The 113,971-nt window shown below is 60.9% G+C and carries 107 protein-coding genes, 1 tRNA gene and 8 pseudogenes (1 of these 116 running past the window's edge); 66 read left to right on the top strand and 50 right to left on the bottom strand.

The features are described 5' to 3' along the window. Positions 1–777 precede the first annotated feature (777 nt). Both XI03_RS36435 and XI03_RS36430 read right to left on the bottom strand, forming a co-directional pair. Positions 778–1,290, bottom strand: coding sequence for an SPASM domain-containing protein (locus XI03_RS36435; RefSeq protein ID WP_271594813.1), 513 nt, complete (start codon positions 1,288–1,290; stop codon positions 778–780). Positions 1,291–1,425: 135 nt separating this feature from the next. After that, positions 1,426–1,734: a hypothetical protein gene (locus tag XI03_RS36430; RefSeq protein ID WP_271594812.1), complete on the bottom strand. Its 309-nt coding sequence runs from the start codon at positions 1,732–1,734 to the stop codon at positions 1,426–1,428. Between the two features lie 413 nt (positions 1,735–2,147). On the opposite strand from XI03_RS36430, the gene XI03_RS36425 reads away from it, so the two are divergent. Continuing rightward, positions 2,148–2,957 carry an effector protein NopP gene (locus tag XI03_RS36425; RefSeq protein WP_271594811.1) on the top strand — a complete coding sequence of 270 codons (810 nt, stop codon included), beginning with the start codon at positions 2,148–2,150 and terminating at the stop codon, positions 2,955–2,957. A gap of 649 nt (positions 2,958–3,606) precedes the next feature. Here the strand turns inward: XI03_RS36425 and XI03_RS36415 are convergent. Together XI03_RS36415 and XI03_RS40625 are read right to left on the bottom strand one after the other, a co-directional pair. After that, positions 3,607–4,116, bottom strand: a pseudogene (locus tag XI03_RS36415) (IS630 family transposase); the annotation flags it as partial. Positions 4,117–4,342: 226 nt separating this feature from the next. Then, positions 4,343–4,594: an ImmA/IrrE family metallo-endopeptidase gene (locus XI03_RS40625; protein ID WP_442869784.1), complete on the bottom strand. Its 252-nt coding sequence runs from the start codon at positions 4,592–4,594 to the stop codon at positions 4,343–4,345. Between XI03_RS40625 and tnpA the strand changes: the two genes are divergently transcribed. Beyond that, complete coding sequence (tnpA, locus tag XI03_RS36410) at positions 4,580–4,933, top strand: IS66-like element accessory protein TnpA (RefSeq protein WP_271594810.1); 354 nt, start codon at positions 4,580–4,582, stop codon at positions 4,931–4,933. The genes XI03_RS40625 and tnpA overlap by 15 nt on opposite strands. An 85-nt stretch (positions 4,934–5,018) precedes the next feature. Here tnpA and XI03_RS36405 read toward each other — a convergent pair whose 3' ends face one another. The 4 genes from XI03_RS36405 to XI03_RS36390 form a co-directional block, all read right to left on the bottom strand. Next, positions 5,019–5,183 (bottom strand): hypothetical protein, encoded by a 165-nt coding sequence (locus XI03_RS36405; protein WP_271594809.1) that lies wholly within the window; start codon positions 5,181–5,183, stop codon positions 5,019–5,021. A gap of 535 nt (positions 5,184–5,718) precedes the next feature. Continuing rightward, positions 5,719–5,787 (bottom strand) — tRNA-Ser (locus XI03_RS36400). Positions 5,788–6,457: 670 nt separating this feature from the next. Continuing rightward, entirely contained in the window at positions 6,458–11,674 is a 5,217-nt protein-coding gene (locus XI03_RS36395) for an ATP-binding protein (RefSeq protein ID WP_271594808.1), read from the bottom strand. 159 nt (positions 11,675–11,833) lie between these two features. After that, positions 11,834–12,100, bottom strand: a complete 267-nt coding sequence (locus XI03_RS36390; RefSeq protein ID WP_249156328.1) for a helix-turn-helix transcriptional regulator — start codon at positions 12,098–12,100, stop codon at positions 11,834–11,836. Between the two features lie 141 nt (positions 12,101–12,241). Here XI03_RS36390 and XI03_RS36385 point away from each other — a divergent pair, with 141 nt between their 5' ends. The 6 genes from XI03_RS36385 to XI03_RS36365 all read left to right on the top strand — a co-directional run bounded on the left by XI03_RS36385 (position 12,242) and on the right by XI03_RS36365 (position 16,973). Then, entirely contained in the window at positions 12,242–12,787 is a 546-nt protein-coding gene (locus tag XI03_RS36385; RefSeq protein WP_271594807.1) for a hypothetical protein, read from the top strand. 407 nt (positions 12,788–13,194) lie between these two features. After that, the gene (locus XI03_RS36380) at positions 13,195–13,701 is read left to right on the top strand and encodes a hypothetical protein (protein WP_271594806.1); all 507 of its coding nucleotides are present in this window, start codon (positions 13,195–13,197) and stop codon (positions 13,699–13,701) included. A gap of 158 nt (positions 13,702–13,859) precedes the next feature. Then, the gene (locus XI03_RS36375) at positions 13,860–14,345 is read left to right on the top strand and encodes a hypothetical protein (protein ID WP_271594805.1); all 486 of its coding nucleotides are present in this window, start codon (positions 13,860–13,862) and stop codon (positions 14,343–14,345) included. Further along, positions 14,342–15,133, top strand: a complete 792-nt coding sequence (locus tag XI03_RS36370; RefSeq protein WP_271594804.1) for a metallophosphoesterase — start codon at positions 14,342–14,344, stop codon at positions 15,131–15,133. The genes XI03_RS36375 and XI03_RS36370 overlap by 4 nt, the downstream gene beginning before the upstream one ends. Before the next feature lie 42 nt (positions 15,134–15,175). Next, positions 15,176–15,535 carry a DUF6634 family protein gene (locus XI03_RS40620; protein WP_442869782.1) on the top strand — a complete coding sequence of 120 codons (360 nt, stop codon included), beginning with the start codon at positions 15,176–15,178 and terminating at the stop codon, positions 15,533–15,535. Between the two features lie 160 nt (positions 15,536–15,695). After that, a complete protein-coding gene (locus XI03_RS36365; RefSeq protein ID WP_271594831.1) occupies positions 15,696–16,973 on the top strand; it encodes a DUF2130 domain-containing protein in 1,278 nt (425 codons plus the stop codon). A gap of 136 nt (positions 16,974–17,109) precedes the next feature. Here XI03_RS36365 and XI03_RS36360 read toward each other — a convergent pair whose 3' ends face one another. The 4 genes from XI03_RS36360 to XI03_RS36345 are packed head-to-tail and all read right to left on the bottom strand — an operon-like array spanning position 17,110 to position 21,478. Then, positions 17,110–18,243 (bottom strand): SbmA/BacA-like family transporter, encoded by a 1,134-nt coding sequence (locus XI03_RS36360; RefSeq protein ID WP_271594803.1) that lies wholly within the window; start codon positions 18,241–18,243, stop codon positions 17,110–17,112. Beyond that, positions 18,212–19,177, bottom strand: coding sequence for a 1-phosphofructokinase family hexose kinase (locus tag XI03_RS36355; RefSeq protein ID WP_271594802.1), 966 nt, complete (start codon positions 19,175–19,177; stop codon positions 18,212–18,214). Before XI03_RS36355 ends, XI03_RS36360 begins: the two co-directional genes overlap by 32 nt. Continuing rightward, entirely contained in the window at positions 19,170–20,144 is a 975-nt protein-coding gene (glk, locus tag XI03_RS36350; protein WP_271594801.1) for a glucokinase, read from the bottom strand. Before glk ends, XI03_RS36355 begins: the two co-directional genes overlap by 8 nt. Continuing rightward, complete coding sequence (locus tag XI03_RS36345) at positions 20,141–21,478, bottom strand: GH1 family beta-glucosidase (RefSeq protein WP_271594800.1); 1,338 nt, start codon at positions 21,476–21,478, stop codon at positions 20,141–20,143. The genes glk and XI03_RS36345 overlap by 4 nt, the downstream gene beginning before the upstream one ends. A 139-nt stretch (positions 21,479–21,617) precedes the next feature. Here XI03_RS36345 and XI03_RS36340 point away from each other — a divergent pair, with 139 nt between their 5' ends. Next, complete coding sequence (locus XI03_RS36340) at positions 21,618–22,958, top strand: agarase (RefSeq protein WP_271594799.1); 1,341 nt, start codon at positions 21,618–21,620, stop codon at positions 22,956–22,958. A 3-nt stretch (positions 22,959–22,961) separates the two neighbouring features. Here the strand turns inward: XI03_RS36340 and ppsA are convergent, their stop codons facing one another. After that, positions 22,962–25,391, bottom strand: a complete 2,430-nt coding sequence (gene ppsA, locus XI03_RS36335; RefSeq protein WP_271594798.1) for a phosphoenolpyruvate synthase — start codon at positions 25,389–25,391, stop codon at positions 22,962–22,964. A gap of 407 nt (positions 25,392–25,798) precedes the next feature. On the opposite strand from ppsA, the gene XI03_RS36330 reads away from it, so the two are divergent. The 4 genes and pseudogenes from XI03_RS36330 (at position 25,799) to XI03_RS36315 (ending at position 27,625) form a co-directional block, all read left to right on the top strand. Continuing rightward, on the top strand, positions 25,799–26,383 hold the full coding sequence (locus XI03_RS36330; protein WP_271594797.1) for a trypsin-like peptidase domain-containing protein: 585 nt from the start codon (positions 25,799–25,801) through the stop codon (positions 26,381–26,383). A gap of 44 nt (positions 26,384–26,427) precedes the next feature. Beyond that, a pseudogene (locus XI03_RS36325) lies at positions 26,428–26,682 on the top strand (PDZ domain-containing protein); the annotation flags it as partial. Beyond that, on the top strand, positions 26,680–27,033 hold the full coding sequence (locus XI03_RS36320) for a PDZ domain-containing protein (protein ID WP_333936802.1): 354 nt from the start codon (positions 26,680–26,682) through the stop codon (positions 27,031–27,033). The pseudogene XI03_RS36325 and the gene XI03_RS36320, both read left to right, overlap by 3 nt. 346 nt (positions 27,034–27,379) lie before the next feature. Continuing rightward, positions 27,380–27,625: a hypothetical protein gene (locus tag XI03_RS36315; protein WP_271594796.1), complete on the top strand. Its 246-nt coding sequence runs from the start codon at positions 27,380–27,382 to the stop codon at positions 27,623–27,625. Positions 27,626–27,690: 65 nt separating this feature from the next. On the opposite strand, the gene XI03_RS36310 is transcribed toward XI03_RS36315, so the two are convergent. From XI03_RS36310 to XI03_RS36305, 3 genes and pseudogenes are all read right to left on the bottom strand, one after another. Then, complete coding sequence (locus tag XI03_RS36310; RefSeq protein WP_271594795.1) at positions 27,691–27,903, bottom strand: hypothetical protein; 213 nt, start codon at positions 27,901–27,903, stop codon at positions 27,691–27,693. Positions 27,904–27,940: 37 nt separating this feature from the next. Beyond that, positions 27,941–28,063, bottom strand: a pseudogene (locus XI03_RS40365) (CBS domain-containing protein); the annotation flags it as partial. A gap of 12 nt (positions 28,064–28,075) precedes the next feature. After that, complete coding sequence (locus tag XI03_RS36305; protein WP_333936787.1) at positions 28,076–28,627, bottom strand: CBS domain-containing protein; 552 nt, start codon at positions 28,625–28,627, stop codon at positions 28,076–28,078. A 128-nt stretch (positions 28,628–28,755) separates the two neighbouring features. Between XI03_RS36305 and XI03_RS36300 the strand changes: the two genes are divergently transcribed. The 3 genes from XI03_RS36300 (at position 28,756) to XI03_RS36290 (ending at position 30,642) form a co-directional block, all read left to right on the top strand. Beyond that, positions 28,756–29,199 carry a host attachment protein gene (locus XI03_RS36300; RefSeq protein WP_271594794.1) on the top strand — a complete coding sequence of 148 codons (444 nt, stop codon included), beginning with the start codon at positions 28,756–28,758 and terminating at the stop codon, positions 29,197–29,199. A gap of 122 nt (positions 29,200–29,321) precedes the next feature. Then, positions 29,322–30,143, top strand: coding sequence for a universal stress protein (locus XI03_RS36295; protein WP_271594793.1), 822 nt, complete (start codon positions 29,322–29,324; stop codon positions 30,141–30,143). 37 nt (positions 30,144–30,180) lie between these two features. After that, positions 30,181–30,642: a CBS domain-containing protein gene (locus tag XI03_RS36290; RefSeq protein WP_271594792.1), complete on the top strand. Its 462-nt coding sequence runs from the start codon at positions 30,181–30,183 to the stop codon at positions 30,640–30,642. Between the two features lie 202 nt (positions 30,643–30,844). Here XI03_RS36290 and XI03_RS36285 read toward each other — a convergent pair whose 3' ends face one another. The 3 genes from XI03_RS36285 to XI03_RS36275 all read right to left on the bottom strand — a co-directional run bounded on the left by XI03_RS36285 (position 30,845) and on the right by XI03_RS36275 (position 32,650). Then, entirely contained in the window at positions 30,845–31,180 is a 336-nt protein-coding gene (locus XI03_RS36285) for a hypothetical protein (protein WP_271594791.1), read from the bottom strand. 136 nt (positions 31,181–31,316) lie between these two features. After that, the gene (locus XI03_RS36280; protein WP_271594790.1) at positions 31,317–32,039 is read right to left on the bottom strand and encodes a CBS domain-containing protein; all 723 of its coding nucleotides are present in this window, start codon (positions 32,037–32,039) and stop codon (positions 31,317–31,319) included. A gap of 89 nt (positions 32,040–32,128) precedes the next feature. Further along, the gene (locus tag XI03_RS36275; protein ID WP_271594789.1) at positions 32,129–32,650 is read right to left on the bottom strand and encodes an Hsp20/alpha crystallin family protein; all 522 of its coding nucleotides are present in this window, start codon (positions 32,648–32,650) and stop codon (positions 32,129–32,131) included. 630 nt (positions 32,651–33,280) lie between these two features. On the opposite strand from XI03_RS36275, the gene XI03_RS36270 reads away from it, so the two are divergent. From XI03_RS36270 to XI03_RS36260, 3 genes and pseudogenes are all read left to right on the top strand, one after another. Next, positions 33,281–33,994, top strand: coding sequence for a GIY-YIG nuclease family protein (locus XI03_RS36270; protein WP_271594788.1), 714 nt, complete (start codon positions 33,281–33,283; stop codon positions 33,992–33,994). A gap of 88 nt (positions 33,995–34,082) precedes the next feature. Then, positions 34,083–34,931, top strand: a pseudogene (locus XI03_RS36265) (IS110 family transposase); the annotation flags it as partial. A gap of 264 nt (positions 34,932–35,195) precedes the next feature. Further along, positions 35,196–35,918 carry an SOS response-associated peptidase gene (locus tag XI03_RS36260; protein ID WP_271594829.1) on the top strand — a complete coding sequence of 241 codons (723 nt, stop codon included), beginning with the start codon at positions 35,196–35,198 and terminating at the stop codon, positions 35,916–35,918. A 287-nt stretch (positions 35,919–36,205) separates the two neighbouring features. Here the strand turns inward: XI03_RS36260 and XI03_RS36255 are convergent, their stop codons facing one another. Next, positions 36,206–36,433: a hypothetical protein gene (locus tag XI03_RS36255; RefSeq protein ID WP_271594787.1), complete on the bottom strand. Its 228-nt coding sequence runs from the start codon at positions 36,431–36,433 to the stop codon at positions 36,206–36,208. Between the two features lie 162 nt (positions 36,434–36,595). Between XI03_RS36255 and XI03_RS36250 the strand changes: the two genes are divergently transcribed. The 4 genes from XI03_RS36250 to XI03_RS36235 all read left to right on the top strand — a co-directional run bounded on the left by XI03_RS36250 (position 36,596) and on the right by XI03_RS36235 (position 40,166). Next, on the top strand, positions 36,596–36,865 hold the full coding sequence (locus XI03_RS36250; RefSeq protein WP_271594786.1) for a hypothetical protein: 270 nt from the start codon (positions 36,596–36,598) through the stop codon (positions 36,863–36,865). A 315-nt stretch (positions 36,866–37,180) separates the two neighbouring features. Beyond that, the gene (locus tag XI03_RS36245; protein ID WP_271594785.1) at positions 37,181–37,387 is read left to right on the top strand and encodes a 2'-5' RNA ligase family protein; all 207 of its coding nucleotides are present in this window, start codon (positions 37,181–37,183) and stop codon (positions 37,385–37,387) included. 149 nt (positions 37,388–37,536) lie between these two features. After that, positions 37,537–38,712: a sensor histidine kinase gene (locus tag XI03_RS36240; RefSeq protein ID WP_271594828.1), complete on the top strand. Its 1,176-nt coding sequence runs from the start codon at positions 37,537–37,539 to the stop codon at positions 38,710–38,712. A gap of 503 nt (positions 38,713–39,215) precedes the next feature. Beyond that, complete coding sequence (locus tag XI03_RS36235) at positions 39,216–40,166, top strand: alpha/beta fold hydrolase (RefSeq protein ID WP_271594784.1); 951 nt, start codon at positions 39,216–39,218, stop codon at positions 40,164–40,166. Between the two features lie 42 nt (positions 40,167–40,208). Here the strand turns inward: XI03_RS36235 and XI03_RS36230 are convergent, their stop codons facing one another. The 3 genes from XI03_RS36230 to ku are packed head-to-tail and all read right to left on the bottom strand — an operon-like array spanning position 40,209 to position 42,133. Next, on the bottom strand, positions 40,209–40,871 hold the full coding sequence (locus XI03_RS36230) for an HAD family hydrolase (RefSeq protein WP_271594783.1): 663 nt from the start codon (positions 40,869–40,871) through the stop codon (positions 40,209–40,211). Further along, positions 40,872–41,147 (bottom strand): hypothetical protein, encoded by a 276-nt coding sequence (locus tag XI03_RS36225; RefSeq protein WP_442869781.1) that lies wholly within the window; start codon positions 41,145–41,147, stop codon positions 40,872–40,874. A 56-nt stretch (positions 41,148–41,203) separates the two neighbouring features. Continuing rightward, entirely contained in the window at positions 41,204–42,133 is a 930-nt protein-coding gene (gene ku, locus XI03_RS36220; RefSeq protein ID WP_271594781.1) for a non-homologous end joining protein Ku, read from the bottom strand. A gap of 189 nt (positions 42,134–42,322) precedes the next feature. Between ku and XI03_RS36215 the strand changes: the two genes are divergently transcribed. Beyond that, entirely contained in the window at positions 42,323–43,252 is a 930-nt protein-coding gene (locus XI03_RS36215; RefSeq protein WP_271594827.1) for a 3'-5' exonuclease, read from the top strand. Positions 43,253–43,258: 6 nt separating this feature from the next. On the opposite strand, the gene XI03_RS36210 is transcribed toward XI03_RS36215, so the two are convergent. Next, entirely contained in the window at positions 43,259–43,444 is a 186-nt protein-coding gene (locus XI03_RS36210; RefSeq protein ID WP_271594780.1) for a DUF3606 domain-containing protein, read from the bottom strand. Between the two features lie 118 nt (positions 43,445–43,562). Here XI03_RS36210 and ligD point away from each other — a divergent pair, with 118 nt between their 5' ends. Beyond that, on the top strand, positions 43,563–44,483 hold the full coding sequence (gene ligD / locus XI03_RS36205; protein ID WP_271594779.1) for a non-homologous end-joining DNA ligase: 921 nt from the start codon (positions 43,563–43,565) through the stop codon (positions 44,481–44,483). A 315-nt stretch (positions 44,484–44,798) separates the two neighbouring features. Here the strand turns inward: ligD and XI03_RS36200 are convergent, their stop codons facing one another. Next, positions 44,799–45,848, bottom strand: a complete 1,050-nt coding sequence (locus XI03_RS36200; protein WP_271594826.1) for a SphA family protein — start codon at positions 45,846–45,848, stop codon at positions 44,799–44,801. A gap of 395 nt (positions 45,849–46,243) precedes the next feature. On the opposite strand from XI03_RS36200, the gene XI03_RS36195 reads away from it, so the two are divergent. The 6 genes from XI03_RS36195 to XI03_RS36170 all read left to right on the top strand — a co-directional run bounded on the left by XI03_RS36195 (position 46,244) and on the right by XI03_RS36170 (position 56,364). Then, positions 46,244–48,925 carry an arylsulfatase gene (locus XI03_RS36195; RefSeq protein ID WP_271594778.1) on the top strand — a complete coding sequence of 894 codons (2,682 nt, stop codon included), beginning with the start codon at positions 46,244–46,246 and terminating at the stop codon, positions 48,923–48,925. Between the two features lie 87 nt (positions 48,926–49,012). Next, entirely contained in the window at positions 49,013–51,562 is a 2,550-nt protein-coding gene (locus tag XI03_RS36190) for an arylsulfatase (protein ID WP_271594777.1), read from the top strand. 41 nt (positions 51,563–51,603) lie between these two features. Beyond that, positions 51,604–53,112 (top strand): DUF1254 domain-containing protein, encoded by a 1,509-nt coding sequence (locus XI03_RS36185; protein ID WP_271594776.1) that lies wholly within the window; start codon positions 51,604–51,606, stop codon positions 53,110–53,112. After that, positions 53,109–53,558 carry a hypothetical protein gene (locus XI03_RS36180; protein WP_271594775.1) on the top strand — a complete coding sequence of 150 codons (450 nt, stop codon included), beginning with the start codon at positions 53,109–53,111 and terminating at the stop codon, positions 53,556–53,558. Before XI03_RS36185 ends, XI03_RS36180 begins: the two co-directional genes overlap by 4 nt. Before the next feature lie 60 nt (positions 53,559–53,618). Further along, positions 53,619–53,888 (top strand): hypothetical protein, encoded by a 270-nt coding sequence (locus tag XI03_RS36175; RefSeq protein ID WP_271594774.1) that lies wholly within the window; start codon positions 53,619–53,621, stop codon positions 53,886–53,888. A 370-nt stretch (positions 53,889–54,258) separates the two neighbouring features. After that, positions 54,259–56,364, top strand: coding sequence for a tetratricopeptide repeat protein (locus XI03_RS36170; protein ID WP_442869785.1), 2,106 nt, complete (start codon positions 54,259–54,261; stop codon positions 56,362–56,364). Positions 56,365–56,957: 593 nt separating this feature from the next. Here XI03_RS36170 and XI03_RS36165 read toward each other — a convergent pair. The 5 genes and pseudogenes from XI03_RS36165 to groL form a co-directional block, all read right to left on the bottom strand. Further along, positions 56,958–57,323, bottom strand: coding sequence for a response regulator (locus tag XI03_RS36165; protein WP_271594772.1), 366 nt, complete (start codon positions 57,321–57,323; stop codon positions 56,958–56,960). Between the two features lie 17 nt (positions 57,324–57,340). Then, positions 57,341–58,021, bottom strand: coding sequence for a sensor histidine kinase (locus XI03_RS36160; protein ID WP_271594825.1), 681 nt, complete (start codon positions 58,019–58,021; stop codon positions 57,341–57,343). Between the two features lie 9 nt (positions 58,022–58,030). Continuing rightward, positions 58,031–58,741 (bottom strand): annotated as a pseudogene (gene istA, locus XI03_RS36155) (IS21 family transposase); the annotation flags it as partial. Positions 58,742–59,241: 500 nt separating this feature from the next. Then, positions 59,242–59,463: a ChaB family protein gene (locus tag XI03_RS36150; protein ID WP_271594771.1), complete on the bottom strand. Its 222-nt coding sequence runs from the start codon at positions 59,461–59,463 to the stop codon at positions 59,242–59,244. A gap of 89 nt (positions 59,464–59,552) precedes the next feature. Further along, the gene (groL, locus tag XI03_RS36145) at positions 59,553–61,175 is read right to left on the bottom strand and encodes a chaperonin GroEL (protein WP_271594770.1); all 1,623 of its coding nucleotides are present in this window, start codon (positions 61,173–61,175) and stop codon (positions 59,553–59,555) included. A 209-nt stretch (positions 61,176–61,384) separates the two neighbouring features. Here groL and ftsH point away from each other — a divergent pair, with 209 nt between their 5' ends. Further along, positions 61,385–63,226, top strand: a complete 1,842-nt coding sequence (gene ftsH, locus XI03_RS36140) for an ATP-dependent zinc metalloprotease FtsH (RefSeq protein WP_442869780.1) — start codon at positions 61,385–61,387, stop codon at positions 63,224–63,226. A 54-nt stretch (positions 63,227–63,280) separates the two neighbouring features. On the opposite strand, the gene XI03_RS36135 is transcribed toward ftsH, so the two are convergent. Beyond that, on the bottom strand, positions 63,281–63,619 hold the full coding sequence (locus XI03_RS36135; RefSeq protein ID WP_271594768.1) for a hypothetical protein: 339 nt from the start codon (positions 63,617–63,619) through the stop codon (positions 63,281–63,283). 481 nt (positions 63,620–64,100) lie between these two features. Between XI03_RS36135 and XI03_RS36130 the strand changes: the two genes are divergently transcribed. The 3 genes from XI03_RS36130 (at position 64,101) to XI03_RS36115 (ending at position 66,097) form a co-directional block, all read left to right on the top strand. Beyond that, positions 64,101–64,340 carry a DUF6894 family protein gene (locus XI03_RS36130; protein ID WP_333936775.1) on the top strand — a complete coding sequence of 80 codons (240 nt, stop codon included), beginning with the start codon at positions 64,101–64,103 and terminating at the stop codon, positions 64,338–64,340. Between the two features lie 660 nt (positions 64,341–65,000). Next, positions 65,001–65,339 carry a hypothetical protein gene (locus tag XI03_RS36120; RefSeq protein WP_271594766.1) on the top strand — a complete coding sequence of 113 codons (339 nt, stop codon included), beginning with the start codon at positions 65,001–65,003 and terminating at the stop codon, positions 65,337–65,339. Between the two features lie 191 nt (positions 65,340–65,530). Beyond that, a complete protein-coding gene (locus XI03_RS36115) occupies positions 65,531–66,097 on the top strand; it encodes a cytochrome b (protein WP_271594765.1) in 567 nt (188 codons plus the stop codon). Positions 66,098–66,196: 99 nt separating this feature from the next. Here XI03_RS36115 and XI03_RS36110 read toward each other — a convergent pair whose 3' ends face one another. Continuing rightward, positions 66,197–67,192 (bottom strand): P-type ATPase, encoded by a 996-nt coding sequence (locus XI03_RS36110; RefSeq protein ID WP_333936772.1) that lies wholly within the window; start codon positions 67,190–67,192, stop codon positions 66,197–66,199. A 108-nt stretch (positions 67,193–67,300) separates the two neighbouring features. On the opposite strand from XI03_RS36110, the pseudogene XI03_RS40615 reads away from it, so the two are divergent. After that, positions 67,301–67,788, top strand: a pseudogene (locus tag XI03_RS40615) (alcohol dehydrogenase); the annotation flags it as partial. 49 nt (positions 67,789–67,837) lie between these two features. Here XI03_RS40615 and XI03_RS36105 read toward each other — a convergent pair. Beyond that, a complete protein-coding gene (locus XI03_RS36105) occupies positions 67,838–68,254 on the bottom strand; it encodes a c-type cytochrome (protein WP_271594764.1) in 417 nt (138 codons plus the stop codon). 605 nt (positions 68,255–68,859) lie between these two features. Then, entirely contained in the window at positions 68,860–69,804 is a 945-nt protein-coding gene (locus XI03_RS36095) for an AraC family transcriptional regulator (protein ID WP_271594763.1), read from the bottom strand. Between the two features lie 121 nt (positions 69,805–69,925). Between XI03_RS36095 and XI03_RS36090 the strand changes: the two genes are divergently transcribed. From XI03_RS36090 to XI03_RS36065, 7 genes and pseudogenes are all read left to right on the top strand, one after another. After that, a complete protein-coding gene (locus tag XI03_RS36090) occupies positions 69,926–70,234 on the top strand; it encodes a hypothetical protein (RefSeq protein WP_271594762.1) in 309 nt (102 codons plus the stop codon). A gap of 185 nt (positions 70,235–70,419) precedes the next feature. Then, positions 70,420–71,619, top strand: coding sequence for a HAMP domain-containing protein (locus XI03_RS36085; RefSeq protein ID WP_271594761.1), 1,200 nt, complete (start codon positions 70,420–70,422; stop codon positions 71,617–71,619). Continuing rightward, entirely contained in the window at positions 71,568–72,107 is a 540-nt protein-coding gene (locus tag XI03_RS36080) for a methyl-accepting chemotaxis protein (protein ID WP_271594760.1), read from the top strand. The genes XI03_RS36085 and XI03_RS36080 overlap by 52 nt, the downstream gene beginning before the upstream one ends. Positions 72,108–72,322: 215 nt before the next feature. Then, a complete protein-coding gene (locus XI03_RS36075; RefSeq protein ID WP_271594759.1) occupies positions 72,323–73,087 on the top strand; it encodes an IS5 family transposase in 765 nt (254 codons plus the stop codon). Continuing rightward, positions 73,084–73,167 (top strand): annotated as a pseudogene (locus XI03_RS40360) (universal stress protein); the annotation flags it as partial. The gene XI03_RS36075 and the pseudogene XI03_RS40360, both read left to right, overlap by 4 nt. Positions 73,168–73,521: 354 nt before the next feature. After that, positions 73,522–74,358 carry a universal stress protein gene (locus XI03_RS36070; RefSeq protein ID WP_271594758.1) on the top strand — a complete coding sequence of 279 codons (837 nt, stop codon included), beginning with the start codon at positions 73,522–73,524 and terminating at the stop codon, positions 74,356–74,358. Positions 74,359–74,640: 282 nt separating this feature from the next. Beyond that, the gene (locus XI03_RS36065; protein WP_271594757.1) at positions 74,641–75,336 is read left to right on the top strand and encodes a Spy/CpxP family protein refolding chaperone; all 696 of its coding nucleotides are present in this window, start codon (positions 74,641–74,643) and stop codon (positions 75,334–75,336) included. Positions 75,337–75,388: 52 nt separating this feature from the next. Here XI03_RS36065 and XI03_RS36060 read toward each other — a convergent pair. Next, positions 75,389–75,740: pseudogene (locus tag XI03_RS36060) on the bottom strand (DUF305 domain-containing protein); the annotation flags it as partial. Between the two features lie 67 nt (positions 75,741–75,807). On the opposite strand from XI03_RS36060, the gene XI03_RS36055 reads away from it, so the two are divergent. The 5 genes from XI03_RS36055 to XI03_RS36035 are packed head-to-tail and all read left to right on the top strand — an operon-like array spanning position 75,808 to position 81,094. Beyond that, positions 75,808–76,062 carry a DUF2933 domain-containing protein gene (locus tag XI03_RS36055; RefSeq protein WP_271594756.1) on the top strand — a complete coding sequence of 85 codons (255 nt, stop codon included), beginning with the start codon at positions 75,808–75,810 and terminating at the stop codon, positions 76,060–76,062. Beyond that, a complete protein-coding gene (locus XI03_RS36050) occupies positions 76,062–76,730 on the top strand; it encodes a methyltransferase family protein (protein WP_271594755.1) in 669 nt (222 codons plus the stop codon). Before XI03_RS36055 ends, XI03_RS36050 begins: the two co-directional genes overlap by 1 nt. 47 nt (positions 76,731–76,777) lie before the next feature. Beyond that, entirely contained in the window at positions 76,778–77,485 is a 708-nt protein-coding gene (locus XI03_RS36045) for an ABC transporter ATP-binding protein (protein ID WP_271594754.1), read from the top strand. A gap of 4 nt (positions 77,486–77,489) precedes the next feature. Next, on the top strand, positions 77,490–79,853 hold the full coding sequence (locus XI03_RS36040) for an ABC transporter permease (RefSeq protein ID WP_271594753.1): 2,364 nt from the start codon (positions 77,490–77,492) through the stop codon (positions 79,851–79,853). Between the two features lie 2 nt (positions 79,854–79,855). Beyond that, positions 79,856–81,094 (top strand): efflux RND transporter periplasmic adaptor subunit, encoded by a 1,239-nt coding sequence (locus XI03_RS36035; RefSeq protein ID WP_271594752.1) that lies wholly within the window; start codon positions 79,856–79,858, stop codon positions 81,092–81,094. 242 nt (positions 81,095–81,336) lie between these two features. Here XI03_RS36035 and XI03_RS36030 read toward each other — a convergent pair whose 3' ends face one another. From XI03_RS36030 to XI03_RS36020, 3 genes are all read right to left on the bottom strand, one after another. Further along, positions 81,337–81,618, bottom strand: a complete 282-nt coding sequence (locus tag XI03_RS36030) for a hypothetical protein (RefSeq protein ID WP_249150690.1) — start codon at positions 81,616–81,618, stop codon at positions 81,337–81,339. Positions 81,619–82,167: 549 nt separating this feature from the next. Next, positions 82,168–82,479 (bottom strand): c-type cytochrome, encoded by a 312-nt coding sequence (locus XI03_RS36025; RefSeq protein ID WP_271594751.1) that lies wholly within the window; start codon positions 82,477–82,479, stop codon positions 82,168–82,170. Positions 82,480–82,576: 97 nt separating this feature from the next. Next, positions 82,577–83,140, bottom strand: a complete 564-nt coding sequence (locus XI03_RS36020) for a hemerythrin domain-containing protein (RefSeq protein WP_212504543.1) — start codon at positions 83,138–83,140, stop codon at positions 82,577–82,579. Positions 83,141–83,769: 629 nt separating this feature from the next. Between XI03_RS36020 and XI03_RS36015 the strand changes: the two genes are divergently transcribed. After that, positions 83,770–84,474: a hypothetical protein gene (locus XI03_RS36015; RefSeq protein ID WP_271594750.1), complete on the top strand. Its 705-nt coding sequence runs from the start codon at positions 83,770–83,772 to the stop codon at positions 84,472–84,474. Between the two features lie 39 nt (positions 84,475–84,513). Here the strand turns inward: XI03_RS36015 and XI03_RS36010 are convergent, their stop codons facing one another. After that, a complete protein-coding gene (locus XI03_RS36010) occupies positions 84,514–84,870 on the bottom strand; it encodes a cytochrome c (protein WP_271594749.1) in 357 nt (118 codons plus the stop codon). A 151-nt stretch (positions 84,871–85,021) separates the two neighbouring features. Next, positions 85,022–85,474 carry a pyridoxamine 5'-phosphate oxidase family protein gene (locus tag XI03_RS36005; protein ID WP_212504540.1) on the bottom strand — a complete coding sequence of 151 codons (453 nt, stop codon included), beginning with the start codon at positions 85,472–85,474 and terminating at the stop codon, positions 85,022–85,024. A 272-nt stretch (positions 85,475–85,746) separates the two neighbouring features. Between XI03_RS36005 and XI03_RS36000 the strand changes: the two genes are divergently transcribed. Genes XI03_RS36000 through XI03_RS35985 form a run of 4 tightly spaced genes read left to right on the top strand, consistent with a single transcriptional unit; the run spans position 85,747 to position 91,306 of the window. Then, positions 85,747–85,908 (top strand): hypothetical protein, encoded by a 162-nt coding sequence (locus tag XI03_RS36000; RefSeq protein ID WP_271594748.1) that lies wholly within the window; start codon positions 85,747–85,749, stop codon positions 85,906–85,908. Between the two features lie 23 nt (positions 85,909–85,931). After that, entirely contained in the window at positions 85,932–86,276 is a 345-nt protein-coding gene (locus tag XI03_RS35995; protein ID WP_212504538.1) for a c-type cytochrome, read from the top strand. A gap of 15 nt (positions 86,277–86,291) precedes the next feature. Continuing rightward, entirely contained in the window at positions 86,292–88,577 is a 2,286-nt protein-coding gene (locus XI03_RS35990) for a heavy metal translocating P-type ATPase (protein ID WP_271594747.1), read from the top strand. Between the two features lie 20 nt (positions 88,578–88,597). Next, the gene (locus tag XI03_RS35985; RefSeq protein ID WP_271594746.1) at positions 88,598–91,306 is read left to right on the top strand and encodes a cation-translocating P-type ATPase; all 2,709 of its coding nucleotides are present in this window, start codon (positions 88,598–88,600) and stop codon (positions 91,304–91,306) included. A gap of 331 nt (positions 91,307–91,637) precedes the next feature. Here the strand turns inward: XI03_RS35985 and XI03_RS35980 are convergent, their stop codons facing one another. From XI03_RS35980 to XI03_RS35970, 3 genes are read right to left on the bottom strand one after another with little or no spacing between them, the layout of a single operon-like run. After that, positions 91,638–92,333 carry a VIT1/CCC1 transporter family protein gene (locus XI03_RS35980; RefSeq protein WP_212504535.1) on the bottom strand — a complete coding sequence of 232 codons (696 nt, stop codon included), beginning with the start codon at positions 92,331–92,333 and terminating at the stop codon, positions 91,638–91,640. Positions 92,334–92,374: 41 nt separating this feature from the next. After that, positions 92,375–92,941 (bottom strand): cytochrome b/b6 domain-containing protein, encoded by a 567-nt coding sequence (locus XI03_RS35975; protein WP_271594745.1) that lies wholly within the window; start codon positions 92,939–92,941, stop codon positions 92,375–92,377. A gap of 10 nt (positions 92,942–92,951) precedes the next feature. Beyond that, a complete protein-coding gene (locus tag XI03_RS35970) occupies positions 92,952–93,224 on the bottom strand; it encodes a PepSY domain-containing protein (protein ID WP_212504533.1) in 273 nt (90 codons plus the stop codon). Positions 93,225–93,372: 148 nt separating this feature from the next. Between XI03_RS35970 and XI03_RS35965 the strand changes: the two genes are divergently transcribed. The 6 genes from XI03_RS35965 (at position 93,373) to XI03_RS35940 (ending at position 101,298) form a co-directional block, all read left to right on the top strand. Beyond that, positions 93,373–93,681, top strand: coding sequence for a PepSY domain-containing protein (locus XI03_RS35965; protein ID WP_212504532.1), 309 nt, complete (start codon positions 93,373–93,375; stop codon positions 93,679–93,681). Further along, positions 93,681–94,346 carry a response regulator transcription factor gene (locus XI03_RS35960; RefSeq protein WP_038944198.1) on the top strand — a complete coding sequence of 222 codons (666 nt, stop codon included), beginning with the start codon at positions 93,681–93,683 and terminating at the stop codon, positions 94,344–94,346. The genes XI03_RS35965 and XI03_RS35960 overlap by 1 nt, the downstream gene beginning before the upstream one ends. Further along, the gene (locus tag XI03_RS35955; protein WP_212504531.1) at positions 94,343–95,728 is read left to right on the top strand and encodes a sensor histidine kinase; all 1,386 of its coding nucleotides are present in this window, start codon (positions 94,343–94,345) and stop codon (positions 95,726–95,728) included. The genes XI03_RS35960 and XI03_RS35955 overlap by 4 nt, the downstream gene beginning before the upstream one ends. Positions 95,729–96,776: 1,048 nt before the next feature. Beyond that, positions 96,777–97,901: an efflux RND transporter periplasmic adaptor subunit gene (locus XI03_RS35950; RefSeq protein ID WP_271594744.1), complete on the top strand. Its 1,125-nt coding sequence runs from the start codon at positions 96,777–96,779 to the stop codon at positions 97,899–97,901. Between the two features lie 2 nt (positions 97,902–97,903). Next, entirely contained in the window at positions 97,904–100,978 is a 3,075-nt protein-coding gene (locus XI03_RS35945; protein ID WP_271594743.1) for an efflux RND transporter permease subunit, read from the top strand. Then, positions 100,975–101,298 carry a DUF3240 family protein gene (locus tag XI03_RS35940; protein WP_271594742.1) on the top strand — a complete coding sequence of 108 codons (324 nt, stop codon included), beginning with the start codon at positions 100,975–100,977 and terminating at the stop codon, positions 101,296–101,298. Before XI03_RS35945 ends, XI03_RS35940 begins: the two co-directional genes overlap by 4 nt. Before the next feature lie 397 nt (positions 101,299–101,695). Here the strand turns inward: XI03_RS35940 and XI03_RS35935 are convergent, their stop codons facing one another. After that, the gene (locus XI03_RS35935; protein ID WP_271594741.1) at positions 101,696–102,145 is read right to left on the bottom strand and encodes a c-type cytochrome; all 450 of its coding nucleotides are present in this window, start codon (positions 102,143–102,145) and stop codon (positions 101,696–101,698) included. Between the two features lie 667 nt (positions 102,146–102,812). On the opposite strand from XI03_RS35935, the gene XI03_RS35930 reads away from it, so the two are divergent. From XI03_RS35930 to XI03_RS35920, 3 genes are all read left to right on the top strand, one after another. Next, a complete protein-coding gene (locus XI03_RS35930; protein WP_271594740.1) occupies positions 102,813–103,259 on the top strand; it encodes a host attachment family protein in 447 nt (148 codons plus the stop codon). Between the two features lie 80 nt (positions 103,260–103,339). Beyond that, positions 103,340–103,801, top strand: coding sequence for a CBS domain-containing protein (locus XI03_RS35925; RefSeq protein WP_271594739.1), 462 nt, complete (start codon positions 103,340–103,342; stop codon positions 103,799–103,801). Positions 103,802–103,843: 42 nt separating this feature from the next. Continuing rightward, positions 103,844–104,956, top strand: a complete 1,113-nt coding sequence (locus XI03_RS35920; RefSeq protein ID WP_271594738.1) for an OpgC domain-containing protein — start codon at positions 103,844–103,846, stop codon at positions 104,954–104,956. A 29-nt stretch (positions 104,957–104,985) separates the two neighbouring features. Here the strand turns inward: XI03_RS35920 and XI03_RS35915 are convergent, their stop codons facing one another. The 3 genes from XI03_RS35915 to XI03_RS35905 are packed head-to-tail and all read right to left on the bottom strand — an operon-like array spanning position 104,986 to position 109,027. After that, entirely contained in the window at positions 104,986–106,581 is a 1,596-nt protein-coding gene (locus tag XI03_RS35915; RefSeq protein ID WP_271594737.1) for an MBL fold metallo-hydrolase RNA specificity domain-containing protein, read from the bottom strand. Further along, positions 106,578–107,498 (bottom strand): ribose-phosphate diphosphokinase, encoded by a 921-nt coding sequence (locus XI03_RS35910; protein WP_212504522.1) that lies wholly within the window; start codon positions 107,496–107,498, stop codon positions 106,578–106,580. Before XI03_RS35910 ends, XI03_RS35915 begins: the two co-directional genes overlap by 4 nt. After that, a complete protein-coding gene (locus XI03_RS35905) occupies positions 107,495–109,027 on the bottom strand; it encodes a thymidine phosphorylase family protein (RefSeq protein ID WP_212504521.1) in 1,533 nt (510 codons plus the stop codon). The genes XI03_RS35910 and XI03_RS35905 overlap by 4 nt, the downstream gene beginning before the upstream one ends. A gap of 277 nt (positions 109,028–109,304) precedes the next feature. On the opposite strand from XI03_RS35905, the gene XI03_RS35900 reads away from it, so the two are divergent. After that, entirely contained in the window at positions 109,305–109,958 is a 654-nt protein-coding gene (locus XI03_RS35900; RefSeq protein ID WP_212504520.1) for a DUF6064 family protein, read from the top strand. Between the two features lie 149 nt (positions 109,959–110,107). Here XI03_RS35900 and XI03_RS35895 read toward each other — a convergent pair whose 3' ends face one another. Then, positions 110,108–110,995, bottom strand: a complete 888-nt coding sequence (locus XI03_RS35895; protein WP_271594736.1) for an MBL fold metallo-hydrolase — start codon at positions 110,993–110,995, stop codon at positions 110,108–110,110. A 93-nt stretch (positions 110,996–111,088) separates the two neighbouring features. On the opposite strand from XI03_RS35895, the gene XI03_RS35890 reads away from it, so the two are divergent. From XI03_RS35890 to XI03_RS35880, 3 genes are read left to right on the top strand one after another with little or no spacing between them, the layout of a single operon-like run. Beyond that, entirely contained in the window at positions 111,089–111,418 is a 330-nt protein-coding gene (locus tag XI03_RS35890) for an ArsR/SmtB family transcription factor (protein WP_271594735.1), read from the top strand. Positions 111,419–111,442: 24 nt separating this feature from the next. Beyond that, positions 111,443–112,000 (top strand): rhodanese family protein, encoded by a 558-nt coding sequence (locus XI03_RS35885; RefSeq protein ID WP_271594734.1) that lies wholly within the window; start codon positions 111,443–111,445, stop codon positions 111,998–112,000. 18 nt (positions 112,001–112,018) lie between these two features. After that, positions 112,019–112,798, top strand: a complete 780-nt coding sequence (locus XI03_RS35880) for a sulfite exporter TauE/SafE family protein (protein ID WP_271594733.1) — start codon at positions 112,019–112,021, stop codon at positions 112,796–112,798. Between the two features lie 163 nt (positions 112,799–112,961). Here the strand turns inward: XI03_RS35880 and XI03_RS35875 are convergent, their stop codons facing one another. Further along, positions 112,962–113,483, bottom strand: coding sequence for a hypothetical protein (locus tag XI03_RS35875; protein ID WP_271594732.1), 522 nt, complete (start codon positions 113,481–113,483; stop codon positions 112,962–112,964). A gap of 78 nt (positions 113,484–113,561) precedes the next feature. Next, a protein-coding gene (locus XI03_RS35870) for a nitroreductase family protein (protein WP_271594731.1) crosses the window boundary here: on the bottom strand, positions 113,562–113,971 show its 3' portion. It continues 25 nt past the right edge of the window; 410 of the gene's 435 nt are visible here — the last part of the coding sequence; its start codon lies beyond the right edge, outside the window; its stop codon occupies positions 113,562–113,564.

The raw sequence follows: 113,971 nt of genomic DNA, 5'->3' as shown, positions 1-113,971 counted from the left end.
ACAGCAAAAATATGCGTTCGCCGCGAAACAATCGGCGCCAGTTAAGATGGCGGCACCTTTTCCGATCGGGGGCCATGCGCCATTGCCAATTGCCCTTCAAGAGCGGGGCAGGCCCAATAGGTTCATGCGCTGGATTGGATGAAAAATCGTAGGTTCGGTCGGTGTGGGGAAAGGTGGTCGCGCTCCCCACACACAACCCCGCTACCACCTTTCCTCACCTTCAAGGCGACCGAGTTGCTCCTCACATTGTTTGAGGATGGTCGGATGCAGCGCGACTTCCACATAATCAAAACTTCTTTTGCCTGTGCCAAGCGGATTACTGCGCTAATGGCCACACGCCGTTCTCGTGCTTGCATCTGCTTAGGCGTTGGTTTGCGCATTCAATGCATACTCCACGTGCTGACCGGCGATGACTTGTTCCCATCGGAGATAGTCGACCACTGCTGGCAACTTAGGCTGTCGGGCCTAATTCAACTGCGGTGCATCGTCATTCGTTGACGAACTGTCGTGGGGCTCCCAATCCGGCTCTAAAGATGCCGATTCCAAGAGCAGCCAATATGATGCCGAAGAAAACTAAAGGCAGGATCTGACCCCGTAGTTCTGCCGGACATACCACCGTCAAAACCGCGTGTCCGTTGGTCCATCGCAGCGCACGGCCTCGTAAGTTTCAGCACTGTGCATACCGTCCATCCGAACGCCGTGAACTGATTGGGGGGCAACAACCACCCATTCTCGCCCCCAGTCGAGATCCTGCTGCGATCTTGCAATCGCCTGAGACTATTTTGAATGAACTGCGTCAGAAGCGATGCGCGAGCTGAAGAATGGCGAGCACATGCGGCACGCGAGCTGGCACGTATTGCCGGGCATCAACTGGTAAGAGAGCGGGGCATCGGAGGGGAGCGCCACAGCAGCGAGCGCGTGACCGTCGACGGCCTTATCGCTCAATCCCACCCGCGGCATCCAGCGGGCGTTGGAAGCGGTTCTGAAGCTTGTGCCGCTAATTGCTTCAGCGTGGTAGCACGCCGCACAGTCCTCCACCGGAACGCCATTCAACATGCGGTGACGAACCGACCGCATATAAACGGAATGCCAGATCTCCTTAACCGAATGTTCGGGTACCGTGAATGGTGCACCTTCTCGCTCAATGTTCTTCGATGACATAGCGCACAGTTTGCAGCCTCCGTCCGGTAGGATGGAAAGATGCATGAACGGCAGGATGCACATCGTTTTCTGGGGGTCTTCCGCCATTTTACTTTTCCAGTTGGTCATGCCATCGAGAAGCCAGACCACTGTGCTATCCGAGCAACGATGGCCGACCGATTTGCTTGCGAGACGCGAGTCGCTTCGTCCGTACCGCCCTATGAACATTACTCAGAGGCTCGAGCCATTTCGTACGCGCACCGGCCCGGCTTCTCGACTGAGCGACTATCGATGTTGGCGGTAATCACCCATTGTCAATTGTCCAAGCTGCGTCTCGCTCAGCAGCTCGGGTTCTGATCGGCGAAAAACGATCCAAATACCGGAAGTGTCGCATGGCGGCTGTGGAACATCGAAAACGAAGTAACCGTAGGAAGCCGTGAGCACATCGGCCCGCATCGGGCAGCCCGCGAGGAAGTCTCCGTCTTCTCGCAGTTGAATCTCGACCCCAGGGTGTCCGGGCAAATCGTGCCATCCGTTAGTTCCCATGTTCTGAACGACGACTGTCGCGACCTGGCCGTCGAAATAGGCGGACACCAGCCGGGCCGTATACGCGGCGACCCGAATTCGGAGGGCGGAGGTGTCGGACCCAGCACCTGCCCGCGCAAGCGCAAACCCCACATCTGCGCATGGGCGTCAATAAGCTGGGTAGGAATGTCGATGCCGTAGGGGCAAGAGCACGTCACGGCAGGGCACGTGTCACAGATCGCCTGATCGACCGCCGGATGGAGATCGAACTACTCCCCGCGCGGCGGAATTTCGCCGAGTTATGAAGACGCTCCGGAGAGCGCGGCGCCGAACTGCGCTCTCGCCGGCTCGCCCTATCCTTTCAGCGAATTTAGTATTCCGCTTATTTGTCGCCGTCAGCTTACGGACAGCCAAGCTACTTATCTGCGGAGTCAGGTCTAATGACCTGAACACAATGCAACAGCCATAGGAGTGTGGTCGTCATGGACGGTCGAATTAACAATTGGTCGGATGTTCCATCCGATGATGAGTATCATTACGCAAGCTCCTCGGAGCACAGGAATTCCGACGATTTTGCGGACGCGCTCGGTAGAATGGGATTGCAGGATTCGGGTGCCGGCTCATCCTCGCAGCCGAGTTATTACCTCACTTCAAGACCTCCCGTTATTGAGATCGACCAAGCCGAATTCCGGGAACGGGTGAGGAGCTTTCATGGTGAAGAAATCAATCATATCGCCAACAATCCGCAGGAATACTCAGAATTTGTGTCCGAAAGAGCTAGGCGCACCGCGGATGTCGCTAGCAGTTTCGGGATCCGAAGGGATTCTGATGCCGCCCGATATTACAGCTACCAACTAGGAAATAGGAGCGTCGGCCTCCAAAGGACGGAAGCCGGATTTCCTATGGCGACTGAGTTCACCAGCCAACGGTGGCGAGAACAGTTCCCCGGACGAACTAACGTCACGTCAATCGTGGATTTTCAGGTTGCTCATCCGCTCGTCGGCAACGCCGGCGATATTCTGCTCGAGCACCAACTACGGCAAGACGGCGAACGGCCGCTGGTGAACTGGCGTCCTGCTAATGACGAAGCGAGAGCCCGTGCAGAACAAATGGGCTTCGTTGATGTAGATCACAATGATATGGTACTTGATCCCACCCAGTCCAGACAGTGGAGATATAGGGATGGTGAATGGCAGCGCGCAACCAATTCTTCGGCGTATCTCTCCAAAGTCAAAATGCCGAGCGATGATGAACCTTCATCAGAGTCCGACTCGGATGGAGACTTTATGTGACGTGAGATCTCCACCAATCCGTTGAGGTGGAGCAGGAGCGCAGACCAAGCGACACCTGCGGCTTACGATCGAGCCTTGACGGAACGAAGCCGAAGCCAATTCGGCTCAATCGGTGAGGTGCACTGTACTGATCGCACCGCGGCGGTTTACGAGAGTTGGTGCCTATAATAGCACAAAAGAAAACCCCAGGTTCCAGCCGGGGTTTTCGACTGCCGCCCGGGCGGGAGGAGCGGATTGCCTATGGCAGGCGCGAGCGTCATTGTGTCCTCGCCATCAGAATGGCTCGGGATCTTTCCGGGTTCGCTGGGTGAGGAGGGCTTCGTTGGCCGTTTTCTTCGTAGGCGGTAATCTCGAGAAGTGTCGGGCCAACTCATCGAGCAACGAGACCATCCACCCGGGCTCGCCGGCAGCGGACGCATGGCAAAGATCAAAAAAGGAGCAGATGCCAGCACACCCACCTCATTCTGCTTTAGTGTCCTGAACCAGAAATTCGCGACATTAAGATCCGGCGCGGCATCTATCGCAGCGTCCAGCTCTGCGCGCAGACATTATGGACTTCATCAGTCATCACAATGCCTATCCCAAGCCATTCAAATGGACCAAGTCCCCCGACGACATCCGCGCTTCCATCGAACGTTATCGAGGAGCGGAAGATGTGCTCGACCTGATTGAGCCAGGACGAACTGGTGGGCGTGAGATGGACATGCCAGCGCGGCTGTTTGGCGAGCCAGTAGCGGATCAGTGGGGCCTTGTGCGTGGCGTAGTTGTCCATGACGAGATGGACATGGAGAACGCGGGGGACGGCGGCCTCGATCTCGTCTAGAAACTTGCGGAACTCTGCGGCACGGTGACGGGAATAGCATTTGCCGATGACCGTGCCCGTCGCAATGTCGAGCGCCGCGAAGAGTGAGGTCGTGCCCTGGCGCGTGTAGTCGTGGCTGCGTCGTGCGGGTTGACCGGGACGCATGGGCAACATGGGCTGGCTGCTGTCGAGCGCCTGGATTTGGGACTTCTCGTCCACACACAGGACGATGGCATGCTGGGGCGGGGACCCGACGGGAGAAGCGGTCGAGGACGAGCAATGACTATCTTGGCGTTCTCGCGCTTCGCTAACCCGTTGCGCTCTGGGACGGCAATAAAGCGAGCATTCGGGAGGAATGCCGTTTGATGACGGCGGCCAATCGGGGGGGCGTACTGGATCGTTCGAACCTAACTGGTCTTGAGGGCAGCAGTCTCACTCTTTGCGAGTGAAAGAGTTCGGTTTATGCGAAGATCCGCGTCTCTCTCCAAGGTTGGCGAGGATGCGGAATAATCGAAATTGCTCGATCCGCCAAAAAAGTTCCGCTTAGCCCGTAACATCCAATCGGCGCATTAAATGAGTACTTTCAGTCTGACGACAGCCTGATCTGCTTGCCCACGTGTTCTCGCCAGAGGCCGAGCCGCTTGATTCTGTAGTCGACCAACTCAGACGAGCTCCCGAATATCTCAGCGATCTGCTCCGAAGAGCGCTTCTTACTGCCGGCAGTAACGATGGCTTCTTTCGGTAGGAGCGTTGCCGAGGCAAGATAGTATGCGTCGTGTTCTTCTGCCTTGTCGTAGGTGCGTCCGTAAGAGTCAGCGATATGCGCAGTGCCCAACTCGAACGGCTTGAGGTGGTGGACACGGGCCGGCGACGGCGCTGGTCCGAGGATGAGAGGCTCAAGATCGTCCTGCAGAGCTTACAGGCGCCGCGCCAAGTCGCGGCAACAGCGCGGCGGTATGGCGTTTCGCGCTCGTTGCTGCTGCGATGGCGACGGTCGTTTCGGCCTGAGCCGAAGGATGCCGCCCAGCCTGGCTTTGTACCTGCAGTGGTGGTCGCGGAATCAGGCCGACGCTTGGTCCAGTCACGCCGGCCACCAGCGGCGGGGCGATTGAGATCGAGTTTGCGGCCGGGGCTCGGATGCGGATCACGGGCACGGTCGACACGGCGACGCTGAAGGCCGCCGTGGCGGCGGTGGCAGATGGACGCCCACGGTGATCCCCATCGCGTCGAGCGTGCGGGTGGCTGTTTGCGAGGATTCGCTACGTGCCGGCCGCGCCCTTGGGCTTGCGGGTCGGCTGAGCCGTAAATGGCTTCGCGGCTGCTGCGGACTCCTGCTGCTTTTTCTGCTGGGCAATAGCGGCAAGCTCCGCCTGTTTAGCCTCAGCCTGATCCTCACGGGCGAGCAGGTAGCCCTTTTCGGCCATGCAGCCACGTTGAACCGTGTCAGCCGCGTTGGACCGTTCGATAGACGCGGCGACGCCGGCTAGACCACCGCCAGAGACTGTGACACCCGACAGATTGGCTTTGTTGCGCTCACCTAGGCAGCGGTGCCATCCAGCTCGAATTGCGTCCGAAGTGCTGGATTGTCCACTGCCTTTTGGCCATCCGCTCGAAGCCAAAGCATCTTAGGCTGAGTGGCACACCCGCCCAGCACGGCGCACAGCGCCCCCGCAGCAGTAAAAATACGCATGAAGTAGCCCCGGAATATATGCCGAACCCAACAGCAACCGTAGCGCGAGATCAATAGAAAGTTCGTCGTCGCGCTCGGCCAAATTGGAATCGCTGGCCATTCCGAAGAACAGACCGCGAAAGCGCGGGCTGCCGTGTTGCGTGGAGTAGTTCGAAGTGCCGTGTAACCCTTGAATTTGCCGCGGCCGATTTGGAGCGCCGCGCAACACGGTTTGCGCTCGCAGAGCGAAGCCACAACGTAGCAAGACATTGATTTGATGGATAAATTATTGGCGAATCCCGGCAGGGCTCGAACCTGCAACCCGCGGAGTAGAAATCCGCTAGTCGGCCAAGACGCCCCGTCTCCGCCAACTATCCTGTTGACCACTGAAATCCCGTAAACAATCTCCGCCAAAGGAAGGTCAAACAAGCGCAAACTCCATGATTTTGTTGGTCCTTGCGATCGCTACGTACATCCGGGACGAAGGGATCGCAGGTTCCGACCTTCATGCAAGCCGGGGGATTTCCTGTTGAATCAATCGCAATAGTCGGGTGTTGCGTGTCCGCGATTTGAACCTGCAATCTAGGTCGAAAGGAAGCCGATGAGGGGCACCAGTGCCTTACGGTACGATCTCGGTACCGAACACGGGCCGTCTTCGATTTTCCACGACAGAGGCCGCTTTCGCCTGACCTGCAGCTGGAGTTTTTCCAACTTTCTCCATTGTGAGGGTAAATGTGCGCTCGCCCCACGGGCTCACGAACTGCTTATGCGAAGGACTGGATGAGATATCGCAGGTTTGGCCGGTGTGGGTAAAGGCGGTAGCGCTCCCCCGCTACCATATTGATATTATTGTAATTTTATACGATTTATGGGTCTGAATATTTGCCTTTTTCAAAGGCGTTAGAAGTGCCCGTACAAAATCCGTACAACTGAATGGATTGGTTCAGGCTTGCGATTGGGGCGGCGAAGCGCATCTCGCGTTTTTGGCTCGGTACACCTATTGCTGCGTCAGGTGTCGCCATGCGTAGCCTACTGACGAACGGCTTTGTGGCTGCCATTGGTGATCGTTTCCTCGACGATGCGTGCTTGAGCGACGCCCGACTGGACCAAGACATCGAGTGACTTGAACAACTCATCGGCCCGGTCAATCAGGACGGCATGCGACGTGGCATCATTAGCGAGCGTACGATCGAGCCAGGCGCACACGCGGCTTCCAATGTTTTTTTCTGCCCAGAAATTTCGGTCGACGCCGTACGCCGAGCACCAGGCCGTCATCGCCTGGACCACCAATGGAATGAGCGCCTTGTCATGCGACGACTCGACCAAGTTCAAGAATAGGCTCGCCAAATAGCCTGACGTCGGAGCTCCAACAACGAGGTCTGTCAGTGTTGCCATGGTCGCCTGCAAGCCCGGCCAGTTGACAGGAATTGTCGGACGTCCGGTGTTAGCCCAGCGCGACGGCTGGTAGAATATCGCGTTCAGAGCGTCGCCGGCATGAGTTTCGCTGGTAAATCCTTTCTCGCGGCCCAGACGCCGATAGTTCCAGGCGCGCTTAATCCGATTTGCAAGCAATTCACGGACATTCGCGGGATTTTCAGGTTCTCGGGTATCCGTTGCGATCGTCGCGCTATCATAGCCGCGAAGGAATGATGCCATCACGTCATGAAAGGCTTCGTCGTTGAAGCTCACGATGCGATTTAAGAACAGGTCTACGGCTTGCGCGTGCGGCAGCGCGACGCTCAGTACCCCGATAAAATTGAAAAACGCGATGTTCCAAGTGTCGGGTCGATGGTCGCGCTCGCGCATGTTTTCGCCATGCGGGCCGTTCGCAGCGTCGGTCCAAGTCATCAAGTGGACGGCCAAATCCTTAACCCAGACAGGCACGTCGGTGATTGTGAAACGGATAAGATGATGCGCAAGCTTGGCGATCGCGTGTTCATCGACGTAATGACTTGGTAGCTCCTCGTCGTCATCGTCGTCTTCAATATATTCATCGTTGCCTAGGCGAATGCCCCGACGCGGCGCAGTCCGCCACGATGCCAGCTCGGGCCATGACGGTTCCGTGCCTTCTCCGTCAAGCCAGCGCCGTTCGATAGCGATCGCGGCATCGATTGCGTCGCGGTGCAGGCGGCCATTCTCCTTCTGTCGCTCAAGACCTAGAACGCGGCGCTGATGGACCGCGCTGACCATGACGATGCGGATGATCGACCGCGGAATTCGATCGTTAACTTCACCAAGACCCAACAGATTTTGAGCCAGCGCTTCCAGCACCGCAGGGTGTTCGTACCCAGCCAGCTCCAAGATCATATCGCGCGTCGTCGTGTCGCGATCTCTCAGGAAGAGAGAGATGATGCCGAGCGCGGCACAGGCAGTAGCGTTATATTCGATCTGATCGTTGCCACGATATTCGCGGTCGTTTTGTGCCGATGCTGTCAGCAAGATTGGCCGTGCCCAGGTCAGGGCGTCCTCGCGATTCGCGGCTTCGTAGTCGCGTGCCACCAGCGCAGCGGTCATCACTACCGCTCGCCGATTCCATTCCGCGTCGTAGTTGTTGTCGTCCTCGTCTGACTTCGGTTCGACGTCCAGGGGCTGCGCCTTTGCCCACGCGAGGGCTTCCTGGACGAGAGCCAGCGTGGATTTGTCAGGCTCAATGAGAGCCGACTGAATCCGAAGGCGGATATTCATCCGTTGAAGGCCAGCGTTTGCTCGCGAAGCTTGGTCTTCTCGCTTCTGCTGCTCCTCGGGAACTTCCTTGAACTGGTAGACTTCGACTTGCGCGCCGTCCGGCAACGTCCGTGTCACGGCCTCCCAATTGTCTGCCTCCGTCATGCGAAGGGCGCGGGTGACCGTCAGGTGAAGCTCTTCGATCCGATTTGCTCGCTCGTCGTCCTGACCACTGAGATCATCACGCGATTGTTCCATGGCCGCTCGGAGAAGCCTGAGGGTGCTATCATCTTCGCGGAAGACGTAACGTCCAATCATGTCGGCCAGGCGCGTCCGTCGAGACGGCTGCGCATCGAGATCCACGCGAACGGCAGCCTGCATCTGCTGACCTCGCACACGAGGAAAGCTATTGACGCCAGAGATGTCGTGCCGGAAGCGATCCTCATCCAATTGAAGCAATCGAGGGTTTGCTGCCAAGGGCCAGGCTACATCAGCAGCCGCTTGCCAATGCGAGAGAACGAGGTCAACCGCGATACTGAGAAACGCAACGCTCGAGCAATTAGGACCAAGGATATCTTCGAGAACCTCCATAAACGGGCGTCCAGCCTCGATATCGAGGTGGCCCCAGGCCTCAAGTGCTCTTAGTGCCGTTGCCGGGATCAGCGAGGGACCGGAGGCCCGTGCCCAGCGATAGACGGTCAGATCGCCCTCGAATATCTGAGCGTCGCCCGGAAATGGGATATTGATTTGTGGAAACGGCCTTCGTTCTCTTTGGTATTGTTCGCGGCGCCATTGCGTCGCGTGCTCGACGAGCCCGCGAACAAGTCGCAATCCGTCCTCGCGCGAGGCTTTCAAAACCCCCAGGAACGGACCGCCGTCGGCTGTCATATCCAGGAAGACATGCGCGTGAATCTCAAACGGACCGTAGTCGCGGCGCCCCCTATAGCGGTCTCGATCATCCTTCTCGATCAACGTACCCAGCACAAAATCCGCGTACGGCCCAGGGGCGGCTTCAGGCATTGTTCCGGGTGACTTAAGCAGGGTTTCCTGATCATGATGGTTGATCGGTCCCGCGTTGATGCCGGACAGATATCGTGCCGCGGCTGCCGGGTTCAGATTCGCAAACGTGAACACGATCATTCGGATTTCGTTGCGCACGTCATCCGCGTGATCAATGTTAAGGGATGGCGGGACTTCGCTGATGTCCCGATAGACGCGATGCCTTAATCGAGATTCGATAAGTGCGAGCCAGCCAAAAAGAATATCGACGATCTGGGCATTGATGGGGTGATTGTGACCTTGCGTCACGATCAACCATGCCTGAAACACCTTGACGGCATCCGGAATGATCTCGGGCGGCAACGACTTCGCCGATATCGCGAGCCAAAGTACGAGCGAAACCCAGGCCGGGCCTTTCGGTGCGATCAGATCGCCAGCACCGCCCGGAATAGATATTTCCGGCCTCACGCGAGCGATCAACGCCGCGAGTGGCTCAGACTCGACCGCGATCATTAGCCGGATGACTTCCCGCAGACGATGTCCGCCCGCTTCCAGCAGAACAGGTGTCAGTGTCAAGAAGTAGGTCAGGGCATCTTCCGAGCGCGGAAGCGCCAGCAAGATCGGCCGCTTCCAGTTTCCATGGGTTCCTTCGCGCTCGGTGATAGCAAGCAATGCCAGCCAGCGTTGCCCGGTCGGATCGTCGGCCAGCGCGAGCCTTGCCGCGATCTCAAGGCCGCGTCCCAAAATGGTCGGCAGTGGCCGTTCCATCGGTAGCGCCGCCAACAAGCTGGCATCTTCGTGGATCTGAAACCCGGTCGTCCAATCACGAAGAACATCGTGGCGGAACGTTATGCTCGCGCCTCGGATTTCCTCGCGCAGACTTTCAAGACGCAACAATTCTACGACGGTCGCGGAATCGAGTTCATCGACCTTGAACGTCGCCTGCGAGGGATTGGCGATCGCTTGCGCACCGATTGCACGCAACAGCCTCAAGCGCGCAAATCTCCGGTCATCCTCGGATCGTCCGCCACCATAGCGCCACCACAAGCGCGCGAGATCTAGTTCGGTCGCGATGCCGGCGTCCTGTCCGTCACTAAGCGCGACCAAGCGCGACAGATAGAAGAGGTTTTCAGCGATACCCCTTGCCGGATGGCCGTCGGCCAAAATCAAAGCAAGTGCTTTGTTCTGCGCGGACAGCTCGGTTTTTTCTTCGTACGACAAGGCTCCGACCACCAGCGCGCCGATGCCCGCCGTTCGTAGGCGCGCGGGAAGTTTCGCTTTCCAGTCATCACTTTCAACGCCGCAGGTTGCGACGACGCGCCAGCCCTGACTTCGGGCCGCTTGCGACAGCAAATCGGTGACGGTCGCCCATTCCCCGGGATCGTCGATCTGGTCGATGTTGTCGACGAAAAGTACCGCTCCGCCACCCGCCCCAAGCTCATTGAAGAGTTCCGCCTGCGAGCCGGTCCAGCCGATCGTGTGAGCCATTACGGCCCAACCGCCTGGAATAATCCTGCCACGACGCAGGGCCAGGATGCTGCCCTCCGCTTGCAAACGCAAAGCCAGGTGCTTCAGGACCGCTGATTTGCCGACACCCGGCCGGCCTTGAATGAGGACCGTAGGGTGCTGTTGGAGGGCCTCGAATGCCCCATCAATCAGTAAGTTTCGTGCGAGGCGTACGCCGCCGACGGCTTCATCGATTTCATCGAGGGCTTGCTCGGCGGCTTCCGCGAGCCGCTCGCAGACGGGGCGCACGTAAGCATGCGGCGTAAGTCGCACACCATGCTGTTGCTCTAAGAGCGTGACGATTGCGGCCCGATCCGCCGTTCCAGCCGCGCGAGCGCTTGCACTGACATAATCAATGAGAACCGGCCAAAGGTCGTTAGCGCGGTGGGCCTGGTCGGCGCCAAGCATCCAGCGCAAATTCTCGCGAACTCGATGGTCATAGTCTGAGCCCGCCGATTCAAAATCAAAAACCAGAATCTGGAAGCGACGAAGCAGCCGCCAGAGCATCTCATCTTCTGTCGGTGCGCCGGCCAGTGCGAGGTTGGCGCGAAAGACGTCGACGAAACTGCGCATGTCGTTCGAGGCGAAGGACTGCCGGTTAATATGCGCGGCAAAGGTCGCGCCGTCGGGTAGCTGGCGAGCCCAGTGCAAAACTTCCTGGCAGACTTGCTCGACACGCGTTGTCGTTCGCGCAATCGCCGCGGCGAGTTCGTAGCGGCTTGTCGCGTAATCGGGCTTCTGTGCTACTTCCCAGATTTGTCCGACGACGTGGCGAAATTCAGTATCTGAGGCTGTGAAGGTGAGGGTGCGTTTGACTTGGATCTCGATCGTGGCTGGAGATCCGTCCCGATTAACCGCTTTGACGACCACATCATCGAGTGGATGCTCCGCGACCCTTTGTTGAAAGGCGACGCTTCGGACTGTGGCGCCCGGCAGGCCACGTGGCTCCCCACCCGACAGCAGTGGCAGGACGTAGAATGCACCAACCTTGGCCTCGAACTGAGGCCCAGCCCCGCCGGTCGCCGCCGGGGCCGCGATTTGAGCTGGTTGATGCGTCTTCTTGGACGAAGGGGGCATTGCTGGATTTTAGGGCCAAAGCGGAAACGCAACAACGGATGGCGACCTAGATTCCCGGATATCTCCCGGGGTGATCCCGCGTTGCAAATGCCGCTCTGATACATCCAAAACGACGCGCCTCAAGGAAAGGCCGAGCGTGGTCCGCAGTTCTGGCCCCCCTCAGTGCCCGCGCTTCATGACCACGCCTTCACCGGTCGTCGCGTCGGCATAGACAAAGCGAACGCCGTACTCTTCCTGCAGCCTGTCGCGGATCGCCTCCACGACTTCGATTCGGCGTGGGTTTGTTGGCTCAGTGTCGTCGGCTTCCAGCCTGATGATCGTCCGCCTAGCGACCCCCACCAGCTCTCCGAGCTTGGCTTGGTCCATATTGAGCAGCCCACGTGCGGCGCGGATCATTCGAGCAGATGGAATTTTGTTCGCGGCCATAAGGCCAGCTCCGATAGGCGAATCACGTTTCGTTAACCATATTCACTGTCACGGAAAGCGACAGTTGACAAGCTTCGTTGAATGTCACAGATTGTGACGGTCGCAAAAAGCGACATTAATGGAGTTTCAGTGATGCGTTCCTTGACGGCTGTTTCCAGCTCGACGCGCGAAGTTGACTGCGATGCTCGGGCTTTGTCCGGTCCCGCCTCGGCGCCGGTCCGCCTTTCCCCCGGTCCGCGCGCCACGCAGGTCGACCGCCTTTGGCGCAGCAGGGACGCCGACGCCTTCACCGACGCTGATCGCGAGGCGATCCGCAGCTTCGTGTCGGAGGCCGTCGTCGACGATCCGAGGTGGATCGGCGCCAGCACGGGCAACATCGCCGACGCCACCGCGATGGCCGTCGCCGTGTGGCCGGTGCAGCGCCTCGACGCCGATCTCGACGCGGTGATGACCGCGCTGCTCAACTGCGCGCTGTCGAACGGCAACAACACCAAGGCGGCTTCGATTATCCTGTTTCAGACGCTCACGCAGGTCGGCGCCCGCGGCAAGCGGTCCTACAAGTCGGTGGCCGCCTCCTGGCAGAACAAGCTGCGTCGCGATGACTACGAGGAGGCGATCCGCCGGCCGCAGCCGGTGCGCCACCTCCTGAACGGCTCCGAACACAGCCAGGCGGCGAAAGCCGCCTGAGCTTGGCGCAGGGGGGAGGAGGGCCGGACTACGCAGCCTACATCGCCAGCCACCGCTGGCGGACCAACGAAGCCCGTGTTCGCGAACTTGCGGTTGCGAAGGGCAAGTGTCGTCTGTGCGCTGAACAAGGACCGCTGGAAGTGCATCATCGTGACTACGAGAACCTTGGCGATGAGCGTGATGGCGATCTGGTCGCGCTCTGTGCGAGGTGTCACCGCGAGGTGACCTCCTTCCTGCGGCGCCATCGTTACCGCCGACGCACTCCCCGGCGCGCCGACGTTCCACGGCTGCGCGACGTTCGCCGTCCCCTTGTCGATCCAACCCGGTAGGGCATCAGAACCATGAAGGCAGAACCGATCCGTCTCCGGTTGGTCGGCACCAAGCGTCTCATCATGCATTGCGGGCGCTTGGCCGATCCGCTCGATCCGATCTCCAAGGATTTGGCGCGGCTCACCGGCAAGCGGGCCAAGACGGAAGCCGATCATGAAGAGATCGGTCGCGTCGAGTGGAACGGCGGTCTGTGGCTCGACGGCGGCAAGCCGGCCGTGCCGGCGGAAGCTCTCATGGCCACGTTCGTGGCGGCCGCGAGATTGCGTCGGCGCACGATGCAGGCCGAGGCAGGACTGGTCGTCTATCACAACGCCGCGCTCGTCTACGACGGTCCGGATGACATGGACCAACTCTGGGAAGATGAGCGCTTCAGATTTCGCGCCGGTGTAGTCGTCAACGGTAACCGGACGATGCGGACGCGCCCGGTCTTTAACGATTGGGCTCTGGAATTCACCGCACACTATCTGCCCACATTGCTGGATCGCGACCAGATCTATGAGATCTACGCGCACGCCGGCTTCACGCGCGGCCTCGGCGACTGGCGGCCGCAGAACGGCACCTTCGAGGTGGAGATGATCGACTAGCAGAGACCCCACGGGTGGGGCGTGGTCCGGCGAGCTATGGCACGGCCCGGCGTGGTGCGGCGAGGCGGAGAGCCCCTTCGGGGGCTCTCCCGATCCCGGGATGAACAACCCAAAGCAGAGTGCAAAAGACGATGAGTACCAGACGGGAGCGGATCGCCGTGACGCCGAACAGAGAGTGGCCCTTTAACGCACGTGACATCGTCCCGCTGGCTTGGTGGCGGACGCTGCCGTTCGACATGCTCCGGGATGCCGAGAGGTTGCTCTTGCGGGCGACCTTGGGACGCATCGAGGTGCTGCACGGTGCAAACGCGTTCCGTCCGGCGCTGCAGGGAGACGCCGCGGCCGCGATCGCCGTGGCGTTCGCCCTGACGCCGGTCGAAGACTTTACGCTCGAGGTCGACATCGCGATGACGGCGCTGCTCCGTTGTGCTGCCGAAGGCGATAGCGCCGCCGCACTCGTGTTGGCGAACATCGTCTGCCGCACGGAGTTCGAGCACGGCTACGCAACCGAGCTCTCCGCTTCCTGGTATGCGCAACATCTCGATCGGTCGCCGCACCGGCGCAAGTTCAGCGCCGAAGAAACCAAGCTGCTGGCGTCGTTGCGCGAACGCTACGCCGAGGTCGATCGTGGAGAGCATGCATGAAGGCACAAGTCTTCTCGGACCTTCATATCGACGTGTATCCGATCAAGGCAATCACCGTCGCCGCTGACGTCGATGTCGTCATCGTGGCAGGGGACACTTGTGAAGGTGTTCTCCGGGCGTTTGAACACCTCCGCCGACTTGTACCCATCCACATCCCGATCGTGATGGTACTTGGAAATCACGAGTACTATCGCAGGTTCATTCCCGACGAACTGGCGGTAGCGCGCTCGAATGCGTCCGCATTCAACATCCATTTGTTGGAAAACAATGCAGTGGTGCTGGGTAGCAGGTCAGGCGTCGGCCGCCCCGTACGCTTCATTGGCGCAACGCTCTGGACCGATTATCGCGCCTTTGGCGAGGCCAACCTCGGCGTGGTGATGAATGCCTGTGCCGATGCAATGAATGATCATCGCCGGATCGGTTGGCAAAAGCAGCCATGGAAGCGTTTCAGGCCACGCGAGGCTGCACTGATGCATCACCAGTCCAAGGTGTACATCGAGAGCACGCTGGCAACCGGATTCGCTGGGCCAACGGTGGTCGTCACGCACCACGCCGTTCACTGGTCCTCCGTCGCGCCCCAATTCCGCAATGATCACGTTACCGGGGCGTTCGTGTCCGACTTGTCGGGCCTTATCGAGGCCTATCAGCCCGAATTGTGGGTGCACGGTCACGTTCACAACTCCTCTGACTACCGTATTGGGGCCGCGCGGATCGTCTGCAATCCCCATGCCTACGGGAACGAGAACCCGATGTTCGACGGGGCGCTGACCGTGAACATCCACGGCTAGATCAGTCTTTCGACAAAGCCTGAAACCATTCGAGTCCCAATCATGCTGACGCGCTCATTCCGCTTTCTTGACCCTGCCAACATCTCGCCCGACTTGTCCTTGCGCCTCCGTAGGCTCGCCGACGACTGCGATCGCCTCGAGCTTCATCGCTCCGTCTTGCCGAGTACGCTGAAGAACGCTCCGCTCTTGGAGAACTGGCTGCCGTCCTTGACGCCCGAGGGCTTGCACCTTGTGGGAGTAGCCTCCGGCCATCCCATTCACGGAGACCGAATCGTGATGACCACGCCGCTCTGGTGGGCCGATCCGGAGGGGACGTGGGTGAGAAGCCTGTCGCGGTTCTATCGGCTTGGCTCTCCGGCTACTCGTGATGGCCTTCGCGGTGTGCGGCTCGTGAGCCATTGAGGCTACGAATTGGGAGACAAAAATGCCAAAGCCGACCGTTCCAACCGGATTCCGTGCATTCCCACGCCGGCCGACGCCGACTGCGACGGGCCGTGTTGCCGGTCCGATGGGTGGCGAGTTCTGCGTCGCCCATGAAGCCGAGCCTGCAAGAAAGGACGCTATGACCGAACCCCAGATCGTCTGCACGAATTGTGGGACTGAGATCAAGCTGACCGAGTCGCTCGCAGGGCCGCTCGTCGCTGCTGCCCGGCAACGCTTCGATCAGCAGCTCGCCGTCAAGCAAGCCGAGTTCGACCGCCGCGAGACGCAGATCAAGGAAGCTCAGATCGAAATTGCCAGGGCAAAGGAGGAGGTCGAAGAGCAAGTTGCCGCACGACTTCTCCGGGAACAGGTTAAAATCGCGGAGAAGGAGGCCGGCCGAGCGCGTCAGGTAGTGGCGATCGAACTCGGCGAACGCGACCGGGAGATTGCCGACTTGCGGCAAATGCTCGCGACCAACGCTGACAAGCTCATGGTGGCACAGACGGCCCATGCCGACACGCTGCGTAAGCAGCGTGAACTCGATGACGCTAAGCGTGAACTCGAGCTAACCGTCGAGAAGAGAGTTCAGCAGGAGCTCGCCGCCGTGCACGAGCGAGCCAAGATCGACGCCGAAGACGACCTGAGGGCCAAGGTGTCCGAGAAGGAGGCGCAGATTGCCTCCATGCAGCGCCGGATCGAAGATCTTCGGCGGAAGGCGGAACAGGGCTCCCAGCAGCTCCAGGGCGAGGCGCAGGAGATCGAGCTTGAAGCATTGCTCCGCGCGCGCTTTTCGGGTGATCTGATCGAGGAGGTGCCGAAAGGTGTCTTTGGAGGCGACATCGTGCACCGCATAGTGGGGACCGCCGGACAGGCTTGCGGCACCATCCTTTGGGAGTCGAAGAAGACAAGGAGCTGGAATGCGGACTGGCTCGTGAAACTGCGTGACGACCAGCGCGCCGCCCAGGCGGATGTGGCCATTATTGTATCGAGCGCGCCGCCAAAAGGGCTCGACACCTTCGATCTCATCGATAGCGTCTGGGTCGTCAGGCCGCGCTTCGTGATCCCCGTCGCGATCGCCCTTAGGCAGTCGCTCGTTGAGATCGCCGGCGCTCGGCTCATCCAGGAGGGGCAGCAGACCAAGACAGAGCTCGTGTACGCTTACCTGACCGGTCCGCGCTTTCGTCACCGCGTCGAGGCTATCGTGGAGCGGTTTACGGAAATGCAGACTGATCTGGAACGCGAGCGGAGGTCGATGACGAGAATGTGGGCCAAGCGCGAAGAGCAGCTCAGGGCCGTGTTGGACGCCACGGTTGGTCTCTATGGAGATCTCCAGGGGATCGCGGGGCGAGCGATGCAGGAGATCGAAGGACTGGATGTCTTGGCGATAGCTTCCGCATCAGAGCCTCCCAAAACGTAACGGCCCCGACCGGAGGCGAGTGCGCGGAAGTGCTGCAGCGCCTCGGTTAGGCGCGCACATCGTGGCGTCGACGGGATTGATCTCAGAGACGCGCAATTTCACAAGCGGGCTCATTTGGGAAGGTCCAGCCTGTGGGCTATAGTTCCGTTCTTTCGCCCTTGGCCCGAAATTGATCGAGATCGTCCAATGCAAGAAGGAGAGACGCAACGCGATTGGCCGAAGCGGCCCATTCCGCAAGTCGGGGATAGTTGTCCGTAAACCAGCTGCAGGCACCCTGGACAACAACGAAGGCGGCGGTTGCCTGAACGACTTCTCCAAGCAGCATCGTGCCAGCAACGTATTTGGGCGTGCAGAGCAACAATCCGATCACCGGGGTTAACAGCGAATTCGTGTGCGTGACTGCAGTCAGGCGCATGAGCTGCCAGCAATATTTCAACCAGGCCACTATCACGGCCCGGAGTGCCGTCTGGATGGTACGGAGACCATCCGGGCCCTTCGGCCGTAGCGACTTGTTTTCCCCGCTTTCGCGCAGATGGGTTCCGCGCGCCCTCAACTCCGCCTCGGTTCGCTTATTATCCTCCATAACATGCGTTAGCCGGTGACCAACTAGCATTGTCGTGGCCGCCATAATAAGCGAGTAGGTAACAACTCCAATCACAAGATAGCCCGGAATAGTCAAAGTGAGCCCAGCGACCTCTATAGGGAAGCTTCCCCCAACTATCCATAGGATGCCGATAAAGGTGGCCGCCGTCATGAGAGAGGAGATAAGCCCGAGCGTCAAATCGACGGGCAGGTCCGTCGCCAACCTGCCATCCTCTGCAATGCGATATTCAGGCGCCTGATAGTCTCCCGTAACTTCATTGAGGTGCACAAAGCGATCCCGCTCCAGCCAATAGCGGTAAAGTTCGTCGCTCAGCCAGGCTCTCCATTCCCGCTGCAATGTCATCCGTCCCCAGACAGAGAAGACAGCGAGCGAAAGGCTGGCCGCCGCCAGCGGCACGAAGCGTACAGCCTGCGTCAAGAGTTCGCTTCCGTCCTTTCGCTCGACGGCATTGAAAAAATCGCGGTTCCAGTAGTTGAGGAAGTACTGGGTCAGCAATTGCAGGACGACCGTTGCAACGAGCATGATGGTGAGCGTCCATGCCCAGCTCGCCGACCGTCCCCGCCAAAAGCCGCTCGCGCATCTCCAGAACCGCAGCAGCAACTGCCGCTGGTCGGGGGACAGATATCCCGCGTCGCTAGGCACGAGGGCCGCCGATGGATGTGACATTCACGCTCGTGGCGAGGCGATGAACGTCCTCGGCTAGGCAAAGTCCCGTGCCGGGGCTGAGCAGCGCGGCCGAGCCGCCGGCAACGGCGTATCGAAATGCGCTTTCCAGGTTGTCGTCATGGACCAGGTTCGACACCATCGCTCCCAGGAAACTGTCGCCGGCGCCGGACACGCTGACGGGCTCGATCGGGAGCCCATTCGCGCGCAGGGTCATATCGCGCGTCAACAGCAGCGCGCCCTCGGCCCCCATCGAGAGCGCGATGATCTCGACGCGGTAGCGATCGAACAGGCGGCGCCCCGCTTGGATGAGAGAAGGCTCGTCAGTGCTGCTGATCCCGGCCAGATCTTGAAACTCCCGGAGGTTGGGCTTGACCAGATAAACGCCCGCCTCCAATGCCGCCTTCAGCGCGATGCCCGTCGTATCCACAATGACCCTGGCGGCGCCCTTCGATGCCCGCACGACCCTGCCGTAGAAGTCATTCGGCGCGCCTGGCGGGAGGCTGCCGCTTGCGATCACGAATGCCGCCTGCCAGCTGGTGCGGGCGATCGCGTCGAGGCACTGCTGCCATTCGAACTCGCTGAGGAAGGCACCCGGAAAGACCAGGCGAAACTGTTCGCGGGTCGTCTCGTCGAAAACGGTGATGTCCTCGCGGGTGTCGTTCGACGTCGGGATCACGATGCTACGCACCGCTTCGCGCTCGACCAGTGCCGCCAGGGTTTGCCCGCTGGCGCCTCCGGCAGGGTAAATGGCAGTTGCTTCCGTGCCGAGCCGCTTCAGAACGCGGGCGACGTTGATGCCGCCACCACCGGGATCGCGCTGAGCCTCCGCGCAGCGCATCTTAACGAACGGCTGCATTCTCTTGACCGAAGTCGAGATATCGACCGCGGGGTTGATCGTGAGCGTAACGATCTGGACGGGCGCTGTCTCAGCCAAGGCCTTCAGCCTCCGTCAAAGCGCGCAGGCCAACGAACGCAACGTATTCATCGAGGACGAGATAGGCAGGTATCGGCGCGAGGTATGCCTTAAGGCGTCCCTTGCCTTCAAAGCGTGCGCGAAACTGAGATGCGGCAAGATATTCCGGCATGTGTCGCAAGATGCCTCCGGCGATGAAGATGCCGCCCTTTGCGCCGATTGCGAGCGCGAGATTGCCTGCAACGGACCCCAGCATGGCGCAGAACATGTCGACCGCGGCCCGGCTGATCGGACAAGTCCCCTCGACCCCGGCCCGCGTGATGTCGACCGCGCGACGTTCCGGAACCGTTACGCCGTCGATGGACGCAAGAGCGTCGTAGAGATTTTCCAGCCCGGCGCCCGACAGAACGCGTTCGGAAGAGACGTGTCCAAAGCGTCGCCGTAAGTGCTCAATGACGGCATCTTCGCGCAGCGAGCTGCCCGCCATCGTCGAATGGCCACCCTCGCTGGGAAGCACGATCGGGGCGCCGGCATGGGGTATGCTGATCACCATGCCGAGGCCAGTGCCGGGGCCAAGCGCAGCGAGCGGCGCTCCCGCAACGCGTTCTCGCCCGCCGAGCTGCAGCAGACTGCCTGGCGGAAGACGGGGCAGCGCCCACCCCACCGCTTCGAAATCATTGATCAGCCGTACCGAGGAGAACCCGTGATCGCTGCACAGCTCTGCTGCATCAATAATCCAGGAATTGTTGGTGAGGGCGCAGCGGCCATTCTGAACCGGGCCAGACGCGGCGAAAATGGCATTACGAATGGTACCGGGCGGTGCTGTATCGCCGAGATAAGCCGCGAGAGCCTGCTGAAAGGTGCCGAAATCGCCGACGGCTATATGGGAGATCGGACCGATCTTGCCGTCGGCCAGCAGGGCGAAGCGAGCGTTGGTCCCACCGATGTCGGCGAGCAGAGTGGTTGCTTTCGAAGAGGCTGCTGTCATGACGAGTGCCTCTCCTTGATCAGCCCGGCGTACCAGCCGAATGAAGCCTTTGGTATCCGCCGCAGCGAGGCATAGTCCACATATGTCAGGCCGAACCTTGTACTGTAGCCGGAATCCCATTCGAAATTGTCGAGCAGCGACCAGATGAAATAGCCGCGCACATCGACGCCGCTCGAGGCGGCGGCATTCATCGCCTCGATATAGGCCTTCAGGAATTCAATTCGGCCGCTGTCATTCACCACGCCCGTCTGATCTGGTTGGTCGAAGCTGCCATATCCGTTCTCGACGACGTAGATTGGCAGCCCGTAACGCCCATGGACGGATTCAAGAGTTGACCGGAAAGCCTCGGGCTCGATAGGCCATCCGATCGGGGTTAAGGGAACGTTGGCCGGCTTGTCGCCGAAATCGTACCCCAGCATCGAGTCCGCACGCGTCTTCACATAGACCGGGCTATAGTGATTGAGCCCGAACCAATCGAGCGGGCGGCAAATGCGCGCCATGTCGCCCGATTGCATGTGTGGCTCGATCGCCGTCCGCATCGACGGCGGATAGGCGCCACGGCATTGCGGCTCTGGAAAGACATCGTTCCAATAGACGTTCAGCCGTGCTGCCGCCGTTGCGTCGCCCTCGCTTGGGCTGGAGGGACGGCAGGGCTGCCGGTTGTGAATGCATCCGATCGAGGCGCCGGCGACGCGCGCGCGCAGCACATCCACCGCGGCTCCATGCGCGAGATTGACGTTGTGGATCATGCGATGGAGTTCGTCCTCGCTGCCGCGGTCCCGCTTGCCGAGCGACCGATCGAACAGAGTGAAAATTGAGGGTTCGTTCAATGTCGCGAAACGCTTGACGCGGTCGCAGAAGCGGCTGGCAACTACGGCGGTGTAATCGGCGAACCATGCTGCGCACTCTCGATTAAGCCAGCCGCCGCGCTCCTCCAAAGCCTGGGGCAGATCCCAATGATAGAGGCATAGCCATGGCTCGATCCCGGCGGCAAGAAGCGCGTCGATGAGCCGGTCGTAGAATGCAAGGCCGGCCTCGTTGGCGGATCCGCACCCTTGCGGCAAGATGCGCGGCCAGGCCACCGAAAACCGGTAAGCCTGCACGCCGAGAGCGTTCATCAGGCCGACGTCCTCGCGATAGCGATGATAATGGTCACACGCGACATCGCCGGTGTCGTGATCCTTGATGGCGCCCCTTCGGCAGTAGGTATCCCAGATGCTGTCTCCGCGGCCGTCCTCCCGCGCAGCCCCTTCGATCTGGAAGCTCGAGGTGGAAACGCCCCAGATGAAATTTGGGCGCAGGCTCGTGGTGTTCGGCAGTTGCGTTGTCGACATGAACGACCTGCTTGGTCCAGCCCGCAATGATTGTGACATTGATAGTCATGCTGGTCCGGGCGGTATTGAGATATCTCAATGAGCCCCGGCGCGGCCGTGCAAAGGATTGACATCCTAAAGACCGTTGCTGGGGTCTGCCGTGCAAAGGACGAAATGGGGCGGGGTCGTTGACGGCGACCTCAGCGGGAGCGGCTACTTTCGCATCGCCGAGCGCAATGGCGTATTCTGGCTCGTCGACCCGGACGGCGGCCGCTTTCTGTCGAAGGGGGTCAATACGATCCGCTTCGATCAGGAACGCATTGGGGGGACCGACCGCTTCCCCTATGCCGAGGCCTGCCGCGCCAAATATGGCAGCCTGCAGATCTGGCGTACTGCCGTTTCTGACCGGCTGGCGAGTTGGGCCTTCAACACGGTCGGCTGCTGGTCAGACGAACTCGTCGCCAGCTCGGGATCGCGATTATTGGCGACCACGCCGATCGCGGAGCTGGGCGCATCCTTCCGCTTGCACCGCCGCGATCAGGTCTTCCCTGATGTCTTCGATCCCGAATTCTCGGCGCATATTCGCGCAAGCGCCGATCAACGTTGCCGGCATCGGCGCAATGATCCCGGCTTGCTCGGCACCTTTATCGACAACGAGCTCTACTGGTCACCCGATTGGCGCGGTTCCGACGAGCTTCTGACGCTGTTCCTGAACCTGCCGTCTCGTCGTCCCGGCAGGGTCGCCGCCATCACAGGATTGCAGGCGCGTTACGGGGATTTTGCCCAATTCAATGCGGTATGGCGCACCCAGGCGCGATCCTGGCAAGAGCTCGGCAGGATTGAACATGTCGTGGCACCCTTCGTCCGGCTTCGCCCTGGCGTCTTGAACGACGCGCTCGAGACCAAGGCCAAATTGGCGGATCCCGCCCGCGAAGCCTTCTCGGCAGATTGCGATGCCTTCGTGGCTATCGTGGCCGACAAATACTTCGAACTGTGTGTTGCGGCAATCAAGGCGGCCGATCCCAATCATCTCGTGCTCGGATCCCGGTTCGGCTATCAGCCGCCGGCAGGCGTCATTGCGGCTGCCGGCCGCCATCTCGATGTGATCTCCTTCAATTGCTACGACTTCGACCCAGGTCCCGTCATTGACGCTTATGCTGCAGGCGGGAAGCCATGCCTGATCACCGAGTTCTCGTTTCGAGGCGACGACGCAGGCTTGCCGAATACGAAGGGAGGGGGACCCCGGGTGGCAACCCAGACGGAGCGCGCCCGAGCTTTCGAGGGCTACGTTGCGACCGCGCTCAGCAAGCCGAATGTGGTCGGCTATCACTGGTTTGAGCACGCCGATGAGCCGGCGCAGGGGCGGTTTGATGGGGAAGATTCGAATTTCGGCATCGTAACCATCGATGATCGGGTCTACGACGAGCTGACGAAGATCATGACGAGGGTCAACGCAGCGGCAGAGCAGATCCACGCCGCGGCTATCCCGGTTGTGATCTGATCACTACAGGGCGGTCAGGCGTCGCGTGTCGGATTTCGGCAGATCGGCCTCGGCCTCAGATACTATAGTCATTGTTCGAAACACGCTCGCGGGATTGACGCTGATGGAATCGATGCCCAGTCCGGTCAAGTAGCGCGCGATCTCCGGATAGTTCGCGGGCGCTTCGCCGCAAATGCCGATATGGCGACCGTTGCGCTTGGCGCCGACCACCGCTTGCCGGAACATTTCCAGCATCCCCGGATCGCGCTCGTCGAAGTCGAACGCCACGATGTCGGAGTCCCGGTCGACCCCGAGCGTGAGCTGGGTGAGATCATTGGAGCCGATCGAGAAGCCGTCGAACAGCTCAGCGAACGCGTCGATCTGAATGACGTTGTTCGGGATCTCGCACATCACGTAAATTTCGAGGCCGTCTTCGCCACGCTTCAGTCCATTGGCAGCCATCGTCGCGATCACGCGTCGACCTTCCGCGACGGTCCGGCAGAACGGCACCATGACACGCAGATTGGAGAGACCCATCTGCTTGCGCACCCGTCTAAGCGCGGCACATTCGAGGGCAAACCCCTCAGCGTAGGCGGGATGGCTGTAGCGAGAGGCGCCCCGGAAGCCCAGCATTGGGTTCTCTTCCCGAGGCTCAAAACCTTCGCCTCCAATCAGGCTGGCATATTCGTTTGTCTTGAAATCGGAAAGGCGCACGATCACGGGCTTCGGATAGAATGCCGCAGCGATGGTGCCGACGCCTTCCGAAAGTCGTTGCACGAAGAAGTCGGCCGGACTGGCGAAGCCCTTCACGAGGCGCGCGATCTCGGCCCTCGCTTTGGCCGACTTGATCTTGTCCGGCTTCAGCAGCGCCATCGGGTGAACGCCGATATGCTCGCTGATGATGAATTCCATCCGGGCGAGTCCGACTCCAGCCTGCGGCTGCATTGCGGTCCGAAAGGCCATTTCTGGGGTGCCGACATTCACCATGATGGCAGTCCGCGGCTGTCGCAGCTCGCTGACCGGCGTCCTGGTCACCTCAAAGCCGACCTTTCCCTGGTAGATCTTGCCGATGTCGCCTTCGGCGCAGCAGATCGTCACTTCGATGCCGGTCTTGATCTTCTCCGTCGCGAGCGTGGCGCCCACCACCGCAGGAATGCCCAGCTCGCGTGCGATGATGGCGGCATGGCAGGTGCGGCCGCCCTTATCGGTGATGATGCCGGCCGCGATCTTCATCACCGGCTCCCAGTCCGGGCTGGTGGCCGGCGCCACCAGGATCTCACCGGGCTTAAAGGCGGCAAGATCGCGTGCGGTCACGATGCGCCGGGTACGTCCTGAGGCAATCTTCTCGCCCACCGCGCGGCCGGCGACGACGAGCGGACCGCTTCCCTTCAGATTGTATGTCTCGTAGACGTCCGCGGAGCGCCGCGAGGCGACCGTCTCGGGCCGGGCCTGGATGATGTAAAGCTTCCCGTCAGCGCCGTCCTTGGCCCATTCGATGTCCATTGGCATCGCTGCGCCGGCATGCTTGGAGTAATGAGCTTCGATGCGAACAGCGATGTCAGCAAGGCTCAGCACCTCCTCATCGGAGATGCAGAAGTTACGGCGTTCAGGTTCGGGGACATTGCGGGTGAGCGTCGCGTGCTCGCCACCGCGCCTGCCGTAAATCATCCGGATCTGCTTGGCGCCGAGCCGACGCCGTAGCACATGGCGATATCCTTTACTCAGCGTCGGTTTGTGGACGTAAAATTCATCCGGATCGACTTGCCCCTGCACGATGGTCTCGCCGAGACCGTAGCAGCCTGTGACAAAGACCACGTCGTGAAAGCCGGATTCGGTGTCGAGCGTGAAGACGACGCCGCTGGCGGCCAGATCGGAGCGTACCATTTTCATAACAGCGACGGAGAGCGCTACCTTGAAATGATCAAAGCCGTTGTCGACGCGATAGGAGATAGCCCGATCGGTGAAGATCGACGCGAAGCAACGTCGGCAGGCTTCGAACAGATCCGTGGGCCCGCGCACGTTGAGAAAGCTCTCGTGCTGGCCAGCAAAGCTCGCTGTGGGCAGATCCTCGGCCGTCGCGGAGCTTCGCACGGCGACAGCTACCCCGTTTCCGGCCTCCCGTTCGAGCTGCCGATACGCGTCCACGACCTGCTTGCGGAGGAGGGGCGTGTCCATGGCCTCGTATATGATCTCGCGAGCCTTCGCCGCCCTGCTGGCGAGCTGCCTTATCTTGGTCTTGTCGATCCCGTCGAGGAGCCGGTGCAACTCGTCCGCAACACCATGACGTGACAGCGCGTCGCGGTAGGCCTCGGCCGTGATGGCGAAGCCGTTGGGGACGGCGATCCCTTGCGACGCGAGTGCCGTGTACAGCTCGCCGAGCGAAGCGGTCTTGCCGCCGACCAGACCGACGTCTTCCAGTCCAATTTCAAGGAAAGGTCTAATGTACCCGGACATGTCGACAGCAGACCACGCCGCGGCTTTCTGCCTTTGAGGCAAGTCAAAGTTCGTGCTGTTGTCGCCCCTTTGCCGAGTTGGCTTGCTTCAACTCGGTTGAGGCAAATCAAGATGCTGATGCGGAAGCCCGTCAACCTTCCACGTCATTCTGACGTGAAAGCGAGGTGGAGTGTGATTCCCGACAATAGTGGAGGGCGGGTGGTGGCGGTGACCCGCGCCGGGAAGCCGATCACATTCGGCTTGTGCGCCGCAATGCTGGGGGCATCGCTTGCATTGAATGGAATGGGGCGCGCCCTCGCTGCCGAGGTCGATGCCGCCGGCGTCAACGCTCCCGGCGGATTTGCAGAGGTCATTGAGCGGGTCAGACCGGCTGTCGTAGGCATCCGTGTGAAACCGATACGGGAAGTGTGGACGCCGAGCGGACGCAGCCGTTTCCACCCGGGTCGTTGTTGGATCGGTTCTTCCGGCAGTTCGGGGTGCAGATCCCCCCGGATCCGGCTCCAGGGTCCGATGTCACGGTTGGCTCTGGATTCCTGATCTCCGGCGATGGCTATATTGTCACGAACGAGCACGTCGTGGCGAAGGGCATCGACATCGAGGTGACGATGGATGACGGAAGGATTCATTCCGCGAAGCTCATCGGCACCGACCCGCAGACTGACCTTGCGCTAATTAGGATTTCCGCACCCGGTTATCTCCCTTACGTCCGGTTTGCTGCGGCGGAGCCACGAATAGGCGAGTGGGTGCTCGCGATCGGTGATCCATTCGGGCTTGGCGGCTCGGTCACCGCCGGGATCGTTTCGGCTCGCGGGCGCGATATTGGCGGGGAATCCTATAACGATTTCATCCAGATCGATGCTCCAGTCAACAAGGGCAACTCCGGCGGGCCATCATTCAACGTGAGGGGTGAAGTTATCGGTGTCAACACGGTCATCTACTCGCCCTCGGGCGGCTCCGTGGGAGTGGCGTTCGATGTCCTGCGGAGACGGTAAGATTTGTCGTCCGCCAGCTTCGAGATAAGGGCTACGTCTCGCGCGGCTGGGTCGGCGTTTACCTTCAGGAGATCACACCTGGCATCGCCGACGCCATGAACCTGAAGAGTACCCGGGGTGCGCTCGTTGCGCAGCTCGATGAAGGCCCGGCAGCCAAGCAGGGCGTGGAGCCGGGTGACGTCATCACTTTCGTAAACGATCACGAGCTGAAGAACCCTCGTGATTTCGCCAGAACGGTCGCCGCGATCACACCGGGCACGGTCATCAATCTTCGTCTCCTGAGGAATGCGAAGGAGATGTCAATCGGTGTGATGGTCGGCGAACTCCCGCGCGCGCCGGAAGTCGGCAAGGAAAAGCAGCCGGAGCCGAGGGAAAGGACGGAGCTCGGGCTGACAACCGCGCCGGCACGCCTTGTCCCGGGTGCCGGGGAGACCGGGGTTGTGATCCTTGAGATCAGGCCGCGCAGCGGCGCTCCCGGTGGTGGCCTTCAGGTTGGCGACATCATCTTAGCCGTCGGAGGACAGCCCGTGGTCGCCAGCGCCGACATCGACAGAATGGTCAACGAGGCCCGTGCACAGTCCCGGCGGACGATACTGGTCCGGATCAAACGGTCGGGGGCAACGAACTTCGTCGCTGTTCCGATCACCTAAACGCCTGAGAAATTCCGAAGTGAAGGACGGCTATCTCGATGCGACGGATACGCCATCTTGACCAGAATCAAGGCACTGCGGATTGCTTCGCCGATAATGTGACTATGGAAGCGAACCCAAAAGACCATGGAATCAGCAATCCGGGCGCGGTAGGACCGCTACCGCCACTGCACCAGAGGCGGGCTGCAAAGGCTCCTGCTCGAAGGTGGATACGCATCAGTCCCACGGTCTCGTGGTACGGAAAAATACTCATCATCGGGGCTCTGCTGGTCACGTTCGGGTGGGAGCTGTTTCACCTGATCATAACCCTTATGACCCTGGACTGATCCAGTCAGGAGGCGAGAGCATGCGTCGCAACTTCACTTTGCCTGAGCTTGAGCACAATCTGGATGAGCTCAAGGGTGGAACGCTCGTTCAGATCAGCCGTCAAGATTATGAGCGGCTGTTCGGGCTCAATGACGCAGCGTTAGGCCGCGTGCGCAATTTCGCCCGCTCTCACAGATGCACCGCGAGCTTCGTCGACACGGCGGTTCTATTCAGAAAGCACGTTGCCGCACCAGGACCGCAGATCGAGCCACTCGGGGAGCAATAGGGCTGGTAAGAGCGTGGTCCGATGAGGGGCGCCGCCTGTCTCCGCGCTCGTTCAGGCAACTTCCGTCAAGACGGGAAGTCAGCCGGCTGCACATCAATGCGATCAGCATGCAGCGACCAATCCCGAATTTCGCGGAATTGGCAGAACTGTTGCGTCGCCAGCGCGACGGCTTCAACTGCATCGCGCGCATCAACGTCAATGACGCGCTGGCAGGCCTCGCAGGGGTGCCCCTGATCGCCGAGTACGTCTTTGAGGAAGCGGACGGTGAAATGGGCCATGGCGCACCTCGTTTCTCCGCGTCGAATCCGGCTGCGATCAATAGACAAAGACCGGAGTTTCAAGCAGGTGGTCATTAACGGCCTGGACGCCCGGAATTGCCTCGGCGGCTACGCGAATTGCCGTCCGTTCGGCCAGCGACGGCGCGAAACCCCATAGATCGACAACCCCGTTCTAGACCGTGGCATTCACATTGAGCGTATGAGCCCAAGGCTGGTTCTTGAGCTCGTCGAAGAACCTTCTCCGGATGGCCGCATCCGGAAGCGAGACCTCGAGCTTCGGCTTGGCGCTCGCGATTGCCTGAAGGAGGTTGGATCGGCTGACGATTCCGACGAGCTGACCTTCTCCGTTGACGATCGGGACGCGTTTGATCTGCCGCTCCTCCAGAAGCTTGGCAATGTCGTTCAAGGACGTCTCGGGCAATGCAGTCGCGACATCTCGTGTCATGATGTCTTGCACTTTGGCCGAATGCGACCTGACGTAATCAGTTGCCAGTTCGGCGTCACCGGTCAACCAGCCCAGCCACCAGGAGTAGGTGCGCTCGGTGCCGCTTGCCGCCCGGTGCATCAGGTCGCCTTCACTCACAATTCCAAGAACCTTGCTGTCGGGATCGACCACCGGTACCGCGCTGATCCGACGTTCCAGCAGGATTTTCGCCACCTGCTGGACGGATGCGTGCGGGCCAACTGTCACGACCGGGGACACCATGATATCGCGTGCTTGCATGACAGGTTCCTTGTCGGCTCATCAATTTTTGCGATCTTTGCTGGATTTTGCGCTTCCCAGCTTGATCCGGATCAAGCGGCTCAGCCGACGCGACGGTAGCAATTTGCGCATGCACGTAGGAGGGCGAAATGATCAGGATACCGCATCGCGCAATCGTATTCGTGGGTGATGGACGGAAAGCGCTATTCCTGCGCAATGAGGGCGACCAGAAGTCTCCGAATTTGAAGACGGAAGCGCTGTTTGAACATGAAAATCCGCCGACCCATTCACAGGGGAGCGATCGCCCAGGTCGGGTCAGCAAGGCTTCCCATTCGTCGCACAAAAGTGCCGTCGAGACCACCGATTGGCACGAGCTCGAGGAGAGCCGCTTCGTGAGGCAGGTCGCGGCGGCCGCTGAACGTCTCATCCGCAGTGAGCAGTCGACGCAGCTCCTCGTCGTCGCGCCGCCGCGGACCCTGGCCGAGCTTCGGTCCGCATTCCATGAGGACGTCAAGCGCCGGATCATCGGCGAATTGGACAAAGACCTTACCAAGCACCCGGTCAACGAGATCGAGAAGCATCTCCAAGGCTGAGGACGAGGCGCAGCCTTGTTGACGCGGACGGCTCTCCTTGAGCGCGGTTTGATTTTGCTCAATCTGGCTGGTTGGCCGATGCGCGATAAATGAGCATGTGCGCATTCTATCGAGGAAATGTCATGTCAATCTCCAGCGTTATGGTTTACGTCGACACCGAGCAGCAAGAGGCGGGGCAGGTCGCGGTTGCGGATAGTATCGCGTCCAGGTTCGAGGCTTCCATTCTGGGCGTGTCCGCCGTGGCCGTGCAGCCTCCGTTTGTGGCCGAAGGCGTCATCATCGAACAGACGACGGAAGAGGACCTCAAGCGCATACGGACCACTCTAGCAGACAAAGAGAGCTGGTTCAGGACAGTGTTACGCTCGGCTGGGGAGAAAGTGGAATGGCGCTGGGCGATCAACGATCCCACCGACTTCCTCGTCGAGCAGGCCAGGGCGGCGGATCTCGTTGTCATCAAACGCAGTCCACTCAGGGCCAGCCCCAGTCACTTCTTTGATCCGGCTGGAGCCATGCTCCGAATGGGGCGACCGACGCTGTTGGTGCCTGAGCGCACAACGGGATTGTCCGGCCATCGAATCGTGGTCGGCTGGAAGGACACCCGCGAAGCGCGCGTGGCGGTACGCGACGCGATGCCATTCCTGACCCGCGCGTCGAAAGTTACCATCACGGAAATCTGCACCTCCGACGAGCAGGACGCGGCGCACCGTCGGGTGCGGGATGTCGCCAACTATCTCGCGAAACATGGCGTAAACTGCGAACATGGGATCCGTGTGCATACCGCAGAGGCCGACGCCGGCTATCTTATTCACCTTGCCGAGGACGTTCGTGCCGACCTCATCGTCACCGGAGGTTACGGACACAGCCGACTGGGCGAGTGGATTTTTGGCGGCATGACGCAAAGTCTTCTGCAGGAGGCGGAGATCTGCCTCCTTATGTCCCACTAGAGGGCCAGGCCGGACCGCATGCGATGGAGCAGAAGCGATGAAAGCGGCAGATATCATGCGGACCTGGTTTGCAACAATCGGACCAAGCGCTCCGCTGCTCGATGTTCTCCATCTCCTGCTCGAAACCAATCAGCGCGGTCTGCCGGTGGTGGATGATGGAGGGGCGTTGGTCGGGATCATTTCCGAAGGTGATTTTCTCCATAGACGCGAGCTGGGGGTGGAGTATCCTGAGGGATTTTGGCTCGAATGGATGCTCGGGAAGGACGAGGGCCAACTCGCCCGCGAGCGAACCAGTGGCCTTCGCGTTGACGCCGTCATGAGCCCTCATCCGGTCTGCGTTGGCGAAGACGCTACAATCGAGGAGGTCGTCAAGCAGATGGACATCTACCAGATTTCGCAAGTGCTGGTTCTCCGTGACAGAAAGCTTGCCGGAATCCTCGGCCGTACGCAGCTCCTAGTTGCACTTGAGCAGCGGCTGAGACGATCGACGCAAGCGTAGCGGCAATGATTACGGCGGGGGCGATTTCGTTTCGCTGCAACGGAACCGTCTACACTGGACGACGAGCCGCTTTAGCTCGTGCTCTGGCGTTAGATCGCTACCTATCCGCCACTTGTCGCCTGCCGAAGCAATCCGAAGGCTTATTATGGCCGCGCAATAGGAGAGCGGTGTGATGCGGGATTGTCCCACGGCACCATGGTCGTTATAGGCCCCGTGAATGGATGGCTGCCCTCAAACGATGGCAAAAATCCTCAAGAAGAGTTTGACGGTTTTCGAGGTTTACAAGCAATCTTACCGCTTGCTCTTCCTCTGAGCTGCCCGGCGCGAAACCGTTAGACAGGTTTCTGATGTGCTCAACGCGGCGGCGGCCATCGACCACCCGCTGCTCGGCGAAGCCGAGTTGCTCGAGGTCGTGGCTGAGCTTGTCTTCCTCCTCCACGAGCAATTTCATGATGGTATTTCTGCTCTGGGGCGAGAGCTCGCCGTCTAGCAGGTGGAGATAATGATCTACATTCGCTCGAGCGACGAAGCTATGCATGGCGCATCCCCCCGAAACCAAACGTTACCACAGGATGCACTGCGTGGGAACTATATTTCCTCTTTCGCCACGTGGCTCTGTTGGTCGGTGTGGTTTGAGAAGACGTATCGCGCAATCTGCTAATGCGAAGGAGCGTTCAGCCCACAGCCTTCAGGTCTTCAGGGGATTCCACGGCGTATCCGGAATACGTATCGACGAAGCAAAGATGGTCGTGGACTTCCTTAACACCATTTGTGTTTTCGGCCGCCACGATGGTCGCTCGCCGAGCCTCATCGGTGGTGATGAGACCGTGCAAATGAACGACGCCTTGGCGGGAAGTCACCCTGAAACCAATGGGACGCCAGTCGGTCACCTCGATGGCGCGGGTGATCCGTTCGCGGATGTGTTCGTCGTCGGCGGTCGGATCCGGAATTTCGTGCGCAAGGCTCGCCATGGCCTGCAGGAGATTGCTTCTCGTCACGATGCCGACCACACCCTTGCCGCGCATCACAGGAACTCGCTTGATGTCGTGCTTTTCCATCGAAGCGACGATATCCGCCAAGGACGTCTCCTCCTGGATCGTGATCACTTTCCGGGTCATGACGTCCTCGACTTTTCGGCCGCGCTCGTGGATGAACTCTGCGGCCGCCCGCCCGGGTCCCATGAAGAATGTCAACCAGGCTGCATGACGACGCCCGGTGCCGAGTTCGCTGCGGCGAAGAAAGTCGCTTTGCGAGACCATGCCCACGAGATTACCGGCATCGTCGATGACGGGCAGGCCGCTAATGTGCATTTGCAGCATGATCTTCGCGGCTTCCTCGATTGTCGTGTGCGGCGTTACGGCGACGACATCTCTCGTCATGACATGAATCGCGTGCATTTGACTGTTCTCGGCAGATTGAGGGTGCGGTAAGGCGCTTGCGTCGGCACGAGGCGGCGAGCACGGCACGCCTCGTGCGAGTGAGGCCATCAGGCGGCCTTCACATTAATGGTCTTAGCCGGCTTCTGGGCTTCTTCTGTCTTCGGCAAGACGACCTTGAGCACGCCGTTCTTGAACGTTGCCTCGATCTTGTCGACATTGACACCGTCCGGCAGCGTGAAGTAGCGCTCGAAGGAGCCATAGCGGCGCTCGGAAACGTAGTAGTCCTTCTTCTTCTCTTCGGTCTCTTCCTTCTTCTCACCCCGGATGGTGAGGCCGCCGTTGACGAGCTTGACGTCGATGTTCTTCTCGTCGAGGCCGGGAAGCTCGGCGGTGATCTCGTAGGCTTTGTCGCTTTCGGCGACATCAACGGCCGGTGCCGCGATCGACTTTGAGAAATCGCGTTCCAGCCGCGCGAGCGAGCGGAACGGCCGATTCCAGAAACCATTGCCGAAATCGTCGAAGATCTGGTCGATCTCACTCTTCAACGCCTGGAATGGCCGCCAAGGCTCACCGGCGGACGCGGGCGAAGTTGTGGTTTTCGTGACGGGGAGTTTCGTTTCGGTTGCCATGATCATTTCTCCTCAGAGGCTTGACCAACCCGGTCGCTCAGAAGAGTAGCCAGGAGCACGGAAAACAGGTTGATTTCGCTCAAAGGCTGAATTGAACGGCAAGCAATTTTCGGTCGTCGCTGAATGATTGCGGGCAAGAAGGAATTCAAGACGAACTCGTCCGAACTTTCTGGCGGTTGAGTTGGCACGCTTTCCCCGCCGAATGTGACAGAAGGACAGACGTTCTTTGGTGAAACGGAGAGATATGTCCCCTTCTACGCACACTATTTCTGTGATGCACCTCATAATAGTGTCAAAACACACATAAGTGCGTCACGTTTTGCCGCCTGATCTTGTCAAAACACCGCCATCGGACCGAGCGAAACCCACGAACGAGTCGTCCGACGCTATCGCTCGGTCCATCGTGGTTAAATCTTCGTCTACATCGACGGGCCCGCCGGCCGTGGCCTGGACCCCGGGAACACGACGGGCAAATGGCTGACCAGGCCACAAGTGTGCTAGAGGGCGAAAACGAGCGCCTCTGAGCCGCCGCCTTCCTCCCTTCGGCTTTCGGACATTTGGTCGATATCCGGTCCATCGGACTACAAGCTCCATTTTGCGCGCTGGAACGGACACAGCCAGCCATTAGAGGTGTGGGCCCGCGACAGGGGAGAATGGCAGGGTTGGCAGGAGTACCGCCCATCGCGCGACGAGTTCAATCGTCAGAAGATCTTTTCACTCATCCAGTTTTATCACGAACCGGACGCTTGGCTCTTCGGTGGTGTGTTCTGCGTGTTGGAACGATTGTCAGATCGGTATGTGGTGACGCTGAGCGAGGAAGGGGGCGGCTTCATCGGTCGCCTTAAACTACGTTCTTCGTACCGGGAGCGCGCGACGCGAGTGAATTTCGAAAACCATTACTCCAGCTTCGAGGTCCTGGAGCTTCTTCGGGAGCCCTATACTGGCCGCAGCTTTCCGGGCTTTGAGAATATCGACCTTTCGTTCGAGGAGCTTGAGACGCTTGTCCGGACAGGCCGCCCCGATTGGAAAGCAGCTCTAAGTAGCGTCAAAGGCATCTATCTGATCTCCGATATCGGTACCGGAAAGCGGTATGTGGGCTCGGCTTATGGATCGGAAGGGGTATGGGCCCGCTGGTGCAGCTACGCTTCCACGGGTCACGGCGGCAACGTCGAACTCACCGCTCTGGTTCGCGACCCTACGCTCGAATATTGCCGAAACAATTTCCGGTTTGCCTTACTTGAATATCGCGCGAGCCCGACTCCTGATGAGACCGTCCTTGAGCGAGAGGCCTTCTGGAAGCGAATCCTGCTGACGCGCGGTGAGTACGGCCTTAACCGCAACTGAAGCCCGTCGTCCCGTACGTCGAACGTGGCGCCCCAAGTGATGGAGTTCGGGATAGGCTTGCGCGAAGCGCTGGCGGAGATGTCCGTGTTGGGCGCGCCTACTGCAATCATTTGGTCATGAAGTGAAGCTGATCCCTCCCCAATATGTGAAGGCTTACGTGAAGCGCGGCAAGAACGACGCGGCCGATGCCGAGGCGCTGTGCGAGGCGGTCACGCGACCGAGTATGCGTTTTGTGCCAGTGAAGTCGAAAGAACGACAAGCGGCCTGCATGTTGATGACCGTGCGGGAACGCTTGGTCAGCGTGAAGTCGCAGCTTTCCAATGCCTTCAGGAGCTATGCGGCAGAGTTTCGTATTGTCGGTCCCGCCGGTCGGCAGAACGTCACAGCACTTATCAAACGGGTGCTCGAGGATGATAACTTGCCCGAAATGGCGCGGGATCTCTTCCGCCTTCAGGCGGAGGAGTATGCCGCGGTCGAAGCTCGCCTGGCAAAGATCGAAGCCAAGCTGATGAAGTGGCACCGTGAGGATGATGTCAGCAGGCGGATCGCGACGATTCCCGGCGTCGGTCCAATCGGGTCGTCCATGCTAAGCATGAAGGCGCCGCCGCCGGAAACGTTCAAATCAGGTCGTGACTTCGCGGCGTGGCTCGGACTGACACCCAAGGATCATTCAACTGGCGGCCGGCAAAGACATGGGGGTATCACAAAAGCTGGCGATTCAATTCTCCGATCGACGTTGATTGTCGGCGCGACCGCGCTGCTGAGGCACATTCGGAAGGGCCGTCATAAGCCGACACCCTGGCTCGCTTCTCTGCTGGAGCGAAAGCCGCCGAAGTTAGTCGCGGTGGCCTTAGCCAACAAGTTCGCCCGCATCGCCTGGAGCTTGATGATATCGGGCGGCGTATACAATCGGCCGGTAACCGCCGCGCCCATCTGATCTGAAATCGGTGTACCGGTCGAGATTGCTCGCCGGATAGCCCACCAACTTGCAGGACGCAGTAGATGGAAGGACCGATCGGTCGATACGCGCGCGCTTCCGTAGATTACACTGGCATCATCAAGGTCGCCTATGTGCTTGGAGCGTGCGTAGCGAACACCATCTTGGCCAGCGGACTTTGTCCGCGCAAACAGGCCGGACATCTGATAGCAAGCGATCAGGTCAAAAGTCTGCTACCATCCTGACAAGTGGGGGGCCGTCCACATCTGCAACCTGTATTCGATCACCACCAACCAGGCCGCCATCAGCGCGCTGTTCCGTGTCATCAACCGCTACGTCGGCAACCTCGCACCGATGCCCGGCGTCTTTCCCGACTACAAGGCGCCGATCGTCCGGAACGGCGCCGACGGCCGCGAGCTCGTTACCGCGCGCTGGGGCATGCCATCGTCGTCGAAGGCGCTTATGGACGCCACGAAGAAGCGGGCAGACAAGCTGCAGGCCAAGGGCAAGACAGTAGACTTCAAGGAATTGCTCCAGATGCAGCCGGATTCCGGAACCACCAACATCCGCAACGTGAAGAGCAAACACTGGACGCGATGGCTGGCTCCGGAGCACCGCTGCGTGGTGCCGTTCAACTCCTTCAGCGAGTTCAACAAGGCCGAAGGCGGCGACATCTGGTTCGCCCTCGACGAGTCCCGACCGCTCGCCTGCTTCGCCGGCATCTGGACCAATTGGACGTCAGTCCGGAAGGTCAAGGAAGGCGAGACCACGAACGATCTGTACGCGTTCCTCACCACGGAGCCGAACGCAGAGGTCGGCGCCATCCACCCGAAGGCGATGCCGGTGATCCTGACGACACCCGAGGAAATCGAGACCTGGATGACCGCGCCAGCCGACGAGGCGCTGAAGCTGCAGCGGCCGCTTCCAGACGGTGCGCTACGGATCGTCGCCCGGGGCGTGAAGGAAGATGCAGCGCCGCCCCGCTGATGCGCGCACTCGAACCGAACGGAGCGCAGATCGGCTCGGTTTCTCGGTGGCCCGTTTCGACATTCTGGCGCATGATCGGAAATGCCCGAATCTCACCAACGATCCTGTCGATGCGGCGCCGTCTACAGCCGCACCGAGTCGATGGCTCCCGAACGGCAGATCGCAAGCTTCGAATGCGCTCTTTGCAGCGCAATCCTCGAGACGTGGAACTCAGCCTTGGTTCCCACCTACAAATTTTTGGCAGGCCCGGTTAGGCAGCCGCAGCAAGAATAGGAGGGCTGCGTGCGCTAGTCTCTTCTCGAAGAAATCTCGCGAATGTCGCCTGGGCCGATGTGCAGGGCTGAGACATCGGCTGGCGACAAAGCACATCCGGGCAGAACCGTAGCAGCCCAGCCTTCCGGGACGGCATCCAAAACCCGAGTGATCGCTTCGTCGGGCGGCGCAAACGCGAGCCAAACGCGTGGGTCCCGGTTGTCGGTCAGCACACGGACCATATGGGCGACTGCTTCGGCCATGCTTCACTCTATAAGTTTTCGAAGGCAGGTCCAAGTGCTCTAGAAACCGGGCGGGAACACGTGGACAAGCTCCAGCCCTGCCGATCACGAATCCCTTCTGCGTGCTAACCGCGCGGAACGAGCAGGCGGGCGTAAGGATTCGTCCAGGCAGGAGCGATCTCGATGCTGATGACGAAAGAACGACGGCCTGCGATCCGGACACTGCGGGGTTGGGCAATCGGCGTGCTGCAGGAGGCCGGCGCCATCCACGAATGCGAGGAGCATGGCTGGGCCAAGGACAGGGCCGACCCACATGCGCGCGAGCGCGCCGTCGATCTCGCCGGTCTGGAACCGCCCACCGGCGTTTCGCCGGCGGATGCCGTCGCGGAGGTCTGGCATGTCCTGGATTCGATCGGCGACAGGTGCCCGGAATGCGTGGACGACGATTGCTGAAACGGCAACGATCGGGATATCCCGCCTTCACATGGATCAGTCGTTCATTCTGACGGCCGAATTGGACCCCGACAGCTTCGCCTGGCTGGACAGGCTCCGTCGCGAACACTTTCCTCCGGAGCGCAACCTCCTTCCGGCCCACCTCACGCTCTTTCACCGTATGTCGTCGGTGCAGACGGGTCGCCTGGAGGCCATCGAGCTTCCGGCCGCTCCCGTGCCCATCCTGTTCGACGCGCCCATCCTGCTCGGGTTCGGCGTCGCCGTTCGGATCCGGTCTCCGGCGCTCGGCCGGTTGAGGGAAACGACACTGGTGCGATGCGCGGCGCATTCTCGCGGCAGGACAGCCAGCCTTGGCGGCCGCACGTCACGATCCAGAACAAGGTCACCGCGGACGCTGCGCGGCAGTTGCATCAAGCGCTCGAAGGCAAGTTCGAGCCGCGCCCCGGCACGGTCACGGGCCTGCTGGTCTGGGAGTATTTCGGAGGCCCATGGAGACCGGTCAGGCGGCTGCCGCTCGCGTGACGGCGCGAAGTCGCCCGAGGAAACGATCGCGATCGAACGCTTACGGAAAACCAACGATCGCTGGTGCTGGCGGAGCGACAGGAACTGATCCGTCGCCCGTTCGTTCGCATGAAGAGCGATTTATTCGTTTTGCCGTCGTCTCGTCAGAGGTGACTCTGGAGGCCTTTTTGGCGGGTCAAGAGCGACAGCCGGCTGGACATTTGAGGCTGGCGGATTTCATCCGGCAGAACGAGGCCGCCCTCGTCCGGGAGTGGACCGAATTCGCCCGGACGCGGTCGCCGGCGAGCGACGGGATGTCGAAACTCGCCCTCCAGGATCATATCGTCGACATCCTGAAGTTCATATCAGCGGACCTGGAGTCCGCGCAGACGTCGGCGGAGCAGTTCGACAAGTCGCGCGGGCTGGGGGATGAGACCGGACCTCTCCGTCAGAGCGCCGCCGAGATTCATGCCGCGCTTCGTCTCGCCGATGGATTCGATATCGATCAGATGGTTTCGGAATATCGGGCGCTGCGGGCGAGCGTCGTCAAGCAATGGACGGCACGTGCGCCTCTGGTCGAGGCGGACGTCGTCGATCTTACCCGCTTCAACGAAGCGATCGACCAGGCCGTGGCCGAATCGGTCGCGCACTACACGGCCACGATCAACAATTCGCGGAATCTCTTCCTCGGCGTTCTCGGGCACGACCTCCGCAACCCGTTGAGCGCCGCATCCATGGGGGCGCGTTGGATGGAGCGGTCGGGAGGCACGGACCCAGTCAAGCAAGCGAAGGTCGTGTCCGAACTCATCAGATCGACCGATCGGGCGACGCGCATCCTGGACGATCTTCTCGATCTCACGCGGTCGTCCTTCGGCACGGAGATCCCGGTCTCGAAATCCCAGACCGATCTGGCTGCCCTGAGCGAGACGATCGCCGACGAGCTGCGGCGCGTCCACCACGACCGGACCATCGACGTCATGATCGAAGGCGATCCGAACGGCCTTTGGGATGCCGGGCGCCTGGGCCAGGCGTTGTCGAACCTCATGGCGAACGCCATCCAGTACGGGGACGCTTCCAAGCCCGTCACCGCGTCGATCGCCGGCCACGATCCTGCGTTCGTGGAGGTGAGCGTGCACAATTCCGGCTCGCCGATTCCTCCCGACGTCCAAAAGACCATTTTCGAGTCATGGACGCGCGGGCAGGTGGAGGGTCCGGGAGGACACCCACATCTGGGATTGGGACTGTACATTTCGAGGCTGATCGCGGACGCGCACGGCGGCACGATCGCCGTGGCCTCGACGGAAGTCGCCGGGACGACCTTCACTTTTCGGCTCCCGAGGGCCTGACGAAGCATCGCCAGATGTCCTGCCTGGCCCGAGGAACGATTCCCTCCGGCTTTTCTTGCCCCGCCATCAGGCATCCGCCGACCTGTGTTCAGCACGAGGTGGTCCGATTGCGCCCTGTCCCCGAAAGAACCGGACCATGAAGCATTCCGATCAAGGCATCACCAGAACGCAGCGCGGCGAGGAACAGGCCGCGGACAAGGAACGCGCTCAAACGGCGCCCCAGACAGACCACGGCAAGTCGTCGCCGTCGCATCAGGGAACACGCAAGGTTGAGCGCTCGGTTCCGGCTCGCTCCGGGCATTCAATGGACCGAGATTAGTCTCCGGCCGTCCAAGATGCCCGCTCGAGCCGTTCGCAAAAGCTGGAGCGAAGTCCCCTTCGGCCTTCCGAAAATCCCACAAAATCCGGATCGTGCAGCCGGATCGGATACAATCATGAACACCAGTCGTTCTATCAGACGCGCTCGCCGCTCCCTGCCTTACGCATCCGGAGGCGGTCCATCGTTGGCGACCGCATCGACGATCGCAATCGCAGCTTTGGCGGTCGCGGCACTTCTCAACCGTCGCCTGTCGAAAAAAGCCGAGCGGGACAACCCACCGACGGGTCGGTTCGTCCAAGTGGGGGACGTTCGACTCCACTACCTCGAACGAGGTACCGGCGATGCGGTCGTACTGCTGCATGGCAACGGCAGCATGGTTCAGGACTTCGAGTCGAGCGGTCTCGTCGATCTGACGGCGAAGGAGTTCCGCGTCATCGCGTTCGATCGCCCCGGTTTCGGTCATAGCGACCGGCCGCGCGGCAGACTATGGACGCCCGACGCTCAGGCCGACCTGATCGCGCGCGCACTCGCAAAGCTCGGAATCGCGAAGGCCATCGTCCTCGGCCACTCTTGGGGCGCCTCGGTCGCGGCCGCTATGGGAATCAAGCATCCTGCTTTGGTGCGCGCGCTGGTACTCGCGTCCGGATATTACTATCCGAGCCTGCGACCCGACGCGGTCGCATCGCTTGCGCCTGCCCTGCCTTTGGTAGGTGACATCATCAGTCACACCGTCTTGCCACTGGTCGTTCGTGCGATCTGGCCGATGGTGCTGCGGAAGGCCTTCGGACCCCAGCCTGTGCCGGAAAACTTTAGTGCGTTTCCGAAGGAGATGGCACTTCGCCCGTCGCAGCTCAGGGCATCGGCGGAAGAAGCGGCGATGATGGTGCCGGACGCGTTCACGATGCGCGGGCAGTACGCCGATCTGAAGATGCCGGTCGTGATCGTCGCCGGCGATCAGGATCAAATGATCGACATCGAAGCCCAGTCAGCCAGGCTGCATTCGGCTGTACCTCACAGCAGCCTTCACCGGATTCGCGAAAACGGCCACATGATTCAGCAGACGGCAACCGACCGGGTCATGTCCGCCATCCGCGAAGCTGGGAGTGTTTCCGCATCGAGGGCGGCCGCAGAATAGCCTCCAAGACACCGCCGGCGCCACGTAACGCGACGATGGCGTCTACTTCGCGAGGAGCGAACTCGCGAAGCAGGCCATCAACGTCGCGGGCCCAGGGCGGACTTCGGCGCATCCGGCCTGCCGGAGCGACGCTTCGGTAAACCCGCCGCAGAGCACGCCGATCGTCGGGATGCCGGCCTTGCCCGCCGCCTCGGCATCGTAGGGGGTGTCTCCGATCGCGACGGCATCTCCGCCTCCGATCCCGAGCTTACCCAGAGCGACCTCGAAGATGTCGGGGGCCGGCTTCGATTCCTTCACGTCGTCCGAACTGGTCGTGACGTCGACCAGGTCGGCGATGCCCGCGATATCGAGGTACTTCTCGAGCTCATCCTTCTTGGCGGAGGACGTGACGGCGATGCGGAGCCCGGCATCGTGCACGCGCCGCATCAGGTCCGGGACCGCAGAGAAGGGGCGCACCAGCGGCAGATATTCGCCCTTGAAGCGTTTGCCGCGCCATTCCTCCATCTCCCTGCCGTGGTCGCGCTGCGCGTCGGCCGTGAGGAAATACGGAATCAGCTTGTCGCCACCCTTGCCGATCTGGCTCCGCGCCTGCTCGAAGCTGACGTCGTGACCGAATTTCACCATGGCTTCGTGCCAGGCGAGCGCGTGGAGATCGACCGAATCGAGAAGCGTCCCGTCGACGTCGAAGATAGCGGCTTTAGGCATTCAGGAACCTCCGGGGCGGGACCGCCCTGTCTTCGCATACCAGTCGGCATAGATCGTGTTCTTCGCCATGTGGCGGTTGAGGTCGGGCGAACCATCGTCCCACCAGACGGGGCCTCGCTCCCCGAGCGCTCTCTTGGCATCGTCCACGACGCGATGGGCCGCCGCTTCGGCCTCTGAGTCGCAGGCCGCCTTCGCTTCCCGTACCGCACGCCTTGCCGTCATCAGCCGCTTCGTGAGCTTCGACCGCTCATCCTCGCCGAGGTCCGGATTGGACATTCGCCAGAGTCGGCCGCGGACCACGAAGTATCGGCCATCTGGAGTGACCGAATGCTTCAAGCCGACTTCCGCCGCGCTCCGGCGGCCGGCTTCTTTGCAGCAGCCTCTTTGCCAGCCTTCTTGCCGGCGATCGGCATCAGCATCTCCTTCTGACCGGCCGTCGCCTTCTTAGCTTTCTTGGCCGGCTTTTTGGCGGCTTTGGTCTCTGCCGCTGCGCCGCCGACGCTCTTTCGTAGCGCGTCCATCAGGTCGACGACGTTCTCGCCGCGGGGGCGCTCCTTCGGTGTGATCGGTTTGCCGGCCCGCTTTTGGTTGATGAGATCGACCAGGGCGGTTTCGTACTGGTCCTCGAACTTGTCCGGTTCGAAGTTGCCGGCCTTCTGCTCGACTATGTGCTTGGCCAGATCGAGCATGTCCTTCGTGACTTTGACGTCATCGATCTCGTCGAAATACTCCTTCGGATCGCGGACTTCGTAAGGGTAGCGCAGCAGCGTCCCCATCAGACCCTTGTCCAGGGGTTCCAGCGCGATGATGTGCTCACGGTTCGTCAGCACGACGCGGCCGATCGCGACCTTGTCCATCTCGCGGATGGTTTCGCGGATCACCGCGAAGGCGTCGTGGCCGACCTTCCCGTCCGGGCGCAGGTAGTAGGGGCGGATCAGATAGCGGGGATCGATCTCGCTGCGGTCCACGAACTCGTCAATTTCGATGGTGCGGGTCGATTCCAGGGCGACGTTCTCGAGCTCGTCCTTGGTGACTTCGATGAAGGTGTCGGTGTCGACCTTGTAGCCCTTGACGATGTCTTCGTTGGCGACCTCCTCGCCGGTGTCCGCGTCGACCTTCAGGTACTTGATCCGATGCCCGGTGACCCTGTTCAGCTGGTTAAAGCTGATCTTCTCGGACTCGGACGTCGCCGGATAGAGGGCCACCGGGCAGGTGACCAGGGACAGCCGAAGAAAACCTTTCCAGTTGGCGCGGGGGGCCATTTACGCGGTACTCCGGGTGGACGGTACTGGATTCAAGACGAACGGGGCCTGCCGGTTCCGACATGCGTCGCGCCGAGCAACAGGAAAATTGGTCAGCCGCCCGCAGCGCGCCCGGGTGCGTCCGAAAACGTCGTGAATCGCCTGTTTTTCAGGTACCTCGTGGAGGTTTTGGTCGGTATTTTTGGGCCGATGAACGTGCTGCCGCAGCCCCTCCGAGATGAAACGTTTTTGGACCCGGCGGACTTGGCCGCGATGGCCGACGCACTGGGCCGGTCGGCGGACTACCGCGTGCTGCGGCGCCTGGTCGCGAGACCAACGTACACGCCGGCCAATGGGCAGGAGGTCAAGACCGGCGTCCTGCTCGACACCGAAACGACCGGCCTCGATCACCGCAAGGATGAGATCATCGAGCTCGGGATGGTCAAGTTCGACTACACGCCGGAGGGGCGGATCGTCGGCGTCAGAGACACGTTCTCCGCTTTCAACGAGCCGAGTGCGCCTATCACCGCGGAAGTGACGGCACTCACCGGGATCACCAACGAAATGGTTGCCGGTCACAGATTCGACGACGCCGCAATCACGGCATTCGCCGAAAGCGGAGTCATAACGATCGCGCACAACAGCGCTTTCGACCGGAAGTTCGTGGAGCGTTGTTGGCCCGTGTTCGAGCACAAGGCCTGGGCCTGCAGCATGAGAGAGATCGACTGGCGAAAGCATGGCTTCGCCGGCGCGCAACTCGGCTACCTGCTCAACGGTGCAGGTTTCTTCCACCACGCGCATCGAACAGTCGACGATTGCCACGCTTTGCTGGAGATTCTCGCTCTCGAATTGCCGACGATGGGCTCGTCCGCACTGGCGCTCCTGCTGGAGACCGCCCGCAAGCCACCAATGCGAGTCTGGGCGGAGCAGACTGCATTCGAGCTCAAGGACTCGCTGAAACGCAGGGGCTATCGCTGGAACGACGGCAGCGACGGAAGGCCGAAGTCATGGTTCAGAGACGTCGACGAGACCGCGCTCGACGATGAGATCGCGTTCCTCCGGAGCGAGATCTACATGCAGGACGTCGAGCCAACCGTGCAGAGGCTGACCGCATTCACACGGTTCTCCAGCCGCATCTGAGGCGGCCTAGCGGCCGAGACGCTTCTCGATCCGCTTGCGGCTGTTGCCAACCTTCTTGACGGCCTTCTTCACGGCCGATGCGGAGCGGCCGGTCTTCTTCGCTTCGTAGCGGACTTCGTAGTCCTGTTCCTTAGCGACGCGCGCCCGGTCCTGTTTGCGTCCACGCGCGGTCTTCTTCTTCGCCGCCGCCATCGGCTCCTCCTCTTGCGAACTTGATGACGATGCAACGCCGCAAGGATTCGCGGGGTTCCGGAAACGAATCCTGCCGGCCCGGCTTGAGTCCGCAGGTTATCGCGTTGGAGTTCGTTGCGTGGCGTTTCAGCGGCGTAAACCGGCGGTGACCGGCGTGAAGGCGCCGTTCCCCGGCTTCGTAGAACCGGCCTTGGCATCGTTAATCGAGAAGGTGCCGTCCGGAGCGCGATGGATTCATGAGATCAAGTTCGACGGCTACCGCGTCCAGGTCCATCTGGCGAACGAAGCCGTGAAGGTCTTCACCCGCCGCGGTCACGACTGGACCAACCGCTTCAAGAAGGTCGCCGACGATGCCTGGCACATCAAGGCGGGGTCGGCGATCGTGGACGGCGAAGTCGTAGTCCCAGCCGCTGACGGCACGACGGACTTCTCGGTCCTTCAGAACGAACTGAAAGGCAGGTCGACCAGCATCGTACTGGTCGCCTTCGATCTCCTGTACCTGAACGGCCGCGACCTCCGGAAGCTGCCGCTCCTCCGGCGCAAGACCGAACTCAAGAAGATCATCGCCGGCACCGAGATCCAGTTCAGTGAAAGCTTCGAGATCGAGGGCGCCGACATGTTCGCCCACGCCTGCAAGCTCGGTCTGGAAGGCGTGGTCTCGAAGGTCCGCGACAGCGTGTACGCCAGCGGTCGCGGCAACAACTGGGTCAAGAAGACCTGCGCGCAGCGGGAGACCCTGACGATCGCCGGCTTCGCGCTCGACGAAGGCAAGTGGGACGGCATCTATCTCGGCCGGCGGAAGGGAGGCGCCCTGGTCTATGCCGGCAAAGTCGACCATGGCTTCGACAAGGTCTCCGCAGCCGACCTCCAGAAGCGGTTGAAGCCCTTGATCCGGAAGACGCAGCCCTACGCGAAACGGATCGCCCACAAGGGCGTCTGGGTCGAACCGAAGCTGCTCGCCGAGGTCGAGTACCGGGCCAAGTCGGCCGAGGGGAAGGTGCGGCACCCGTTCTTCAAGGGGGTGCGCGAGGATCTGTGACGGACATCGCGGAGTGAGTTGGACGAATCCTTAGCGTACAGCTTCTGGCCGTCACCATCCCAGTTGTTAGAATGTCCGGCGCACGAAACGAAAGGGGCGCGCATGAAATCCGACCGCCAGTACGCCGTGGCCTCGCTGCTTTTCGACTACGTGAAAAGTCCATCGCTGCGGCATTTGCGCGATCCTCATAGCGTGCATAAACTTGCGCAGGCCATCTTGAACTCGGTCGCGTGGGGCCGCCGAAAAGCTCGCCTGTCCAGTGCTCGTCAGAAGACTCGACGTCCGTTTCACCAACGAATGCGGCTTGCCGCGAATTTACTTCGTGATCATCCGCTTCGGCGTGGCGGTCGGGGGTGCCGCCGCGGGCGACAGATTGAACGTCAGCCAGAGGTTCCAGCCCGCGGGCCGATTTTCATTGGCGAATTCGCCGTAGGCCTTGAGATTCAGGTATCCCTGCATGTCTCCGACCGGGAAAATGTAGCCGACCTGCGGACCGACGGCGGCCACCCGCGACCGGAAGCAGCCGACACGGTCGCCGGAGCCGCTGTCGCAGCCGATCTGCTGATAGAGGTAGCCCACCATGCCGACCTGCCACTGCTTGGTCAGGAATTGCGACGCGCCCCAATCGAGGTGCATGTCGACGCCATTCTGATATTGCGTGTCGGTATTCTTGAAATTGTAGGTGAATCCGAGCACCGCAGACAATTCATGTCCCGTCTGCGGGTTGAAATACGTGTAGCCACCGCCGGCGTCGATGGCGCCGTGCCCGATGCCGATGTTGGCGAGGCGGGTCGATTGATAGGCTCCGGCCGGGATGTCCCCGGTGACATAGGTCATGAAGTTGTTCAACCCGGCGTTCCATTTCAGCATGAACGTCGGGTACAAATCGCCGAACGCCGTGAGCGAGCTATCGATGCTGTCGAAGCGCGAGAACGGGAATGTGCCGCCGCCAGGTCCCGTCACTGTCCCGGTGAGCGATCCCGCCAGCGACGTGGAATTGGAGCCGTAGATTCCCATCAGACTGGCAGAGGCCTGAGCGCCCAGCACCGGGGTCGCAAAGGTGTACGTCCCGATCAGGAAGCCGAGATTCAGATTGGCATTGAGATTGGCGCTCACGTTGGCGGTCACGTTCGCAGGGATGCGACCGATTTCGATCTCGCGTGCGCGCGCCACGTCGCGACCGGCGGAAACCGAATCGTGCCAATAGATCGAGGTCACCGACCAGCCCGGCGCCTGGGCGGGGGCGGCCGCGAGGCTGCCGAAGAATCCAGGCAACCAGAAGCTGACGCCGCCTTCGTCGGCTGAGGCGATTGTCGGCGCAGACGCAATGGCGGCAAAGGCAATGGCGACAAAGGCTTTCGTCATTCTCATGGTACCCCCCGGGTGATCCACGAAGCAGCGCAACATCGAGATTGAGCGCAGAATGCGCTGCAAGACTAACAATGGCGTCGCGCGGTGCCATACCTCAATCGTGGTAGCCGCGACGGTTCACACCGCAGTGTAACTGAAACGACACAAACATTTGCGGCCGGCGGTATCGCCGCACCCGGTTTCGTCGATCCTGCGTGCCGCACAAGAAGCAACGACGGCGCCGTCGATCAGTCGACCCACAACGCAGATGAACCTCATCACGCTTGGGCATCCACCGTCCTGCAAGCGAACAGATCGCCGTGGCCTTCTTGATCTGAATCAACGCCCGCGAACTTTGCTGCGCTTCAAATGGCAGCTCTCGCGTGCACGCATCACGGAGGAATTTTGCAATGAATTTTCGCAAGACCTTTGCCGTGCTGATCCTGACGTCAGCTTTGTCAGCGCCCGCAATTGGACAGCAAGCACAAACGACCACGCCTGCGCCGGGCGCGCCGGCCGCAACCATTACCATTCCTGGCGATCAGCTTCCGCCTCCGCCCCAAAAGTTCGGCGGCAAGATCGAACGCGATGCCAAGGACTCAAAACCCTATTGGCCGTCGCGTGTGGTGCCGCCGAAAGGCGCACCGAACGTCCTGCTGATCATCACCGACGATGCCGGCTATGGCGTGCCGAGCACGTTCGGCGGGGTGATTCCAACACCCGCCCTTGATCGCATCGCGCAGAATGGCTTGCGCTACACCAACTTCCATTCGACTGCGCTGTGCTCGCCGACGCGCGCGGCGCTCATCACCGGGCGCAATCATCACTCGGTCGGCTACGGTGTGATCGCCGAGCAGGCAACCGGCTATCCGGGGTACGACAGCATCATCACCAAGGACAAGGCCACGATCGGCCGCATTCTCACCGACAACGGCTATCACACCGCCTGGTTCGGCAAGAACCACAATACCCCGGAATATCAGGCGAGCCAGGCCGGCCCGTTCGACCAATGGCCGACCGGCATGGGCTTTGAATATTTCTATGGCTTCATGGGCGGCGACACCAACCAGTGGGAGCCCGGCAACCTCGTCCGCAACACCACGCCGATCCACCCCTACGTCGGCAAGCCCGGCTGGAACCTGATGACGGCGATGGCGGACGACGCGATCGATTACGTCAACCGCATGAACGCGCTGGCGCCCGATACGCCATTCTTCATCAAGTTCGCGCCCGGCGCGACCCATGCCCCGCACCATCCGACCAAGGAGTGGGTCAAGAAGATCAGCGACCTGCACCTGTTCGACCAGGGCTGGAACAAGCTGCGCGACACGATCTTCGAGAACCAGAAGCGGCTCGGCGTCATTCCGCAGAATGCGAAGATGACCCCATGGCCGAAAGACCTGATCAAGGAATGGGATCAGCTTTCGGCAGACGAGAAGAAGCTGTTCATCCGGCAGGCGGACGTATTCGCCGCCTTCGTCGCCTATGCCGACAACGAGATCGGCCGGGTGATCCAGTCGATCGACGACCTCGGCAAGCTCGACAACACGTTGATCATCTACATCGAGGGCGACAACGGCACCAGTGCGGAGGGCCAGCCTAACGGCACGCCGAACGAAGTGGCGATGTTCAACCAGATCAACCCGTCGGTGGATGACCAGCTCAAATACTTCTACGACGTCTGGGGCACCGACCGGACCTACAACCACATGTCGATCGGCTGGGCGTGGGCGTTCGACACGCCGTTCTCCTGGACCAAGCAGATCGTCTCGCATTTCGGTGGCACGCGCCAGGGGATGGCAATCTCCTGGCCGGCAGTCATCACGGACAAGGGCGGCATCCGCGCCCAGTTCCATCACGTCATCGACGTCGTGCCGACGATTCTCGAGGCGTCGAAGATCAAGGCGCCGGACACCGTCGACGGCATCAAGCAGAGCCCCATCGAGGGTGTCAGCATGATGTACACGTTCGATGCCAAGAACGCGAACGCGCCGACGACGCACAGGACGCAGTATTTCGAGATGTTCGCCGATCGCGCGATCTACAATGATGGCTGGATCGCGAGCACCAAGGTGCTACGGCCGCCGTGGGTGACGATTGCCAAGCTGCCGGCTCCCGGTGACTATCCTTGGGAACTGTACGACCTGCGCAACGACTGGACGCAGTATGAGGACGTCGCGGCCAAATATCCGGACAAGCTGAAGGAGCTCCAGGCACTGTTCTGGAAGGAGGCGGAGAAATATCAGGTGCTGCCGCTCGACTCGTCGGTAGCGACCCGTATGATCACGCCGCGCCCGAGCCTCAGTGCCGGCCGCACCAGCTTCGCCTGGTCGCGTCCGATGACCGGATTGCCAAACGGCGATGCGCCCAGCCTGCTTAACGCGTCCTATGTCTTCAAGGCCGACGTGGAGATTCCCCAGGGCGGCGCCGAGGGTATGCTGGTGACCCAAGGCGGCCGTTTCGGCGGCTACGGCTTCTATGTCCTGAAGAACAAGCCCGTCTTCACCTGGAACCTCGTCGACCTCAAGAGGGTGCGCTGGGAGGGCGCTGAACTGACGCCCGGCAAGCATGTGATCGAGTTCGCCTTCAAGTATGACGGCCTCGGCGCGGGCACGATGGTGTTCGGCAACTACAGCGGCATCGGACAGGGCGGTACGGGAACGCTAAAGGTCGACGGCAACGTCGTGGCGACGGAGAAGATGGAGCATACGCTTCCTTTCATCCTGCAATGGGATGAGGCGTTCGACATCGGCTCCGACACCGGCACCCCGGTTGACGACAACGATTATCAGGCGCCGTTCGCCTTCACCGGCAAGCTCAACAAGCTCACGCTGGACATCGACCGGCCCAAGCTGAGCCCGGACGACGTCAAGCGGTTGCAGGAGGCCGCGCGCGAGGCTGGCGATGGCCCTACGGCCGATCCTGGCAAGACGGCCTCCGCCGAGCCCCAAGTCGGCACCGTCGGCCTGAGCCTCGTCGACAAGATCCAGTTGCGGATCGACAAGCGCGAAGGCTGCCGCAAGCAGGCGGAGGCGAAGGATCTCGGCATGGTGGAGCGTATCAAGTTCGTCCAGGAATGCGTCCAGCAGTGATTCCTGACGCGGCGGGGCCGCCTCGAGCGGTCCCGCAATAGACTTTGCACCATCAGAGTGAACTTTGTTACCCATGAGGATTTTGCAATGAATATCTGCAAGCTATTTGCAATTCTCGCGTTGGCATCATCGCTCGTGTCCGCGACGACATTTGCACAGCAGGCATCACAGACCGCAGCACCAATCGGTGCTCCTGGTGCGACGATCACAATTCCCGGCGATCAGCTTCCGCCGCCCGACCCGAAATTCGGCGGGGTCATCAAGGAGAAGGCCTCGGAGTCGACACCTTGGTGGCAACCGCGCGTCGTGCCGCCGAAAGGCGCGCCGAACGTGCTGCTGATCATGACGGACGATGCCGGCTTCGGAGCGCCGGGGACGTTTGGAGGCGTGGTCCCCACACCGGCGCTCGATCGTATCGCTGCGCGGGGGCTGCGCTACACCAATTTCCACTCGACGGCGCTTTGTTCACCGACGCGGGCCGCCATCATCACGGGACGCAACCATCACTCGGTGGGTACAGGTGTGGTGGGCGAACTGGCAACCGGGTATCCGGGTTACGACACGATCATCCCGATCGACAAAGGCACCATTGGTACGATCCTGAAGGAAAATGGCTACGCCACTTCGTGGTTCGGCAAGAACCACAATACCCCTTCATTCCAATCGAGCCAGGCCGGACCGTTCAATCAATGGCCCACCGGCATGGGCTTCGAGTATTTCTATGGTTTCGTCGGCGGCGACGCCAGTCAGTGGCAACCAAACCTGTTCCGCAATACGACGGCGATCTATCCGTTCCAGGACAATCCCGGCTGGAATCTGACGACCGCGATGGCGGACGATGCCATCCAGCACATGAAGCAACTGAAGGAGATCGCGCCCGACAAGCCGTTCTTTGTCTATTACGTACCCGGCGGCACGCATTCCCCACATCATCCGACGCCGGAATGGATCAAGAAGATCGGCGACATGCATTTGTTCGATGGCGGGTGGAACAAGCTGCGCGAGACCATCTTCGCCAATCAGAAGCGACTGGGCATCATGCCCGACCACGCCAAGCTGACGCCGTGGCCGAAAGAATTGCCACAATGGGATTCAATCGGCGAGGCGGAGAAGAAGCTCTACATCAAGCAGGCCGATGTCTATGGCGCTTACCTCGCCTATACCGACAACGAAATCGGCCGGGTCATCCAGGCCGTCGAAGACCTGGGTCAGCTCGACAACACCCTGATCATCTATATCAGCGGCGACAACGGCGCGAGCGCCGAAGGCATGCTCAACGGCACGCCGAACGAGTTCACCACCTTCAATGGCGTCCCGGTGCCGGTGAAGGCCCAGTACCTCTGGTATCCTTTCTGGGGGTCTGACAAGACATTCCCGCACTTTGCCGCGCCTTGGGCTTGGGCGATGAGCACGCCGTTCAAGTGGGTGAAGCAGGTGCCGTCGCATTTCGGCGGAACCGCTCAGGGCATGGCCATTTCCTGGCCCGGCCACATCAACGACGTCGGCGGCATCCGCCCTCAATTCCACCACGTTATCGATATCGTTCCGACCATCCTGGAAGCAACCGGCATTGCCCAGCCCGAGATCGTGAACGGCATCAAGCAAAGTCCCATCGAAGGGGTGAGCATGGCGTATACGTGGGACAAGGCCAACGCCAACGCGCCGACCCGGCACACGACGCAATATTTCGAGATGCTGGGCAATCGCGGCATCTATCACGATGGGTGGATGGCATCCACTACGCCGATAACCCTCCCGTGGGAGCTGAGCAGCGCCCCTGCGCCGGACGTCATCACCGGCTACAAGTGGGAGCTGTACAACGTCAAGGAAGACCCCACCCAGTACAACGACCTCGCCGCGCAGATGCCGGAGAAGGTCAAGGAGTTACAGGCCATCTTCGATGTTGAGGCCAAGAAGTACAACGTACTGCCGCTCGATAACACGACACTGCCGCGCTGGAATGCACCGCGCCCGAGTCTCACGGCCGGACGCACGGTCTTCACCTATACGGGCGAACTAAGTGGCGTGCCAGCCAGTGCTGCGCCGAGCATCCTGAACAAGTCCTACACCATCACCGCCGAGGTCACGATTCCCAAGGGCGGTGCGGAAGGCATGATCGTCACGGAAGGTGGGCGCTTCGGAGGCTACGGCCTGTTTCTGAGTAAGGGTGTGGCCGGTTTTCGCTCCGGCAAGCCGGTGTTCCTCTACAACCTCCTCAACCTCAAGCGCACGATCTGGTCGGGGCCGGAGCTCGGCGCCGGCAAGCACACCATCGTCTTCGACTTCAAGTCCGATGGTCCGGGCCTGGGCAAGGGTGGCACAGGTGTGCTCTCCGTGGACGGCAAGGAGGTCGACAGGAAGTCCATCGAACACGGCACGCCGGTCACATTCCCGGAGGACGAGACATTCGACGTCGGCATGGACAGCCGCACGGGCGTTGCGATGATCGAGTATCGCTACGACCCTCCGTTCAAATTCACCGGCAAGATCGACAGGCTGACGTTCAAGGTCGAACCGGAGCGCAAGGACACCGCACAGGTCAAGGCAGAACTCGGTGCCACGCCCGCTCCGGAGCCTGATCCTATCGACGGACCGAAGCCAGGCTCCTCGCCGTTGCGGGCTCCGAAGGCAAAGTGACAACTGACAACGCCCGCATCGCGCACATGAAGGAGATAGCCATGAGCATCGCCGATAACCATTGGATGAAGTCGATCAGCCTGCGGCGCCGCGATCTGGGTCTGGGAGCCATCGCGCTGGGTGCAGCCGCTACGCTGCCGCGGTCGGGCGCGGCGGAGGGGCGGGCCGACAAGCTGGGGCAATTCCTGAAGGGAGAGTTGGGAGAGCTGAAGGACCTACCCGATGACGTGAAGGAAGAAGTCGCATATCTGCTTGGCATGGAATGCTACGTCTATGGCTTCCCGCTCGTCTTGATGGACGTAACCAATGGCGTGATGACGGCGACGTCGAAGTCCGGCGAATACAAGGCGCCGATCAATCAGTTCGGTCGAATGAGGGGCTATGTCAGCCCGGATTTCAAGGATGTTGTGCGGGTGAGTGTCAACTCGGTGTGGTCGTTCGCCATCCTCGATCTCGACAAGGAGCCACTCGTCGCGTCGCACCCCGATACAAAGGGGCGCTACATCGTGCTGCAGCTCATGAACATGTGGACCGACGATTTCGGATCGATCGGCAGCCGCACGACAGGTTCAGGTGCCGGGAAATTCCTCGTCGCCGGACCGAAATGGAACGGCACGACCCCGTCGGACATCAAGGAAGTTTATCGGTGCCCGACACGTTTTGCGTGGCTGCTGGTGCAAATGTCGGCCGCTGGACCGCAAGACTTCCCGGAAATCAATGCGCTGCAGGATCAACTCATGATCACGCCGCTCAGTGCATGGGGCAAGCCCTACACCCCGCCCAGCGATGTGCCGATCAATCCGGCCGTGGACCTCACCGCGACGCCCTACGACCAGGTGCGGTTGATGACCGGGGAAATGTTCTTCAAGCGCCTGGCAACCCTCTTGAAGGACAATCCACCGTATGCCGCCGATGCCGGGATACTGGAGAAACTCAAGAAATTCGGCATCGAGCCCGGCAAGGAGTTTGATGCTGGCAAGCTGGATCGTGCCATCATCAAGGGACTTAACGCCGCTCCGCCGGAGGTCTGGTTGAAATTTGCGACGGCGCCTTATGACACGCCGGCAGTGAACGGCTGGCTCAACATCCTCAATATCGGCAGATACGGCACTGACTATAGCACCCGCGCGCTTATCGCCTGGTTCGGACTCGGCGCATTGACGTCGGATGATTGCGTCTACCCAAGCGTATTGGTCGATGGCGACGGAAACGTCCTGGACGGCGCCGCCAAGTACGTTCTGCATTTCGGGAAGGATGAGTTTCCGCCCTCAGCCAGCGGCGTCTGGTCCGTTTCGCCCTATCGCGAGAATTTCTACGTGCGGAACGCGATCAACCGCTACGGAATTCTTTCGGGAATGCCGCTCAAGTACAACGCGGATGGTTCGCTGGATATCTACATCCAGGCTCAAACGCCCGGTGCCGACAAAGAGACGAACTGGCTGCCATGCCCGCCGAGCCTTCCGTTCAACCTGACCATGCGCGTGTATCAGCCGAGCAAGCCGTTGCTTGATGGCAGCTACAAGATTCCGCCGATCAAGCGGGTGGGATGAGTTTCGTCTGGGCGGAGAGTTTCGACGTGGCTGAACAACGGTCTGCGACGAGATGGACGGTTGTAGCCGCGGCCGCGGAGGCCGCGGCTACCGGTCTTGTTCTGTTCGTTCGGCCATCATGGTTCGCGTGGTTGGTGTTCGGTGCCGAATTCTCCGACGCCGGCATGGCGCTCGGCCGGTTGACGGCTATTGCTTTGCTCGGATTGACGCTCGCTACCTGGCCATCGGCCACTGCGAGCAGCCTGACGTCATCCATTCGTGCGCTACTGCTCTACAACATGCTGGCGGCGATCTACCTTGCTTATGTTGGCATCGGGGGCCAGTTGACGGGCATTATGCTGTGGCCGGCGGTCGCGCTGCACGCGATCTTCTCCTTCCTCCTCGGTCGCTCATGGCGTGGGATGAGAGACTGGGAGACGGCGAAGACTTCTCGATTTAGCGGTTGAACTGGAGCTTGACGGTTGTTCCTGCACGACTGCAGGTCCCTCGCGATATTGGAAAGCGACATGTACAAGACACTCAGTTTGCTGGTGCTGGCAGGCACGATGGTTGGATCGACGACTTCCCGTGCCGAGACCGTTCAGGAAACCCTGCAGTCCATGCTCGGAGTACAGATCCGCTCGCAAGGCTTCGTCTGCGACAAGGCGCTCAGCGCCACCGTCGACCGGCGACGATCAAAGCCCGATCGCGGGGTTTGGGTGCTCAAGTGCAGCAACGCGACCTATAGGATCAGCCGCGCGCCGGACATGGCGGCCAAGGTCGAGCCGCTTCGATAATGCGACTGCACGTCAAACCTCTTTCCCGACCAAGAACCCGCATAAGGTAAGGCGCTCGGATCGGCAGACGGACGTGGCAAAAGGCTCCGGAAAGAACCGCAAGCGTCAGAAACCCCCGGCAAGCCCGCGGCCGGCGTCGCCGTCTGAGACGCCGCAACGGCCTCAACCCGTCGCGCGCAAGCGAAGCGGACCGGCGATCGGTTTCGGCTTGTTGGCTCTTGTGGCTGCCGGCGCGTTCTACTGGTTCGCGAGACCGGATTCTCCGATCCCGTCGCACGCGGCGGCGCCGAGCTTCGTCGGCAGCCAGACCTGCAGCGGGTGCCACGCGACGGAAGCGAAGCTTTGGCAGAGCTCCCAGCACCGTCACGCCATGGATCATGCCACCGAGCAGTCCGTGCGTGGGGATTTCAATGGTGCAACCTTCGACTATGCCGGCACGCGGACACGGTTCTTCCGCAAGGATAGGACGTTTCTGATCGAGACCGACGGACCGGACGGCAAGATCGCCACGTTCGAGGTGAAATACACCTTCGGCGTCGATCCGCTGCAGCAATATCTGATCGAATTTCCGGACGGCCGTGTGCAGGCCTTGTCTATCGCATGGGACACACGGCCGAAAGAGCAGGGCGGCCAGCGCTGGCTTCATCTCTATCCCGATGGCGCGATCACCCACGAAGATCCTTTGCACTGGACGAAGCTGAACCAGAACTGGAATTTCATGTGTGCCGAGTGCCACTCGACCGACGTGCACAAGAACTACGACGCCGGCAAGAATAGCTTCGCGACCACGTTCTCGGAGATCAGCGTCGGCTGCGAGGCTTGCCACGGCGCAGGGTCGCGGCATGTTGCTTGGGCGCACCGGAAGTCCGCAGCCCGCGAGGGCGACGACGGCCTCCTCGTCAGGTTCGATGAGCGCACGGGCATCACCTGGTCGGCTGACGCCGGGACATCGAGTCTGGTACGTAGCGTGCCCGCGCCGGCGCTGCGCAAGGAGGTCGAGACCTGCGGACGCTGCCATGCGCGCCGCGGCCAGCTTTCGGAAGGCTGGACGCCAGGAGGGCCGCTCTCGGAAACTCACCGGGTCTCGTTGCTCGACCGGCAGCGCTTCCACGCCGACGGCCAGATGCGCGACGACGAGGAGACCTACAACTACGCCCCGTTTAAGCAGAGCAAGATGTTCGCCAAGGGCGTGACCTGCAGCGATTGCCACGACCCGCACAGTGCCGCCCTGAAGGCGCCCGGCGATGTCGTCTGCGCGCAGTGCCACGCACCCGCCCGGTATGAATCGCCTACCCACCGGCACCACGGCGATGTCTCGCCGCCGCCGAGCTGCGGCGCCTGCCACATGCCGGAGCGCCGCTACATGGTCGTCGACCGCCGCCACGACCATGGATTCCGTATCCCCCGCCCGGACCTGTCGGTGCAGCTAGGGACCCCGAATGCGTGCAACGATTGCCACCGCGACCGGTCCTCCGCATGGGCCGCGCAGCAGGTCGAAATCTGGTTCGGCCCGCAGCGGCGGGGCTATCAGACCTATGCGTCCGCATTCCATGCGGCCTGGAGCGAAGCCGCCGCCGGACAAGAACTGCTCGCCGCGATCGCCGGATCGAGCGACGCTCCCGGCATCGTCCGTGCCAGTGCGCTGGCCGAGCTCCCGAGACCCGACGTCGACCTCATCCGCCGCGGACTCTCCGATCCGGATCCGCTTGTGCGGCTCGGGGCCCTTGATGCCATGGAAGGCATTCCGGCCGAACAGCTATGGGGGCTTGCCTCTCCGCGGTTGATCGACCCTGTGCGTGGCGTCCGGATCCGGGCGGCGGAAATCCTGGCCTCCGTCCCCTCAGCCCGGCGGCCCGCCCTCGATCGCGACAGGTTTGCGCAGGCGGCAGCCGAGTTCGTGACCGCGCAGAGGCTGAACGCGGATCGGCCGGATGCGCGCACCGCACTCGGCAGCTTCTTCGCGCGCCAGGCCAACGCTGCCGAGGCGGAGAGCGAGTATCGGGCCGCGCTCCGGCTCGATCCATCCTTCGCGGGCGCCGCCATCAACCTGTCCGACCTGTACCGAGAGCTCGGACGGGACAGTGACGGCGAGCAGGTACTGCGTGGGGCTGTAGTGGCATCGCCGCAGAACGCTGCGCTCCATCACGCCCTAGGCTTGACGCTGGTGCGCCAAAAACGCAACGAAGCGGCGCTCGATGAACTGCAGCAAGCGACCGTTCTCGACCCTCAGCAGGCCCGTTACGCCTACGTCTACGCGGTCGGGCTCCATTCCGCCGGTCGTCGCGACGATGCCCTGGCGGTACTGAAAGAGAGCTTCCGTACCCACCCCGATAATCTTGATCTGCTCTCGGCAGGGATTTCGTTCAGCCGAGAGAAGGGGGACAAGGCGGCCGCGCTCGAATATGCCGAGCGGCTGGCGCAGCTTATGCCTAACGATTCACACCTGGCCGACCTGATCAGAGAGCTAAAGCGTTAAAAGCAAGGCATGACTCGGCGCCTTCAGTAGCGGGATCTCGGAAAACGCCTGACGGCCGCTGTCGGTTGCCCATTGGTCCACGATCGGCCTGAAATCGCGCTCTCGTCGGCAGAACGAGGCCAAGGAGCTTGCTGAGCCATCGTCCGCGACTACTTTCGCTTGCCGCGTCTGGCGCCGCTCTTAGGGGCCCTTCTGCCGACGGGCCGAATTCCGCTTTCGGGAGAGCGCCGGGCCAGAACGCGAAGACGCCAGTCCGGGGGCCCCGCTCGGCGGCCGCGAGAGGACGCCCGTCGACAGTCCAGTGACGTCTGCGATCCGGTATAATCTGGCATAGACCCCCTCGAAGGCCGGTGCGACACCGGCACGGTCGAGCATAGTTTTCATCGCTGCGATTTGAACGCCGTGCTTTTTGGCCAGCCTCCACAGCGAAAAAGTACGGGTCCTGAAAACGTGCAATCTCGTCAGTGCTTCTTCGGAAGATACGCGCTCCTCAGCCAGAAGCGACAATGGAACACCCGGGCGGCCTGATGGTGCCGGCGCGCGCTCTCCAGCGGAAGTAAAGGGGTCTACGGTCCTAACCCTTGGCGGTGTCCTCACGTCCCATCTAGGACGCTTCGAAGGGCCTTGAGGAGAAATTCGGACCTCCAGGATTTTCCGACGTTGACGGCATCTCGCAGAGCCGGATGGGCTTTGAGGTCGGCAGCAGCGTAGCCGCTGGCAAGGATAAACGGCACCGCCATCGCCCGCAGCGTTTCCGCGACGGGGGTGATCCATTCTCCAGCCAAGTTCACATCGAGGACGGCGGCGTCGGGCCGTTCAGTCTTCAACAAATCCAAAGCGCCATCTATGTCCGAGGCTGGGCCGATTACGTGGTATCCGGCCGCCCTCAGTTCGGTGTCGAGCTCCAATGCGATGAGGTATTCGTCTTCGACCACCAATATTCGGGGAGCGTCATTCACAATGTGTCCCCGGGGCTTCAAGACTCCACAGGCGCGGCGATGTGAACTCTTAAACCGCTCGGCTCATACTTCAGTTCCACGGTGCCGCGTAGGCCCTGCACGGCGCTGAGATCGATCAGCCTGGAGCCGAAGCCGGAGCGAGTTGGCGGCGTGACGGGAGGACCGTTTTCCTCTCGCCAATCGATGTGGAGGACGGTTGTGCCCTGCTCCTCCGACGTTCGCCAGCCCAGGTTTACAAGGCCTCCGGGCTTGGAGAGCGCTCCATACTTCCAGGCATTGGTGACGAGCTCATGCAGAATGAGGCTCATCGGCACGACCTGGCGCGGCTTGAGAAGTACTGCCGGCCCGGCGACAACCCGATATCGCTCTAGACCCGCGGGCTTCAATGCCTGTTCGATCAGAACACTCAGATCGGCTTCGGTGCTGCCGGCCAGCGCGAGGCTCTCCGCTTCGGCAACGGCTTGGAACCGTCCCAAGAAGGAATCGCGATACTCCTTCGCTGACCGGCCTTCCACCTCGGTCTGATTTGCAAGAGAGCGCACGATTGCCAAAATGTTTTTCATCCGGTGGCGCGTTTCCGCGAGGAGAATGTCTCTTTGGGCTTCGCCATGCCGCCTGTCGGTCACGTCCTCAAACAGGATCAGAACGCTGGTGCTATTATTATCGGGATGAACCAGCCGACGGGCGCTGACCAGCATCGTTCGCGGCCCGATGGTGGGAAAATTGGCTGCCACTTCGTAGCCGACGACGGCGGTAGACCGGGGGAAGCGGCGATTGTAGAGACGCCCTTTACCGACGAAGATCGTCTCTACGGCGGTCTTCATGTTGTCGTAGATGCCGCGGGTGCAGGTGCCTTTGAACAGGGCGAACGCCCGGTCGTGGGCGTCAAACACCATCTCCTGCGTCTCCCGCGGATAGGCCCGCACGAACAGCATGCGACTGTGACAGAGCCGAACATGGGCGGCCTTCACCATCACCGTGGTGCCGCTCAGCAGGACGACCTCGTGGCTCCAGTCGAACTGATAGGCTTCGCCGGGGGCAAAACTCAGCGGGACATAAGCGGCTGCGGTCGATTGCCCGCGTTCCTTGCTCCAGCGCCTGGCGTAACGCCGCACCGCATCGTAACCGCCGTCGTAGCCGCGGCCGCGCAGCTCCTCGAAGATCCGGATCAACGTCAGTTGTTCACGAGCCGATTTAGCCGCGTTCGCCGCCAGCAAACCTTCAAGCTCTACTGCCCATCGTCCCAGCTTTGGTCGCGGCTGCACCTGCCGCTCGTACTCGAAGGAGGTCTCTCCCGACCTCAGCACCTTCCGAACCGTGTTCCGCGAGACCTTCAGATCGCGGGCGATCTCCTTGATCGTCTTGCCCTTGATGAAGTGCTCGCGCCGAATCCGCGCAATCGTCTCCACGATCAGCATCCCCGACCACCTGCTTCATTCCAAAGCAGGCAGCGCAACAGACCAACCTGTAGGGGGTCAATTTTGGACGCCGATCCCCCGGCTTAGGGGGTCAATATTGCAGGCCGAATAACAAGCAGACGCCCGATGACATCGCGACAGACCCAAAACTCCCGCTCGCAGCAACAGATCGCCCTCGCACGGGCGTTTCGCACACGAACAGACCATTTCGAGCAGAATCGCGGACTTTTCTAACCGCCCGCCGCAACTTACCCCTAAAACGGCTTTAGAGGCCCGTGGGTGAGACTTTGAAGTTTCCGCTGTGCAGGCCGTCGATGATTTTCTGACGTACCAGAGGCCGCCCAAATGGATCGAGTTTTTGTTGTCGATTTTCCGAATTAAAAGGACAATCTTATGAGGTGCAAAGGCCCGCGAAAGACAAATTTATGATGGGCACGCGACGCACTTATGAGGTGCGCCGACTGGGAAAGTCCAATGATTCCGGTGACCATGGTACAGTCTTATGAGGTGCGCGACAATTTCGGCACCCATTCGTCCCCGTCTTTGACGTACAAGCGCTTCACAGCGGCCCAAGCCGTTCGGTGTGCTATCTCTTCCTGGCGAACGTCATCGGCGTGAGTGGCGAACGAATGATTGAATGCCTGCCGATAGATGTCCATGGCATGGGGCGGCAGGTGGTGTCGCACTGCCGGCGGAAGATCTTTGTTCGATCGGTAGGGCATCTTGATCCACCCCGAAAAGGGATTGCCGGGCGGAAAGTCGATCTGGCGACGGATAGAAAGCCGAGAGCAGGGCCAGGGAGGTGACAGCGCTACATTGCCAAATCCCGCTCAGGCATCCGCTCGGGCTTCGTTTCCGGAATTTCGGTCATCGTCGCTTCCGTGAGAAGCAGCACGCTCGCGACCGATACTGCGTTTTCGAGCGCGGTCCGCACCACCTTCACGGGATCAACAATCCCGGCCTCGACGAGGTCGATATAGACCTTTCGAGCGGCATCGAAGCCAAAATTCCCCTGGCTCTCCAACATCCGGGCCACGACGACGCCGCCGTCGGTCGCCGAGTTTTCGGCGATCTGTCGTGCCGGTGCTTCGAGCGCTCGCTTTAAGATCTGCACGCCGGTTCGCTCGTCTCCCTCGCAGGCCGTCTCTTCCTTGGTCACCGCAGCGATGGTCCGAAGCAGAGCCAGGCCGCCTCCGGGGACAATTCCCTCCGCAACCGCGGCTTTGGTCGAACTGATCGCGTCGTGCAAGGCCTCCTTCCTTGCCTTCATTTCAGCTTCGGTCGGCGCTCCGACCCGGATCACAGCGACTCCGCCCGACAGCTTGGCGATACGCTCTTCCAGCTTCTCGCGGTCGTAGTCGCTGGTTGTTTTCTCCATTTCAACACGAATCTGCGCCAGCCGCGCGTCGATCCTGGTGCGATCTCCGCCGCTGCCGATCAACGTGGTGTTCTCCCTGTCGGCGACCACCCGCGCGGCGCGACCGAGTTGTTGCAGGGTTGCGTTCTCCAGTTTCAGACCAATTTCCTCTGAGATCACTTGGGCCCCTGTAAGGATGGCGATGTCTTCCAGCATGGCCTTTCGCCGATCGCCGAACCCGGGTGCCTTGACGGCACAAGCCTTGAGGACGCCGCGCAATTGATTGACGATGAGCGTTGCAAGCGCTTCGCCTTCGATGTCTTCGGCGATTATCAGAAGTGGGCGTCCGCTCTTGGCGACCTGTTCCAACAGTGGGACGAGGTCGCGCAGCGCGCCGATCTTGTGATCGCATAGGAGGACGTAAGGATCCTCCAAGGCCGATTCCATGCGATCCGCATCAGTGACGAAATAGGGCGATAGAAAGCCACGATCGAACTTCATCCCTTCCACCACGTCCAGAAGCGTCTCAGTTGTCTTGGATTCCTCGACGGAAATCACTCCGTCGCCTCCGACCTTCTCGATTGCATCCGCGACCAATTCGCCGATGGACAGGTCGTTATGTGCCGAGATCGTGGCAACCTGCACCTTTTCCGCCCTCGTCTTCACGGGCTTGGCCATGGCGTGCAGCGCGGCGATGGCGGCCTGGGTTCCACGATCAAGGCCGCGCTTGAGGTCGATCGCACTGGCGCCCGCTACGACATTCCGGACACCGTCCGAAAGGATCGCATGGGCGAGAATGGTTGAAGTGCTGGTGCCGTCTCCGACGACGTCGCCGGTCTTCTCGGCCGCTTGTCGGAGAACCTGAGCACCAAGATTTTCTTCGGCGTCCTTAAGATCGAATTCCTTCGCAATGGTCACGCCATCGTTGCAGACGATCGGAGTGCCCCAAGATTTTTGAATCAAGACGGATTTCGATTTGGGGCCGAGTGTGACCCGAACGGCATCCGCCAGCAGGGAAGCGCCACGCAAAATTTTCTCGCGAGCCGCTGAATGGAACAGGACCTGTTTGTGTGCCATTGGAATGCCCTCGATGTGGCGTGGTCGCCGATGTTTCATCAGCCAGTGTGTACGAATGCACTTCGTCGGAAGTTGATCCTGGTCAACAGGTCTTCGATGTTGATGTCACGATCTCCAGCCCTGTCGGCCACCTGGTTGACCTGAATCAAGCTAAGCGGGCAGTCTCCCATTACCATTTCAACTTCGGCGGATGTTGATGGGAGGAGCAGATGGAGCCTGGTCAAATGTCGCGAAAGCAGACGATTGCGATGGCCATCATATTCGCGGGCGGCATGCTCCTCGCTGTCCTGCAGTTCTTTCTCACGACTTATGATTCGATTGAAACCATTCCCTACAGTCGGTTTGAGCAATTGCTCGCCCAGGAGAAGATCGCCGAAGTATCCGTGGGCCCGGACATGATCCAGGGAAGGCTGAAGGAGCAGCTTGCGAGCGGAAAGTCGGCGTTCATCACCGGGCGGGTCGACATGGCCCTGGCCGACAAGCTCGCGCAAAAGGGAGTGAGCGTCACCGGCACCCCAGGGAGCGGACTACTGCAGAGCTTGCTGTCCTGGATATTCCCGACCGTCGCCTTTTTCGTGATCTGGTACTGGATAGGTCGCCGCATGACCGGCGGTCAGGGTTTCGGCGGCCTCATGGCGATCGGTAAGTCGCGCGCCAAGGTCTATGTCGAGAAGGACATCAAGGTGACATTCGCGGACGTCGCTGGTGTCGATGATGCGAAGTTCGAGCTTCAGGAGGTGGTTTGGTTTCTGAAGGACCCCAAGAGCTACGGGCGACTTGGTGCCCATGTACCAAAAGGGATTCTGCTGGTAGGACCGCCGGGAACCGGCAAGACCTTGCTGGCACGCGCTGTGGCCGGAGAGGCTGGCGTGCCATTCTTCTCGATTTCGGGATCTGAGTTCGTCGAAATGTTCGTCGGGGTTGGTGCTGCACGCGTGCGAGACTTGTTCGAGCAGGCTCGCAAGGCGGCCCCATGCATCATCTTCGTCGACGAGCTCGATGCGCTTGGACGTAGCCGCGGCCCGCTTTCGTTTTCGAGCCACGACGAGAAGGAGCAGACCCTGAATCAGCTACTGTCCGAACTTGACGGCTTCGACCCGAGTGTCGGCGTCATCCTGTTGGCAGCAACCAATCGCCCTGAGATTCTCGATCCCGCACTGCTGCGTGCCGGACGGTTCGACCGGCAGGTCCTCGTCGACCGGCCGGACAAGATGGGGCGCATCGCCATTCTCCAGGTCCATGTCCGCAATATTCGGATGGGACAGGAAGTCGATCTGGAGAAGGTCGCTGGCCTCACGACCGGGTTTACGGGAGCTGATCTTGCCAATCTCGTCAACGAAGCCGCGATTGCGGCGACCCGGCGAGGCGGCGATGAGGTCTCCTTCGGCGATTTCGTCACAGCGATCGAGCGGATCGTGGCCGGCGTGGAGAAGAAGAGCAGGGTGCTCGGCAAGGATGAGCGGCGCAGGGTCGCATATCACGAGATGGGCCATGCGCTCGTGGCAGCGAGCCTGCCGGGCGTCGATCCGGTGCAAAAGGTATCGATCATCCCGCGTGGGATCGGTGCCTTGGGCTACACCATTCAGCGTCCAACCGAAGACAGGTTCTTGCTTACGATCGACGAACTGAAGAACCGCATCGCGGTGCTGATGGGTGGACGTGCGTCGGAGCGCCTGATCTTCGACGGTGCGATTTCGACTGGGGCCGCTGACGATCTTCAACGTGCGACCGAAGTGGCCATCGAAATGGTGACCAAATACGGCATGGACGAGACGGTTGGCCAGCGCACCTATGCCCCCAAGCCTCAGGCATTTCTCGCGGCGCAGGACGCGGTCGTTTCTGCTGCGGAAGCCACTGGGCGCGAGATTGATCTTGCCGTGCGCAATCTGATCGAGGAGGGCGATCGTCGTGCCCGCGACGTTCTGCAGCGACGCCGTGCCGACCTCGACGCCGGTGTCGAATTTTTGATTGCAAACGAAACCGTGACCGCAGAGCAGTTTACGCCACTGCTCGGCAAGAGCCTGGAAAAGAACAAGCCCATCGCTGCCTGATCGCAACCGAACCGGCTATCCTTCGCGGTTTGTTACGAGTCATAGCGACCGCCTTCAGGCTGGGCGGGATCCGATTTTGTGACGAAGGCGATGGCAGAAATCATCCAGCATCGTATGAACATTTTCGAGGTGGATCAGGTGTTTTTCCGCGTCGTCCCGATCTGACGTGCCGAAGGAGACAGTATCGCGGCGAGCCCTCGCTTGCGCGATCTCTTGCCGGCTGATTCCAATCCTGATTTCTGCAAACTCTAGATGCTCGACGTCCTCGCTCAACTTGTCCAGCTCAGCGATGAGCAGTGCGATCGTGGTACTTCTGCGCTGTGCCGTGAGATTCCTGTCCTTCAGAATATTCAGGTAGTGATCGATATTTGCCCGGGCAACGTACCTATCCATGGCGTGCTCCCCCGCTACGCGCGTAACTGCCAAAGGATACCACTGCAGCGCATGGGTCGCGAAGGCGAGGGCAGATACCCTATGTATCATGACGGTATTAAAACACCGCGTCGGCGTTGCCAGGCTCATCCGCTCGCGCCAGGAAGCAGGTCTGCGACGCGAAGCCCGCGTTTGGCGCCCAAATACCGGCCTGAACGTTCAACGTCTCATCAGCGCCCCTCCGGTAGGTCTGCTGGAGCGGTGGGCGTCGTGAATTGCACGGCGCCCGCGGATTCATCTCGCAAGCTTGACGACAGGTGATCTGTCGCGGAGCCCGGAGCAGATAATCGTCGGAGATGACCTTTGATCCCGATCAAGCCAAGCCGGGGAGAGAATGCCTAATGTAACCGCCGTGACTGGCCCACGGTCACGTCCCCAAGCAGCCGCCGAGGCCCGTCCCCCACGGCCCTCGGCGGTCTTTTTATATTGAGCTGGATAATACTTGACCCGCAGGATTGATATCGTGCACCTCTATCATTTCGACATGAAGGACGGCGTTCCCGTCCGGGACAGAGCCGGACTGGAGCTGGTGGGCGACGGCGCTGCCATTGCACACAGCAAGCGTCTCGCGGACAAGGTGCGCAACCAGAAACCCGTTGGCAATCCGGACCTTCGGATTGTCGTCATCGATGAAAGTGGCCGGGAGGTGCACCGCGAACAGGTCTATCCAAATGTGACCTGAGCACGGTACAACAACCGTGAAGTCCGCCGGCGGGCGCTGTCCCTTTTTTAAGCGACGGGAAACCTCACGGCGGAATTCGGTCGAAACATTGATTTTGCGCAAAGTCGCAAACCAACCAATCTTTAACTTTAATTCATGTGCTGCGGGGACGGCTCTCGTCTCGGGCTGCCGACGGTTCTGAACACAAGGTGCGTCAGCAACGGTGAAGCATCATGAAGCGTCAGCGCATCAGACAGACCCGGTCGTTTCACGAGCGGCTTTTTGCGTGGGCCGAGCGACTACGTGAGCAGGCCCGCCAATTGAAGCCCGGTCGCGAGCGGGAAGACCTGCTTACCAAGGCTCGTCGGGCCGATATCGCAGCTCACGTGGATGAATGGGTCAACTCTCGGGGTCTTAGGCCGCCGACTTAGGCGCATACTCATAATCCGGTCAAGCCGCCCAGGTAGGGGACCTTGTCCGCTTAGCCCCACGATCGTCCATCGCAGTTTGCCGTGCCTAGTCCGCTAAGGCCCACAAGAGGCATGCGAGACGGATTGGATTAATAGTCAATTCCTAATACTCGTCGAATTCCATTCTCCCGCAGGTTGCACTGTGGCACCTCTTCGAGAGCCCTTGATTAGGATCAAAGGCAAAAACGCATTTTGATCCGACGTTACTCATATGACCAGCGTCGCCGATCTCAAGAAGCACTTTCTGCAACTGTGCGCCGACGAAGAAGTCGATGTTCAATGGTGTGACAATCCGTCGAAGGCCTTGGCTTTAAGCGGTGAACTGGAATTTATTCTCACGCCGCACATTCGCTCAGAGAATACCTATGCGATCGCGATGCACGAGCTGGGTCACATCAAAAGCCCAACGAATTCTGCGGACCAGACCGAACGCGAACGCTCGGCTTGGGATTGGGCGCGCCACAACGCATTGATTTGGACGCCACATATGGAAGGTTGCGCGGCTGCGTCGATACGGTGGTACGAAGCTCAGCGCCTTCGCTCAACGTGACAAGCGTGTGTTCTAGAACATTATCGAGGAAGCGAAGCAGCTGCGGCGCATTCGATGCGCGCTTGATCCAGTGCCGAAACTGGCTCCCGTGCGAGAGGTCTCTTGCCGAGCCGCAAGCCGCTTCGCTTGATTTGATCCACATCAACGCCCGAAGCCGAGTTCAGGATGACATTTAGAGGGAGGCATTGGCTATGCGGCTATTCAACTCCCCGACAGGCTACGGTGCGGTCGCGCAGGTGCTGCACTGGGTGACCGTAGTCCTTGTCATCCTCGCCTGGACGCTAGGAATTTTCGGTGATCTCCTGCCCAGAGGAGAACCTCGTCACGCCGGCCTCTTCATTCATATCTCGGCTGGGATATCAGTTGTTGTTCTCGTCATAGCCCGCCTGATATGGCGACTCGTTGACTTGCGCCCCTTATTGGAAACTACCAAATTTAGCACATTGCTCGGAAGGTGGGGCGATCCTCTCGCCGGGATCGCGCACTATGCTCTGTATGCGCTCCTGGTGGTTGTACCGGTCGCCGGAATCGTTCTTCAATTCGCCCGTGGCGATGCACTCCCCTTTTTCGGGCTCGTCACCATTCCGTCGCCGTGGCTCAAGGACGCGACTTTTGCTCATAATGTGAAGGAAGTGCACGAAATTCTCGCTCATGCACTGGTGGTTCTTGCGACGCTCCATGCGAGTGCCGCGCTCGCTCACCATTGGGTTTTACGGGACCGTACGCTGATCCGAATGCTGCCGCACACCGAGGAATGACGTCGTCAACAATCCCTTCGGTTCGAGGCTGTCGGCGAGATGTTAGTGATACCAATTCTAAGTTCGATTTTCCTCTTGACGCTCGCCAACGGTGCTCCGTCATAGCCAAGAAAGGTCTCGGCCCCCGCTTCGCATTCCCAGGATGACCGTGGTCGCGCCCAATGTTTCGACCGCGGAGAGCCGCTCGAGAAGTGCATTCTGGCGAGCCATGCGCCACATCCCGCGGGCGAGCGCGAGCGTAGCTACGATGGGGAGGCCTTCCGGAATGGCGGCAACCGCAAGCGCGATCGACGATTCCATGATCAAGAAGGCATTCTCTCTCCTTGCGATTCCAACCGCGGCAATCAAGACGGTCAGAAGCCCGACCGCCCAAATGAGTTGCCCGGACAATCGCGCGAGCTTGCGTTCGATCGGAGAGTTTTGTGGCTCTGCTTCTTCGACGAGATGAGAAATACGCCCGAGTTCGGACTGGGCGCCCGTCGCGACAGCCACTCCAAGGCCACTGCCTCGGGTACCACCGTTTCTTTTAAACAGCATCGATGTGCGCTCGGAGGTCCGCGCATCTTGAAAAAAAGTCGGCTCAGCCGACTTGTCGACAGGAACCGACTCGCCAGTGAGTGTCGATTCGTCGGCAGCGAGACGCGAAGCCTCCACGATGCGCAAGTCAGCCGAGATCGCGTCGCCGGCCTCGACCAGGAGAATGTCGCCCGGCACGAGGTCCTCCGCCGGGAGCACACGCGTGTGCCCGTCGCGACGCACGCGCGCCGATGTTCGGCCGAGCGCGCGCAGTGCCTCGATCGATCGCACGGCCCTGGTTTCGGTAACGAAACCAACGAGCGTGTTGAGCCCGAGAACCGAGACGATCGCCACGCTTTCCTCAAGCTCGCCGAACCAGAAGGCGAGCGCAGCGGCGGTCGCGAGCAGTAAGACCACCGGGCTCCGCAGCTGGTGAAGAAGTATGGTCAGGGCGCCGATGCGCTTCCGTGTGGCGATCGCGTTTGAGCCGAAGCGAATACGGCGGTCCGTCGCCTCAGATTCTGCCAGGCCGCCCCCCGGATCGACTTGAAGCGCTCGAAGGACTTCGCTCGCCGGCAAGGAATATGCGGTCGCAGTCGTTAGTCCAGTTGCATGCATCAGATTGCTTGCCCGCATAGCCCAAAGCCTCTCTCGGCTATCTCCAAAGAATTTGGTAAGTGGCGTCGCATCGATGGATTTGTCGCGGCAGGCCACATCGTAACGCAGATTGCTCGGGATCAGGAGCAGACAGTCTACGTCTTTACACGTCCGGAGATCGGGATGCGCAGCAGCTTGCGCTTTCACTCGGTGCAGCTTGGGCGGGGGCTTCCGACGATCGGCCACCGGGCGAGCTTGACGCCGCAATCATCTATGCACCTGTTGGCGGATTTGTGCCTCTTGGCTTGCGCGCGGTGCGAAAGGGCGACCGGGTCGTTTGTGCCGGTATCCATATGTCCGACATTCCTGCCCTTCCTATTAAATTCTCTGGGGTGAACGCCAAATTGCTTCGGTTGCACCTGACCAGAAAGGATAGCATCCATTTCCTAGCCGCTGCCGCCAAGGCTGAAATTCAGACGCATACCACGGCCTTCGCGCTCATGGAGGCCAACGAAGCGCTCGATCGCTTGAGGGACGGCAGGCTGGTTGGGCAGCCGTTTTGTGTCCCTGACCGGTGATTGCCGCCGGCAGGCTAAAAGCAGGGCGCTGGCGGCATCGGCAACTGAGCTAATGCTGGACGCGGTTGAGGTAGTCGATGATGGACAGAGCTTGGGCTCGAACGTAGGCATCTTGATCATAGGGAACGTCGACATAGTGCTCGGCCGCAACTACAGCCCACCGCTTGCCCCATATTGGCATATCGCGGGAGCCATGCGCAGCAATTTCCGTTCGTCCATCGATCACTTTGACGATGCGCTCAACCGGAAACACGCCGCCATTTGTCTTCGACAATATAGTCAAATCCGGTGGTGCGATCTTCAGGCTTGTCACGTAGAGGCCGTTTCCCTTCGCGTCCAATCCATGGCAAACAGCGCATTGTACCTCATAGGCTTGTTTGCCTATGTCGGCCTGCTTGGCTGGCTGAGCGACGGCGGAGATCTGCGTCAAAGCAAGCACGATCGTGGTGATGAAAAGTGTCCTCACGGGCTTCCTCCAACTTTGGTTGTTCTTATTTTATGGGTATGCTTGTGATCGACGCTATGATCTAGATCAACGTCAACGGGCCTTAGAACGATGTTGCACTTGCGAGTGCAGCTAACCTCAGCCGTTCCAGCCGGCACAATCTGGAGGTTCTCTTCGCTGCGCCTCCAAGGGGTGCTGGGAGACTGCCAGCTCATCGCTTCGGGGCTGGCTTCGGTAGTTCCGGGATTGACTTCATGTAGTTCAGTACAGCTTCTGCGTCGTCCCTTTTGAAGCGAAAGGTCGGCATCGCAGGATGAATGCTGCTATAGCCTTCCTGCAATCGTTCCACATCCACCGCACAGAGAGCCGGTGTTCTGCACGAGATCGTTCTCGATCACTGCTTGTCGTCCGAGGTGCCGGGCGTTCTAGGGTGCGTACTCATAAAACCTCCCGCTAGGAGCGGGCGCACCTGATGTCCGCTTGTCCCCGAACAGCGGCGCGAAGGCGGACGTTATCGAACGTCCGAGAAGGGACATAACCGGACAAATAAATAGAGTCCGTCAGACTGACGACCGAGTGTTCCCTTAAGAATTGCACCTGCCGACTCGGCGCACCTCGCAAGCGCTTCATGTGCTTCTACTCCGCAAAAGGGTCTCGGACGGCAGTTCTCCAAACGTGACTTTATAGAGGTGCGATAGCTCTCCCATGTGCAAAAAGCCGTTCGCGAGAGCGGCCGATGAAACTGACGTTGCAGGCATGCCCCGTGCGAGTTGCGCACGTAGGGCCCAAAGCCTTTTGTTGCGGAGATGCTGATGCAGGCTCGCTCCGTGAATTGCCTGGACAGCCAGCTGCAGCGTTCGAACCGACGTGCCGAGCTCACTGGCCAAGGCCTCGCTGTAGAGAGGCAGCTCTGGATGCGAATGCGCAAATTCATCGAGCCTCAAGACCAGCTTGCGATGCCTTTCGAAAGCGCGTTGGCCGGAACGTCGATCGCTCTTGAGGACCAGCAGATGGTCCAATGCATCCATCAGTTCATCCCGAAGCGATTCCGCAACAGATGCAAATTCCCGATGATGCATCGACGTACAAGACAAAGCCAGCGCGCCTCGAATGACATGTTGTAGGCGCGACAGGTGCTCGCCGCTCGCATTGCGCAAATGTAATTTTCCTTCCGACTCCTCCCAGCCGCGATTCTGCATGTCGGAAGAGAACCGGATGACAGCGAACGTATTGGGAGCGGGCTCGTGAAGATCGAGCAAGATCTCGCTTCTGAGCAACCCGATTTCGGACGAGCTCCATGTTCTCCCGTTGAACACAGCATGCGTGTGGTTGCTCATTGGCACGACTACAGTGCAACCCATCGCGTTCATCATGCCCGAGAGGGCCCGAGGCGATGTGCGCTCCAGCATTAGCAGCGCGCCCGGTAGCGAAGTAATGGCACGACCGTAAAAATACGGGCCGAGCAAAGCGTGGCGCTCAATGTCCAAAAATCCGATTGCCCTGAATTCGTCGGGGGTTGAGACGCGTTGCAGTCTCAGATGAGCAGATTGCTTCAGCTTTGAAAATGGCACGAGTTTTCACCGGGCTGTTGAGCGGGATCAATTTTGACCGAATTCCGATAAGCGCGGTCGTTGCTGATTATATGATCATCAGCATACTACCAGTACAATTATTAATAAGAGGAAACACCGCATGTCCAACGTCGTGTCCTTCAATCCACGGACCGCACCAACCGTGACCATGGCAATGGAGCGCTTGCGTGGAATCTCGGCCGAGGTCGAGACCTTCGTATCCCGCATGCAGATCGAGAGTCTCACGCCAAGCGAGTTGGCTCGAATTCTGCGGGCTTTCGACACCGCCAACGCATGCATCCGGATCGTGCTGTCAGATTTCGGCAAGGAGCCGGCGATTCATCAGCTCATCGAACAGTCACACGGAATCCAAGTGCTGATCGAAGTTGCCCGGAAACGGATAGACGGTTTGATAGTTGCCTCGGCTTAGGTTGGAGGAGAACGAACGGCACAAGAATACCAGTCGCGCCGGCATTTCGACGATTGAGCGGCGTGATTCGGCGATATCAACCAGAGAGCGGCAAACCCGCCGATTTCCGATAGCAAACGCAAGCGAGGTTTAAGAGCGGCGACGTAAGTTGTGCTGATGCTCGGATTGCTTAACTGGAGAATACCGTGCCGTTTCGTCTCACCATTTCGCGCGCGATTGTTGTTTTCGGTATTGCCGTCGTGCTTGGGCTCGCTGCAATCATAGGCACCAGCAACTACGCCCTTCAGCAAATCAAAGTGGGCGGACCGGTGTATGACAGGATCAAGCTCGGTAATGATCTGATCGCCGACATCCTGCCGCCGCCAGAATACGTGATCGAGGCCTATTTGGAGGCGACGCTTGCGCTACGTGGCTCCGCCCCCCACGCTGAGCACCGAGAGCGGCTGACACAGCTCCGGAAGGATTACGACGATCGACGCGAGTTCTGGTCGAAGTCGAAGCTCGATCCGACGTTGAAATCGCTGCTGATCGAAAAGTCGGACGCCGAAGTTGGTCGTTTCTGGAGGGCCATCGAAGAAGGACTGCTGCCAGCCCTGGCCGATGGCAAGACCGAAGCCGCGGTCACGGCCTATGAAGCGACAACCTCAGCCTACAAGGCACATCGCGCCGTCATTGACGATGTCGTCAAAAGGACGACCGATGCAAATACCGCCGCCGAGGCCAGCGCGTCATCAACGGTTAGCACTGTTTCCAATGCAGTTTGGGGGGTGTCCGCGGCCGTGGTCCTGATGATCTGCGCAGGCCTTGTTGGCGTGGTGCTGGGCGTCGTACGCCCGATCAGTTCCATGACCTCGGCGATGCAGCGGGTTGCTGGCGGTGACCTGGATGCTCCCGTCCCCTCCGGCTCACGCCAGGACGAAATTGGTGCAATGGCGCAGGCCGTGCAGGTGTTCAAGGACAATGCCGCGCGTGTTCGCGAGATGGAAGCCGATCAATCCGCACGGCGCATTCGCTCCGAGCAGGAGCGCAAGGCAGAGTTCGCGCGCATGGCGGACGAATTCGAGGCGACGGTCGGCAGCGTCGTTGGCGCCGTTTCGTCGGTATCCTCAGACATCGAGGCGACCGCTGTCACGCTGGCCGACGCCGCCCGCTCGACCCGCACTCTTACGGAAGGCGTTTCCATAGTGTCGGAGAATTCGTCCAAGAGTGTTGGTTCGGCAGTGCGGCATCCGAGGAGATGGCAGCCTCCGTTGGCGAGATCGGCCGTCAGGTGGACGAAGCCAACCGGATCACGGGCGCCGCTGTCGGCCAGGCGCACCGCACCAATGAGCTCATGGCTGCATTGTCGGGGGCCGCAGGTCGCATCGGCGAGGTTATCAAGATGATTACGGCGGTCGCAGAGCAGACCAATCTGTTGGCTCTCAACGCCACCATCGAGGCAGCGCGCGCTGGCGACGTCGGACGGGGCTTCGCCGTGGTCGCCGCAGAAGTCAAGGCTCTGTCGGCGCAGACGGCGAAAGCCACCGACGAAATTGGCAGCCAGATTACCCAGATGCAGGCAGCGACAGAGGCTTCGGTCGACGCCATCCAACAAATCGGCGGCACGATCTCGCGTCTATCGGAGATTTCGGCGACTATTGCCGCGGCCGTGGAGGAACAAGGTGCGGCGACCAAGGAAATCGCCCGAGGCGTGCAGCAAGCCGCGGACGGTAGCGACGAGGTCGTCAGCAGCATCCGGGAAGTCAATCGCGGCGCGGTCGATACTGGGGCGGCCGCCGATAAGGTGCGCCACGCGTCGGAAACGCTGAGTGATGAAACAGCACGTTTGACAACCACGGTTCGGCGGTTCGCGGAGATGATAAGAGCAGCTTGACGAGTCCTGGAGCTCACCGGAGCATACGTCGAGTCGCGGTGCACGCTGGCGAAGTCCGCGTGGGGGCCGACCTCGGCTTGGTAGCTAAGAAGTCCGCAACGGGTCCGAACGACAAAACGCAAGGTCAGCATAATATGTCTGCTTCCGGGTGTAGCGACCAGTTGAGCTTGACGGCCGAACCATGATTCAAACCATACGACCGAAGGGGCCGAATCATGCGCTACGAACTGACGGACAATGAGTGGTCTGCCATTAAACCGATGCTGCCGAATAAGTCGCGCAGCGTGCCACGAGTGAATGACCGTCGTGTCCTCAATGGCATCTTTTGGGTCTTGCGATCTGGAGCGCCATGGCGCGATCTGCCAGAGAACTTCGGTCCGTACACTACCTGCTACAACCGCTTCGTCCGTTGGCGACGGGCTGGCGTCTGGGGCGGTATCATAGATGCGCTTGCGACTGCCCATGATGCCGCTGTCCAGATGATCGACACGTCCATTGTCCGTGTGCATCAGCAGGCGGCCTGCATTCGAAGGAACCAGCGCCAGTCGATGGGAAGATCACGTGGTGGCTTGACGAGCAAGATCCATGCGGTAGTCGATGGCAATGGTCTGCCGGTACGGCTTGCGTTGAGCCCTGGCGAGGCGCACGACGTTCGACTTGCCGGAAATCTGCTGTCTAGTCTCAAATCCGGATCAATGCTGCTTGCCGACCGTGGCTATGACGCGGACTGGACCAGGGAGCTTGCCATGAAGAAATGCGCGTGGGCCAATATCCCGCCGAAAAGCAACCGCAGCGATCCGATCTGCTTTAGCCCTTACCTCTATCGCGCTCGTAACCGCGTCGAACGGTTCTTCAACAGGATCAAGCAATGTCGTCGAGTAGCGACGCGCTACGACAGGCTCGCGGGAAACTACCTTGCCTTCGTCCAACTCGCATCCATCCGCCTATGGTTGGCCGCGCGTTATGAGTCCGCGCCCTAGTGGACTATTCGCGGCTGCGTGACCTGACCATTGTACCGGTGCCGGAATCCTACGATCAATGGTATGCTGAGGCGATTATCGCGACGGCGCCGATTAGGACGTAGATCCCGGCTCCTACGGTCGCTACGGTGCCGTAGAGAACGAGCAGGGGCAGTCCAATACGCCGCCGTAGGCGTGCCGGAGGTGCATTCGGATATTCCGGCACAGCTTCCACTTTTAGCCATTTTACGAGTAGCGACTGACGACCGGAGCTTATCGGGCAATCCTAGGTACGGCCGGTTGATTTGCGTCAACTCGGCGGACCCGAGGTGGTGGTGTGGGCCGGCGATCAAAAATTTGATGGCAGGGGCCGGACCGGAGACGTTCTGACCTAGATCAATCGACCCAGACCCGGCGCTGGTACCGTGCCAAAATTGCAATTTCGGAGACACGCGATGGCCATCAAGGACGTTCTGCTCACCTTGACCAGCTATCCCGAACCGACACCGGTTTCAGTCATCGACCGCGCCGTGTCGCTGATCTCACCATTTGCCGCGCACATCGCGGCAATCTGTTGTGAAGTCCATGTGCAGATACCCGGGACTTTCCTGTCCGGGGTCGGCAATGTCGGATCAATCGTGGCCAGCGAGGCTCACAAGAGCAGGAAAAATGCGCAGGACCTGCTGGCGACGTTTGAAGCGGCCTCCACGAAATCAGGGCTGCTGCACGAGATCATTCTCGAGCGTTGCCTGACGTCCGAGGTCCCGGACCTCCTGGTAGACTATGCTCGGCTGCGTGATCTCACCATCGTGCCGGTGCCGGAATCCTACGACCAATGGTACGCTGAAGCGATCATCTTCGGTTCGGGAAGACCGACGCTGGTGCTGCCGGAGGCCACCGCCTCAAAGGAGGCCGAGCTTAATAGAGTGATCGTTGCGTGGGATTTCAGCCGCGCGGCAGCACGTGCCGTCTCCGATGCGATCCCGATCCTGGAGAAGGCGCGAGAGGTGTTTATTCTCACGGTGACCAATGAGAAGGCGATTTCGAGCCGGCGCTCGTCGTCCGAACTTGCGAAGAATCTCTCGCGTCATGGCATCGATGTGGTCGTCGAGGAGGTCGACGCCGCAGGACGGGCCATCGGCGATGTCCTCGCGTCTCAGATAGCTTCCCGCAGGGCGGATCTGCTCGTCATGGGGGCGTATGGTCATAGCCGCTTACGAGAGTTCATATTGGGAGGCGCGACCCGCAGCATTCTCACGAGGCCGCCAATCCCCGTGCTGTTGTCGCACTGAACCGATCAGTGATTGGCCAAGCTACTGAAGGGTGTCTTTCCTGAACGTCCCAGCGGCCTGGACAGCCCGACGTCCGGCGAAGTTCCTCTCCGTCTTGGCGAACGGAGATCGGAGGGGCGCGTCGAGAGCAGTGGCGGCCCGTCGACAGCCTCATCGCGGAGATGGACAAGGCCGCTCCGTCACCGGATGCGCGGCCCCGACGAAACTCGAAATTGACGTGCGTCAACCGACCGCCCCCGGAACCAGTCAAACTCGTCTGGCCACAACCGTCAGGAGCTTGCCATGCGCGCATTGACTCTCGCCGCCGCGCTACTCGTCTCGGCCGTCGGGTATTCTGCCTGGGCCCAATCGGACGCCGAGCACCAAGGTCACCATCCCGATCAGAAGGAGCAACAGAAGCAGCCTGAGCCCAAGGCGGCTCCGCCCGACAAGGCCGGCTCTCAGCGCATGCCGGGTGCGGGAATGATGGGCGGCGGCACGATGGACATGATGGGCGCCAACATGCCGATGTCGGACATGATGCGGATGATGGGCATGATGCGGCAGTCCGGCGGCGACGGAATGGGCGGCATGGAGACCATCGATCGCGTCGAGGGCCGGATCGCTTTTCTCCGGACCGAGCTCAAGATCACCGAAGCGCAGACCTCCGCCTGGAACGCGTTCGCCGACGCTTTGCGGACCAATGCCAAGACGCTCGGAGGGATGCGCGGTTCGATGATGATGCCGCAACAGGGCACCGGATCACCGGACCTCGTCGAGAAGCTGTCGCTCCAGGAAAAATGGCTCGCGGCGCGCCTCGATGGCACCCGTGCGATGAAGTCGGCGCTCTCCAACCTGGCCGGAACGTTTTCCGAGGAGCAGAAAAAGACCGCGGACGAACTGCTCGCGCCGCACATGGGCATGATGCCGATGATATCGGCAATGCGGGGCGGCGCTACGACGGGCATGGGGATGCCGACCGGCAAGTCGCCGAAGTAGCCTCGGTCGGGAAGGCCGAAGGGTGGCTTCGCCGTTCCTCATTCGCCGGCCGAGCAGGTAGGTCCTTGGCGCCATCTGGCGTCGGCTTGGATTCGAGTTCGGCGATCAGTCGGTTCATCTCGCCGATCTCCCGGACCTGGGCTTCGATGATTCCGTCCGCGAGATTGCGCACCCTCGGATCCTTGATGTGGGCCCGTTCGCTCGTCATGACGGCGATCGAGTGGTGCGGAATCATGGCCTCCATGTAGGAGACGTCACCCACCGTCTCCTGGCTCCGCACCAGGCACAGCGACCCGGCGAACGCGACGGCCGCCGCCAGCACGATGGCCGCGTTCGTCCTCGACTTCTTGTACATGCTCCACATGAAGCCCGAGCATGATGACGGCCATCACGGCTCCCATCATGGTTGATCTGCCTCAATAATGACGGCAGCGGCAGCGCTAAGCTTCCATCAGCCGTAGGAGCGTGCCGATGTCGGTGCAGGACCATTCCGGATATCGAGAGCGCCATCAGGAGGGCATGTCTACCAAGGCCAAAGGCGGCTTGGTCCTGATAGGTTTCCTGGTTATCGCCGGCGCGCTTCTGTTCACCGAGCATAGGGCTCATGTGCTCGGACTCCTGGTCTGGCTGCCGCTCATCGCCTGTCCGCTGATGCACTTCTTCATGCACGGGGGACACGGGCACCATCACGGCGGGGGCCGGCCGAACGATTCAAGGAGCGCGTGATGCACGACACGGCGGCTGCCTACGGCCTGTGGAGCCTCGTCATCGTCAATTCGGCGGTGTTCATCCTCTTCGCCTACAGCTTCTTCAAGCCGCAGACATCCCGCGACTGGCGCTCGTTCGGGGCTTTTAGCGCCTTTCTGGTCGCGCTGTTCGTCGAAATGTACGGCTTCCCGCTCACCATCTACTTCCTTTCCGGCTGGCTGCAATCGCACTATCCCAACGTCGACTGGTTCGCGCATGACGCGGGCCACCTGCTTGAGATGATGTTCGGCTGGAAGACCAATCCCCACGCCGGACCGTTCCACATCCTGAGCTTCATCTTCATCGGCGCAGGCTTCGTCCTGATCTCCGCCGCGTGGAGGGTGCTGTACGATGCGCAGCAGACCCGCAGCCTTGCGACCACAGGCCCCTACAGCTGGCACCCGCAGTACGTCGGCTTCATCCTGGTGATGTTTGGTCTCCTGTTGCAGTGGCCGACGATTCTCACGCTGGCGATGTTCCCGGTGCTGACGATCATGTACGTCAAGTTGGCGCGTGACGAGGAGCGCGAGGCCCTGACCGAGTTCGGCGAGGCCTACGCGAGGTATGCGGCCGAAGTCCCTGCGTTCATTGCTCATCCAAGCCGGCTGTTCGGACAGGGCTCTTCGGGCGGCTATCGTCACGGCTGACTTTCGCTGGAGATGCCGTCGAACGGCCGTGGCTCGAAAGGACGTCGATGAGCGAGCTCGTTTTCACGGCAAAGCAGCTAACCAAGACCTATGTCTCTGGCGAGGTGACGGTCCATGCTCTCAATGAAGTCGATCTTGAAATCGCCGAGAAGGAAGTGGTCGTGCTACTCGGGCCGTCCGGCAGCGGCAAGACAACGCTGCTCAACATCATGGGCGGTCTCGACCGACCGACGAGCGGCAGGCTGTTCTTCCGCGACGTGGACCTGACGGACCTCGGGGACCGCGAGCTCACGAAGTACCGCCGCGACCACGTCGGCTTCGTCTTCCAATTCTACAATCTGGTGCCGAGCCTTACCGCCTACGAGAACGTCGCGCTGGTCACCGAAGTCGCCAAGAACCCGATGCGGCCCCCCGACGCGCTCGCGCTGGTCGGACTCGAAGAGCGAATGCACCACTTTCCCGCACAGCTATCCGGCGGCGAGCAGCAGCGCGTCGCCATCGCCCGCGCGATCGCGAAGCGCCCGGCGGTGCTGCTCTGCGACGAGCCGACCGGGGCCTTGGACTCGAAGACGGGCATTCGCGTCATCGAGGCGCTGCTCGGGGTCAACCGCCAGCTCGGCACGACCACCGTGATCATCACGCACAATGCCAGCATCCAGGATGTCGCCGACAGGGTGCTGTTCTTCGCCGACGGCCGGATCGCCCGCGTCCGGACGAACGAGGTCCGCCGGGAAGCGGCCGAACTCGTCTGGTGATGTCATGAGAGCGCTCGACATCAAGCTGTTTCGGGACGTCAGACGGCTCTGGGCGCAGGTCCTCGCCGTCGCGCTGGTCGTCGGCGGCGGGGTTGCGACGCTGGTGCTCGCCGTCGGATCGCATCGCTCCTTGGAAGAGACACGGATCGCGTACTACGAACGTTACGGCTTCGGCGATGTGTTCGCCCAGGCGAAGCGGGCACCCAAGGCGCTCGCCGACAGGATAGGCGAGATTCCGGGCGTCGCCGCCGTCGACACGCGCATCGCCAAGCAGGCGTTGCTCGACATCCCCGGCTTCTCCGAGCCCGCGAGCGGGCACTTCGTTTCGCTGCCCGACAATGGCGAGCCGCATCTCAATCGGCTCTACATCCGTTCCGGGCGGCTTCCGGAGCCGGGACGGTCCGAGGAGGTCGTCGTCAACGAGCCGTTCGCCCGCGCTCACGGCTTCTCGGAAGGGGCGCGGTTCTCGGCCATCCTGAACGGCAAAAAGCGCGAGCTCGTCATCGTCGGCACCGCGCTGTCACCCGAGTTCGTCTACACGGTCGGACCGGGCGACCTGATGCCGGATGATCGCCGCTACGCGATCGTCTGGATGTCGGAGAAGGCGCTCGCCGGCGTCTGCGATCTCGACGGTGCCTTCTCGGCGGTGTCGGTCAAGCTGCAGCCGGGCGCCTCCGAGCGCGAGGTGATCTCGCGCCTCGACGCCCTGCTCGACCCCTATGGCGGGCAGGCGGCCCATGGCCGGAAGGACCAGACCTCGCACGCCTGGCTCGATCATGAGCTCGACATGCTCAACAACATGAGCCGCACGCTGCCGCCGATATTCCTCCTGGTCGCCGCCTTCCTGGTCAATCTCACCCTGACCCGGCTGGTCGCGCTCGAGCGCGAGCAGATCGGGCTCCTGAAGGCGCTGGGTTACGCCGACAGGACCATCGTGCTGCACTACTTCAAGTTCGTGGCGCTGATCGTCGTGATGGGAGTCATCCTGGGCGGTGTCGCCGGCACGTGGCTGGGCTTGCGCGTCACGGCGCTGTTCGGCGACTTCTTCCACTTCCCGTTCCTGGTGTTCGCGAAGGCGCCGGACCTGTTCGTCACCGCCGGCGCGCTCAGCGCGGCCGCCGCCGCGATCGGCGCGCTGCGGGCGCTGCGCGAGGTGGTCAAGCTGCCGCCCGCCGTCGCGATGCAACCGCCGGCTCCTCCGGTGTACCGACGGCTGCTCCCGGCGAGCATCCAGCTCGACCAGGTCGTGTCGCAGCCGACGCTGATGATGATCCGCAACATCGCGCGCCATCCGGTCCGCGCGGCCTTCACGGCGCTTGGGATAGCGCTTGCGACCGCGATCCTGGTCGTCTCGCTGTTCACGCGCGACACCATGGAGCAACTGATCGACGTGACCTACTTCCTCGCCGACCGGCAGGACGCGACCATCGGCTTCGCCGAGAAGCGGATCGAGAACGTCGTGCAGCAGGTGAATCGCCTGCCGGGCGTGCTGACGGCCGAGCCGTTCCGTGAGGTGCCCGTCCGGATCCGCCATGGCAACGTCGAACGCAGGATCACCATCAGCGGCCGGCCCTCCGATGCCGATCTGAGGCGCATCATCGATGCCGATCTTCGGCCGGTCGCGCTCCCCGGGACAGGCCTCGCCATCTCCGCCATGCTCGGGCACATCCTCGGGGTGGGGGCCGGGGACACGGTCGAGGTCGACCTGCTGGAGGGCGCCCGTCGCACGGTGAGCATGCCGATTGTGGCGACCGTCGAGGACTATTTCGGCATTAGGGGGATGATGGATATCGAGGCGCTCGGCAAGTTGATGCGCGAGGCCCCCGTCGTGACCAGCGTGAACCTTAGTCTCGACGAGAACCGCAAGGAAGACTTCTACGCGGCGGTGAAGTCCATGCCGACGGTCGGAGGCGTGGCGCTGCAGCGCGTTTCTCTGGCGAACTTCCGCAAGACAGTCGCGCTCCTCGTCACGACGATGGCGAGCATCTACACCGGGCTTGCCGCCGTGATCGCGTTCGGCGTCGTCTACAACAACGCCCGCATCTCGCTGTCCGAACGGGCGCGGGAATTGGCCAGCCTTCGCGTGCTCGGCTTCACGCGCGGCGAGGTGCTGCGCATCCTGCTGCTCGAGCTCGCGATCCTGACCCTGATTGCGCAGCCGCCCGGCTGGCTGATGGGGTATGGCCTAGCTTGGGTGATGAAGACGAACCTCGCCGGCGAACTGATGCGCGTCCGCCTCGTCGTCGAACACTCGACCTACGTGGTCGCCACATCCGTCGTGATGCTGGCAGCCATCGCCTCCGCCACCGTTATCCGCCGACGCATCGACAACCTGGACCTCGTCGCGGTCCTCAAGACGCGAGACTAGCCATGCCGACACAGTGGACCAAACGCATCATCGGCGCTGCGGCACTGGCTGCGATCGCAGGAGGACTGGCGTGGTTCGCCTGGCCCCGGCCCGTTCTGGTGGACCTCGCGACTGTCGCGAAGGGGCCCATCGAAGTCACGGCGGACGACGACGGCAAGACCCACGTCCGCCACGTCTACACCGTCTCGGCGCCGATCGCCGGAAAAGTGCTGAGGATTTCGCATCCGCTCGGCGAACAGGGCCCTTCGCTTCACGTCGGCGACGAGGTCGTAGCCAACCAGACCGTCGTCGCCCTGATGCAGCCGGCGCTGCCGGGATTCATCGACGTGCGCTCGCGCGACCAGCTTCAGGCCGAGGTGCTGGCCGCGGACGCTGCGATCCAGCAGCAGGAAGCCGAGGTGCAGCGGATCCAGGCTGCCCTGGACTTCTCCAAGACCGAGTTTCAACGGGCGCAGGCGCTGTTGCGGACGCAGTCCACCTCGGCGCAGGCCTTCGATAAGGCGAAGTTCGAGGTGGCGACGAGCGAGGCCAATTTGGCGAGCGCCAAGGCCCAGGTCGAGATGCGCCGCGCGGTGCGGACCAGCCTGGCTGCTCGATTGATGGACCCGGCCAACGCGGCGCCCTCTGCGGAGCCGACCTGCTGCATACGGGTGCTGGCGCCGGCGAGCGGACGCGTGTTGGCGATTCTTCAGGACAGTGAGGCGACGGTCCTGCCCGGGACGCGCCTCGTCGACATCGGCAACCCGCTCGATCTCGAGGTCGTGGCGGACCTGCTCTCGACCGATGCGGTTCAGATCAAGGTCGGCGCTCCCGTCCGGATCGACGGTTGGGGCGGACAGACCATCAAGGGGAAGGTGGTTCGCGTGGATCCGGCGGGCTTCCTGAAGGTCTCGGCGCTAGGCATCGAGGAACAGCGGGTACGTGTGACCATCGACTTCAGTGACCCGCCGCAGGCGTGGTCGCAACTGGGACACGACTACCGTGTGGTCGTCCACGTGACCACTTGGAGCGCTCAGGGCGTCGTGGCTGTGCCGGTAAGCGCCCTATTCCGACAGGGTGATCAGTGGGCCGTTTTTGCCGATGAGAACGGCCGTGCGCGGGCCAAGCCAGTTCAGATTGGTCACCGCAACAATCGGTTCGCCGAGGTGATGTCTGGATTGACTGAGGGGGATCAGGTCGTCGTACATCCGAGCGACCGAATTGCCGACGGAAGCAGGATTGCGCAGCGAGGCGTACCATAAGTAGACGTGCCTCAGACCTTCAAATTGCAGTAGCATGCAGCGATATAGCGTTCCTCGGCGCCATCGTGCACGCAGAACGCCGCATCCGGTCCAGTGGCCGTCGCTGTTCGCACCACTATGCCGAGCGCGTCCACTCCTGCAGCCATTCGCCGAGAGAGCGATCTTGAGACTGGTCTGGCTGCGCTCGCTTTTGGCGACCTGAACGAGCGGTGGCTCTGCGGCAGCACCTGCTCCGCGCACAGTTAGTCGTGCGGATCGTGCCGATCGCATTCCGGGCATCGACCGTCCTCGGCGGTGCCGAGCTGACGGCCGAACTCTTCCCTGAGAGCGTCCGATGGCCAGCCCTCGCCGTCGCTCCTAACGATTCGTTTGGCGCGTTCGAAGGCATGGCTCTCGGCGGCATCGTCACCCACGCGGATGACCACCTCCTCGTGGAAAGGGCAGACCATCGTGGCCCGGGTGGTCTCGAGTGCATAACGCACGACGGCGGCGAGGTCGTCTGTGTGAAGGTTGGCGGACATCATATGGCTCTCCTGCTCGAGTGCCCCCGAACACGCCTTGATCGGTCGGCAGACGGGCCTAGCCTGCGACAGCCCGCTGCCCCGGCTTGAATGGGCCGGACGCAAATCAGCCCCGGCTTCCAGAAGGAGCGCCGAGGCCGATTTCCACTTTCCGTTCAGTTCAGGGCTTCGGCGATCCAACCGGCGACCTTAGTGCTACCGAACGGGCCGGCGGAGCTGCTCTAGGAGCCGACCCATGGTCGCGGTCGAGGACCCAAGGAGTCCGAGGCTCGGCAACCGTAACGGCACCGGCGCGCGCGAATGCCATTCGGTGCAATTTTAGTATAGGCTCGAGCCGGCGGTTAGCCTTGACCTGCCTCAAGCCACGATGAGGACGGCAGAACCGCGCAAACAAGATCGTCCTTGCGTTGCCGGCGGACAGAAACACGACCTGTGCTACCAAGCCGAAAGAGGGAACGCCTTGCAAATAGCTCCTTCTGGAGCTCGGTCGCGAGGTCCCTGATCAACTCAACGCGCAGCATACCTCAAGCCTCCGATGCGTTTCGGCTTTTCTTACTTGAGTGAGCGGATGTATTCGGCCAAATCCGATGTTTCTGATCGCTGGAGCGACAGGCTTGGCATATTGGGGTGCGGCTTGAGCAGCAGGAACGCGAGTTGGTTTTGATCGAACTCGGGCGTTCGCGCGATTTGGCTGAATGGCGGCGCATGGTCGATGGCATTCGTCTGGCCGGGCTCGACGACATGACAGTTTGAGCACCAGCGTTTTGCGATGTCCTTGCCGCGTTGTGGATCGGCCACCGCGGATTGCGCCAGAATCGCGAACGCGAGAAATACGAAGAAGGAGGATTTGAGTGCTTCGGACATGGTAGGTCTTTTACGTTTCGGCTAGATGGCTTATCAGCCCTTGTGCATTTGGTCGGCGTATTCGCTATTGGGAACCTTATGGCCAGAGAAAACGCGGCTACTTTCGTTCGGCTTCAGCCTCTTGCTCCAGCCGACGAATATGTGCGCGTAGCGCATCGAACCGCTCTTCGGCAACATCGCTGAACAGCGGATCCTTAAGACCGGTTTCCGCCGAGGCGATCTCGGTCCAATCCTGTGGCTTGAGTGCACTAAGCGCAGCGGGAAAGAAATCGCGATCTTCCATCATCACGTGACGGCGCTCGTGCGCGATAAAATCGCGAACGATGATATCCACATTTTCACGAAGGATTTCCCGATCTGCGAGTACGCTATCGACCGCCCGAGCGACGCGACGTAAGAGCTGGGCCCCTTTCTGGTGTTCGCGAGCCAGATCGCCGACCTTCGCAGCAGCAGCTGGATCGCGTGTTTTTAGCTTGGCGAAGACTCGGTCTTCCTGGGGATGGTGATACACTTCCGGGTAGACTTCGAAATAGCTAATCACCGCGCGAATGACCTCGTAGTCGGGACGTTCTCCGCGGTCGAACACCTCGAGTTCCCGCTCGAGGATGGCGAGCAGCGTCTCGATATTGCGATGCTCTTGGGATAGGCGTTCAATGATCATGGCAACACTCCACTGAGTGAACCGTTTTTAAGAATGATCCTCTGGCCTATATCTGCTTTGCGACAGATCAAAACTGGTCAGATTTAGCATGCAGCCACGCGCTCAAATGAGCTTCGCCCGGGCAGGCTCGGCGACCAGCCGCACGCCATTAGGGGACCGTAGACGAAGGCGGGTTCGATTGTTTCGGATTAGGTGCTTCCTGAATAGAACTCATGTGGTCGAGGACTGCGCCCACATCAGCTACCGGAGAACGGACAAATCGTTGATCTAGATCATTTCGCCATACTGCCAACATCGCATGCTGCGCACCGGACACGAGGGAGGTTCCATATGGCACCGGTCTCAGCACTACATAACGAAAAATGCCCTCGCTGTGGTTCCGGGTTAGTGCACCTCGAGTGGCGCGAACGCATTGATGCTCAGGAAGCCCAAGAGCTCTGGCGCTGCTGGAATTGTAAAAGCGAATTTGTCACCGCTGTCGAGTCGGACGGGACGGATTCGTCAGCCGCCGACATCGCCAAACCATTCTTTACGAACCTGCTTGTCTGATAAAATAGGCCCGGGCCTATCCACAAGGATGCTTTCGTGCCTCATCCATTTCAAGCGCTGCCATGAAGTTGCGGACTCTGATGATCGCCGCGATTGCTGCGATGCTCCCGCTATTCAATGCGGGAGCACAGGTGAACCTGCCCTCTGGCAGCACGTCAACCCAGCGATCCGACCTTATGATCGCGCTACAATTCCAACATATCAAATTATGGTTTGCCGGAAAGCTCAGCAACTGGGACTTGGCGAATTACGAGCTTCGACAGATCCAGGAAAATTTGCAGAAGGCAACGCCAACGTCCTCCGAAAGCGTGCGATCGTCTCAAACGACCGAACAGCTGCAAGCTCTGGATCACGCGATCCAACAGAGGGATGCTACGGCTTTTGCCAAGGCTTACTCGGATCTCACGAACGGATGCAATGCCTGCCACCGCGCCAGCGGATTCGGTTCGATCACCATTCAGGTGCCGGCCAACTCGCCGTTCAGCGATCAACTGTTCGTGGATCAGATTGCGGAGGGGCGCGCGCTCGCTCGCGGGACCTGCGGCCTCTGTCACGTCATCTCGGATTCTTCAAGGGAGACGCCGGCTTTTCGTTTCCCCGCGCCAAGCTTCAGCGAAATTGCCAGTCGGCCATCTTTTTCAGCCAACGATCTCCGACAGCTATTGACGTCAAACCACCGTCGCGTAGGCCCGAACCAGGCTATGCTCAAGCCAAAGCTCGTCGAATACCAGATTGACGCGATCGTGGCGTTCTTCGAGACCTTGCAAGCCGACCGGGCTCGCTAAGACCTCAGCTTACTGTCACGGTTGGGGCCGATCAGCGTTCTAGTCCTGGGTCTTTAGGCTAAGGATATAATTCGCGAGAGCTTCGGCCTGATCAGGCGCGATGACCAGGTTTGGCATGCTTTGGTGGCTGGTCTTCAGGAACACTTTCAGCGAAAGAGCCGTCGTTCCATGCCTGTTTGCGATTGCCGCGAAGCCCGGTGCCTGATCTGATATCCTCGCCGTGTGCGGTTCGATTGCATGGCACGGCTTGCACCATGCTTCCGCAAGGCGACGTCCTTGCAACGCCCTATCTGCAGCAAGTTTAGCTGCATCAGCTTTGTGCACGCGGACGAGAAACAACGCTGCCAGTGCGATCAGGATCGCGAGACTAATATCGGCTCGTATGCTGCGGAACATGTTTTGTCTCAACTGGCGGTCGGGCACTCAAAGCAACATCGCGCGAGCCCCTGCAGGCCCCCTCATCGCCAAAACCGCCTGCCGATCGGCTGTTCCGGCGAACGCGGGCGAAATGCGGAGCGCACCGCGCCTTGGCGGCGGCCGCGGCTCCTTAGCACGCGATCAGGTCGGTATGTCCAAATCCCTCTGAGTAGTCGAGCAGGGAGACGATCGTCGGTGTCACTCGGAAGACGCAGACATCCGAAGTCTTCGGCATGGGGAGATCAAGGCCCTTTTGGTTCGGATATCGCGAGATCAGGAGCCGCAAGGCTTTTTCGAATTCGGTGGGATCCGTTACGAGCTTCGCGCGTGCCGCCATCGATAGACCCGCGATGTCCATCACCTGGGCGGGATCGTCGTCCACCGTTAGCGAGACCCGATCGTCCCTCGCCAGGTTGGCTGCCTTCTGGCTGTCCGCTCCACAAAGGAAATAGATGACGAGCCCGTCGTTGGCGTAGCCGACAGTGGTAACCTGGGGCCAGCCGTCAGGTCGTAACGTCGCGATCCTCGTGGTTCGGTGCTGATCCAGAAGCCGAAGGATTTTCCGCCTGAACGCTTCGTCCATTGGACGCCTCCGATTTTAATCAGTTTAGCCCCGTCGCAGCGGGCACGTTTTGAGGCAGGTCAAGTGTGGAGGAACGGCCGCCAAGCCTGGGCGCAGTCGGCGTGCCCATACGCCCGGGGCAATCGCGCCAATCGCTTTCGGCAGGCGCGGTGCCATTTGGCGGTCATACTTGTCGCTATAGCGAGCCCGATCACCACCCTGGCTCACCCTTTGAGCTGCATCAAGCTGGCTTTCAAAGGCGGCGACATCATGTGGGTAGGAGGGCTGCTTCGATGCGCCGATTTGCCATGAAAGCTCTATTCTCGGCCGTGGCTTTCAGAAGAACCGAGAAGGAGCGAATCGATTGGGATCGAAATATTTTGATCTTCTCGACGGCGGTAACTGTCGGGTTGGTTGCGCTTTATGTTTACGGCAAGGCAACCTCGCGCTGGTGAACTGTTTCGCGAGAACGACTGCGATGATGCGATGCTTGCTAATACTTGCGACAATAGCTCTCTGGTCGAGCAGCGGCGCCCGCGCGCTCGACGGGGAACAGCAGCATGGCAAGCAGCTGCTGCAAAGAATGTGCGCCCGCTGTCACTCAGTTGGCAGGACCGGGGCAAGTCCTAACAGGCAAGCGCCGCCCTTTCGCAGCTTTAGCGAAACCAAGCTCTACGATAGCGACTTCCTGGAGCGACTACAGGAGGGCTACAGCAGCATCTATCCCTCGATGCCGACCTTTCGCTTCAACAGGGATGATGCGGTAGCAGCCCTGAACTACATGAAATCAATTCAGGAACCACCTAAACCGGGACGCAAGTAGCTGCGGAATGAGACCATGTCGTTTGAGCGGGTTCTGCGATGGGCCCTGGTTGCGATCGCAATCGCGGGATTGACCGCGGGTATTCTTGCGCGAGCCGCGCGTCGGCCTGATCTGGCCGACCTCGCATGGGCAATCGGCACGGCGCCCGTGATAGGAGGACTGGCGGTCTCGATCGTCAGGGATCTTCTGAGCGGTCGCCTTGGTGTGGACGCTATTGCGCTGCTGTCCATGAGCGCGGCGTTGGCGCTTGGCCAGCCGCTTGCAGGGGCCGTGGTCGCGTTGATGTATTCCGGCGGCAACATGCTGGAAGACATCGCGGTCGCTCGCGCGGAGCGCGACCTGCGGTCGCTGGTAGATCGTGCTCCGCGCCAGGCCCATCGCAAGAGCGGCGAACGGATTGAAGATGTTCCGGTTGATGCAATCTCGGTCGGCGAAGGACTCCTGGTCCGGGCCGGTGAGATCATTCCGGTCGACGGAATCGTCGGCTCGGCTTTGGCCACCATCGACGAGTCCGCCGTTACTGGCGAACCAATCCCGGTTGAAAAAGCGCGTGGGAGTGCCGTTCTGTCAGGTTCGCTGAACGCGGGTGAGACTTTCGAATTGACCGTGACTGCGCCGGCCGGCGAGAGCACCTACGCTGGCATCGTGCGTATGGTGACGGCGGCGCAGACGGCAAAGGCTCCCTTTGTACGGATGGCCGATCGCTATGCTCTGATCCTTCTACCGGTGACGCTCGTCCTCGCCTTCATGGCGTGGCGCATCTCTGGAGATTTGACCCGCAGCCTCGCTGTGCTGGTGGCGGCGACGCCTTGCCCGCTGATCCTGGCTGCGCCGGTCGCTTTCATTGCCGGCGTGGCGCAAGCGGCCCGCCGCGGCATCCTGGCCAAGGGCAGTGGGGCGCTGGAGGCGCTGGCTCGCGCACACACGGTGCTGTTTGACAAGACGGGCACCCTGACCGTCGGAGGCGCGCGGTTGCTTTCCATCGAGGTCGCGCCGGGAGAGGATCCCGACGAGGTTCTCAGGCTCGGGGCATCGCTTGAGCAGGCCTCGCATCACGTGCTCGCCAAGACGGTGGTCGCAGCCGCCGTAGATCGCGGTCTCGCCCTGAAGGCCCCCGAACAGGTCAAGGAGGCGATGGGCTCGGGACTGAGCGGCCTGATCGATGGACGGCATGTCATCGCCGGCTCGCGGCAGATGCTTGCAGCAAATGCCGAGCCGTCGCCGTGGGAACTGCGAGCTATCCGGCGCGCCTCGTGGCGCTCGGCGCTGATTGTCTTTGTCGCCGTGGATCGGCGTACGATCGGCGCGTTGCTTCTGGCGGACGAGCTGCGGGCCGATACGCCGCGGGCGATTCGGCTGCTGCGCGATGCAGGCGTCGCGCGCATGGTGATGGTCACCGGCGACCGCGCCGCGGCGGCGCAGGCCATCGGTGCGGCACTCGACCTCGATTCCGTGCTGGCCGACCGCGTCCCTTCCGACAAGGTCGAGGCGGTGCGAGGCGAGCAACGGCTGCATCCGACCATCATGGTCGGCGATGGTATCAACGACGCCCCGGCGCTGGCCGTAGCCGACGTCGGGGTCGCGCTCGGGGCGCGGGGCGCCAGCGCTTCGTCTGAAGCGGCTGATGTGGTGATCCTGGCCGACCGCCTCGACCGTGTGGGCGAAGCGATCATAATTGCGCAGCGGGCGCGGCGGATTGCCCTGCAAAGTATTGTCGTCGGCATGGGGCTCTCGCTCGTCGCGATGGTCGCTGCCACTCTGGGTTGGCTCGCCCCGGTGCCGGCGGCGATCGCGCAGGAGGTGATCGATGTCGCCGTTATTCTGAACGCGCTGCGCGCGCTCACTCCGGCCCTCGGCGCTGGTGGCCGTCGCATCACCCCGGAGCAGGGGCTGAGATTGCATCACGATCATCAGACCTTGTTCAGGGATTTGGATCGCCTGCGCAAAATCGTCGACGCCCTGGACGACGTGACGCCCGAATCGGCCGGGACGTTGATCGGGGAGGCCCAGCGGCTGGTTCAGAGCAGCGTCGTGAAACACGAGCGCGACGACGAAGACAGCGTCTATCCGAAGCTTGCGCAGGTGCTGCGCGAGCGCCATGGCCTCTCAGCCATGAGCCGCGCCCATCGGGAGATATTGCATCTTGCCCGGCTGCTCAGCCGAATCGTCGAGGACATGCCCTCGGAGAAAATCGACCGCTATATCGTGCGAGATGCGCAACGGGTGATCGAGGCCATCGAGACGCTAGTGCGCTTGCACACGGCTCAGGAAGAGGACATCTACGAAGCCGTGGCGGCTTAGGCCCGGCTTAGCGACACAATATGTCCGTTCGGGCGCAAAGGAGGTTAGCCATCGCGAAGAAGGAAGTCGTTGGCCCGCTGATACTCCCGAAATTTCCGCATGCTCTGTCCGTGACGGAACTGCTCGGGCAGTTCCGGGTGACCGGCACGGAGGGGCTGTCCGAAGCCGAGGTCAACGCACGGAGAAAGCATTTCGGTGCGAACACCATTGCCTCGCGGCGTTCAGCCGGCGTGCTGCGCCTGCTGGTGCACCAGTTCAAGAGTCCAGTCGTCTATCTCCTGAGCGGCGCAGCCGGCCTGGCGTTTTATTTCGGCGAACTCGAGGAGGGCAGCGCCATCTTTGCGGTGCTTGCCATCAACACGCTGATCGGGTTCGTGACCGAGTTGAAGGCGGTCCGATCGATCGAGGCTTTGCGCGCGCTCGGCACGCGGACCGCCCGTGTCCGACGCGAGGGGCGGGTTCATGTGATCCCGGCCGAGGAGCTCGTTCCGGGCGATGTCGTGGTCTTGGAAGCTGGTGATGCCGTATCGGCCGACCTGCGCCTTATCGAGACATCTCGGCTTTCAACGGACGAGTCGTCGCTGACCGGAGAATCCGTCGCCGTCGACAAGCAGTTCGAGCCGGTCAGCGCAGACACCCGTCTCGGCGATCGCGCGTCGATGGCGTTCAAGGGCACCGCGATTACGCGCGGCACCGGCGCTGGTGTCGTGGTCGCGACCGGAATCATCACGGAACTCGGGCGGGTGACGCGGCTAGTTCTCGAGGCCGATCCGGGTCATTCACCCCTTGAGCGCAAGCTCGAGCGTCTGTCGGTGCAACTCGTCTGGGCGACTATCGCTGTCGCCGCCATCATCGGTGGCATTGGTCTATTGAGTGGCAAAGACCCTCTCCTGATGATCGAGGCGGCCATCGCGCTCGCCGTCGCCGCGATTCCGGAAGGTCTCCCCATCGTCGCGACGCTTGCGCTTGCCCGTGGCATGTGGCGCATGGCACAGCAAAATGCACTGATCGAACGTCTCTCGGCAGTCGAGACGCTTGGGGCGACAACGGTCGTTCTCACCGACAAGACCGGTACCCTGACCGAAAATCGGATGACGGTGCGACGGCTCTGCACACCCTCAGGCGAGATCGAGTTCGGGACCGGCGCTCCAGAGGGGGGCGAGGGTCAGCAGGTCGCAGGCGATCCGCAGGCGGCCGAATTGCTCCGGATCGCGGTTCTATGCAACGACGCGCATCTCGATGGTCCCGAGGAGCGCGGCAGTGGGGATCCCATGGAGATCGCGCTTCTGCGTGCTGGGCTACGCGCCGGCTTCAGGCGGACAACCTTGCTGGAGGGGCGCGGCGTCGTGCGCAAGCATGCTTTTGATCCCGTCGCCAAGATGATGGCGACCGTTCATGAGCATGGGAGGGGTGTACTGATCGCCGTGAAGGGGGCGCCCGAGGCGGTCCTAGCGGCGACGACGCGCGTAGCCGTCGGCAATGGCGAGGTCGCGCTTGATGACACCATGCGAGCGGAGTGGCTCAGCCGAGCCGATCGGCTCGGCCATGACGGCCTGCGGGTGCTCGCCTGCGCGACGAGAATCGACCAGGTGGCCGATGCCGCACCCTATGACAGGCTGGTGCTTGCTGGTCTTGTCGGCTTGGAAGACCCCGCCCGGGCCGACGTGCCACCGGCCATCCAGGACTGCCGGCAATCGGGAATTCGCGTTGTCATGGTCACGGGCGATCACGTGGTGACGGCGAAAAGTATCGGTCGAGCCGTCGGTCTTGGGGAGAACGTTTCGAATGTCATGGAGGGCAAGAATATCAGGCAGATGATTGAAACCGGGCAGCCTGCCCTCCAAGACATCGGAATTTTCGCGAGAGTAACGCCAGATGAAAAACTCGCTCTCGTTCGGACGTATCAGGCTGCGGGCGAGATTGTCGCCATGACGGGGGACGGGGTGAATGACGCCCCCGCTCTGCGGCAGGCCGATATCGGAGTGGCGATGGGCTTGCGCGGCACCGATGTCGCGCGCGAAGCGGCTGCCATGATCCTGCTCGACGATGCGTTTCCAACCATCATCAAGGCGATCCACGAGGGGCGCGTGATTTTCGCCAATATCCGTCGCTTCGTGGCCTACCTCTTGTCCTGCAATCTCAGCGAGGTGTTGGCGGTCGGCCTCGCCGTGTCGCTGGCACTTCCTTTGCCCCTCCTGCCGCTGCAAATTCTGTATCTCAATCTGGTGACGGACGTATTCCCCGCTTTCGCGCTTGCCATGGGCGAGGGCGAGGAGGGCATCCTCAAGCGGCCGCCGCGGGATCCAAAGGAGCCGATTCTGGGCCGCCGGCAATGGATCACCATCGTCCTGCACGGGGCGGCGTTGACCGCAGGCACTTTCGGGGCGCTGGCTGCGTCGGCCTGGCTCGCTCTCGATGCCCGATCAACAGTCACTATCACGTTCCTCACGCTCGCCTTTGCCCAGCTCTGGCACGCGTTCAACATGCGTGATCCGCGCTCGCCGCTCTTCGTCAACGAGGTGACGCGGAACGCCTGGTTGTGGGGCGCGCTTTTGCTATGTGCAACGCTGCTTGCTGTGCCACCCTACCTACCGTCGGCTGCGCACCTATTGCAGCTTGCGCCCCCAAGCTCTGAAATGTGGTTGATCGTGATTATCTTCAGCGTGGTGCCGCTAATCGTCACGCAAGCCGGCAGCGCGGTCATCAGATTGATTCCGAGAGTGCGATAGCGACAAAGGAAGCTAATTTTCCTTTTGTTTTCGAAACTTCTTCGGCCGCGTGGAAGCGTGCAATTACTTGCCGAACGCGCGCCGACTGTGGCGGGGCTGCACGGCTAAGGCGCCACCCTGATGAGGTCGCACGTTGAGATGCCTATACGTACCAAAACTGCAAACACAGGCGCTCGGGAGGTTGAGGTGAGGACAACGTTAAGCTACTTGCTACCTTACATGATTGGCATCATCTGCATCGGGGCCGTCATCTGGCTGATTAGTCGCGGATAACGTGTGGGCGCGCTGCGTTTCTGACCTTCGAGATGGGAGAACGACGAGGGTACAGGGCCTATCCGAACAGGTGGGCGAGCCAGTACGCTGCTCCGGCGGCCAATCCGCCTACCAGCAACGTCTGCAGGGCAGACTTGATCTTGTTGACGCCGGTGAAGTGTCCTTTGACGGCTCCGAAGCAAAGCAGGGCGGCGCCAGTCGCGGCGACCGAGATCTGCAGGGCCGTTCCGATGTTCTGAGTGAACATGTAGGGCACGAGCGGAATCAGGCCGCCGACCACATATGAGCCTCCGATCGTCGCGGCGCTGATCGGCGCGCGCTTCGGATCTGGACGCTCCAGTCCCAGTTCGAAGCGCATCATGAAGTCGACCCATCGCTGACGATTCGCCGAGACCGCGCCAACGACCGACTTGAGTGCATCTCCTTCGAGGCCGTACTCCCGAAAGATCTGCTCCACCTCCTCGATCTCCCGCTCGCGAAGCTGATCGATCTCATGGTGCTCGCGCTGTTCCTCGGCAGCATAATGTTCCGCGTCGGTGCGCGCAGCGAGATACCCGCCGAGGCCCATCGCGATGGCGCCAGCGACGACTTCGGCCAAACCGGCGGTGACAATCACGTCCGTGCTGGTGACGGCGGCCGAAAGACCCGCCGCCAGCGCGAACGGGACCGTCAAGCCGTCGGCCATCCCAATCACGACGTCACGGACGCTTTCCGAGGCGGTGAAGTGCTTTTCTATGTGAGGGGTGGCTGGCACTGGAACGCTCCTGGTTGCGGTTTGGATTTGAAGAGAGCTGCCTAGTCGGCAGCCCTCTTGCGGCCGGAGATCATGGAAGCCACCAGGTTCTCGCGATGCTCGAAGCTCGCGATGAGCACGCCAAGGACATGCGCCACGACCAGGCCGACGGCCAGGTTGGCCAGGAATTCGTGGACGTGTTCGATCATCTTGGAGCCCCAGTAGGCATCCGTCGTCATCATGTAGCCCGTCGCGCACGTGCCGACCAGCGCGGCGAGGAGCGCCACGATCATGGCACCGCCCGCGGGGTTGTGCCCCAGGTAGCGGGGAGCTCTGAGCATTGCGACATCACGAAGATAGGCGAGCACCTCGCGCGGCGGACGAACGAAGTTCGAAAAGCGCGCATGCCGCGCGCCTACGAAGCCCCAGATGATGCGGATCGTAAGGAGGCCGGCGATCGCGTAGCCGGCCGCGATGTGGACCCGCTCCATCTCGTCGCCGGTGGCGTAGGCGATCACGAAGGTCGCCACCAGCGACCAATGGAAGATCCGGACGAACGGATCCCAGACCTTGACCGTGGCCGGCGGCATCGCGCCGCCGGCTTCGATCGTGTTGCTTACGGTTCTCATTTGCGGACCGCTACATCTGGCCGATGATTTGGCCGTTGGTCGGGTCAACGAAAAGCTCGACCCGATTGCCGTTCTTGTCGAGCGTGTAGAGCTCGCCGCAGGCGTTCTTGAGTTTGGCTTTCTGAACCTTGTATCCTTGGGCCTCGACCTTGGCCTGCAACTGCGCCATCGGCAGCCACTGGCCTTCGGGGGCCGACGTGCAGGGCTTGCCGAGGCTGCCGGCCTGGGCGCCGGCGGCGGTGAGGGTCACGGCGGCGACGGTAAGAATGGCGATCTTGCGCATAGGTTATCTCCTGACGGTTGCCGGCCGCACCATGCGTCGGCGATGCGGGCAATCTGCCAGAAGCGGCCTGACCGGCGCCTGTTGAGTGAGGTCAGCGAATTGTCAGCTGATATCTGGCAACTATATCTACCCGATGACGAGCTGCTTCATGAATTTGTACTCGCCCCGAATTTGCGCCCTTATCCTTGCGATTGTGGTCGCAGGCAGCGGGGCGCCGGCATTCGCGCGCGACCATGACGACGCGCTACGCGCCGTCAAGGCCGGCGAAATTCGTCCGCTCGCCGATATTCTGAGTGCGGTGAAGGAGAAGCTTCCCGGCGACGTCGTCGGCGTGAAGCTCGAACGCGAAGCCGGCGTCTGGATGTACGAGTTCCGCGTGATCGACGACAAGGGGCGGCTGTTCGACATCCACGTCGATGCCCGCAGCGGCGAAGTCGAACGGACCAAGGAGAAGTGATGCGTGTGCTTGTTGTTGAGGACGACCAGCGGATCGCGTCGGATGTCTCGCGCACGCTCGAAGCCTCCGGTTACGTGGTCGAGACGGTTGCGAACGGCGAGGACGCCTGGTTTCTCGGTGATACCGAGGACTACGGGGCTATCATCCTCGACCTTGGTCTGCCGGGCATGGATGGCCTTGCGGTCCTGAAGCGCTGGCGCGCCAATGGCCGCCACATGCCCGTCCTCATCCTCACGGCACGAGGCAGCTGGGCCGAGCGGGTAGACGGGATCGACGCCGGCGCAGACGACTACCTACCGAAACCGTTCCGGATGGAGGAACTGCTGGCACGCCTGCGGTCGATCGTGCGGCGTGCAACGGGGCACGGCTCCTCGGTCATGACCGCCGGCGAAATCACTCTGGACGAACGCCAGATGAAAGTGACGCGCCGTGGCGTGCCGATTACGCTCTCGCCGCTCGAGTACCGGCTGGTGGCCCATCTCCTCCGGAATCGCGGGCGGGTCGTCTCGCAGCAGGAGCTCGACGAGAACGTCTACGGTCACGGTGAAGACCACGACTCGAACACGCTTGAGGTGCTGGTCGGCCGCGTGCGCAAGAAGCTAGGCGCTGACGCAATCGAGACGCGGCGAGGGTTCGGTTATCTGATGCCGGAGGAGCCCGCGTGAACCGGCATTCGCTCCGCCTGCGACTTGTCGCCGGCGGCATCGTCGCGATCCTGATCGCGCTTGGGATCGCCGGCGGCGCGCTCGCTATCCTCTTCGAACGCCATGTTTCGCGCACCCTCGCTCAAGATCTGGACGTCCATCTGAAGCAGCTTCTCTCGAATATCGATGTCGACCCCCAAGGCAAGTTGGTGTTGACGCAGCCTCCCGTCGATCCACGGTTCGCGGAGCCTCTTTCCGGGCTCTACTGGCAGGTCGGCGATGATCACGGGCAGTTGCTTCGCTCGCGGTCGCTGTGGGATTCCGTAGTAGAGCTTCCGGCGGATCGGTTGAGCCATGGCGAAACGCACCAGCATGAAGCGTCAGGACCCGGAGACCAACGCGTTCTGGTGGCCGAGCGAGCGGTTACGCTTTCTGCGGAGGGGAAGCCGATCACCGTCCGCCTTGCCGTCGCCGAGGATCTCGCAAGGATGTCAGAGGCAAGCTCGGCGTTCGCCAAGGATCTTTCGATCGCGCTCGTCCTGCTCGGCTGCGCGCTGGCGCTTGCGACATGGGTCCAGGTCGGCGTCGGTTTGCGTCCGCTAGTCGCGCTGCGGCGCGGAGTTGCCAATATCAGAACGGGGCGGATTCGGCATCTGCCGTCCTCCGTCCCGACCGAGGTCCACCCTCTCGTCGAGGAAGTCAACGCACTCATCGATGCGCAGGAACACGAAATCGAACGGTCCCGCGGTCGTGCCGCGGACTTGGCGCACGGGCTGAAGACGCCCCTTGCTGCTCTTGCGGCCGATGCCTCGCGCCTCCGGGAGCGCGGCGAGCACGATATTGCCAAGGACATCGAGGCTGTTGGCGAAGCCATGGGGCGCCACGTCGACCGCGAACTTGCCCGCGCCAGGGTTCGTGGGCGCGCCAGAGGCGGCATAGCGACATCAGTTTCCGTGAAACCGCTCGTGGGGTCTATCATCGCGACTGTGTCCCGCACGCCCGAGGGTGCGCGAGTAAGATTCGAGAACGTTGTCGCCGACGATCTTTGCTTGCCGCTGGACAGGACCGACCTTGCGGAAATCCTCGGCAATCTGATCGAGAACGCTGCCCGCCATGCTGCAGGATGCGTCCGAATCACCGCCGATGACAATCGGCCGCTTCTTGCCGTTGAGGACGACGGCGAAGGCATTGAATCGACCCACCTGTCACACGTGATCGAGCGCGGCACTCGCCTTGACGAGCGAGGAGGTGCCGCGGGTCTCGGTCTTGCCATCGTTCAGGACGTCCTGGACGCATACGAGTGGAGATTGGAACTCTCGAAGTCGGAGCTTGGCGGGCTGAAGGCCACGATCGCTTCGAGGTCTGCGTCCCGAGCGCGATGCCCTTCAGGCCCACTTCCCTGATTTGGAGCCGCACCGGTTGACGTCGCATTTGGTCAACGCCCAGAAATCCACTCAGAGAGTCCTCGCTTAGATCCAATCACTCGTTTTGGCTGAACGGGGTTTATTGTCCCTGCGGCAACGCGAAGGGCGCTATCAAGGATCATCCGCGCAAATGCCTTCGCCTCAGCTTCTGTAGGAAAGGTCTTGGTTTCGCGCCGGTAAATTCGGTCCTTTCCGCGACTGGCCGGTTCAAATGAGATGTACCACTTCGGCTCCATAGCCAGCTTCTCCAAGCGCGGAAGTGAGCTACCGGTACTCTGCTCCGGTCTGGGTCACGAACCGAGACCCGTTCCAGCGAAGGATCCGTCGCGCTCCGCCCGAGCTGTCTTGCACCTCCAGAAGGGCGGTATCTTGCTCACGCACCAGGCGGACATCCTGAGCCCGCAGAGCCAGCACCTTCCGATATCGTCCCCGGGCTGCCACGTACACTTCGTGCAGACACCCTGATGCGTTGCAAACTACCCCTCTGTTGCGGCACTGGAAATCATCGAAGTGAAGAGCAACGAATTGGGTGCCAGGAGTCGTGAGGTAAAGCGCAAATCGTTGTGTAGCGGCGATCGGGGCGCCACACGCGGTCTCCCATTTTTTTGCTTGGTCTCGTATCTCCGGAGGCAGATTGGTCAGGTGCGCAGGATTCCATGGATCTTGCCGAATGCCTCCATGGGAGGACGCCGATTGGGGCAAGCCCAATAAACAGAGAGCGAATACGGTCGCCGCAACAGCGCGATTCTTCAGCAGCACGGCGTTTCTCCTGGGTACCTGACCGCTATCGCGCAGGCCGCGATTAACAATCCATCATCGCAGATCCGACCTTACAAATTGCTGACATAGATCAACAGCTTCCGGTCAGTGAGGGTGCATCATAAAGCATTGCCTGGAAGCGCTCCGCTCCGTGCGCCCGTTAGCGTCAGATTGCTGACCGGGCCCATGAGTCTTTGACCTGCAGAGCGCCGACAGTCGGTCTACGCCCCAAGACCTCAGTTTCGGTTACTGCAATGGGATCTTCGCGATGTTTCTGAGTTCATCAGCGCTCTTATGGCTGAACAGGACCCGCGTCCTGATTGCAATAGCGTTCCTAGCTTTGCCGTCCAACTCGGTGGCCGAGGACCAACTAAAGCTCAGCACCGAGCAGGCAACGAGCCTGGGCATTCGCGTCGTTCATCCCATTGCGAGCCCGACCGACAAGACGCTGCCTTATCCCGCTCAGATCGTCATTCCTACCCCGCAATTGTGGGTCGTTAGCGCTCCGGTGGCCGGAATGGTGACCAATCTTTCAGCGGCGCGGGGCGATCGCGTTGTTGCAGGACAGCCGCTCGCCACTATGGAGAGTCCGAGCTTTGTGTCGCAGCAGCGTGACTATTTACATGCCGTTGCGCAAGAAGTTCTGGTTGCCCAGCAACTCAATCGCAACACCCAACTGTTCCAAGGCAATGCGGTCGCACAGCGTGTTCTTGAGGCGAGCCAGGCGGAGGCCCGACAGGCAAGCATTGTAGTCGCGGAGCGTCGGCAGGTTCTGCGCCTCAGCGGCCTTTCGGATGAGACAATCTCAAGACTTACTAGCGAGGCAGCAATCAGCGCGACCCTAACGGTCGCCGCGCCGCGGTCGGCCACCGTGATCGATATTGCTGTTTCTCCTGGCCAACGCGTGGAGCAATCGGCACCGCTGATCAAGCTCGCACAGCTCTCTCCGCTATGGGTCGAGATCGCGGTTCCTGCATCGAATATCAAAGCCATTCGACAAGGCGCGAAGGTGGAGGTCGACGGCTATGACACTCTAGGCCAAGTGGTGCTGGTTTCTGAAACGACCGATCCGGCTACACAAACCGTGCTGGTCCGAGCCGAGGTGCCGAACTCAGGCGATTTGCGCCCGGGGCAGACTGCTGCTGCTCGGATCTCCTTCGTTTCCAAACGGGAGAGCGCTTGGGAACTCCCTTACACTGCGCTGATCCGGAGGGGTGAGCAGGCCTCGGTGTTCGTGGCAATGCAGGACGGGTTCCGTCTGGTGCCGGTCACGTTACTTGAGGAGGACCAGGACCATGTCGTGATCTCCGGTCCCATCACAGACAAGGACGAAGTGGCGGTCAGCGGCATCTCCGCGCTCCGCGGAATCCTGCTCAAGCTGGGCGCAGGCTAGTCATGCTCGAACGCCTTGTCGCATTTTCGCTTTCTCAGCGGCTCTTCGTAGCGCTTGGTGTGCTCCTATTGATCGGCGCCGGACTGGTTATGTTGCCCAGCCTGCCCATCGACGCCTTTCCGGATGTCTCGCCCGTCCAGGTCAAGGTCATCATGAAGGCGCCGGGTCTCACCCCGGAGGAGGTGGAACAGCGGGTCACGGTGCCGATCGAGCTCGAACTGCTTGGGTTGCCAAACAAGAAGATCCTGCGCTCTACTACCAAATACGCCCTGGCGGATGTCACAGTCGATTTCGAGGACGGCACAGACATCTACTGGGCGCGTAACCAAGTGTCCGAACGCTTGGCCAACATCACCCGTGACTTGCCAGATGGGGTGGCAGGTGGGCTCGCCCCGATCACCAGCCCGCTCGGCGAAATGTTCATGTTCACCATCGAAGGTGCTGAACTTTCGCTGGCCGAGCGGCGGAGTCTGCTCGATTGGGTGATCCGTCCGGCGCTGCGGATGGTGCCAGGAGTGGCCGACGTCAACGCGCTCGGGGGGTATGTCCGGGCTTTTGAAATCGTCCCGCTTAGCGATGCGCTCGCAGCCCGCGGCATTTCCTACGAGATGTTTCGGCGCGCGATAGAGACGAACAGCCGCAATGACGGCGCCGGCCGTGTCAATCAGGGCGAAGACAGCGCTCTCGTGCGCATCGAAGGCAGCATTCGGACCATCGACGACATCAGGCAAATCGTCGTCGATACCAAAGATGGGGTTCCGATCCGGGTCAAGGATATCGCCCGCGTCCAGCTAGGGGCACTGACACGGTACGGCGCTGTCACCGCGGATGGTCATGGCGAGACGGTCGAGGGCCTCGTGCTTGGTCTGCGAGGCGCCAATGCACGTCAACTGGTGGCCGACGTGCAGGCACGCCTCGACGAGATTAAGCAATCACTCCCTCAAAGTGTCAGTATCCAGGTCTTTTACGACCGTGGCCGGCTGGTGGACCGCGCGGTTGGCACCGTTATCCGCGCACTTGGCGAAGCAACCGTCCTCGTCGTCGTCCTTCTCCTGCTATTTCTCGGCAACTGGCGAGCCTCCCTGGTGATCGCCCTAAGCCTGCCGCTCGCGATCGTCATCGCCCTTATCGTCATGCGCATGGTCGGCATGTCAGCAAACTTGATGAGCCTCGGCGGCCTTGCCATCGCTATCGGCATGCTGATTGACGCGCTGGTGGTGGTGGTCGAGAACGTCGTCGGAAATCTGAGTAAGGAGCCGCAGGGAAAGGCCGCGCCTCTAGTTCATGTCATCTACCGCTCCGTCTCCGAGGTGCTTCAGCCGGTCGCCTCGGGCGTGCTGATTATCATGATCGTATTCGTGCCGCTGCTGACGCTGGAGGGGCTTGAAGGGAAGTTGTTTATCCCGGTCGCGCTCGCGATTATCTTCGCGCTCGGCGGGTCGTTGCTCTTGGCGCTCACGGTCATTCCCGTAGCAACATCCTTTCTCCTCAAGACTACGTCGCATCAAGAACCGTGGTTGATCCGGCTTGCGTCGCGGCTCTATGCGCCCGCACTTGCTTGGGCGCTGAAGAACGAACGCAAGGTAGTCATCGCGGCAGCCGCGGCCCTCGTCGCTGCCGGCTATGCCTACACCCAGCTCGGCAAGACCTTTATGCCGACGATGGACGAGGGCGACACCATCGTCAGTGTCGAGGCGCTACCATCGATCAACCTGGACGAAATGATCGCTATCAACGCCAGACTTCAGTCGGCCATTCTCGCGAAGGTCCCTGACGTCAAGAGTATCGTGGCCCGGACCGGGTCCGACGAGCTCGGGCTTGACCCGATGGGACCTAACCAGACCGACACGTTCCTGGTTCTGAAGCCAGCAGATGAGCGAAAGACAATCGACAAATCTGCCCTGATTGAAGAGCTGCGGCAGGTGCTCGGCAATTTCCCGGGACTATCGCTCAGCTTTACACAGCCGATCGACATGCGGGTGCAGGAAATGATCAGCGGCGTCCGCGGCGATGTCGCGGTGAAAATCTTTGGAGCTGAAATTGGCAAGCTCAATGAGATTGCGAGTAAGCTATCCGCCATTTTGTCCGGCATCGACGGCGCTGAGGATGTCTACACCACGCTCAATGAGGGTGCCCAATATTACACGATCGCCGTGAATCGGATGGAGGCGGGACGGCTCGGCCTGACGGTGGACGCCATCTCTAATTCGCTGCGCACCCAGATCGAGGGACGTACGATCGGAACGGTGCTGGAAGAGGGGCGCCGTACTCCCATCCTCGTTCGCGGCAGCGAAACGACGCGCGAGGCTCCGACGCTGCTCGCCAGCCTCCCGCTAACCCTTGCCTCGGGTCAGCACGTGGCGCTCTCACAAGTCGCCCGTATTCAGCGCGTCGACGGTCCCGTTTTGGTCAATCGCGAGAACGGAAATAGGATGAGCGTTGTGCGAGCCAATGTGCGTGGTCGAGACATGGTCGGGTTCGTCGAGGCAGCCCGGCAGAAGGTCGCCACGGAGTTGCCGTTGCCGGAGGGTTACAGGCTGACTTGGGGCGGTCAGTTCGAAAATCAGCAACGCGCGGCGGCGCGCCTTTCGATCGTGGTGCCAGTGGCGATTGGGCTGATCTTTGTGCTGCTCTTCACGACCTTCGGTTCGATCCGACAAGCGCTGTTGGTCCTCGTCAATATCCCGTTCGCCGTGATTGGCGGCGTGTTTGCCCTGGTGCTTACCGGCGAATACCTTTCGGTTCCTGCGTCCGTTGGGTTCATCGCGCTGCTCGGAATTGCGGTGCTGAACGGCGTCGTTCTGGTGTCCTATTTCAACCAACTGCGCGCCCACGGCGTACCGGAGGGTCGCATTGTCGTGGATGGCGCCATGCGTAGGCTCAGACCGGTCCTGATGACGGCGAGCATCACGGCCTTGGGCCTGATCCCGCTCCTGTTTGCGACCGGTCCGGGATCGGAGATCCAGCGCCCGCTCGCAATCGTGGTGATTGGCGGCCTGGTCTCCTCGACCGCCTTGACGCTGATCCTTTTGCCGATCCTATATCGCCGATTTGGCGGCATGAAGGAGGCCAAATGAGTGCCGAATTCGTCTGTCTCACGCTGATCGCCGGCCGAGCGCTTCGCGACGAATTGTTCAACTTCCTCAGCGAGCAGCGCGATCTCGTTTCCGGCTTTACGGCCTCGGACGTCGCAGGGCACGGTCCCGACGTCCGATTGCAGACGTTGACCGAGCTGGTCAAAGGGCATGCCGACGAGTTGATGGTGCGGACCGTTCTTGGAGTGCAAGAGGCGGCGCAGTTGCTCGAACGGCTGAAGGCGACCTTCGCCGGATCCAGGATCGTCTACTGGATCCTGCCCGTCGCAGAATTTGGCGTCATCAATGCCCCCAATCGATAAGGCTTTCTATGATCTTTGGACGCTACGCTTTAGATCACGTGAAAATGTAGATGGCCCGCAGGGACCGCATGCTCCCATAGGCCATGTATGGCCGTTCTTTCTTGTGACTACGCATGCTTCTTACCCACCCGAGCGGTATTAGTCGGGGGCTCATGCTTAGTATCAAGCCACTCCGCAGAACTCGTTTGCCCAGATCGCAATGGCCTCGATGGCTTTTTTGCTGCAATTCCTCCGGATCGGGTGCGCATCGAGGTAACGCTCCCCAAGCCTGCCAGAGAGTGATGCTCGCGACCGCCGCGACGATTTGATCTTCCGCGCGTTACCCGCTTCGGACATCGCGGTGGGCAGTCGGCGCAGCAAGCGTCCCAAGGCCGCTAATCAGCGGCGCTGTCGCTTGCTACTCTTGCTGAATGCGGCTCAGATAATCGATAACAGCGAGGATGCGTTTTCGCACGACGACTTCCGGGCTTTGCTCCGCTCCAGCCATCTTCCAATAATACGGATCAACATAGTGAGGCAAGTTGACGACGGGGTTGAATCGCTCTCCCCAAATTGGCATTTCGCGAGTGCCGTGAGCTGGAATTGTCTTCAATCCCTCTACGGTCTCATAAACAGCGTTCGTGGGAAATACGCCGTTGTTGTTCTTGGCTAACATCGTCAAATCGGGAGGCGGTATCTTAAGTTGGTTGCTAACCGGTCCTTTGCCCCTCGCATCAGCACCATGACAGCTGGCGCACGAAGATTGAAACTCTGATCTGCCCATGTCGAGGTCTTCAGCCTGGGATGCGGCGGCGAAACCAGCGATCAGACCGACCATTACCAAACATTTTCCACCAAAGCTTACCATGTCGTACTCCGACGCTGGTTGGGAAGATGCAAACTAATAGCGGTTTCGCATCCCGACAGTTTGACGCACATCAAGGCTGGCTTTCGGCTTAAGCTCATAAGTGGTTTGAAATGCCGCACGCTGGCGGCAGCAGGCGCTCTCGCATAGCGGAACGGCGCGGGACCCTTGGAATCCTGCGCCCCTTCAAATGGTGCCTCCATGCGTTCTAATTTTACGTTGCCCGATTTGGAGAAGAGGCTGCAAGAGCTGCAGGATGGAGCGCTTGTTCAGATTAGCCTCCGTGACTACGAGCGCCTGTTTGGATTGAACGATGCGGCGCTCGGTCGGCTGCGAAATTTCTGCCGCGGTCACCAATGCGTTGCGAGTTTTGCGGACACTGCCATACTGTTTCGCAAGCGTGTCGCGTCGGCTTATGAGAAGCGAGAGCCGCGAATATTGGATTCGCGACGAGCAGGGAGCAGATGGTCGCGGCGCTGCGTCGTTTGGCCGGCACGACCGTTGTAAAGAAGGAAACCATCACGGCTCGTGCCCGCATGACACCACCGTATCAAACGCTCGGTCTCAACTGTCAACATTTTGCCGGATTGAGAGCGGCCGAGATTGATCGGGATCAAGCAACAGGAGCGACGAGCGGTCAGAATGGAAGCTGTGTAAGGAGGAGATCCCAATGATCAAGATACCGCATCACGCCGTGGTGTTCGTTGGCGATGGGCGAAAGGCTCTGTTCTTCCGGAACGAAGGTGACGAAAAATTCCCGAACTTGAGGGTGGAAGCCGCCTTCGAGGATCAGAATCCGGCAACCCATGACCAGGGAAGCGGCCGGCCGGGCCGGGTGAGCAAAGCCGCGCATAGCGGGCAAAGAAGCGCCGTGGAGACGAGCGATTGGCATGAGCTCGAGGAGCGCTGCTTTGTGAAGCAGGTGGCGGTTGCCGTGGAGCGCATTGTACGCGGCGAGCCATCGACGGCGCTGATCGTCGTCGCACCGCCGCGCACTCTGGCGGCGCTTCGGTCGGACTTCCATCCCGATGTGAAACGCCGGCTCGTGGCGGAGCTTGCCAACGACCTCACCAGGCACCCGGTCGGCGACATCGAAAAGCACTTGTTGCGCGAGTAGGGCAGATCGTGTGGGGCAACTTGGCCGAGGTGATGGTCCACTAGAGAAGGCCCAACTGGATTTCCGATCGGAGAGAAGCAATGCGGGCATCAGATATCATGCGGAGGTCGTTTGCAACCGTGAAGCCGGAAGCGCCGCTGCTGGAGGCGCTCCATCTCCTGCTCGAGACCAATCAGCGCGGCCTGCCGGTCCTCGATGATGAAGGGGCCTTGGTCGGCATCATTGCCGAAGGCGACTTCCTCCATCGTCGCGAGTTGGGCGTCACCTATCCCGAAGGGTGTTGGCTCGAATGGTTACTGGGGAAGCAGGAGGGCGAGCTCGCTCGTGAGCGAACCAGGGGACTGCGGGTCGAAGCAGTCATGAGCCGTCATCCCGTTTGCGTCGACGAGAATGCCACGATCGATGCTGTCGTCAAGGAAATGGATGTCTACCAGATCTCGCAGGTGCCGGTGCTTCGCAAGAGAGAGGTCGTGGGGATCGTTGGCCGGATGCAGATGCTCACAGCGCTGGCAAGCTGTCTTGGGGAGCCTGGCAAGGCTTAAGGGAATAGGGTCAGCCGAGCGGGGGTATTTCGAGCATTTGCGATGCGTCCACTCGACAAGATGCCAGACCGCGACATTCGGCTCGATGCCTGCAGAGGCATTGCACTCTGGTTCGTCTTCATCAACCACATCCCAGGGAATATCTGTAGCTGGCTTACGTTGAGCCATTATGGATTCAGCGACACCACCGAAGTCTTCATGTTTGTCTCGGGGCTGACGTGCATGATGGCGTATGGACACGTGTTCAGAAGCGCCGGGACTTGGGCGATGATCTGTCATACGGTTCGGCGGAGCTGGGAGATTTATTCGGCATTTCTGCTGTTGACGCTATTTCTGGTCGTGGCCGTTTATTGGATAGATGCCGACCTCGCAGACGAGGCTAATGTGGCGATCGTCCTGCAGAAGCCGGGAGAAGCGCTGTCGCGTGCGGCGATCCTGCAATACCGTCCCGTCAATACGGACGTGCTGCCGACCTTCGTGCTCTTCCATTTACTGTTTGCGCCGTGGCTCCTGCTTTTGCTCAGATGGCCAAATGTGACCTTGGCCGCCTCGGCTCTGCTGTACGGCTTGGTCCAGACTTACGGCTGGAACCTTCGGGGGTGGCCGACGAACGACTGGTATTTCAACCCGTTCGCCTGGCAATTCCTCGTCACGATCGGTGGATGGTGGGCGGTGGTGGGGCATGGGCGGTTGGCGCCATTCGTGATGTCGCGTCCGGCGATCATGCTTTCGGCCGCATACCTGATTTGGTCACTGGCTGTTACAATGAGTTGGATCAATCCGGCTCTTGAGCTCGTAGTTCCTCAATTCCTGAAAGCCTTGGTCTATCCGATAGACAAGTCGGATCTTGATCCGCTGCGGCTTCTGCATTTCCTTGCGCTTGCGGTCTGCGTCGCCAACCTCGCGCCGGCGCATTGGAGCGTTATGCGGTCACGCATGCTCTTGGGAGCTGTTCGTTGCGGAGAGAATTCGCTAGAGATCTATTGTGTGGGGGTCTTGTTGTCCCTTGCGGCATATCTCGTTCTGAGAACCATATCTGACGGCGTGCTCGCTCAAGTCATCGTCAGCGGCACAGGCATCGGTCTTCTTACCGTCTTTGCCACCTTGCTGACCGGGTTCACAGGCCTTGCCGCGCCTCGAATAAGGCTACTTTGATCAAGTACATCTTCGACATTTCGGATCGTTCACATGCCTTCAAGCGCTCTGCGCAATTTTCGGATGATCACGCCCCGTGATCGATCGTCTGCGGCCGCTTCGATCTGGTCATTGATATCGAGAAGCAGTTTGGACATATCGTTGTGCCAATCGAGGTTGACGACTGCATCGGGAGCGAGCCTGCGGCGGCGAGCAACGTCGATCGGTGTCGGTGCGGCTGTCGATAATTCGTAGACGTCGTCCAGCATAGGCGTGAAAATCTGCGCGGCTGGCACGGTCCGCTCGGCGACCCGGTGCACAAGGCCTCCGAGCGCGTGCTCTTCCCCATGCACGATGAACAGACCACGATGAATGGGGCGCCGCGCGGCAATCCAGCGCGCGAGTTCCGGACCGTCGGCGTGCCCGGAGTATTCGTCGATATATCGAATCCTCGCAGCGACTTTGATCTCTTCGCCCTGAATCCTCACTGCTTTCGCGCCATCCCGCAGGAAGCGGCCTAGGGTGCCTTGAGCTTGGAATCCCGTAAGCAAGACCGTGCACTCCCTGCGCCACAACCACCGCTTCAGATGATGGCGGATGCGGCCGGCGTCGCACATTCCGCTTGCGGCAATGATGATGTGAAAGCCGGAGAGCCTGGCGATCGACTTGCTCTCGTCAACCGTTTCCGTGAAGTGCAACTGACTGGAAGTCAGAAGCCGGTCCAGATCGATGCTCGGATCGAGGCTGGCCGCGTGATTCCGGAAGACTTCCGTCGCACGGATCGCCAACGGTGAATCGAGGAAGATCGGTGCGGTCGGAATCTCACCGCGGGCCATCAAGTCGGCCAGATCGACGATCAGCTCCTGGGTCCGTTCAACCGCAAAAGCGGGGATTAGCAGTGCGCCGCGTCCGCTGGCGGCATCGCGCACCTCCTGGGCGAGATGCGCGCGACGCAATGCGTGAGTTGTGGACGGGCGGTCGCTATCGCCGTAGGTCGACTCGCAAAATACGTAATCGAGGCTGGTCGGTGCGTCCGGATCCGGCTCCAGCAGTTTGGCATCTGGGCCGATGTCACCCGACATCAAGACACGCAACGGCCCTCCGTTTTTGCCTTGATCGGCGAATTCCAGCTCGATCGAAGCCGAGCCGAGCAAATGGCCGGCATTCCAATAGCGGGCGCGTACGCCCGGCACCACCGTGTACCACGTTTGGTATTCGACCGGCCGGAAGGCATCGAGTGTCGCAATCGCATGGGCCTGCGTGTAGATGGGTGTGACCGCGGCCCGCCCTCGGGCAGCGTTTCGGCGGTTCAAGGCAGCAACCTCCGTTTCCTGGATGTTGCCTGCGTCGGGAAGCATGTAGGAGCAGAGGTCGATGGTGCCGCGCGTCGCCAGGATCGGGCCTGAAAAGCCTTCACGCTTGAGCTTCGGCAGGAGCCCGCTGTGGTCGATGTGGGCGTGCGTCAGCAAAACGGCATCGACATCCGTCGGGCGGAACGGGAATGCACCGTAGTTCAGCGCTTTCAACGTTTTCGGTCCCTGAAACAACCCGCAATCGACCAGAAATTGTCCTTTCGGCGTAACAAACAGATAGCAGGAGCCGGTAACGGTGCGGGCGGCGCCGCAAGACTGGATGGTGACGCTCACGGGGGGCTCCCAGTCTCCGGCATGCCAACAACTTCCCGCCGCAACGCGCGAGCGAGAAGATCGTCGAGACGGATGGCGTTGGTTGGATGTGGCACGCTGTTGGTGGATCGGACGGAACGAATGCCGGCGCGACCGAACTCTGTCATAAGCGCCGGCGGAAATAGTGCGTGAACGATGATGGCCTCGATAGAAGAGGCTCCTGACGCGGCAAGAGCCTCCGCACAGGCGGTAAGCGTCCCACCGGACGACACGATGTCGTCGATGAAGAGCACGGGACGCCCGGCGAACAGCGGCGCGTCTGTGAAGGCGATCTGCACCGAATGATCACTCCGGCGTACTTTTCGCGCCACGCTGTATGCAAGTCCGAGACGGCCGGCAATGTCGGCCACCCAAGATCGCGACTCTTCATCGGGGCCGACCACGACGGTCGTGGGTGCGACTGTCTCGGCACGAAGCACAGCTTCGATCTCAGGAGCCGCCGACAAGTTGTGCGCTTCAATGCCAGGAAAGACGTCGGCGAGGTTCGGCGTCCGATGGAGATGGGCATCAACCGTGATGACGCGATCGAAGGTGTTCGCGAGAAGAGTCCCGATTGCGCGCTGACTAATCGCCTCACCCGGATGGAACGCTGTGTCCTGGCGCATGTAGCCGAGATAAGGCGAAACGAGCACGACCCGCTTGGCTCCATCGCGCCGCAAGGCCTCTGCAGCAAACAACAGCGCAATCAGCTTTTCATTAGGTTGATTGAGCGAGCAACAGACTATCGTGGTGGTGGCCGCTGGGCCGACGGTTGCCCGCAGCTCCCCATCGGGAAATCGATGCAAGATGATTTCATGGCCGACAACATCCAGAATTTCAGCAAGCCGGGGCCCGAAATGGGTGGAAGTGGGCAGCCATTGAACTGCACTCCGGATCATGGTGCTGCCCCGGCTTGCGGTTCGATCCAGTAAGCAGAGTCCAGCTGGGCCATGCCGACAGCAAAGTCAAACCCAGAGGGTTCGAACGCGTGAATGCGATAGAGCGGCTCTCCTTGCTCGACCCGATTGCCAATCTTCTTGAACAACTTGATGCCAGCGCCCTTGTCGAGCGGGGCGCCTGCCGTCCGCGCCAGCCGGTTGAGGCGCAAGCAATCGATCGCGGAGACGACACCATCGCTTGCGGCCGGAATGTCGAGAGTAAGGCTGCCAATTTCGCTGGCGGAAGGCGCCGGGCCCTGGGCCTCGATGATCTTCACCATCTGTCGAAGCGCCGCCCCACTCTCCAGGAGCTCGCTTGCGCGTGCATAGCCAGTGCCTCCGCGCAAGTCGGGGTCGTGTTCCAGAAGGTGGGCGGCAAGCCGCAACGACTTCTCACGAAGATCGCGCGGGGCCTGGGGCTCATTGGCGAGCACTGCCATCACGTCCTGAGCCTCGAGCGCTGGGCCGATACCGCTGCCGATGGGCTGCCGTCCATCGGTGGTCACGACCTCCACCTCGAGGCCAAAACGGTCGCCGACGAACTGAAATAGCTTGCGGAGTCGCATAGCCTGGGATGCAGTCGTAAGCTTGGCGTTGGGTCCCACCGGAAGGTCGATGAGAAGATGCGTCGAGCCGGCGGCCAGCTTCTTCGACATAATGGATGCAACCATCTGTTCGTGCGTATCCAGCGCCAGCGGTCGCTCGACGCCGATCAAGATGTCATCTGCCGGCGACAGATTGACGTGTCCGCCCCATGCGAGGCAGCCCCTGCATGACGCGACGACCTCCTTCATCGCTTCGACGCTGAGGTCGACCCGGGCCAGTACCTCCATGGTGTCGGCCGTTCCGGCAGGCGACGTGATCGCGCGCGACGACGTCTTTGGGATCGTGAGCCCGTGCGCGGCCACAATCGGGACCACGATCATGGACGTGCGATTGCCGGGAATGCCGCCAATGCAATGCTTGTCGACGACGGTCCTGGCATTCCATCTGAGCTGCGTTCCGGCTCTCGCCATGGCCTCTGTAAGAGCGATCAACTCGCCGGATGTCATGAAATTGGCGGAGCTGACGAGGAACGCGGCGATTTCCATATCCGAATAGCGATAATGCACGAGATCGTCGATGACGGCGCCGATCTCGGAAGCCTCGAGTGTCTTGCCCTGAATCTTGGCACGAACTGCGTCCAGGCTTGGCGGGGAGGGAGCGGGGGTGACCGCAATGTAGCTTCCTGCCGGCTGCCCAAAGCGCCGAAACGCGGGTTCCGCCATGCCAAGCTCGTCGGGCCCGACCAGGCTGTCATCATCGGTGAGAAGTACTGTCGCCAGCTGGGTCTTCGAACCGCTGCGCAGCTCGACTCTCGAAAATCCTCGAAACAGGTCCGGCCGCAGCGCCGTTGAGCGGCGGGAGATTACAACGACGTTTTCCCGGCCGGTGTCGAGATTGACACGGCGGGATCTGAGCTGGGCGCGGCCGGGTGGAATGGCGTCCATCGATGAAAACTTCTTTGTCGCGGTAAGGCGAGGATAAGGCTCGCCGAGGAGCCCGATTTGCGACAGATCAACCCGTCGTCGGTCCTCAAGCAGGGAGAGGTCGTGGGGCGCCGGCGATGCGGCTGCCTCAGTGTGACCGAGGCGCTCGTAATGTCTCCAGCTACGCGGCAGGTGGAGTGGGGGGCTGGCGGGCTCTTCAACAGTCCTTCGACTTGATCCGTGTCAAATGACAGGCATCGGAAGCAGCTAACGTTAGATCGCAGGCGGAGCAGCGATTATGTTGCCGTTTTCTGTCGAGCAATTTTTCGGGGTCTTCGCAAGCTACAACAGAGCGATCTGGCCGGCGCAGATCGTTGCCTTGATGATGGGGGCCCTGGCGTTCGCACTGGTATTCCGAAGGTGCAAGCGATCCGATGAGATCATCGCCGGTGTCCTTGCCGCGATGTGGGCGTGGACGGGGCTCATCTATTATTTGATATTTTTCGCGTCCATCAACAAGATGGCCTATGCATTCGGTGCACTGTTCGCAGTCCAGGCCATGGCGTTTGGATACGTTGGTGTCATACAGGGTCGAATGACTTTCGGCCGGAGCGACGGTCCGGCGGCATGGATTGGCATTGCATTCGTTCTCTATGCGGCTGCCATCTACTGGCTTCTTGGAGCGGCGACCGGTCATGACTTTGCGGAACTGCCTGCGTTCGGTGTAACGCCATGCCCCGTCACGATCTTCACGTTCGGGATGTTGCTGCTCACAATCCGGCCGATTTCCCGCCTGCTGCTGATTATTCCTGTCCTCTGGTCGCTCATCGGCGGTAGCGCGGCAGTCCTGCTGCATGTGCCGCAGGACTGGGTGCTGCTCGTGAGTGGAATCGTATCAGCCGCTTTACTCGCTGGCCGCGATCAGAGGCTGGCGTCAGCCTCCTCGCGGTGAGCGGTAGCGTTCTGCAATCTTGCTTCAGTGCCTGTCTGCTCTGGGTTCAGAAGACGAGATTGTTCTTTTCTGCACGTCCGCCGATAACAAAAGCGAGCGAAAGCGGTATAGCAATGATGAGAATCACAGACGATAGCGGCTGGCCTGCCTCAAACGCAGGTCTCCGCTCCTCCTTTCAGCGTCACGGGAATGGTGAGATAGCGTACTCCGTTGGCTTCGGCACGCGGAAATTTGCCGGCGCGAATGTTGACCTGGATGGACGGCAGCAGCAGCCTAGGCGCTGAGAGCGTGGCATCGCGCGCCTGCCGCATGGCCACGAACTCAGCCTCCGTGACGCCCTCCTTGGCCTGGACATTCTTCTCGCGCTGTTCGCGCACCGTGGTCTCCCAGGCGTATGTGTCGCGGCCCGGCGCCTTGTAGTCGTGACACATGAATAGCCGCGTCTCGGGCGGCAGCGCCAGGAGGCGCTTGATCGACCGGTAGAGCTTATGCGCGTCGCCGCCGGGGAAGTCGGCCCGCGCCGTGCCGTAGTCCGGCATGAACAGGGTGTCGCCGACGAACAGGGCATCCTCGATCTTGTAAGAAACGTCGGCGGGCGTGTGCCCGGGCGTGAAGATCACCTCCACGTCGAGTTCGCCGACCTTGAAGCGCTCGTCGTCTCGGAAGAGGCGGTCGAAGTCGCTGCCGTCCGTCTTCAGGTCGGTGGCATTGAATATCGGCCGGAAGATGCGCTGCACGTCCTTGATGTGCTCGCCGATGCCGATTTGGGCACCTGTCTTCGCCTTGATGAAGGGGGCGCCCGAGAGATGGTCGGCATGGGCATGCGTCTCGAGCACCCATTCGATCGTGTAGCCCGCCTCTTCGGCGGTCTTCAGCATGGACGCAACCGATCGCGTGTCCACCTCGCCCGAGTTGTGGTCGTAGTCAAATACGGGGTCGATGATAGCGGCCTTCTTGGTCGCCGGATCGGCGACCAGATAGCTCACCGTGTTGGTCGGCTCGTCGAAGAACGCTCGGATGATGGGTTGTCCTGACATGGCTTGAATCTCCTGATGTCACCGGCTCGCTTGAACTTGACATATATATTAGTATTTGCTAAATAAGCAATATCTAATATATGGAGTTGGCCAATGGCCTCCCGGGCCTTCGATCTGGAGACATTCGAAAAGCAGGCCGTTGAGGTCTCCGGAATCCTGCGCGCGCTCGCCAACGAGCGTCGGCTGATGATCCTGTGCAACCTCGTCGAATGCGGCGAGAGCAACGTGAATGCCCTCGCGGAAGCCGTGGGGCTGTCGCAATCGGCGCTGTCGCAGCACCTCGCGAGGATGCGCGAGGAGGGCCTCGTCACCTTTCGGCGCGAAAGCCAGACGCTCTGGTACCGGATCGCCGATCCGCGCATCGAGCAACTCTTTGCGACGCTGCACGAGCTCTATTGCAAGCCTGTCAAGGCGAAGAGCTGATTTAGGAAAGTAGAGGAGCTAATCATGTCACTACCCACAATCAAGCCAGCCGAGGCACGCCGCCTTCTCGAGAGTGGCGCCCTCCTGATCGACATCCGCGAAGCAGATGAGCACGCCCGCGAGAAAATTCCGGGCGCGCAGCACCTTCCCCTGTCGAAGCTCGACGAGGCCGACTTCGCCTTGCATCGGGGCAAGCCGGTCATCTTTCATTGCAAAAGCGGCGCCCGCACTCAGGCCAACGCGCCACGGCTCGCGACGAAGCTGACCGAACCCTGCGAGGCCTTTATCGTCGAAGGCGGGCTCGACGCCTGGCGCAAGGCCGGCCTACCGGTCGTGAACGACCGGCGCCAACCGCTGGAGCTTCAGCGCCAAGTGCAGATCGGGGCTGGCAGTCTTGCTGTCGTGGGCACGCTGCTCGGGCTCTTTGTATCGCCGTGGTTCTTTGCTGTGCCGGCCTTCGTCGGTGCGGGGCTGGTCACGGCTGGTGTCACGGGCTTTTGCGGCATGGCCCGGATTCTCATGCGCGCGCCTTGGAACCGCAGCGTCTACGCCCCGAACGCGGGCCACGTGATAGGGCCTTAAAATGAGGAGTTGCCCACTATGCTGTCGCTGACCCAAGGTGCGCTCGGTCTCGCCTCTGGCTCGTTGGTCGGCTTTTCGCTCGGGCTGGTCGGAGGAGGCGGTTCGATCTTGGCCGTGCCGCTTCTCGTCTATCTCGTCGGGGTGTCGGATCCGCATGTGGCGATCGGCACCAGTGCAATCGCAGTTGCGGCAAACGCTGCAGTGAACCTCGTCAACCATGCCCGGGCTGGCAATGTGAAGTGGCGTTGCGCCTCCGTGTTCGCGCTCGCAGGCATGGCCGGCGCCTTTCTCGGCTCTACCCTTGGCAAGGTCATCGAAGGACAGAAGTTGCTGGCGCTGTTCGCTATCGTCATGATCGCGGTGGGCGCGCTGATGCTGAAGGGCCGCGCCGGCGCGGGCGAGCCATCGGTCCGGCTTAACCGAGAGAACCTGCCGAAACTCTTAGCCCTGGGAGGTCTCACCGGAGCCTTGTCCGGCTTCTTCGGGATCGGCGGCGGCTTTCTAATCGTCCCGGCGCTGATTGCGGCCACTGGCATGCCTATCCTCTATGCGGTCGGTTCCTCCCTTGTGGCGGTGACAGCCTTCGGGCTGACGACGGCGGCCAACTACGCCCTGTCCGGTTTCGTGGATTGGTATCTCGCCGCGTTGTTTATCTCCGGCGGAGTTCTTGGCGGGATGCTCGGCGCCGGCTCGGCCAGCTCGCTCGCCGCGCGCAAAGGTGCATTGAACACCGTATTCGCGGCCCTGATATTCGCGGTGGCGATCTATATGCTGGTCCGCAATCTCGGCTTCACATGATTGGGGACTTCGCAACAAGCGGTCGAAGGTCGCCTTGAGGATGACTAGGGCGGATGTGATATTTAGGTGCCGCCCACGAGGTCGGCCGCGATGTCGAGGCTCGACCAAGTGGACCAATGGACCAGAGCACCCGCACAAATGAGGGCAACCAGTATGCTCGGGCTCACAAGGCATCAATCACAGCGTTCGCCGGCCGACGCAGCGAGGGTGGCAGTGATGCGCCGCGGCCAAATCGCACGATCAGATCCGGGCGCCGGATGCCAAGCCCCAGATAGTCTGCAATCTGCGGACGCAGGGAAGAGACCTCGACCGGCTGATTGAGAAGAGCATTCCGAATTCCGAGCATCGTCGCCTGCAGCGCGAAACGCTGGTAGGCGCGCCCGGCAGCAACCCAGCCTGCCTTGTCGTTACGCGGACTGATGAAGACGGCAATGCCCGCTGACGAGCGAACATGCTCGGCGTACTTGTCGTTCTCTCGCTTCTCGGTGAGCACGAACTTCAGGAACCGACGCGCAAGCCAAGCCGGCAGCGCCGGATTGCCGGAGCTACGCGCGGCAAGCCCGTCCAATCGCTCGATCGCCATGGAATCGTTGAAGCGGATCCAGGAGATGAGCTCTGTCATGAACGCAGGATCGCGCATCTGCATGGTGTTACCCTGAATGGCGTAGTCGAGAATTGCCTCCATGCGCGATCGCTCGGTCACAATGAAACACTCGACGCCCTAGCGCGCCGGCAGTCTCGACCGTGCGCAGGTCCTCTGAGCTCACGGCACGGCCATCATACTTGGCACGCGTGCATTGGCGCTGCGTGATCGCATCGGCGAGCGCGTGGTGCGACGGCGCAGTGCGGTCGAGAGCGATGGAGACCGAGCCCGGATTGACGGTATCGACTGCAACATTGGAATCGGGGCAGCCTGCACGATGTTCTCAGCCGCGCAGCCAAGTGAAGCAAAAAGGTGGTGATCGTCGGGATCGACGACGGGGCAACGACGGACGAGATCCGGGCGGATGGTGATTATGTTGTCGGAGAGGATGAACCGCCACGGCTGCGTGTTGTGGCTGTTCGCGGCCAGCGTCGCTGCGCGCACGAGCTCGCGAGCTCCGCGCGCCGGGTCGAGCGGACGCCACACGAGGTGCACGGCCTCCTCGTAGGTCGAGGGCTGCGAGGCGCGGG

The sequence above is a fragment of the Bradyrhizobium sp. CCBAU 65884 genome, assembly GCF_028128835.1.
GTDB lineage: Bacteria > Pseudomonadota > Alphaproteobacteria > Rhizobiales > Xanthobacteraceae > Bradyrhizobium > Bradyrhizobium ottawaense.
The sequence above is the reverse complement of the archived record's forward strand: the minus strand, read 5'-3'. Positions and strand labels throughout refer to the sequence as shown.

What these genes read in the sequence shown, in the direction of transcription:
- XI03_RS36425 (WP_271594811.1), top strand. Translation starts at nt 2,148, where the DNA reads ATGGACGGTCGAATTAACAATTGGTCGGATGTTCCATCCGATGATGAG.
- tnpA (WP_271594810.1), top strand. Translation starts at nt 4,580, where the DNA reads ATGCGCAGTGCCCAACTCGAACGGCTTGAGGTGGTGGACACGGGCCGG.
- XI03_RS36405 (WP_271594809.1), bottom strand. Translation starts at nt 5,183, where the DNA reads ATGGCCGAAAAGGGCTACCTGCTCGCCCGTGAGGATCAGGCTGAGGCT.
- XI03_RS36395 (WP_271594808.1), bottom strand. Translation starts at nt 11,674, where the DNA reads ATGCCCCCTTCGTCCAAGAAGACGCATCAACCAGCTCAAATCGCGGCC.
- XI03_RS36390 (WP_249156328.1), bottom strand. Translation starts at nt 12,100, where the DNA reads ATGGCCGCGAACAAAATTCCATCTGCTCGAATGATCCGCGCCGCACGT.
- XI03_RS36370 (WP_271594804.1), top strand. Translation starts at nt 14,342, where the DNA reads ATGAAGGCACAAGTCTTCTCGGACCTTCATATCGACGTGTATCCGATC.
- XI03_RS40620 (WP_442869782.1), top strand. Translation starts at nt 15,176, where the DNA reads ATGCTGACGCGCTCATTCCGCTTTCTTGACCCTGCCAACATCTCGCCC.
- XI03_RS36365 (WP_271594831.1), top strand. Translation starts at nt 15,696, where the DNA reads ATGACCGAACCCCAGATCGTCTGCACGAATTGTGGGACTGAGATCAAG.
- XI03_RS36360 (WP_271594803.1), bottom strand. Translation starts at nt 18,243, where the DNA reads ATGTCACATCCATCGGCGGCCCTCGTGCCTAGCGACGCGGGATATCTG.
- glk (WP_271594801.1), bottom strand. Translation starts at nt 20,144, where the DNA reads ATGACAGCAGCCTCTTCGAAAGCAACCACTCTGCTCGCCGACATCGGT.
- XI03_RS36345 (WP_271594800.1), bottom strand. Translation starts at nt 21,478, where the DNA reads ATGTCGACAACGCAACTGCCGAACACCACGAGCCTGCGCCCAAATTTC.
- ppsA (WP_271594798.1), bottom strand. Translation starts at nt 25,391, where the DNA reads ATGTCCGGGTACATTAGACCTTTCCTTGAAATTGGACTGGAAGACGTC.
- XI03_RS36320 (WP_333936802.1), top strand. Translation starts at nt 26,680, where the DNA reads ATGTCAATCGGTGTGATGGTCGGCGAACTCCCGCGCGCGCCGGAAGTC.
- XI03_RS36315 (WP_271594796.1), top strand. Translation starts at nt 27,380, where the DNA reads ATGCGTCGCAACTTCACTTTGCCTGAGCTTGAGCACAATCTGGATGAG.
- XI03_RS36310 (WP_271594795.1), bottom strand. Translation starts at nt 27,903, where the DNA reads ATGGCCCATTTCACCGTCCGCTTCCTCAAAGACGTACTCGGCGATCAG.
- XI03_RS36305 (WP_333936787.1), bottom strand. Translation starts at nt 28,627, where the DNA reads ATGCAAGCACGCGATATCATGGTGTCCCCGGTCGTGACAGTTGGCCCG.
- XI03_RS36300 (WP_271594794.1), top strand. Translation starts at nt 28,756, where the DNA reads ATGATCAGGATACCGCATCGCGCAATCGTATTCGTGGGTGATGGACGG.
- XI03_RS36295 (WP_271594793.1), top strand. Translation starts at nt 29,322, where the DNA reads ATGTCAATCTCCAGCGTTATGGTTTACGTCGACACCGAGCAGCAAGAG.
- XI03_RS36290 (WP_271594792.1), top strand. Translation starts at nt 30,181, where the DNA reads ATGAAAGCGGCAGATATCATGCGGACCTGGTTTGCAACAATCGGACCA.
- XI03_RS36285 (WP_271594791.1), bottom strand. Translation starts at nt 31,180, where the DNA reads ATGCATAGCTTCGTCGCTCGAGCGAATGTAGATCATTATCTCCACCTG.
- XI03_RS36280 (WP_271594790.1), bottom strand. Translation starts at nt 32,039, where the DNA reads ATGCACGCGATTCATGTCATGACGAGAGATGTCGTCGCCGTAACGCCG.
- XI03_RS36275 (WP_271594789.1), bottom strand. Translation starts at nt 32,650, where the DNA reads ATGGCAACCGAAACGAAACTCCCCGTCACGAAAACCACAACTTCGCCC.
- XI03_RS36255 (WP_271594787.1), bottom strand. Translation starts at nt 36,433, where the DNA reads ATGGCCGAAGCAGTCGCCCATATGGTCCGTGTGCTGACCGACAACCGG.
- XI03_RS36250 (WP_271594786.1), top strand. Translation starts at nt 36,596, where the DNA reads ATGCTGATGACGAAAGAACGACGGCCTGCGATCCGGACACTGCGGGGT.
- XI03_RS36245 (WP_271594785.1), top strand. Translation starts at nt 37,181, where the DNA reads ATGCGCGGCGCATTCTCGCGGCAGGACAGCCAGCCTTGGCGGCCGCAC.
- XI03_RS36230 (WP_271594783.1), bottom strand. Translation starts at nt 40,871, where the DNA reads ATGCCTAAAGCCGCTATCTTCGACGTCGACGGGACGCTTCTCGATTCG.
- XI03_RS36225 (WP_442869781.1), bottom strand. Translation starts at nt 41,147, where the DNA reads ATGTCCAATCCGGACCTCGGCGAGGATGAGCGGTCGAAGCTCACGAAG.
- ku (WP_271594781.1), bottom strand. Translation starts at nt 42,133, where the DNA reads ATGGCCCCCCGCGCCAACTGGAAAGGTTTTCTTCGGCTGTCCCTGGTC.
- XI03_RS36215 (WP_271594827.1), top strand. Translation starts at nt 42,323, where the DNA reads ATGAACGTGCTGCCGCAGCCCCTCCGAGATGAAACGTTTTTGGACCCG.
- XI03_RS36210 (WP_271594780.1), bottom strand. Translation starts at nt 43,444, where the DNA reads ATGGCGGCGGCGAAGAAGAAGACCGCGCGTGGACGCAAACAGGACCGG.
- XI03_RS36200 (WP_271594826.1), bottom strand. Translation starts at nt 45,848, where the DNA reads ATGACGAAAGCCTTTGTCGCCATTGCCTTTGCCGCCATTGCGTCTGCG.
- XI03_RS36195 (WP_271594778.1), top strand. Translation starts at nt 46,244, where the DNA reads ATGAATTTTCGCAAGACCTTTGCCGTGCTGATCCTGACGTCAGCTTTG.
- XI03_RS36190 (WP_271594777.1), top strand. Translation starts at nt 49,013, where the DNA reads ATGAATATCTGCAAGCTATTTGCAATTCTCGCGTTGGCATCATCGCTC.
- XI03_RS36185 (WP_271594776.1), top strand. Translation starts at nt 51,604, where the DNA reads ATGAGCATCGCCGATAACCATTGGATGAAGTCGATCAGCCTGCGGCGC.
- XI03_RS36180 (WP_271594775.1), top strand. Translation starts at nt 53,109, where the DNA reads ATGAGTTTCGTCTGGGCGGAGAGTTTCGACGTGGCTGAACAACGGTCT.
- XI03_RS36175 (WP_271594774.1), top strand. Translation starts at nt 53,619, where the DNA reads ATGTACAAGACACTCAGTTTGCTGGTGCTGGCAGGCACGATGGTTGGA.
- XI03_RS36170 (WP_442869785.1), top strand. Translation starts at nt 54,259, where the DNA reads ATGGATCATGCCACCGAGCAGTCCGTGCGTGGGGATTTCAATGGTGCA.
- XI03_RS36160 (WP_271594825.1), bottom strand. Translation starts at nt 58,021, where the DNA reads ATGCTGGTCAGCGCCCGTCGGCTGGTTCATCCCGATAATAATAGCACC.
- XI03_RS36150 (WP_271594771.1), bottom strand. Translation starts at nt 59,463, where the DNA reads ATGCCCTACCGATCGAACAAAGATCTTCCGCCGGCAGTGCGACACCAC.
- groL (WP_271594770.1), bottom strand. Translation starts at nt 61,175, where the DNA reads ATGGCACACAAACAGGTCCTGTTCCATTCAGCGGCTCGCGAGAAAATT.
- ftsH (WP_442869780.1), top strand. Translation starts at nt 61,385, where the DNA reads ATGGAGCCTGGTCAAATGTCGCGAAAGCAGACGATTGCGATGGCCATC.
- XI03_RS36135 (WP_271594768.1), bottom strand. Translation starts at nt 63,619, where the DNA reads ATGGATAGGTACGTTGCCCGGGCAAATATCGATCACTACCTGAATATT.
- XI03_RS36120 (WP_271594766.1), top strand. Translation starts at nt 65,001, where the DNA reads ATGACCAGCGTCGCCGATCTCAAGAAGCACTTTCTGCAACTGTGCGCC.
- XI03_RS36115 (WP_271594765.1), top strand. Translation starts at nt 65,531, where the DNA reads ATGCGGCTATTCAACTCCCCGACAGGCTACGGTGCGGTCGCGCAGGTG.
- XI03_RS36090 (WP_271594762.1), top strand. Translation starts at nt 69,926, where the DNA reads ATGTCCAACGTCGTGTCCTTCAATCCACGGACCGCACCAACCGTGACC.
- XI03_RS36080 (WP_271594760.1), top strand. Translation starts at nt 71,568, where the DNA reads ATGGCTGCATTGTCGGGGGCCGCAGGTCGCATCGGCGAGGTTATCAAG.
- XI03_RS36075 (WP_271594759.1), top strand. Translation starts at nt 72,323, where the DNA reads ATGCGCTACGAACTGACGGACAATGAGTGGTCTGCCATTAAACCGATG.
- XI03_RS36070 (WP_271594758.1), top strand. Translation starts at nt 73,522, where the DNA reads ATGGCCATCAAGGACGTTCTGCTCACCTTGACCAGCTATCCCGAACCG.
- XI03_RS36065 (WP_271594757.1), top strand. Translation starts at nt 74,641, where the DNA reads ATGCGCGCATTGACTCTCGCCGCCGCGCTACTCGTCTCGGCCGTCGGG.
- XI03_RS36055 (WP_271594756.1), top strand. Translation starts at nt 75,808, where the DNA reads ATGTCGGTGCAGGACCATTCCGGATATCGAGAGCGCCATCAGGAGGGC.
- XI03_RS36050 (WP_271594755.1), top strand. Translation starts at nt 76,062, where the DNA reads ATGCACGACACGGCGGCTGCCTACGGCCTGTGGAGCCTCGTCATCGTC.
- XI03_RS36045 (WP_271594754.1), top strand. Translation starts at nt 76,778, where the DNA reads ATGAGCGAGCTCGTTTTCACGGCAAAGCAGCTAACCAAGACCTATGTC.
- XI03_RS36040 (WP_271594753.1), top strand. Translation starts at nt 77,490, where the DNA reads ATGAGAGCGCTCGACATCAAGCTGTTTCGGGACGTCAGACGGCTCTGG.
- XI03_RS36035 (WP_271594752.1), top strand. Translation starts at nt 79,856, where the DNA reads ATGCCGACACAGTGGACCAAACGCATCATCGGCGCTGCGGCACTGGCT.
- XI03_RS36030 (WP_249150690.1), bottom strand. Translation starts at nt 81,618, where the DNA reads ATGATGTCCGCCAACCTTCACACAGACGACCTCGCCGCCGTCGTGCGT.
- XI03_RS36025 (WP_271594751.1), bottom strand. Translation starts at nt 82,479, where the DNA reads ATGTCCGAAGCACTCAAATCCTCCTTCTTCGTATTTCTCGCGTTCGCG.
- XI03_RS36020 (WP_212504543.1), bottom strand. Translation starts at nt 83,140, where the DNA reads ATGATCATTGAACGCCTATCCCAAGAGCATCGCAATATCGAGACGCTG.
- XI03_RS36015 (WP_271594750.1), top strand. Translation starts at nt 83,770, where the DNA reads ATGATCGCCGCGATTGCTGCGATGCTCCCGCTATTCAATGCGGGAGCA.
- XI03_RS36010 (WP_271594749.1), bottom strand. Translation starts at nt 84,870, where the DNA reads ATGTTCCGCAGCATACGAGCCGATATTAGTCTCGCGATCCTGATCGCA.
- XI03_RS36005 (WP_212504540.1), bottom strand. Translation starts at nt 85,474, where the DNA reads ATGGACGAAGCGTTCAGGCGGAAAATCCTTCGGCTTCTGGATCAGCAC.
- XI03_RS36000 (WP_271594748.1), top strand. Translation starts at nt 85,747, where the DNA reads ATGCGCCGATTTGCCATGAAAGCTCTATTCTCGGCCGTGGCTTTCAGA.
- XI03_RS35995 (WP_212504538.1), top strand. Translation starts at nt 85,932, where the DNA reads ATGATGCGATGCTTGCTAATACTTGCGACAATAGCTCTCTGGTCGAGC.
- XI03_RS35990 (WP_271594747.1), top strand. Translation starts at nt 86,292, where the DNA reads ATGTCGTTTGAGCGGGTTCTGCGATGGGCCCTGGTTGCGATCGCAATC.
- XI03_RS35985 (WP_271594746.1), top strand. Translation starts at nt 88,598, where the DNA reads ATGTCCGTTCGGGCGCAAAGGAGGTTAGCCATCGCGAAGAAGGAAGTC.
- XI03_RS35975 (WP_271594745.1), bottom strand. Translation starts at nt 92,941, where the DNA reads ATGAGAACCGTAAGCAACACGATCGAAGCCGGCGGCGCGATGCCGCCG.
- XI03_RS35970 (WP_212504533.1), bottom strand. Translation starts at nt 93,224, where the DNA reads ATGCGCAAGATCGCCATTCTTACCGTCGCCGCCGTGACCCTCACCGCC.
- XI03_RS35965 (WP_212504532.1), top strand. Translation starts at nt 93,373, where the DNA reads ATGAATTTGTACTCGCCCCGAATTTGCGCCCTTATCCTTGCGATTGTG.
- XI03_RS35960 (WP_038944198.1), top strand. Translation starts at nt 93,681, where the DNA reads ATGCGTGTGCTTGTTGTTGAGGACGACCAGCGGATCGCGTCGGATGTC.
- XI03_RS35950 (WP_271594744.1), top strand. Translation starts at nt 96,777, where the DNA reads ATGTTTCTGAGTTCATCAGCGCTCTTATGGCTGAACAGGACCCGCGTC.
- XI03_RS35945 (WP_271594743.1), top strand. Translation starts at nt 97,904, where the DNA reads ATGCTCGAACGCCTTGTCGCATTTTCGCTTTCTCAGCGGCTCTTCGTA.
- XI03_RS35940 (WP_271594742.1), top strand. Translation starts at nt 100,975, where the DNA reads ATGAGTGCCGAATTCGTCTGTCTCACGCTGATCGCCGGCCGAGCGCTT.
- XI03_RS35935 (WP_271594741.1), bottom strand. Translation starts at nt 102,145, where the DNA reads ATGGTAAGCTTTGGTGGAAAATGTTTGGTAATGGTCGGTCTGATCGCT.
- XI03_RS35930 (WP_271594740.1), top strand. Translation starts at nt 102,813, where the DNA reads ATGATCAAGATACCGCATCACGCCGTGGTGTTCGTTGGCGATGGGCGA.
- XI03_RS35925 (WP_271594739.1), top strand. Translation starts at nt 103,340, where the DNA reads ATGCGGGCATCAGATATCATGCGGAGGTCGTTTGCAACCGTGAAGCCG.
- XI03_RS35920 (WP_271594738.1), top strand. Translation starts at nt 103,844, where the DNA reads ATGCGTCCACTCGACAAGATGCCAGACCGCGACATTCGGCTCGATGCC.
- XI03_RS35910 (WP_212504522.1), bottom strand. Translation starts at nt 107,498, where the DNA reads ATGATCCGGAGTGCAGTTCAATGGCTGCCCACTTCCACCCATTTCGGG.
- XI03_RS35905 (WP_212504521.1), bottom strand. Translation starts at nt 109,027, where the DNA reads ATGGACGCCATTCCACCCGGCCGCGCCCAGCTCAGATCCCGCCGTGTC.
- XI03_RS35900 (WP_212504520.1), top strand. Translation starts at nt 109,305, where the DNA reads ATGTTGCCGTTTTCTGTCGAGCAATTTTTCGGGGTCTTCGCAAGCTAC.
- XI03_RS35895 (WP_271594736.1), bottom strand. Translation starts at nt 110,995, where the DNA reads ATGTCAGGACAACCCATCATCCGAGCGTTCTTCGACGAGCCGACCAAC.
- XI03_RS35890 (WP_271594735.1), top strand. Translation starts at nt 111,089, where the DNA reads ATGGCCTCCCGGGCCTTCGATCTGGAGACATTCGAAAAGCAGGCCGTT.
- XI03_RS35885 (WP_271594734.1), top strand. Translation starts at nt 111,443, where the DNA reads ATGTCACTACCCACAATCAAGCCAGCCGAGGCACGCCGCCTTCTCGAG.
- XI03_RS35880 (WP_271594733.1), top strand. Translation starts at nt 112,019, where the DNA reads ATGCTGTCGCTGACCCAAGGTGCGCTCGGTCTCGCCTCTGGCTCGTTG.
- XI03_RS35875 (WP_271594732.1), bottom strand. Translation starts at nt 113,483, where the DNA reads ATGGAGGCAATTCTCGACTACGCCATTCAGGGTAACACCATGCAGATG.